The organism is Pseudomonas sp. FG29, assembly GCF_057809355.1.
This window is the reverse complement of the sequence record NZ_JBMDJU010000017.1, coordinates 1-103655: the sequence shown is the minus strand read 5'-3', so window position 1 is coordinate 103655 and position 103655 is coordinate 1. Positions and strand designations below refer to the sequence as shown.

Annotated in this window: 92 protein-coding genes, 2 tRNA genes, 1 pseudogene and 1 riboswitch; of the genes and pseudogenes, 59 read left to right on the top strand and 36 right to left on the bottom strand. The window is 61.9% G+C overall.

Annotated elements, in window-relative coordinates:
- Positions 1 to 92 precede the first annotated feature (92 nt).
- A complete protein-coding gene (locus ACODS1_RS17290; protein WP_489086625.1) occupies positions 93 to 1262 on the top strand; it encodes an integrase core domain-containing protein in 1170 nt (389 codons plus the stop codon).
- Positions 1263 to 1606: 344 nt separating this feature from the next.
- On the opposite strand, the gene ACODS1_RS17285 is transcribed toward ACODS1_RS17290, so the two are convergent.
- From ACODS1_RS17285 to ACODS1_RS17230, 12 genes are all read right to left on the bottom strand, one after another.
- Positions 1607 to 3043: an XRE family transcriptional regulator gene (locus ACODS1_RS17285; RefSeq protein WP_489086624.1), complete on the bottom strand. Its 1437-nt coding sequence runs from the start codon at positions 3041 to 3043 to the stop codon at positions 1607 to 1609.
- On the bottom strand, positions 3034 to 3546 hold the full coding sequence (locus ACODS1_RS17280; RefSeq protein WP_489086623.1) for a hypothetical protein: 513 nt from the start codon (positions 3544 to 3546) through the stop codon (positions 3034 to 3036). Before ACODS1_RS17280 ends, ACODS1_RS17285 begins: the two co-directional genes overlap by 10 nt.
- A 450-nt stretch (positions 3547 to 3996) precedes the next feature.
- Complete coding sequence (locus ACODS1_RS17275; protein ID WP_489086622.1) at positions 3997 to 5787, bottom strand: ABC transporter ATP-binding protein/permease; 1791 nt, start codon at positions 5785 to 5787, stop codon at positions 3997 to 3999.
- A gap of 157 nt (positions 5788 to 5944) precedes the next feature.
- Entirely contained in the window at positions 5945 to 6148 is a 204-nt protein-coding gene (locus ACODS1_RS17270; RefSeq protein ID WP_489086621.1) for a hypothetical protein, read from the bottom strand.
- A 78-nt stretch (positions 6149 to 6226) separates the two neighbouring features.
- Positions 6227 to 7738 carry a SulP family inorganic anion transporter gene (locus tag ACODS1_RS17265; RefSeq protein ID WP_489086620.1) on the bottom strand — a complete coding sequence of 504 codons (1512 nt, stop codon included), beginning with the start codon at positions 7736 to 7738 and terminating at the stop codon, positions 6227 to 6229.
- 86 nt (positions 7739 to 7824) lie between these two features.
- Positions 7825 to 8556 carry a carbonic anhydrase gene (locus tag ACODS1_RS17260; RefSeq protein WP_489086619.1) on the bottom strand — a complete coding sequence of 244 codons (732 nt, stop codon included), beginning with the start codon at positions 8554 to 8556 and terminating at the stop codon, positions 7825 to 7827.
- 287 nt (positions 8557 to 8843) lie between these two features.
- Positions 8844 to 9077 carry a hypothetical protein gene (locus ACODS1_RS17255; protein ID WP_489086618.1) on the bottom strand — a complete coding sequence of 78 codons (234 nt, stop codon included), beginning with the start codon at positions 9075 to 9077 and terminating at the stop codon, positions 8844 to 8846.
- A 119-nt stretch (positions 9078 to 9196) separates the two neighbouring features.
- Positions 9197 to 9886, bottom strand: coding sequence for a lipopolysaccharide kinase InaA family protein (locus tag ACODS1_RS17250; protein ID WP_489086617.1), 690 nt, complete (start codon positions 9884 to 9886; stop codon positions 9197 to 9199).
- Positions 9887 to 10027: 141 nt separating this feature from the next.
- Entirely contained in the window at positions 10028 to 11674 is a 1647-nt protein-coding gene (gene groL / locus ACODS1_RS17245) for a chaperonin GroEL (RefSeq protein WP_322981003.1), read from the bottom strand.
- Between the two features lie 47 nt (positions 11675 to 11721).
- Positions 11722 to 12015 carry a co-chaperone GroES gene (locus ACODS1_RS17240; RefSeq protein WP_021700385.1) on the bottom strand — a complete coding sequence of 98 codons (294 nt, stop codon included), beginning with the start codon at positions 12013 to 12015 and terminating at the stop codon, positions 11722 to 11724.
- A 234-nt stretch (positions 12016 to 12249) separates the two neighbouring features.
- Positions 12250 to 12699, bottom strand: a complete 450-nt coding sequence (locus tag ACODS1_RS17235) for an FxsA family protein (protein WP_489086616.1) — start codon at positions 12697 to 12699, stop codon at positions 12250 to 12252.
- Between the two features lie 71 nt (positions 12700 to 12770).
- A complete protein-coding gene (locus tag ACODS1_RS17230) occupies positions 12771 to 13499 on the bottom strand; it encodes a HugZ family pyridoxamine 5'-phosphate oxidase (RefSeq protein ID WP_489086615.1) in 729 nt (242 codons plus the stop codon).
- A gap of 108 nt (positions 13500 to 13607) precedes the next feature.
- Here ACODS1_RS17230 and ACODS1_RS17225 point away from each other — a divergent pair, with 108 nt between their 5' ends.
- Positions 13608 to 14366: an SDR family oxidoreductase gene (locus tag ACODS1_RS17225; protein ID WP_322981000.1), complete on the top strand. Its 759-nt coding sequence runs from the start codon at positions 13608 to 13610 to the stop codon at positions 14364 to 14366.
- Positions 14367 to 14518: 152 nt separating this feature from the next.
- Here the strand turns inward: ACODS1_RS17225 and ACODS1_RS17220 are convergent, their stop codons facing one another.
- Positions 14519 to 15487: a polyprenyl synthetase family protein gene (locus ACODS1_RS17220; RefSeq protein ID WP_489086614.1), complete on the bottom strand. Its 969-nt coding sequence runs from the start codon at positions 15485 to 15487 to the stop codon at positions 14519 to 14521.
- A 246-nt stretch (positions 15488 to 15733) separates the two neighbouring features.
- Here ACODS1_RS17220 and rplU point away from each other — a divergent pair, with 246 nt between their 5' ends.
- The 5 genes from rplU to ACODS1_RS17195 all read left to right on the top strand — a co-directional run bounded on the left by rplU (position 15734) and on the right by ACODS1_RS17195 (position 19410).
- Positions 15734 to 16045 (top strand): 50S ribosomal protein L21, encoded by a 312-nt coding sequence (gene rplU, locus ACODS1_RS17215; protein WP_159973539.1) that lies wholly within the window; start codon positions 15734 to 15736, stop codon positions 16043 to 16045.
- 37 nt (positions 16046 to 16082) lie between these two features.
- The gene (gene rpmA, locus ACODS1_RS17210; protein ID WP_322980998.1) at positions 16083 to 16340 is read left to right on the top strand and encodes a 50S ribosomal protein L27; all 258 of its coding nucleotides are present in this window, start codon (positions 16083 to 16085) and stop codon (positions 16338 to 16340) included.
- Between the two features lie 165 nt (positions 16341 to 16505).
- Complete coding sequence (cgtA, locus tag ACODS1_RS17205) at positions 16506 to 17726, top strand: Obg family GTPase CgtA (protein WP_489086613.1); 1221 nt, start codon at positions 16506 to 16508, stop codon at positions 17724 to 17726.
- Between the two features lie 81 nt (positions 17727 to 17807).
- A complete protein-coding gene (proB, locus tag ACODS1_RS17200) occupies positions 17808 to 18926 on the top strand; it encodes a glutamate 5-kinase (RefSeq protein ID WP_489086612.1) in 1119 nt (372 codons plus the stop codon).
- Between the two features lie 25 nt (positions 18927 to 18951).
- Positions 18952 to 19410: a CreA family protein gene (locus ACODS1_RS17195; protein WP_489086611.1), complete on the top strand. Its 459-nt coding sequence runs from the start codon at positions 18952 to 18954 to the stop codon at positions 19408 to 19410.
- Between the two features lie 53 nt (positions 19411 to 19463).
- Here ACODS1_RS17195 and mqo read toward each other — a convergent pair whose 3' ends face one another.
- Positions 19464 to 20963, bottom strand: a complete 1500-nt coding sequence (mqo, locus tag ACODS1_RS17190) for a malate dehydrogenase (quinone) (protein WP_489086610.1) — start codon at positions 20961 to 20963, stop codon at positions 19464 to 19466.
- A gap of 512 nt (positions 20964 to 21475) precedes the next feature.
- Positions 21476 to 21709, bottom strand: a complete 234-nt coding sequence (locus ACODS1_RS17185; protein ID WP_489086609.1) for a hypothetical protein — start codon at positions 21707 to 21709, stop codon at positions 21476 to 21478.
- A 175-nt stretch (positions 21710 to 21884) separates the two neighbouring features.
- On the opposite strand from ACODS1_RS17185, the gene ACODS1_RS17180 reads away from it, so the two are divergent.
- Complete coding sequence (locus ACODS1_RS17180) at positions 21885 to 22469, top strand: YajG family lipoprotein (protein ID WP_322980993.1); 585 nt, start codon at positions 21885 to 21887, stop codon at positions 22467 to 22469.
- A 56-nt stretch (positions 22470 to 22525) separates the two neighbouring features.
- On the opposite strand, the gene ACODS1_RS17175 is transcribed toward ACODS1_RS17180, so the two are convergent.
- Positions 22526 to 22732, bottom strand: a complete 207-nt coding sequence (locus ACODS1_RS17175) for a hypothetical protein (protein WP_322980992.1) — start codon at positions 22730 to 22732, stop codon at positions 22526 to 22528.
- Positions 22733 to 23020: 288 nt separating this feature from the next.
- Between ACODS1_RS17175 and ACODS1_RS17170 the strand changes: the two genes are divergently transcribed.
- Complete coding sequence (locus tag ACODS1_RS17170; protein WP_489086608.1) at positions 23021 to 23299, top strand: hypothetical protein; 279 nt, start codon at positions 23021 to 23023, stop codon at positions 23297 to 23299.
- Between the two features lie 60 nt (positions 23300 to 23359).
- Here the strand turns inward: ACODS1_RS17170 and ACODS1_RS17165 are convergent, their stop codons facing one another.
- Positions 23360 to 24520 (bottom strand): 1-acyl-sn-glycerol-3-phosphate acyltransferase, encoded by a 1161-nt coding sequence (locus ACODS1_RS17165; protein ID WP_489086607.1) that lies wholly within the window; start codon positions 24518 to 24520, stop codon positions 23360 to 23362.
- A 104-nt stretch (positions 24521 to 24624) separates the two neighbouring features.
- On the opposite strand from ACODS1_RS17165, the gene ACODS1_RS17160 reads away from it, so the two are divergent.
- The 3 genes from ACODS1_RS17160 to ACODS1_RS17150 are packed head-to-tail and all read left to right on the top strand — an operon-like array spanning position 24625 to position 25711.
- On the top strand, positions 24625 to 24807 hold the full coding sequence (locus ACODS1_RS17160) for a CPXCG motif-containing cysteine-rich protein (protein WP_322980989.1): 183 nt from the start codon (positions 24625 to 24627) through the stop codon (positions 24805 to 24807).
- Positions 24807 to 25067: a putative signal transducing protein gene (locus ACODS1_RS17155; protein ID WP_489086606.1), complete on the top strand. Its 261-nt coding sequence runs from the start codon at positions 24807 to 24809 to the stop codon at positions 25065 to 25067. Before ACODS1_RS17160 ends, ACODS1_RS17155 begins: the two co-directional genes overlap by 1 nt.
- 26 nt (positions 25068 to 25093) lie before the next feature.
- A complete protein-coding gene (locus ACODS1_RS17150; protein ID WP_489086605.1) occupies positions 25094 to 25711 on the top strand; it encodes an SOS response-associated peptidase in 618 nt (205 codons plus the stop codon).
- Between the two features lie 53 nt (positions 25712 to 25764).
- On the opposite strand, the gene ACODS1_RS17145 is transcribed toward ACODS1_RS17150, so the two are convergent.
- Complete coding sequence (locus ACODS1_RS17145; RefSeq protein WP_489086604.1) at positions 25765 to 27915, bottom strand: methyl-accepting chemotaxis protein; 2151 nt, start codon at positions 27913 to 27915, stop codon at positions 25765 to 25767.
- 201 nt (positions 27916 to 28116) lie between these two features.
- Here ACODS1_RS17145 and ACODS1_RS17140 point away from each other — a divergent pair, with 201 nt between their 5' ends.
- Positions 28117 to 28938, top strand: coding sequence for a M48 family metallopeptidase (locus ACODS1_RS17140; RefSeq protein ID WP_489086603.1), 822 nt, complete (start codon positions 28117 to 28119; stop codon positions 28936 to 28938).
- A 17-nt stretch (positions 28939 to 28955) separates the two neighbouring features.
- Here ACODS1_RS17140 and ACODS1_RS17135 read toward each other — a convergent pair whose 3' ends face one another.
- The 4 genes from ACODS1_RS17135 to ACODS1_RS17120 all read right to left on the bottom strand — a co-directional run bounded on the left by ACODS1_RS17135 (position 28956) and on the right by ACODS1_RS17120 (position 32379).
- Positions 28956 to 29399, bottom strand: coding sequence for a ketosteroid isomerase-related protein (locus ACODS1_RS17135; protein WP_322980984.1), 444 nt, complete (start codon positions 29397 to 29399; stop codon positions 28956 to 28958).
- A 110-nt stretch (positions 29400 to 29509) separates the two neighbouring features.
- On the bottom strand, positions 29510 to 30091 hold the full coding sequence (locus tag ACODS1_RS17130) for a TMEM165/GDT1 family protein (RefSeq protein WP_322981015.1): 582 nt from the start codon (positions 30089 to 30091) through the stop codon (positions 29510 to 29512).
- Between the two features lie 47 nt (positions 30092 to 30138).
- A riboswitch (yybP-ykoY riboswitch) is annotated at positions 30139 to 30304 on the bottom strand.
- Positions 30305 to 30340: 36 nt separating this feature from the next.
- The gene (locus tag ACODS1_RS17125; protein WP_489086602.1) at positions 30341 to 31336 is read right to left on the bottom strand and encodes a methyltransferase; all 996 of its coding nucleotides are present in this window, start codon (positions 31334 to 31336) and stop codon (positions 30341 to 30343) included.
- A gap of 77 nt (positions 31337 to 31413) precedes the next feature.
- Complete coding sequence (locus ACODS1_RS17120; protein WP_489086601.1) at positions 31414 to 32379, bottom strand: 2-hydroxyacid dehydrogenase; 966 nt, start codon at positions 32377 to 32379, stop codon at positions 31414 to 31416.
- 79 nt (positions 32380 to 32458) lie between these two features.
- Here ACODS1_RS17120 and ACODS1_RS17115 point away from each other — a divergent pair, with 79 nt between their 5' ends.
- From ACODS1_RS17115 to ACODS1_RS17095, 5 genes are all read left to right on the top strand, one after another.
- Entirely contained in the window at positions 32459 to 33088 is a 630-nt protein-coding gene (locus tag ACODS1_RS17115; protein WP_489086600.1) for a LysE family translocator, read from the top strand.
- Between the two features lie 162 nt (positions 33089 to 33250).
- Positions 33251 to 34933, top strand: a complete 1683-nt coding sequence (locus ACODS1_RS17110; protein WP_489086599.1) for a fatty acid--CoA ligase — start codon at positions 33251 to 33253, stop codon at positions 34931 to 34933.
- A gap of 217 nt (positions 34934 to 35150) precedes the next feature.
- The gene (locus tag ACODS1_RS17105) at positions 35151 to 37103 is read left to right on the top strand and encodes a DUF1302 domain-containing protein (protein ID WP_489086598.1); all 1953 of its coding nucleotides are present in this window, start codon (positions 35151 to 35153) and stop codon (positions 37101 to 37103) included.
- Positions 37104 to 37134: 31 nt separating this feature from the next.
- Positions 37135 to 38502 (top strand): DUF1329 domain-containing protein, encoded by a 1368-nt coding sequence (locus tag ACODS1_RS17100; RefSeq protein WP_489086597.1) that lies wholly within the window; start codon positions 37135 to 37137, stop codon positions 38500 to 38502.
- A gap of 149 nt (positions 38503 to 38651) precedes the next feature.
- A complete protein-coding gene (locus ACODS1_RS17095; protein WP_489086596.1) occupies positions 38652 to 41393 on the top strand; it encodes a winged helix-turn-helix domain-containing protein in 2742 nt (913 codons plus the stop codon).
- Here ACODS1_RS17095 and ACODS1_RS17090 read toward each other — a convergent pair.
- On the bottom strand, positions 41382 to 42248 hold the full coding sequence (locus ACODS1_RS17090) for a hypothetical protein (protein ID WP_489086595.1): 867 nt from the start codon (positions 42246 to 42248) through the stop codon (positions 41382 to 41384). The genes ACODS1_RS17095 and ACODS1_RS17090 overlap by 12 nt on opposite strands.
- A 73-nt stretch (positions 42249 to 42321) precedes the next feature.
- On the opposite strand from ACODS1_RS17090, the gene ACODS1_RS17085 reads away from it, so the two are divergent.
- Together ACODS1_RS17085 and ACODS1_RS17080 are read left to right on the top strand one after the other, a co-directional pair.
- Positions 42322 to 42978: a TetR/AcrR family transcriptional regulator gene (locus tag ACODS1_RS17085; protein ID WP_322980975.1), complete on the top strand. Its 657-nt coding sequence runs from the start codon at positions 42322 to 42324 to the stop codon at positions 42976 to 42978.
- Positions 42979 to 43047: 69 nt separating this feature from the next.
- Positions 43048 to 43989 carry an alpha/beta fold hydrolase gene (locus tag ACODS1_RS17080; RefSeq protein ID WP_489086594.1) on the top strand — a complete coding sequence of 314 codons (942 nt, stop codon included), beginning with the start codon at positions 43048 to 43050 and terminating at the stop codon, positions 43987 to 43989.
- Between the two features lie 42 nt (positions 43990 to 44031).
- Here the strand turns inward: ACODS1_RS17080 and ACODS1_RS17075 are convergent, their stop codons facing one another.
- Entirely contained in the window at positions 44032 to 44877 is an 846-nt protein-coding gene (locus ACODS1_RS17075; protein ID WP_489086593.1) for a metal-dependent hydrolase, read from the bottom strand.
- 206 nt (positions 44878 to 45083) lie between these two features.
- Here ACODS1_RS17075 and ACODS1_RS17070 point away from each other — a divergent pair, with 206 nt between their 5' ends.
- The 6 genes from ACODS1_RS17070 to ACODS1_RS17045 all read left to right on the top strand — a co-directional run bounded on the left by ACODS1_RS17070 (position 45084) and on the right by ACODS1_RS17045 (position 54341).
- Positions 45084 to 46109: an AraC family transcriptional regulator gene (locus ACODS1_RS17070; RefSeq protein ID WP_322980972.1), complete on the top strand. Its 1026-nt coding sequence runs from the start codon at positions 45084 to 45086 to the stop codon at positions 46107 to 46109.
- Positions 46106 to 46750 carry an MBL fold metallo-hydrolase gene (locus ACODS1_RS17065; protein WP_489086592.1) on the top strand — a complete coding sequence of 215 codons (645 nt, stop codon included), beginning with the start codon at positions 46106 to 46108 and terminating at the stop codon, positions 46748 to 46750. The genes ACODS1_RS17070 and ACODS1_RS17065 overlap by 4 nt, the downstream gene beginning before the upstream one ends.
- Positions 46751 to 46815: 65 nt before the next feature.
- Positions 46816 to 47484: a YiaD family glycine zipper/OmpA-like lipoprotein gene (locus ACODS1_RS17060; protein ID WP_322980970.1), complete on the top strand. Its 669-nt coding sequence runs from the start codon at positions 46816 to 46818 to the stop codon at positions 47482 to 47484.
- A gap of 121 nt (positions 47485 to 47605) precedes the next feature.
- Positions 47606 to 48262 carry a YiaD family glycine zipper/OmpA-like lipoprotein gene (locus tag ACODS1_RS17055; RefSeq protein WP_322980969.1) on the top strand — a complete coding sequence of 219 codons (657 nt, stop codon included), beginning with the start codon at positions 47606 to 47608 and terminating at the stop codon, positions 48260 to 48262.
- A 163-nt stretch (positions 48263 to 48425) separates the two neighbouring features.
- Positions 48426 to 52139 carry a response regulator gene (locus tag ACODS1_RS17050; protein ID WP_489086591.1) on the top strand — a complete coding sequence of 1238 codons (3714 nt, stop codon included), beginning with the start codon at positions 48426 to 48428 and terminating at the stop codon, positions 52137 to 52139.
- Positions 52140 to 52184: 45 nt separating this feature from the next.
- Positions 52185 to 54341 carry a putative bifunctional diguanylate cyclase/phosphodiesterase gene (locus ACODS1_RS17045; RefSeq protein WP_489086626.1) on the top strand — a complete coding sequence of 719 codons (2157 nt, stop codon included), beginning with the start codon at positions 52185 to 52187 and terminating at the stop codon, positions 54339 to 54341.
- Between the two features lie 12 nt (positions 54342 to 54353).
- On the opposite strand, the gene yihG is transcribed toward ACODS1_RS17045, so the two are convergent.
- The 4 genes from yihG to ACODS1_RS17025 all read right to left on the bottom strand — a co-directional run bounded on the left by yihG (position 54354) and on the right by ACODS1_RS17025 (position 58920).
- Positions 54354 to 55250 carry a 1-acylglycerol-3-phosphate O-acyltransferase, YihG family gene (gene yihG, locus ACODS1_RS17040; protein ID WP_489086590.1) on the bottom strand — a complete coding sequence of 299 codons (897 nt, stop codon included), beginning with the start codon at positions 55248 to 55250 and terminating at the stop codon, positions 54354 to 54356.
- 209 nt (positions 55251 to 55459) lie between these two features.
- A complete protein-coding gene (gene pta, locus ACODS1_RS17035) occupies positions 55460 to 57553 on the bottom strand; it encodes a phosphate acetyltransferase (RefSeq protein WP_489086589.1) in 2094 nt (697 codons plus the stop codon).
- A gap of 8 nt (positions 57554 to 57561) precedes the next feature.
- Complete coding sequence (locus tag ACODS1_RS17030) at positions 57562 to 58746, bottom strand: acetate kinase (RefSeq protein WP_489086588.1); 1185 nt, start codon at positions 58744 to 58746, stop codon at positions 57562 to 57564.
- Positions 58747 to 58920, bottom strand: a complete 174-nt coding sequence (locus ACODS1_RS17025; protein ID WP_489086587.1) for a DUF3565 domain-containing protein — start codon at positions 58918 to 58920, stop codon at positions 58747 to 58749.
- A gap of 128 nt (positions 58921 to 59048) precedes the next feature.
- Here ACODS1_RS17025 and ACODS1_RS17020 point away from each other — a divergent pair, with 128 nt between their 5' ends.
- The 4 genes from ACODS1_RS17020 to clpB all read left to right on the top strand — a co-directional run bounded on the left by ACODS1_RS17020 (position 59049) and on the right by clpB (position 63869).
- Positions 59049 to 59534 carry an FKBP-type peptidyl-prolyl cis-trans isomerase gene (locus ACODS1_RS17020; RefSeq protein WP_074679430.1) on the top strand — a complete coding sequence of 162 codons (486 nt, stop codon included), beginning with the start codon at positions 59049 to 59051 and terminating at the stop codon, positions 59532 to 59534.
- A 151-nt stretch (positions 59535 to 59685) separates the two neighbouring features.
- Positions 59686 to 60171, top strand: coding sequence for a glutathione peroxidase (locus tag ACODS1_RS17015; RefSeq protein ID WP_322980962.1), 486 nt, complete (start codon positions 59686 to 59688; stop codon positions 60169 to 60171).
- A gap of 133 nt (positions 60172 to 60304) precedes the next feature.
- Positions 60305 to 61042 carry a nitroreductase family protein gene (locus tag ACODS1_RS17010; RefSeq protein WP_489086586.1) on the top strand — a complete coding sequence of 246 codons (738 nt, stop codon included), beginning with the start codon at positions 60305 to 60307 and terminating at the stop codon, positions 61040 to 61042.
- Between the two features lie 262 nt (positions 61043 to 61304).
- Positions 61305 to 63869 (top strand): ATP-dependent chaperone ClpB, encoded by a 2565-nt coding sequence (clpB, locus tag ACODS1_RS17005; protein ID WP_489086585.1) that lies wholly within the window; start codon positions 61305 to 61307, stop codon positions 63867 to 63869.
- A 200-nt stretch (positions 63870 to 64069) separates the two neighbouring features.
- Here clpB and dld read toward each other — a convergent pair whose 3' ends face one another.
- The 3 genes from dld to ACODS1_RS16990 all read right to left on the bottom strand — a co-directional run bounded on the left by dld (position 64070) and on the right by ACODS1_RS16990 (position 68709).
- A complete protein-coding gene (dld, locus tag ACODS1_RS17000) occupies positions 64070 to 65788 on the bottom strand; it encodes a D-lactate dehydrogenase (protein ID WP_489086584.1) in 1719 nt (572 codons plus the stop codon).
- A gap of 4 nt (positions 65789 to 65792) precedes the next feature.
- The gene (gene lldD, locus ACODS1_RS16995) at positions 65793 to 66932 is read right to left on the bottom strand and encodes an FMN-dependent L-lactate dehydrogenase LldD (protein ID WP_489086583.1); all 1140 of its coding nucleotides are present in this window, start codon (positions 66930 to 66932) and stop codon (positions 65793 to 65795) included.
- Between the two features lie 82 nt (positions 66933 to 67014).
- Positions 67015 to 68709 (bottom strand): L-lactate permease, encoded by a 1695-nt coding sequence (locus ACODS1_RS16990; RefSeq protein WP_489086582.1) that lies wholly within the window; start codon positions 68707 to 68709, stop codon positions 67015 to 67017.
- 296 nt (positions 68710 to 69005) lie between these two features.
- Between ACODS1_RS16990 and ACODS1_RS16985 the strand changes: the two genes are divergently transcribed.
- A complete protein-coding gene (locus ACODS1_RS16985; protein WP_322980956.1) occupies positions 69006 to 69773 on the top strand; it encodes an FCD domain-containing protein in 768 nt (255 codons plus the stop codon).
- A 172-nt stretch (positions 69774 to 69945) separates the two neighbouring features.
- Here the strand turns inward: ACODS1_RS16985 and smpB are convergent, their stop codons facing one another.
- Entirely contained in the window at positions 69946 to 70428 is a 483-nt protein-coding gene (smpB, locus tag ACODS1_RS16980; protein WP_322980955.1) for an SsrA-binding protein SmpB, read from the bottom strand.
- Between the two features lie 135 nt (positions 70429 to 70563).
- On the opposite strand from smpB, the gene ACODS1_RS16975 reads away from it, so the two are divergent.
- From ACODS1_RS16975 to ACODS1_RS16965, 3 genes are read left to right on the top strand one after another with little or no spacing between them, the layout of a single operon-like run.
- The gene (locus ACODS1_RS16975; RefSeq protein ID WP_489086581.1) at positions 70564 to 71967 is read left to right on the top strand and encodes a sodium-dependent transporter; all 1404 of its coding nucleotides are present in this window, start codon (positions 70564 to 70566) and stop codon (positions 71965 to 71967) included.
- Positions 71964 to 72398 carry a type II toxin-antitoxin system RatA family toxin gene (locus ACODS1_RS16970; RefSeq protein WP_489086580.1) on the top strand — a complete coding sequence of 145 codons (435 nt, stop codon included), beginning with the start codon at positions 71964 to 71966 and terminating at the stop codon, positions 72396 to 72398. Before ACODS1_RS16975 ends, ACODS1_RS16970 begins: the two co-directional genes overlap by 4 nt.
- A complete protein-coding gene (locus tag ACODS1_RS16965) occupies positions 72391 to 72711 on the top strand; it encodes an RnfH family protein (RefSeq protein WP_489086579.1) in 321 nt (106 codons plus the stop codon). The genes ACODS1_RS16970 and ACODS1_RS16965 overlap by 8 nt, the downstream gene beginning before the upstream one ends.
- A 63-nt stretch (positions 72712 to 72774) precedes the next feature.
- Here ACODS1_RS16965 and ACODS1_RS16960 read toward each other — a convergent pair whose 3' ends face one another.
- On the bottom strand, positions 72775 to 73293 hold the full coding sequence (locus ACODS1_RS16960; RefSeq protein WP_322980951.1) for an outer membrane protein assembly factor BamE: 519 nt from the start codon (positions 73291 to 73293) through the stop codon (positions 72775 to 72777).
- A gap of 94 nt (positions 73294 to 73387) precedes the next feature.
- Here ACODS1_RS16960 and fur point away from each other — a divergent pair, with 94 nt between their 5' ends.
- Entirely contained in the window at positions 73388 to 73792 is a 405-nt protein-coding gene (gene fur / locus ACODS1_RS16955) for a ferric iron uptake transcriptional regulator (protein ID WP_159973498.1), read from the top strand.
- Between the two features lie 217 nt (positions 73793 to 74009).
- On the opposite strand, the gene recN is transcribed toward fur, so the two are convergent.
- Positions 74010 to 75686: a DNA repair protein RecN gene (recN, locus tag ACODS1_RS16950; RefSeq protein ID WP_489086578.1), complete on the bottom strand. Its 1677-nt coding sequence runs from the start codon at positions 75684 to 75686 to the stop codon at positions 74010 to 74012.
- 157 nt (positions 75687 to 75843) lie between these two features.
- Between recN and grpE the strand changes: the two genes are divergently transcribed.
- The 5 genes and pseudogenes from grpE to ACODS1_RS16925 all read left to right on the top strand — a co-directional run.
- Entirely contained in the window at positions 75844 to 76413 is a 570-nt protein-coding gene (gene grpE / locus ACODS1_RS16945) for a nucleotide exchange factor GrpE (RefSeq protein ID WP_489086577.1), read from the top strand.
- A gap of 99 nt (positions 76414 to 76512) precedes the next feature.
- On the top strand, positions 76513 to 78429 hold the full coding sequence (gene dnaK, locus ACODS1_RS16940) for a molecular chaperone DnaK (RefSeq protein WP_489086576.1): 1917 nt from the start codon (positions 76513 to 76515) through the stop codon (positions 78427 to 78429).
- 117 nt (positions 78430 to 78546) lie between these two features.
- Positions 78547 to 79674, top strand: a complete 1128-nt coding sequence (gene dnaJ, locus ACODS1_RS16935) for a molecular chaperone DnaJ (RefSeq protein ID WP_489086575.1) — start codon at positions 78547 to 78549, stop codon at positions 79672 to 79674.
- A gap of 77 nt (positions 79675 to 79751) precedes the next feature.
- Positions 79752 to 80555, top strand: a complete 804-nt coding sequence (gene dapB / locus ACODS1_RS16930) for a 4-hydroxy-tetrahydrodipicolinate reductase (protein ID WP_489086574.1) — start codon at positions 79752 to 79754, stop codon at positions 80553 to 80555.
- Between the two features lie 43 nt (positions 80556 to 80598).
- Positions 80599 to 80688: pseudogene (locus ACODS1_RS16925) on the top strand (PmeII family type II restriction endonuclease); the annotation flags it as partial.
- A gap of 10 nt (positions 80689 to 80698) precedes the next feature.
- Here the strand turns inward: ACODS1_RS16925 and ACODS1_RS16920 are convergent.
- A complete protein-coding gene (locus ACODS1_RS16920; RefSeq protein WP_489086573.1) occupies positions 80699 to 82117 on the bottom strand; it encodes a DNA cytosine methyltransferase in 1419 nt (472 codons plus the stop codon).
- A 277-nt stretch (positions 82118 to 82394) separates the two neighbouring features.
- On the opposite strand from ACODS1_RS16920, the gene carA reads away from it, so the two are divergent.
- Genes carA through ACODS1_RS16900 form a run of 4 tightly spaced genes read left to right on the top strand, consistent with a single transcriptional unit; the run spans position 82395 to position 87682 of the window.
- Entirely contained in the window at positions 82395 to 83543 is a 1149-nt protein-coding gene (gene carA / locus ACODS1_RS16915; RefSeq protein ID WP_489086572.1) for a glutamine-hydrolyzing carbamoyl-phosphate synthase small subunit, read from the top strand.
- A 29-nt stretch (positions 83544 to 83572) separates the two neighbouring features.
- Positions 83573 to 86794: a carbamoyl-phosphate synthase large subunit gene (carB, locus tag ACODS1_RS16910; protein ID WP_099526107.1), complete on the top strand. Its 3222-nt coding sequence runs from the start codon at positions 83573 to 83575 to the stop codon at positions 86792 to 86794.
- The gene (gene greA, locus ACODS1_RS16905) at positions 86791 to 87267 is read left to right on the top strand and encodes a transcription elongation factor GreA (RefSeq protein WP_322980943.1); all 477 of its coding nucleotides are present in this window, start codon (positions 86791 to 86793) and stop codon (positions 87265 to 87267) included. The genes carB and greA overlap by 4 nt, the downstream gene beginning before the upstream one ends.
- A complete protein-coding gene (locus ACODS1_RS16900) occupies positions 87245 to 87682 on the top strand; it encodes a DUF4149 domain-containing protein (protein ID WP_489086571.1) in 438 nt (145 codons plus the stop codon). Before greA ends, ACODS1_RS16900 begins: the two co-directional genes overlap by 23 nt.
- A gap of 109 nt (positions 87683 to 87791) precedes the next feature.
- Here ACODS1_RS16900 and yhbY read toward each other — a convergent pair whose 3' ends face one another.
- Positions 87792 to 88103 carry a ribosome assembly RNA-binding protein YhbY gene (gene yhbY, locus ACODS1_RS16895; RefSeq protein WP_322980941.1) on the bottom strand — a complete coding sequence of 104 codons (312 nt, stop codon included), beginning with the start codon at positions 88101 to 88103 and terminating at the stop codon, positions 87792 to 87794.
- A gap of 91 nt (positions 88104 to 88194) precedes the next feature.
- Between yhbY and rlmE the strand changes: the two genes are divergently transcribed.
- The 15 genes from rlmE to pnp all read left to right on the top strand — a co-directional run bounded on the left by rlmE (position 88195) and on the right by pnp (position 103445).
- On the top strand, positions 88195 to 88818 hold the full coding sequence (gene rlmE, locus ACODS1_RS16890; RefSeq protein ID WP_322980940.1) for a 23S rRNA (uridine(2552)-2'-O)-methyltransferase RlmE: 624 nt from the start codon (positions 88195 to 88197) through the stop codon (positions 88816 to 88818).
- 173 nt (positions 88819 to 88991) lie between these two features.
- Positions 88992 to 90902, top strand: coding sequence for an ATP-dependent zinc metalloprotease FtsH (gene ftsH / locus ACODS1_RS16885; protein WP_322980939.1), 1911 nt, complete (start codon positions 88992 to 88994; stop codon positions 90900 to 90902).
- Positions 90903 to 90911: 9 nt separating this feature from the next.
- Positions 90912 to 91763, top strand: coding sequence for a dihydropteroate synthase (gene folP / locus ACODS1_RS16880; protein ID WP_322980938.1), 852 nt, complete (start codon positions 90912 to 90914; stop codon positions 91761 to 91763).
- 13 nt (positions 91764 to 91776) lie between these two features.
- Positions 91777 to 93114, top strand: coding sequence for a phosphoglucosamine mutase (gene glmM / locus ACODS1_RS16875; protein WP_489086570.1), 1338 nt, complete (start codon positions 91777 to 91779; stop codon positions 93112 to 93114).
- A 65-nt stretch (positions 93115 to 93179) separates the two neighbouring features.
- Positions 93180 to 93935, top strand: coding sequence for a triose-phosphate isomerase (gene tpiA, locus ACODS1_RS16870; RefSeq protein ID WP_489086569.1), 756 nt, complete (start codon positions 93180 to 93182; stop codon positions 93933 to 93935).
- Between the two features lie 3 nt (positions 93936 to 93938).
- On the top strand, positions 93939 to 94319 hold the full coding sequence (gene secG, locus ACODS1_RS16865) for a preprotein translocase subunit SecG (RefSeq protein WP_322980935.1): 381 nt from the start codon (positions 93939 to 93941) through the stop codon (positions 94317 to 94319).
- Positions 94320 to 94326: 7 nt separating this feature from the next.
- Positions 94327 to 94412: transfer RNA gene (locus ACODS1_RS16860), tRNA-Leu, on the top strand.
- 96 nt (positions 94413 to 94508) lie between these two features.
- Positions 94509 to 94585, top strand: a tRNA-Met gene (locus tag ACODS1_RS16855).
- Positions 94586 to 94714: 129 nt separating this feature from the next.
- On the top strand, positions 94715 to 95173 hold the full coding sequence (gene rimP, locus ACODS1_RS16850; protein WP_268181611.1) for a ribosome maturation factor RimP: 459 nt from the start codon (positions 94715 to 94717) through the stop codon (positions 95171 to 95173).
- Between the two features lie 119 nt (positions 95174 to 95292).
- Positions 95293 to 96774, top strand: a complete 1482-nt coding sequence (gene nusA, locus ACODS1_RS16845; RefSeq protein WP_322980934.1) for a transcription termination factor NusA — start codon at positions 95293 to 95295, stop codon at positions 96772 to 96774.
- A 27-nt stretch (positions 96775 to 96801) separates the two neighbouring features.
- On the top strand, positions 96802 to 99294 hold the full coding sequence (infB, locus tag ACODS1_RS16840) for a translation initiation factor IF-2 (protein ID WP_322980933.1): 2493 nt from the start codon (positions 96802 to 96804) through the stop codon (positions 99292 to 99294).
- Positions 99295 to 99406: 112 nt separating this feature from the next.
- On the top strand, positions 99407 to 99799 hold the full coding sequence (gene rbfA / locus ACODS1_RS16835; protein WP_159973478.1) for a 30S ribosome-binding factor RbfA: 393 nt from the start codon (positions 99407 to 99409) through the stop codon (positions 99797 to 99799).
- Between the two features lie 3 nt (positions 99800 to 99802).
- Positions 99803 to 100723: a tRNA pseudouridine(55) synthase TruB gene (gene truB / locus ACODS1_RS16830; protein ID WP_159973477.1), complete on the top strand. Its 921-nt coding sequence runs from the start codon at positions 99803 to 99805 to the stop codon at positions 100721 to 100723.
- Between the two features lie 172 nt (positions 100724 to 100895).
- Complete coding sequence (gene rpsO, locus ACODS1_RS16825; RefSeq protein ID WP_011914369.1) at positions 100896 to 101165, top strand: 30S ribosomal protein S15; 270 nt, start codon at positions 100896 to 100898, stop codon at positions 101163 to 101165.
- Between the two features lie 171 nt (positions 101166 to 101336).
- Positions 101337 to 103445 (top strand): polyribonucleotide nucleotidyltransferase, encoded by a 2109-nt coding sequence (pnp, locus tag ACODS1_RS16820; protein WP_322980932.1) that lies wholly within the window; start codon positions 101337 to 101339, stop codon positions 103443 to 103445.
- The last annotated feature ends 210 nt before the right edge of the window (positions 103446 to 103655 follow it).

The window sequence follows — 103655 nt, the reverse complement described above, 5'->3', positions numbered from 1 at the left end:
GGGTACGACTCACCCACATAGGTGACAAATCGGTTCAAGCACATGGGTAACAGTTTTTAACCTGGCAGAGGACTCCTCAGGAGGGTGACCTCATGCCTTGGCGAGAACTGAAACCTATGGACGAAAAAGTGATGTTCATTGCTGATTACCTCCGGCAGGTAAACAGCTTCACGGGGCTATGCGAGCAATTCGGCATCAGCCGCAAGACGGGCTACAAGTGGGTTGAACGCTACAAGCGGTCAGGAATGAACGGGCTTGTTGAGCGGAGCCGGCGTAGGCATGAGCAAGAACGGATTCCCTATGTAATCCGTGAGTACATCATTGATCTGCGGCGACGCTCCACAGTTGATCTTGGCCCGAAAAAGATCCAGGTCTTGGTTGAGCAGCGTTACCCCGAGCAAAGCCCTTCCAGAACCACGATCTACACAATCCTCAAAGAGGCTGGGCTCATTACGCCCCGGAAAGTTCGCCGACGGGTACCCAGTTATCCAAAACCCCTGCAGGCCGCTGATGTACCCAATGAACTGTGGAGTGCCGATTACAAAGGCCAGTTTCTGACGCGTGACGGCAAGTGGTGTTATCCCCTGACCGTCATGGATCACGCCAGTCGTTACCTATTGGCCTGCGAAGGCATGCCGGGGACGCGTCTCGAGGAGACCAAGGCCGTCTTCGAGCGCCTGTTTCGTACATATGGATTACCCATGCGTCTAAGGACTGACAACGGCGTTCCCTTCGCCAGCACAGGCAAGACAGGCCTGACTCAGTTATCGATCTGGTGGTTGCGCCTGGGGATCATTCCAGAACGGATCGCGCCAGGAAGGCCTGAGCAGAATGGGCGGCACGAGAGGATGCACCGAACCTTGAAGCAGGCTGCTATCCAAACAGCAGCGTCGCATATGACGGAGCAGCAAGTGTGCTTCTATCAATTCATCCAGTACTACAACGAGCTACGCCCCCATGAGGCCCTGAATCAGCAGACACCACGGCAGTGCTATCAGGAGTCACCGCGTGCTTATCCAGAACAACTGCCCGAGTTGGCGTACCCGAGCCACATTGAGGTCTACAAGGCCGACTGCAGCGGTATCCTGAACAGAAGAGGGTTACGGATCTATGTGGGGCATTTGCTCAAACATGAGCGGATTGGGTTGGAACAGATAGGCGAAGAACTTTGGGCTGTTCACTTCGGCCCGGTTGTAATCGGTCGGCTTGATGAACGAGAGCAGCGGGACGGGTATCTAACCCTGCAGGTGTCACCCATGTGACTGAACTTTTTTGTAACCCATGTGAGTGACTCGTACAGCCCCACCATCCGGGTCTCGCTGCGCTCGACTTCCCTCACTCCATCGTCGCTCCGAGGGCCCGCCGCGAAGGGCCGTCCCTGGCCCATCGCGGCTCTCGCGGCATCCATGCCGCTCAACCCTCTACGCAACGATTCCGTTCGGCCTTCTGAACGGGGCAATTGGTGCAGGACTGAGATATCGATGCGCTACCAGACATGGTGGACAAGCTTCGCGTTGTCCACCCTACTTGCTGGCGGCTCTCAATTAGGTGCAGCGTGGATTAATTAGCCAAAGGCCGCACGAAGTGCGGCCTGATAATCGATCAATTATTGGAAAAAGTTGACCATGTCCTGCCTGTGCTGCAAGAATTGTTCACTATTGCAGCCAAGATAAGAGGCAGCAGAGTCGGCCGAGATAAGACCAGAGTCATACGCCTGAACTACTACGCTCACAAACCTCCCTCTCCGCGAGTAAGGAACCTCCGTAACGGGGAAATAATCAAGCGTATAATCTTCTCTAGCTCTCCAGTCTTCAGAAGGTTGGGTGTCAATTCGACCGAACTTGAAATCTGACGCTATAGTTTTTGAGTTAATTAGCTGCCAGCGCGCTGCAGTGAAACTTACGCCGTAAAAATCCATTACAGCGATCATTCCCTCGTCAGGGTCGCTATAACTACTATATACCTCCACTACGCCATTCCTGGGTGCAATAAACTCAACGGCAAAACCGTTGGCACGTACCTCTACAGGATCCTTCCTAACTGGATCGTTGCTTTGAAAATCTTCAAAGTCAGAAAACTCATCCACTACCAGCTTGTTCAACCTCTGGCCCGGATCCCACAGAAGGTGCCCTAATTCATGTGCCAAAGTATTTCGCCGGATCCAAACATTCTGATTTTGACCATCAGTATTTAGTACAACACCTCGATCCTCGTCACCTGTCGCAATAGTTGCACCAGCAAATTTCTTATTAAACTGTGCCTGAACTACGGGGATGCAAAGATTATCCTCTACAAGGACTCGCATGCTTTCGATTGCATCATGAGGGCCGATTCCCAGTGCGGTGCGCGTAAGGGCTGCTAACTCGAAACCGCGGCGCCAGGCAGGGTATATATAATTATTGTCCGGTTTGATTCCGAGCGATCTTATGGCCTCGACCTGAGAACGCCCGAGCTTAACCTGTAGCGCATTCTGACGTTTTATTACCCATGCGGCATCGCTCAAACGCATAACCATTTGAGGGGTGAATGAGTTCAGGTTTTGATCGGCAGCTCCAAGGAATTCTCGCAAACGTACGCCAAGTGCGTAATCTCCACCGGCACCTGGTTGATGACCTAAAAGAGATTCATCCAATACCAGGGTCCTAGCAATACTTTCTATAGTACGGAATGGGAGTATGCTTTGAGAGTTCTCAAAATCCTTGAGAGCTTGTTCGTCAATATGTACCGCTCTCGCTACATTGTCGAGCGAAAGCGCCATATTAATTCGGCGTTCTTTTATGGTCTTGCCTGGTTCTAGAGCGTCCAATAATATTGGGACAGCATCATTCTCAGTCAATCCATAGAGAATTTCTTCACCAAAGGTGTCTAATGCCTCTTTGGCATTTATTTTGCGTCCTTTAGCTCGTTCATTGTCAAACCCTATTTGAATTTGACTGCGAACAAAGAGACGACGCGATGTTGCGGCACGCTCTTCTAAGGTGCTACCAGAACTTTCAGTCCCGAAAACTCTTGATAGCTCTTTATCAGTCCACTTCACATCCATTTTGGCTCACCAACTAATACCGTACATGGATAACCGGTTTCTACATCAAAGCCTAGCGAGGCAACTTCAAATCCTTCGTTCTTAAACGCCAGAGCTACATCGGTCATTTCTTGTTCACTTTTGGGTCCATAGCGCCCGGATGAAGCACTCAGCAGCAAGCGCCCCTCCGCTATAAACCACAATTCTCCGCCGCAATGAGCACTCTCGCCTCCAGTCAGGTTTGTGTGCTTGATTTTTCCTGTCTCAAGTCCCTGACCAAAAGGAGCACTTTCTAACGCAAAAGGGACGTCATTAGCTGCAACCACCCAGAGGTATAGCTGTCCCCGCTCGGAATGGCTACGTGGAACAGAGCTAATTATCACATCGTCTGAGGCATCTTTAGGGAACTGAAGCAGTCCTAATCTTTCGTTTGGGGGCAACAGAACCAGTTCATCTTCGTTCTTAATGCACTCCGCTTTCGGCTCGCGGAGAGGGTAAATTTCCCTAAATGCAGCAAAATCCATTCCATTTATCCCTAAAGCAACCAAATACGACAGACGGAAAAACCTTTGGATTCTACGCGATACAAGGATGCTTGCCAAACCTGATGGCATCGACCTGTGCCTGCATCATCTCTGTAGATTCTTTAAGGTACTGAGCATGGTTATAAGCAGCGCTAGGCTTACTCGTTTAGGCGTGAGCTCGCTGGATTTCTATCACTGCTGGACGCCATTTTTCTGACTCATAGCAAATACCCCGGACAGTCATAAGGTGGACAACACAACGCTTGTCCACTTTTTCATTGGATTCGATAAGGCTTTTGGCGATAGCGACCGGCGCGCTATCCGCATCGATCAGAATAGTGGGGAGGGCTTGCTGGCCATGGTGCATCCTTGCGAGGGCGATGCACCGACCTTACTGCGAAATGATGGCTCTGCGCCATAGCCCGAAAGGCTATGGCGCTTTGCGTTGAATCAGCCGTTGCGGCTGCTCAGTTGCCAGGCACCTTTGCCATCCAGGTCGAGCTGGTGGCTGTGGAAGGCGGCGAGGGTGTGGCGGTGGCCGACGCTGATCAGCAGGGTGTCGGGCAGTTCGCGGCGTAGCAGGATGTAGAGCGACTGTTCCAACCCTTCGTCCATCGCCGAGCTGGATTCGTCGAGGAAGGCCACCGCCGGGCGGTTGTAGAGCAGGCGGGCGAAGGCCAGGCGTTGTTGTTCACCCAGGGACAGTACGCGGCTCCAGTCACCGGGTTCGTCCAGGCGACCTGCCAGGTGCGGCAGGCAGACTTGTTCCAGCACCTGTTGCATACACTCGCGGTCGTCGCCTGCTTCGGCGGGGTAGGCGAGGGCGCTGCGCAGGTCACCCAACGGCAGATACGGGCGTTGCGCGAGGAACAGCGCCTGGTGCCCGGTGGGCCGCGCTACCTGGCCGTCGGCGTAGGGCCAGAGGCCGGCGAGGGCGCGCAGCAGGGTGGTCTTGCCACAGCCGGAGGGGCCGCGCACCAGCAGGGCCTGGCCGGGGTGCAGATCAAGGTTGAGGCCATCGACCAGCAGTTGGCCGTCCGGGCGTTGCAGGTGCAGGTTCTCGACTTTCAGGCCGCTGGCCTGGGTGCTGGTGGTGACATGCGGCAGCTCGCGGGCCTGCTGATTGGCATCGAGCAGGCCGCTCAGACGGTCGAGGGTGGCACGGTACTGGGCGAAGGTGTCGTAGCTGCTGCGGAAGAACGACAGGGCGTCCTGCACCTGGCCGAAGGCCTGCGCGGTCTGCATCACGTCGCCGAGTTTGATGGCGCCGCTGAAGAAGCGCGGTGCCTGGAGGATGAAGGGGAAGACCACGGCCACCTGGCTGACGCCGAGGTTGAAGCCGTCGAACTTCAGGCTTCGATAGACCAGCGCCCAGAGGTTTTCCACCAGTGCGCCGAAGCGGCCGAGCAGGGTGCGCCGCTCGACGTCGCGGCCCTGGTAGAAGGCGACGTTCTCGGCGTATTCACGCAGACGCACCAGGGCGTAACGGAAGTTGGCCGAGCGTTGTTCGTTGAGGAAGTTCAGGCGGATCAACGGGCGGCCGAGACGGAAGGCGATCAGCGTGGCGATGATCACGTAGATGTACACGGCGAACACCATCGCCCGTGGGATCTCCACGCCAGCGACCGTCAGCGGCGCGGACAGCCCCCAGAGAATGGCGCTGAAGGCTACCAGCGAGACCAGCGAGCTGACCGCTCCGAGCGAGAGCTTGAGCGAGCCGGAGACGAAGGCGGCGACGTCCAGTTCGATGCGCTGATCCGGGTTGTCGATCGGTTGGTCGAGGAACTGGCCACGGTAGTAGGCGTCGCCCTTGAGCCAGTCATCGGTCAGGCGCTGGTTGAGCCAGGTGCGCCAGTGGATGCTCAGCGCCTGGCTGACGTAGAAGTCGAACAGCGCCCGCGTCACATGGATGGCGGCAAGGATGGCGAAGATCCCCAGCATGAACCAGAACGCCTTCTGATCCAGCTCCTGCAAGGCGCTGTAGAAGCCGTTGTACCAGAAGGAGAACAGCACGTTCATGCGCACCGCGAACAGCGACAGCAGCAGGAGCAGGGCGAAGGTCGCAAGCGGTCGCCAACTGTTGCGCGGGCTCAGGTAGGGCCCGGCGATCTGCCAGAATTGCCGACCCCAGCGGGTGAACCGCACCAGGGCGAAGGCGGTGAGGCTGAAGCCGACAAGGGTGCACAGTGACGCGATGGCCAGCCAGATCAGGCTGTCGGTAAGGGCTTGGTGCCAATCCATAAAGTGTGGGTTCCGCGATGCTTCGACAGGGAGGGGCCGAGACTACAGGCGTGAGTTATACGCCTGTGTTGCAGACTTTTCGCCGTTTCGTTGGTTCCTGCGCTGGCTGCCTTTGTAGAGGTCGGACGGCTGCCGTTCAGGTTGCTAACAACCGCTGCTATTGCGTCTGCTTCAGCGCCTCTTGCAGGCGCTGATTGTTGGTTGCGTTGGCCTGGTCGATCTGCTGCTTGAGCTGCTGCATCTGCTGCTGGGCCTGTTGCGCCTGCTTGGCTTGCAGGCTGGCGGTGGCGGCGGTTTCACCCGCGCCACAGGCGCCAAGGTTGAGCAGCAGGGCAAGGGTGCAAAGATGGGGCAGGCGCATGGTGGGCTCCAGGTGAGTGGCAACTGCAATAGAGTCGCCGATTTCGCCTGATTTGTATGTGCCACCATGCGTAATCTGTCAGGCCAGCGCGGTGCGTTGCCGGCCTTCCACGCGCCGTTTCAGTGCGGCGCCTTCGACGATCTCCAGGTCGCCGCCCTGGGCGCGGGCCGAGCGGCCCCAGTCTTCCAGCAGTTCCATGCAGGCGTGGTCGATATAGCTGACCCGCGCCAGGCTCAGGTGCAGGCGGGTGCCGGGTTCGACGCTGGCCAGCACCTTGGCCAACTGCGGTACGCGCAGGAAGGTGGCGGCGCCGCTCATGCGCAGCTCGGCGTTTTCGGAGCCGGTCGGCACCAGCTTGATGCGCAGGCGCGAGGCGTTCCACACCAGCTTCAGCAGGGTCAGGCCGAAGCCCACCAGCACGCCGGTCAGCAGGTCGGTGAAGACGATGCACAGCGCGGTGGCGATGTAGATGAACACCGGCGCGCGCCCGTACTGACCGAGGCTGCGCATGGCCTTGGGATCGACCAGCTTGCAACCGGTATACACCAGCACCGCGCCGAGGCTGGCCACCGGGATGCTTTGCAGCACGCCGGGCAGCAAAGCGACTAGGGCGAGCAGCCAGGCACCATGGAGGATGGTCGAGGTACGGCCACTGGCACCGGCCTGCACGTTGGCCGAGCTGCGTACGATCACGCCAGTCATCGGCAGGGCGCCGACCGCACCGCAGAGGATGTTGCCGATGCCCTGGGCGGACAGCTCCCGATTGAAGTGCGCGCGCGGGCCGTCGTGCATGCGGTCGACAGCGGCGGCGGACAGCAGCGTCTCGGCGCTGGCGATAAAGGCCAGGGCCAGGGCGGCGACCAGCAATTGCGGATCGGCCAGGCTGGCCAGCCCTTGCGGGGTGATCCAGTCGATGGCGTCGCCAAGGTTGGCTGGCAGTTCCACGCGCTTGACCGGCAGTGCCAGCCACAGGCTGGCCAGGGTGGCCAGCGTCACGCCGACCAGGGCACCGGGCAGAAAGCGCAGGGGCGCCGGACGGAAGCGTTCCCACAGCCAGATGCTGGCGATGGTGCCGAGGCCGACCGCGCCGGCGATCATGGCGTTACCACCGGCCAGGCTCAGCGCATCGAGCATGGCGCCGGGGAAGGCCAGCAGGTTGTCCAGGCCCGATGCCTGGGGCGAAGCATCGATCATCACATGCACCTGCGACAGCACGATAAGAATGCCGATACCGGCGAGCATGCCGTAGACCACCGCCGGTGCCGTGACGCGAAACCAGCCGCCCAGGCGTAGCGTGCCGGCGGCGAGTTGGATCAGGCCGGCCAGCAGCAGTACGGGGCCGAGCGCGGCCATGCCATGGGTGCGCACCAGCTCGAACACCAGCACCGCGAGGCCGGCTGCCGGGCCGCTGACCTGCAGCGGTGCGCCGGCGAGAAAGCCGACCACCAGGCCACCGATGATGCCCGTGATCAGGCCCTTGGCCGGCGGCATGCCGGAGGCGATGGCGATGCCCATGCACAGCGGCAGGGCGACGAGAAAGACCACCACTGACGCCAGCGCGTCCCGTGGCAGTGTGCGAAATACATTCATGGTGTTATCTCTCCTTGCCCAACGCGTGGGCAAACGCAGCCCGTGCCCGCGCCTTGATCGGCGCAGGCATAGGGGAATTGGTGGGATCAGGCGTTGGCGTAGCGCGGTTGCGGGGTGGCGCAGGGCTGCTCGTCGCCGTCGAGCGCCAGGAACTTGCCCGAGGCCGCGTCGTAGGCGCGGATACCACCGCTGTCGATGTCGTAGACCCAGCCGTGGATATGCAGTTGGCCGCTGGCCAGGCGTGCGGCGACGGACGGGTGGGTACGCAGGTGGTCGAGCTGGGCGACGACGTTTTCTTCGGTCAGCACGCCAAGGGTTTCATGGGCGCTACCGCAGTTGCAGTTGTCCGCCACCACGCTGCGTGCCACTTCGGCATGGCGCAGCCAGGCGCGCACCGTGGGCATGCCATCGAGGCTGGCCGGGTTGAGCACGGCTTTCATTGCGCCGCAGTCTGAGTGACCGCATACGATGATGTGCTGCACGCCGAGCGCCAGCACCGCGTACTCGATGGCGGTGGATACGCCGCCGTTCATCTGCCCATAGGGCGGCACCACGTTGCCCACGTTACGGGTGACGAACAGGGTGCCGGGGTCACTCTGGGTAATCAGCTCGGGGACGATACGCGAATCGGCGCAGGTGATGAACATGGCGCTGGGCGATTGCGCCGAGGCCAGACGCTTGAACAGAGCCTGCTGCTGCGGGTAGACCTCCTGGCGAAAACGCCGAAAGCCCTGAATGAGCTGGTGCAGGGCGGCCTGGGCCTGATCCTTGGGTACGGGGCGCAGGGGGATACCGGTTCGGGAAGCGGTTGAGTTCATCGTTGAATCTCCTGTCATTTTCATGAGTGACGTTCTCGACTGCTGACCAAACGCCTGTGACCAGCCGGTCACTTCCAGGGCAACGATAAGGATTCTTACTTAACCAAAACTGAACGGACCGCTCTAAAACGCCACTATGCCGGCGTTTTCCATTGGTAGGGCGCACTCAGGAGTGCAGCGAACAGTGCGCCGAGCGATGTATACGAGCGGAATTGGCCATTGCGGTGTACTGCTCGCTGGCACCCCGAGCGGCCGGCGTACCGGCCACCCCAGGAGTCAGGCGAACGTTACTGCTCGCCTTTCATGGCCGTTTGCAGGCCAAACATGAGCAGCAGCAGGTTGGCGTCCGGCTGAATCTCCGTTTGCACCTGTTTGCGGACGAGAGGGATGCTGCAGGGGATTGCGCTGCACTCGCGCGCTTCCAGAATGCGCGGGCCCGGTTGCTGCCAGGCCGCCGCGGCAACAGCCGTGATGCCAAGGGCGGCGACGAGGAATGCACCTCTAGCGATTTCTAATTTCATTTTGCTAACCCTTTGATGGCGCTGCCGAACGCTCTTTGGTAACCCTAGTCGATCACGGATCAGGTCAGAAGTTTCCTGACCAATGGTTACGGCCTGATGACAAGCCGCTCGGGGGAGCTTCAGAGGTTCTTCAGGCCACCCGGGTAGACACGGGCGTAACCATCGAGGAGCTGCTGCCAATCCTCGTCGTTCCAGGGGCTGTGCCGGCGCAGTTGGCGCAGGTCATGCTGGGCGGCGCGTACACGGCTCAGGCGTTGGCGGCTCTTCTCCAGATCGAGCAAGGCGACCTGAGGTAGATCGCCGTTCATGCGCACGAACACATGTTTGGCGTACAGGCAGCCGTGTTGCCAACGACCCAGGTTCATTCGCGCCAGGGTTGCCCCGATTTGTTGCATCAGCAGAGCATGCTTGGCTTCGCCACAGGCCTCGCGTCCGCCTTTGGCATACCACTGCTCGACCTCCTCGAAGCCTTCCAGTGCTTCGGTGACCAGTACGCCACGCCAACCCTGTACTGGATCATTGTCGATACCGCAGTAGACCAGGCGCGGCACCCGCACACCCAATTTGTTCAGGGCTAGCAGGGCGCTGCGCTCACGCAGGATGGTCAGGCGCCCGAAGGGATGCAGCAGGCTGCGGTAGACGTGGCCGACCTGGCGTTTGGCGTAGAGCACACTGCCGCGATCAGACAAGCGCTGTACGCCACTTTCTCCGCCACGACGAACGTTGGGTTCTTCGACCCACTCGCCTTGGCGTTGCCACCACGCTTGGAAGGTATCTTGGGGCATGTCGTGTGAAATGGTGGCGGGCATATTGTTGTTCTTCTTTGCTGATGTGTTTACAGGAAGCCGAAGCAAGCTAGTCGCTGAACTTAAGCAAAGAATATTCCCATGTCCATAAAAAAACCCCGCGGCAAGCGCGGGGTTCTTCTTACAGCGAGGGAGCCGGTCGGCTTACATCATGCCGCCCATGCCACCCATACCGCCCATGCCGCCCATATCAGGCATGGCCGGAGCCTTGTCGTCAGCCGCGTCGGCAACCATGGCCTCGGTGGTGATCATCAGGCCGCCGATGGAGGCAGCAGCTTGCAGGGCCGAACGGGTAACCTTGGCCGGGTCGAGAATACCCATCTCGATCATGTCGCCGTAGGTATCGGTAGCAGCGTTGAAGCCGAAGTTGCCCGAACCTTGCTTGACCTTGTCGACCACTACGCTCGGCTCGCCGCCGGCGTTGGAAACGATCTGACGCAGCGGCGCTTCGACAGCGCGACGCAGCAGAGCGATACCGACGTTCTGGTCTTCGTTGTCGCCTTTCAGGCCGTCGATGGCCTGCAGGGCGCGCACCAGGGCCACACCACCGCCAGGCACCACGCCTTCTTCCACTGCGGCGCGGGTGGCGTGCAGGGCGTCTTCAACGCGAGCTTTCTTCTCTTTCATCTCGACTTCGGTGGCAGCGCCAACCTTGATCACGGCAACACCGCCAGCCAGCTTGGCCAGACGCTCTTGCAGCTTCTCTTTGTCGTAGTCGGAAGAGGTTTCTTCGACCTGCTTGCGGATCTGTGCAACGCGGGCTTCGATGTCGGCCTGGGCACCAGCACCATCGATGATGGTGGTGTTGTCCTTGTTCAGCACTACGCGCTTGGCGTTACCCAGGTGCTCCAGAGTGGCGCTTTCCAGGGACAGGCCAACTTCTTCGGAGATCACGGTGCCGCCGGTCAGGATGGCGATGTCCTGCAGCATGGCCTTGCGGCGGTCGCCGAAGCCCGGCGCCTTGACGGCTGCGACTTTGACGATGCCACGCATGTTGTTGACGACCAGGGTAGCCAGGGCTTCGCCTTCGACGTCTTCAGCCACGATCAGCAGCGGACGGCCAGCCTTGGCAACGGCTTCCAGAACCGGCAGCAGTTCGCGGATGTTGCTGATCTTCTTGTCGACCAGCAGCAGCAGCGGGCCGTCCAGCTCGGCCACCATGGTGTCCGGCTTGTTGATGAAGTAGGGGGACAGGTAGCCACGGTCGAACTGCATGCCTTCTACGACGGACAGTTCGTTTTCCAGGCCCGAGCCTTCTTCGACGGTGATGACGCCTTCTTTGCCGACCTTGTTCATCGCTTCGGCGATGATGTCACCGATGGAGTTGTCGGAGTTGGCGGAGATGGTGCCGACCTGGGCGATGGCCTTGGAGTCGGTGCACGGCTTGGCCAGCTCTTTCAGTTGGGCAACGATGGCGGTGGTGGCCTTGTCGATGCCGCGCTTCAGGTCCATCGGGTTCATGCCGGCAGCGACGGACTTCAGGCCTTCGTTGACGATGGCTTGAGCCAGAACGGTCGCGGTGGTGGTGCCGTCGCCGGCAGCGTCGTTGGCCTTGGAGGCAACGTCTTTCACCAGTTGGGCGCCCATGTTTTCGAAAGCGTCTTTCAGTTCGATTTCCTTGGCAACCGACACACCGTCTTTGGTGATGGTCGGGGCGCCGAAGGATTTGGCCAGCACCACGTTACGGCCTTTCGGGCCGAGGGTGGCTTTGACGGCGTCGGCCAGTACGTTGACGCCAACGAGCATTTTCTTGCGGGCGGAATCGCCAAACTTGACTTCTTTAGCAGCCATGTTGATTGCTCCTCAATTCTTGATGGTTATCCGGAGATATGCGGGGATCAGGCTTCGATGACAGCGAGGATTTCGTGCTCGCCCATGACCAGCAGGTCTTCGCCGTCGACCTTGACGGTGTTGCTGCCGGAGTAGGGGCCGAATACCACTTTGTCACCGACCTTGACGGCCAGCGGACGGACTTCGCCGTTGTCCAGAACCTTACCGGTACCGACGGCAACGACTTCACCTTGGTTCGGCTTCTCGGCGGCCGAACCCGGCAGCACGATGCCACCTGCGGTTTTGGTCTCTTCTTCGCTGCGACGGATCACGACGCGGTCATGCAGAGGACGAAGCTTCATTGTCGATCTCTCCTAACAATTGAATGGCCAACTTGCCGACTCTTGGTGGTCGGCGGGTTTGTAAAGTCCGGCTAGGCCGGGAGCGGCACGCTGGGCGCACCGCGAAAGTCGGACCGCCTTCGAGGGCGGGCACCTTGCGGTGACTGCTACATGTGGGCGGGGAAAGGCATTTCAAGGGGCGGGGTGAAAATTTTTTACAGCGCGGGCGCCGCGAACGGGCGCCCGTGAGCGGGATCAGTCGCGACGTTCGTACTCGCCTTCGAGCACGTTGGGATGGGTCTTGCCGGTGCGCGCAGCGGCGTCGTCGAAGAAGGCGCGCTGGCGCAGGGCTTGTTCCTGGGCGCGGCGACGGATCTTGCCGACCAGCAGGCGGCGGGTGAAGGGGATCAGGCAGAGTACGCCGAAAATGTCGCTGATGAAGCCTGGCAGCAGCAGCAGGCCGCCGCCGACGGCGATCAGCAGGCCTTCGAGCATCTCTTGCTCAGGCATTTCGCCACGTGCCAGTTTTTCGCGGGCACGCCAGGCGGTGGCGACGCCCGCGACGCGCAGCAGGACGCTACCGAGGATGGCGGTGCCGATCACCAGCAACACCGTGGGCAGCACGCCGATGGCGCTGCCGACCTTGATCAGCACGGCCAGTTCGATGATCGGGAACAGCAGGAACAGAAACAGAAACGCACGCATGGCTTTGGGATCCTGGGCGGAAGCAAGCTTCCAGTAGGGACTAAATATGGGGTACTGGCCTGAATTCAAGCTTAAGCGTCACCAGACTCAGGCCATTTGTCGGCGCGGGCCAGCGCCACCAGGGCTTCGCGCACCTGCCCCGGGTTTTTGCAGGCCGTTGGGAAGGGCAGCCAATGCAGGCCCTGGCCGATGCGCAAGTGGAAACCTTCACAGTCGACACCGACCATCTCGGCAGGTTCATGCTCGGGCAGCCCGGCCAGTTGCACGTAATGGGCGATGGCGTTGGCATGATCGGCATTCATGTGCTCGACCATGCTGGCCTCGCTGCCATCGGTCGCGAATGGATTGTGCTGGGCGACCTCGTCGAGCCAGTGGATCGCACCAAAACCACCGATGAAACGCCAGCGCACCGGCTCCAGCCGCCAGAAATCGAAGTCATGCGCCCGATGGTAGTCGCGTGACTGGGGGAAAAAGCGGTAATAACGCTGTGCGGCCGCTTCGATTTCGCTCTCGTCATGCAACTGTCGTGCTTCGGCGAGCAGAGTGAGGCGGCCGGCTGCCTGCACATCCTCTGCGCCGCGCTCGCCGATCAGCAGCGAGCACTTGGCATCCTGCTTGAGGTTGTGGGTGTGTTGGGCAATGCGGCTGATGAGGATCAGTGGTCGGCCTTCGGCGTCCAGGCAGTAGGGCACCACCGATCCGAACGGGAAACCCGGCATGGCCTTGGAGTGGGTGCTGAGCACGCCACGGTATTCCTTGAGCAGCAATTCTCGTGCATGCTTGCCGGCTTTCACGCTCACCTTATGACTCCTCGCAGAAGATCCGTCATAAACGGACAGACGCCCTAGCATAGCGCTTCGGGGGGTCAGCGGGGTTGATAGATGCTGCACATCTAGGGGATGTAAGCGATGCAACTCAAAGACAAGGTCATCATCATCACGGGCGGTTGCCAGGGACTGGGCCGCGCCATGGGCGAATACCTGGCGGCGAAGGGCGCCAAGCTGGCGCTGGTCGACCTGAACCAGGAAAAACTCGACGAGGCCGTGGCGGCCTGCAAGGCGGCCGGTGGTGACGCCCGCGCCTACCTGTGCAACGTGGCCAATGAAGAGCAGGTCACGCACATGGTCGCCCAGGTGGCCGATGACTTCGGCGCCATCAACGGCCTGGTCAACAATGCCGGCATTCTGCGTGACGGCCTGACCATCCGCGTGAAGGATGGCGAAATGACCAAGATGAGCCTGGCGCAGTGGCAGTCGGTGATCGACGTCAACCTGACCGGTGTGTTCCTCTGCACCCGTGAAGTGGCGGCGAAGATGATCGAGCTGAAGAACGAAGGCGCGATCATCAATATCTCCTCCATTTCCCGCGCCGGTAACATGGGGCAGGCCAACTACTCCGCCGCCAAGGCCGGTGTTGCGGCTGACACCGTGGTCTGGGCCAAGGAGCTGGCGCGCTACGGTATTCGTGTGGCGGGCGTGGCGCCGGGCTTCATCGAAACCGAAATGACCGGCAGCATGAAGCCGGAAGCGCTGGAGAAAATGACGGCCGGCATTCCGCTCAAGCGCATGGGCAAGCCAGCCGAGATCGCGCACTCGGTGGCTTATATCCTGGAGAACGACTACTACACCGGTCGCATCCTGGAGCTGGACGGCGGTCTGCGCCTGTAATCCACAGCGCCGAAACGAAAAACGCCCCGACTGGTTCGGGGCGTTTTTGTGTGTGCCAGCGCTGTGTATCGCGAACCCGTAGCCCGGATGTAATCCGGGAATGGCTATATCCCGTAAACCGCCCCGGATTGCATGCGGGCTACCGGTCTCGATTAGTGCGTACGCGCGACAGCGAAGCGGCTCAACTCGACCAGCGCATCGCGGTATTCGCCGGCAGGCAGCACGTCCAGGCAGGCAATGGCATGTTCGGCGTAGTCGCGGGCGAGCTGCGCGGTGTAATCCAGAGCGCCAGCAGCATCCACGGCGGCACGGATGCTTTCCAGGTCTTCGATACCGCCCTTCTGAATGGCGCGGCGCACCAGGGCAGCCTGTTCTTCGCTGCCTTCACGCATGGTGTAGATCAGCGGCAGGGTCGGCTTGCCTTCGGCCAGGTCATCTCCGACGTTCTTGCCCAGCTCGGCGGCGTCACCCTTGTAGTCGAGCAGGTCGTCTACCAGTTGGAAGGCAATGCCCAGGTGGTCACCGAAGGTGCGCAGGGCTTCGCGCTGCGCTTCGTTGGCGCCGGCCAGGGCCGCTGCTGCATGGGTAGAGGCCTCGAACAGCATCGCGGTCTTGCCGCGAATTACTTCCATGTAGGTCTCTTCCGTGGTGCTGGCGTCGCGCACCTTGGACAGCTGCAACACTTCGCCTTCGGCGATCACGCGGGTGGCGTGGGAGAGGATCTTCATCACCGGCATGGAGCCGAGCTCGACCATCATTTCGAACGAGCGTGAATAAAGGAAGTCGCCCACCAGCACGCTTGGCGCGTTGCCCCATTGGGCGTTGGCGGTGCTGCGACCACGGCGCATGTCGGACATGTCGACCACGTCGTCGTGCAGCAGGGTGGCGGTGTGCAGGAACTCGATGGTGGCGGCCAGCAGGCGCAGGTCGTCGGCCTGGTAGCCCAATGCGCGGCCGCTGAGCAGTACCAGCAGCGGACGCAGGCGTTTGCCGCCAGCGGAGATGATATAGTCGCCGATCTTTTCCACCAGCGGCACGCGGGAAACCACCTGCTGGCGAATGATGCCATCGACGGCGGTGAAATCGTCCGCTACCACGCGGTAGAAAGCCTGGGGTTGCATCGGCGACAGGTGCTCCTTTGAGGTTGCGCGGCATGCTAGGTGGCGGGGTGGGGGCTGTCAAGGTAAGCGCCTGCGGCCCTTGCGCCGTGTCCAGTGCTTGCGTACAATCGCGCACCCTGAACTTCCCCCTGGGCATTTCCCTGCCTTACGCAATTGCAAGGGTGTCACTTCCGGCCCCAAGCAGCCATGCCAGCCAATAACCATGCTACTAAAGCGCTGGGTGAGCAGGATCAACGGAGATTTACCATGTACGCAGTAATTGTTACCGGTGGCAAGCAATACAAAGTTGCCGAAGGCGAGTTCCTGAAAGTCGAGAAACTCGAAGTCGCTACCGGTGAAGCCATCACCTTCGACCGCGTTCTGCTGGTCGCCAATGGTGATGATGTCAAGATCGGTGCTCCGGTCGTTGACGGCGCCAAAGTGGTTGCCGAAGTCGTTTCGCAAGGCCGTCACGACAAAGTGCGCATCATCAAGTTCCGCCGTCGTAAGCACCACATGAAGCGTCAGGGCCACCGTCAGTGGTTCACTGAGATCAAAATCACCGGCATCCAGGCCTGATTCGTCGGCCCCGATCCCTTTATAGGAGTATTGACTCATGGCACACAAAAAAGCTGGCGGTTCTACCCGTAACGGCCGCGATTCCGAAAGTAAACGCCTTGGCGTGAAAATGTACGGTGGCCAGGTCATCAAGGCCGGCAACATCATCGTGCGTCAGCGCGGCACCCAGTTCCACCCCGGTTTCGGTGTGGGCATGGGCAAGGATCACACCCTCTTCGCCAAAGTCGAAGGCGTGATCAAGTTCGAAGTGAAGGGCGCTTTCGGCCGTCGCTACGTGAGCGTCGTTCAGGCCTAATCGCCTACGCGCTGGAAAAGCCCTGTCCGTAGGACGGGGCTTTTTTGTTTCTGTATTCTTGGGTTCTTGCCCGATGACCCGCAATGCCGCGCAGCTTGCGTGGGGTCATCCGGCAAGGGCCTGTACGTTGTTCTGTTGACCCGCATTATTGCGGGAGGCATATCCATGAAATTCGTCGACGAAGTATCGATATTTGTAAAAGCCGGTGACGGCGGTAACGGCATGATGAGCTTCCGCCGCGAGAAGTTCATCGAAAAAGGTGGCCCCAACGGTGGCGACGGTGGTGACGGTGGCTCGGTGTTCCTCGAAGCCGACGAGAACCTCAACACGCTGATCGACTACCGCTACACCCGCAAATTCTTCGCCCAGAACGGCGAGAAAGGCGGCAGCACCGATTGCACCGGCGCCAAGGGTGAGGATCTGATCCTGCCGGTGCCGGTCGGCACCACGGTGATCGACGTCGCCACTCAGGAAGTCATCGGTGACCTGGTCAAGGCCGGTCAGCGCCTGATGGTCGCTCAGGGCGGCTGGCACGGCCTGGGCAACACCCGCTTCAAGTCCAGCACCAACCGTGCGCCAAGGCAGACCACACCAGGCAAGCCGGGTGATCAGCGTGATCTCAAGCTGGAGCTGAAGGTGCTCGCTGACGTCGGTCTGCTGGGCCTGCCAAATGCCGGCAAGAGCACCTTCATTCGCGCCGTATCGGCTGCCAAGCCGAAGGTCGCCGATTACCCCTTCACCACCCTGGTGCCGAACCTGGGCGTGGTCAGCGTCGACCGCTTCAAGAGCTTCGTCGTCGCTGACATTCCCGGTCTGATCGAAGGCGCTTCGGAAGGTGCCGGCCTGGGTATCCGCTTCCTCAAGCACCTGGCGCGCACGCGCCTGCTGCTGCACCTGGTGGACATGGCGCCGCTGGACGAGAGCGATCCGGCCGAGGCTGCGCAGGTGATCATCGACGAGCTGGGCCGCTTTAGCCCGGCGCTGGCCGAGCGTGATCGCTGGCTGGTGCTGAACAAGATGGATCAGATTCCCGAAGAGGAGCGCGAGGCACGCAAGGCCGATATCGTCGCCCGTCTGAACTGGGAAGGCCCGGTCTACGTGGTGTCGGCCATCAGTCGCGACGGCACCGAGCGCATCTGCCGCGACATCATGCATTACCTGGAAGTGCGCGGCGAGCGCATCGCCGAGGATCCGGTCTTCGCCGAAGAACTGGCCGAGCTGGATCAGCGCATCGAGGACGAGGCTCGCGCCCGTCTGCAGGCCATGGATGACCAGCGCGCATTGCGTAAATCGGGTGTGCGCAGCGTCGATGATATCGACGAAGACGATGACTTCTTCGATGATGAAGATGACGACGGCCCGGAAATCATTTACGTCCGGGATTAAGCAAATTTCCAACGCCGCTTAATTGCGGCGTTTTTGTAGGTGGGCTGGAGCCCATCGTTTTCTGGCTAAGGTTGGAAGATCATGCGTGACAAGGTGACCGGCGCGCAGCGCTGGGTGGTGAAGATTGGCAGTGCCTTGCTGACCGCTGACGGGCGCGGGCTGGATCGTGCGGCCATGGCCGTGTGGGTCAAGCAGATGGTTGCGCTGCGTGAGCAGGGCGTGGAACTGGTGCTGGTGTCCTCCGGCGCGGTGGCGGCCGGCATGAGCCGCCTGGGCTGGACCAGCCGACCTAGCGCGATGCACGAGCTGCAGGCCGCCGCTGCCATCGGTCAGATGGCCCTGGTACAGGCTTGGGAGTCGAGCTTCGCCGAACATGGCATGCGCACCGCGCAGATCCTGCTGACCCATGACGACTTGTCCGATCGCAAGCGTTACCTCAACGCGCGCAGCACCTTGCGCACTCTGGTCAACCTCGACGTGATCCCGGTGATCAACGAGAACGACACCGTGGTCACCGACGAGATCCGTTTCGGCGACAACGATACCCTGGCCGCGCTGGTGGCCAACCTGGTGGAAGCCGATCTGCTGGTGATCCTCACCGACCGCGACGGCATGTATAACGCCGACCCACGCCACAACCCCGATGCCGAGCTGATCTCCGAAGCGCGTGCCGATGATCCGGCCTTGGACGCCGTGGCTGGGGGCGTCGGTGGTGCGCTGGGCCGGGGCGGCATGCAGACCAAGTTGCGTGCCTCGCGTCTGGCTGCGCGCTCCGGTGCGTACACGGTCATCATCGGGGGGGCCATCGAGCAGGTGCTGGCTCGCCTGAAGAGCGGCGAGCGTCTGGGTACGCTGCTGGCGCCCGAGCGTGGTCTGCTGGCGGCGCGCAAGCAATGGTTGGCGGGCCATCTGCAGACCCGTGGCACCCTGGTGCTGGACGCGGGAGCGGTCAAGGCGCTCAAACAGGATCACAAGAGCCTGCTGCCGGTCGGCGTGAAGGCCGTGCAGGGCAGCTTCCGCCGTGGCGAGATGGTGGTGTGCGTCGATCAGGAAGGTCGCGAGATTGCCCGCGGCCTGGCCAACTACAGTGCCCTGGAGGCGCAGAAGATCATCGGTCAGCCATCCGATGCCATCGAGAAATTACTGGGCTACGTGGATGAGCCCGAGCTGGTTCATCGCGATAACCTGATCCTGGTTTGACCCGTTTCAATCGGAGGAGCTTGTCATGCGTTCGTTCAAGGGATATGCGCTGAGCCTGCTGATGCTGCCGACGCTGGCAGCGGCAGATACCATCGGCGAGGTGTCGACCGTGTTCAAGTGGGTGGGGCCCAACGACAAGATCGTCGTCGAGGCCTTCGATGATCCCAAGGTCGAGGGCGTGACCTGCTACCTGTCGCGCGCCAAGACCGGTGGCGTTAAGGGTGGGCTGGGGTTGGCCGAGGATCGCGCCGAGGCTTCGATTGCCTGCCGTCAGGTCGGGCCCATCGCTTTCAAGGGCAAGCTCGAGGACGGCGAGGAGGTGTTCAAGGAGCGCACCTCGCTGGTGTTCAAGACCATGCAGGTGGTGCGTTTCTTCGATCAGAAGCGCAATACCTTGGTGTATCTGGTCTACAGCGACCGGGTGATCGAGGGCAGCCCGCAAAATGCGGTGACGGCCATCCCGATCCTGCCCTGGCGTCAGTGATGAGCCAATAAAAAAACCGCCCCGAGGGGCGGTTTTTTGTGCGGCTGGCATCCTCAGACGCTGGGGGCGTCCAGTTGCAGACGCTGGTTCGATTGCGCCTGCACTTCGCGGTAACGCTCGGCGTCGGTGGCCAGCACCTTGGCCAGGGCCGGGAAGATCTCGTCCAGCTTGCTCGACCAGCCTTCGCTCTTGGCCTGCTGCGGGAAGCAGCGATGGATCAGATCGAGCATGATCGAGACGGTGACCGAAGCACCCGGCGAGGCGCCGAGCAGGGCCGCGATGCTGCCGTCCGCAGCCGCCACCAGTTCGGTGCCGAACTGCAGGATGCCGCCTTTCTTCGGATCCTTCTTGATGATCTGCACGCGCTGACCGGCCACTTCCAGGCGCCAGTCCTCGGCCTTGGCCTCCGGGTAGAAACCGCGCAGGGTTTCCAGGCGCTGCGCTTCGGACTGCATCACTTCCTTGATCAGGTAGCGGGTCAGATCCATGTTGTCGCGCGCCACCGCCAGCATCGGGCCGATGTTGTTGGGGCGTACGGACAGCGGCAGGTCGAGGAACGAGCCGAACTTGAGGAACTTGGTGGTGAAGCCGGCATACGGGCCGAACAGCAGGGATTTCTTGCCATCCACCACGCGGGTGTCGAGGTGCGGCACCGACATGGGCGGCGAGCCCACGGCAGCCTGGCTGTAGACCTTGGCCTGGTGCTGCTTGACGATTTCCGGGTTGTCGCAACGCAACCACTGGCCGCTCACCGGGAAGCCGCCGAAGCCCTTGCCTTCGGGGATGCCGGACAGTTGCAACAACGGCAGCGCGCCGCCACCAGCGCCGAGGAAGACGAACTTGCTCTTGAGCTGACGGCTGGCACCGGAACGGGTGTCCTTGATGCTGACCAGCCAGTGTTCGCCTTCACGCTTGAGGTCGGTGACCTTCTGGTTGCAGGTGACCTTGGCGTCCGGCAGGGAGCTCAGGTAGTCGAGCATCTGCTGGGTGACCGCGCCGAAGTTGACGTCGGTGCCGGCCTGCACGCGGGTCATGGCCAGTGGCTCATTGGCGTCGCGGCCTGGCAGCAGCAGTGGCGTCCAGTCGGCGATGGTGGCGCGATCCTCGGTGTATTCCATGTGCTCGAAGGCGTGATGCTGACGCAGCGCTTCGAAGCGTTTCTTGAGGAAAGCGATGCCGCTGTTGCCACGCACGAAGCTCATGTGCGGCACCGGGTTGATGAAGGACTTCGGCGATTTGATCGCGCCCTTGTCTACCAGGTAGGCCCAGAACTGTTTGGATTCTTCGAACTGGGTGTTGATGGTCACCGACTTCTTGATGTCGATGCTGCCATCGGAGCCTTCCGGGGTGTAGTTCAGCTCGCACAGGGCGGCATGGCCGGTGCCTGCGTTATTCCAGGGGTTGGAGCTTTCCACCGCGCCGGATTCACGCAGCTCCAGCACCTCCAGGGTGAGACCGGGGTCGAGTTCCTTGAGCAGCACGCCCAGGGTCGCACTCATGATGCCAGCGCCAACCAGCACCACATCTACGCTTTGGTAATCGTTATGCGCCATTAACCTCTCTCCAAGAAATACTGCACCAGATGGGCCGGCCTGCAGGCCTGCCGGGGCCATTCCGCTGGTTCAGGCTCCTCGCCTGGCCGTACGGAGGGGAGGGTTAAGGCTCCTTTCCACGGACGCCAATTCGTTCATTTTTTCGCCACACTCTTGTGAAGTTGTTAAAACCGTTTTTTATCGCGCTCTTTTGGAGCGTCGAACCTCAAAAGCTCGTCTGCCTGGGCATGTCTTCGGCTCACGCATGGCATGCATTGCAGATGTGCAACAAGCGCTTGGTGCGGGCGGAGGACGACTGGCCGGGTGGCAGACGAAGTGGGCGACTCTCTGAGGCGGGGCCGAAACCTGAGCTTCGGTGAGGGGGTGCGGCCCGATCAGGAGGCGTCCTTATAATCGGGGCGTGAGTATAACGGTGAATGAAACGAAATTGATCGCCTGACGTGACTTTTATTGCGCGCGATGACTCGAGGTGACCGCTTTCTGACGGATCGTCATCTTCGATAGCCGGCGTGTCAGGCGGCCAGCGCGCGCCCTGTGCGCGCCGGTGCACTGGGCTCCATGACATGGGCGCTGGCGGGCAGTGGCGAGCCCAGCCAGGTCATGCGCGACTCATGGACTTCGACCCAGCGCCCATTGCTGGGGCGTTCCCGACACTGACGCAAGGCGCAGCAGCGGCCTGCGGCATCGAGCAGGGCAAAGTGGCGCATCGGCTTGCTGGGGCTGAACAGGCGGCGCAGAGACAACATGGCGAAGCTTCCTATCAGGGTTCGGACTCTTTATGCCGCAACTCGGTGACAGGCCAATGACAGGAACTGGCGAGCCGGCTGGACGGTCGGATGATGCAGGTATGGCTGTCGGCGCCTGAGACTGCTGGGTATACTGCCAGCCACCTTTTTGCCATCCCTTTCGGAGAGATCGAGCATGCTGCATCGTGCGTTGTTCGCCCTGCTTGCCGCCGCCAGCCTGACGCTGGGCGGTTGTGCCCTCAGCCCTCAGCAACTCACCCCGCAACCCAAGCTCACCAGCTCGCTGACCCCGGTCGGTCAGGGCCAGCCGGTGGTCGTGCGTGTGGTCGACGGTCGTTCTTCGCCGGTACTCGGCACGCGTGGTGGTCTGTACCCGGAAACCAGCGCCATCAGCGTCAGCAGCGACTACGTGCTGCCGAAGCTGCAGGCCGAGGCTGAGGCCGCAGTGCGTCTGCTTGGCTTCACCCCGTCGCCCAATGCCTACAATGCGCCGCAACTGACCATCACTTTGGCTGACCTCAAGTACCAGTCGCCGAAGGAAGGCCTGTACGTCACCGAGGCTGATATTTCCGCCTCGATTCGCGCCGACGTGCAGAACTCCAGCCGTCGCTATACGGGCCGTTATGGTGCTTCGCTGAACCAGCGCTTCGGTACTGCGCCGAATCAGCAGACCAACACCAAGCTGGTGGGGGATGTGCTCAGTGATGCGCTGACCCGCGCGTTCAAGGATCCGACCATCGGCCAGATCCTGTCTCAGTAACAGCGCCCAGATACGCAAACGCCCCGCATCGCGGGGCGTTTTCTTTGGCGCAGGGATCAGGCCGCTTCGTGGTAAAGCTCCGGCAGGCTCATGCCGGTACGGTTGTCGATGTCCGGCAAGTCATAGTGCTCGTGTCCGCCCAGAGAGCAGTAGACCAGCCAATGCTGATCCTGAACGTTGAAAGAAAGTTCGTCGACCACGGCTTCCACGTCGTCCAGCGAGTCGATCAGGTAATCGCGGTCCAGCGGTTGCGGATTGAGCATGGCGGTGTCCTCCTCGGACTTAAAGGGTGCGGCTCCAATGCAGGTGTGACTGCTGAGTCACGTTGAGTGATTCAAACCCTAGGCCAGGCGTGTGACAGTTTTCAGACGATTTCGAGATAGCGCGCTACGTTCGTCGGAAACGAACTTTCTAAAAGCAGCCTTTCGGTAAACTGCGCGACGTTTTGCGCCGCAGCCTGGAAGGCCTTTCTCATCGTTTTGCGGCCACTTTTCCCCGTTTTGGTGCGCCTGGGGCTAGGCATGCACCATGCGGTTCACGAGGTTTTCGGCATGTCCCTGCAAGCATTCTGGGCATTGTTGCTCGCGTATCCCGCCATGGCGCTCAACGGTCTGGCGCTGTTCTTCGCGCTGGCCGGGGGTTGGCTTTGGGTGATGACGCGCTTGCGCGAGCAGCGTGGCCTTGCCCGCCTGCTGTCCGACAGTGATTGCCAGCAGGTGAGTGGCCTGTTTTCAACGCGCACGTTGCGCTTGAACCGCTTCTTCTACCGATTCGGTGGGTTATGTCTGGGTGGTGCGCTGCTGCTTTCGTGGTTCAGCACGCGCCTGTGATGCGATCCGTAGAATGAAAAACGGCAGCCATCGGGCTGCCGTTTTCGTTTGCGCCAACCGTCAGAGCGGCAGGCCGGCCTTGATCCGATACTGGTTACGCACCGGGTTGGCGTATTGCAGGATCAGGTAAGGTTTTTCCTCGTCGCTGCACGCCGCCAGGCGCTTGCGCCATTCGGCTTCGGCCTTGGCCAGTTCGTCGGCGGCGAAGATTTCGTTGGCAGCCGGCACCGGCAGCTCCGGCTCACGATCCTGCCACATGGCGTAGGCCAGGTAGTGCGCCGGGAATAGACGGTAATGGCCGAGAATCTGCCGATCCATTTCCTGGGCAAGCTGCTTGGTGTCTTCGCGCCCGGCGACCGGTGCGCCGAAGTGCAGGTGCACGCGGCCCTTGTAGCCGGTGATGCCAAGGGCAATGCTGGCATCGTCCTCGCCAGGTGCCTTGGTGTAGCTGCCGGTGGCCGCACGAATGCTCAGCTCACGCGCCTTGGCCTGGTCGCAGGGGTCGTATTCGTAGCTGATCGACACCGGAATCAGGTTGAGCGAGTCGATCACTTCGGCGAACGCTTCGTCCTTGCGGCTCATGTGGAACATCTTGAGGATGGCCGAATCGGTGCGATCATCGCCGTCCTTGGCTCGGCCTTCCGCCTGGGCAATCCAGATCGATTCGCCGTCTTCGCGGATCGACTGGTTGATGTAGGCCGACAGCAATTGGTACGCCGCCAGTTTCTCGCGCCGACCGCTGATCGAACGGTGCACGATGAAGCTCTTGTTCAGGCGCATCAGGTCGCTGACGAACGGGCGCTGCAGCAGGTTGTCGCCGATGGCGATGCGGGGGGTCTGCAGGCCGGCATGGTAGACGGCGTAGTTGACGAAGGCCGGATCCATGACGATATCGCGGTGGTTGGCCAGGTACAGATAGGGTTTGCCTGCCTGCAGGCTTTCCAGCCCCGAGTAGGTAATGCCGTCGGTGGCCTGCTCGATGCTGCGGTCGACATAGGGCTCGATCTTGTCCTGCAGCTTGGCGACCGAGTCGATCCCGGCGAACTCGCTGCGCAGGCGTGCCGCGATCAGCGGCTTGAGCAGCCAGCCGAACGGCCCGGCCAGGCGCGGGAAGCGGAAGCGGGTGAGGGTGCCGAGAAACGCCGGGTCAGCGAGCAATCGCGCCAGTACGGGGCGCACTTCGTCGTCGGAATAGGGTCGGATGGCATCGAATGCGCCCATCATGCTCTCTTGATCTAGAACGGCTAAGGTTAAAAGTGGCGAGCCTGCCAGGCAGGATCAGCAATAGACCAGCGATTATACCGCCAAGTCACAAGGAGACCGCGATGCTGGAAACCGAGGCCTATGCCTGCCCTTACTGTGGTGAATGGGTCGAGACCGTGCTCGACCTCTCCGCTGGCGATCAGGCCTATATCGAAGACTGCCCGGTGTGCTGCCGGCCCATCGAGTTCGAACTGCAGACCGATGGGGAGCGTTGGCAGCTCGACGTGCGTGCGGAGAACGACTGATGCAGCGAATCTACGAGCCGGAAAACCTGCTGGAAGGGCAAATGCTGGTGGACATGCTCGCCAGTGAAGGCGTGGTTGCGCATCTGCTCGGCCAGCATCTGGTCGGTGCCGTCGGGGAATTGCCGGCCTGCGGTCTGTTGGGGCTCGTGGTGGGTGACGCGGATGCCGAGCGGGCACGCCTGTTGATCGCCGAGTACAATGCCGCGCAACCTGTACCCGGTGACGAGCCGGAGTCCTTCCAGGGTGTGTTGCTCTGCTGACGCGCCCCTGCCTGTCGAGTCGTTTCATGTGTGGACGTTACGCCCTGTTCCGTTGGTCGCCTGCTTTCGCGGCGCAGCCCGGTTTTCCCGATGATCAGCAGCCGCACTGGAACCTGGCGCCTGGCAGCCAGGTACTGATGGTGCGTGTCGGCGAGAAGGGGGCGGAGTTGGCGCGCGGACGCTGGGGGCTGACGCCGGCCTGGTTGCAGGATCTGTCGAAGAGCCCGGCCCATGCCCGTGCCGAGAGCCTGGCCGAACAGCCCATGTTCCGTGAAAGCTTTCGCGAGCGTCGCTGCCTGATCCCGGCCAATGGCTTCTATGAATGGCGTGGGGCAGGGCGCAAGCGCCCGTACTGGATCACTGGTGAGGCATCGATCCTCTATTTCGCCGGACTCTGGGAGCGTTATCCGGTCAGCGGGCACGAATACCTGAGTGTGGCGCTGATTACCCGTGCGGCCGCTTCGCAGCGCCGTCCGCTGATTCTCAACGAGGACGAACAGGCGCTGTGGTTAAACCCGGATGCCTCGCCGCAGGCGCTGCAGGCTCTGTTGAATGCGCCTCAGGCGGCGTTGCGCGAACGTGCTCTGGCGACCCTGGTCAACGATCCCAAGCTGGATGCGCCAGAGTGTCTGACGCCTGCCTGAATGCCGCCTGATTCAAAGGCGAGGAGCCGGCGCCATGGGCTCCTGCCTGATGTTCACACCTTGAACTGATTGATCAGGCGTCGCTGCTGCTCGGCCAGTTGGGTCAGCTCGGCGCTGGCCTGGCTGGCCTCATCGGCGCCGCCGGCCACTTCGTTGGCGACCTGACCAATGTTGGTGACGTTGCGGTTGATGTCCTCGGCGACGGCGCTTTGTTCCTCTGCGGCGCTGGCGATCTGCGTGTTCATGTCGTTGATCACCGAGACGGCCTGGGTGATCGCGTCCAGCGAGCTGGCGGCTTCACCGGCATGTCGCACGCTGTCGTCGGTCTTGCTCTGGCTCTGCTCCATTACCTTGACCACGTCCCGCGTGCCCTGCTGCAGCTGCTGGATCATGCTCTGGATTTCTTCGGTGGCCTGCTGGGTCTTCTGTGCCAGGTTGCGCACTTCATCGGCGACCACGGCAAAGCCTCGGCCTTGTTCGCCCGCGCGGGCGGCTTCGATCGCGGCATTCAGGGCCAGCAGGTTGGTCTGCTCGGCGATGCCGCGGATGGCGACGAGAATGGCGTTGATGTTCTCGCTGTCCTTGGCCAGGTTCTGCACCACCCCGACGGCGCGGCTGATCTCACTGGCCAGGGCGGCGATGGCGGTGGAGGTTTGTTGCACCACCTGCTTGCCCTGATTGGCGGCCTGGTCGGCGTGGTTGGCCGCTTCGGCCGCCTGGGTGGCGTTGCGCGCCACATCCTGGGCGGTAGCGGTCATTTCATGCACGGCGGTGGCCACCAGTTCGATTTCCGCCAGTTGCTTCTGAATGCCCTGATTGGTGCGGATGGCGATATCGGCGGTGTGCTCGGACGAGTCGCTGACCTTCTGTACCGACACCACGACCTGGCCGATCATGCTCTGCAGCTTGCTCAGGAAGGCGTTGAAACCTTGTGCGATCTGCCCCAGCTCGTCGGCGCGATCGACCTTCAGGCGCACGGTGAGGTCGCCTTCGCCCTTGGCGATGTCGTCCAGCATGTTCACCATCTGCCGTAGCGGTCGGGCGATGCCCAGTGCCACCAGCCAGATGACCAGCAGGCCCATCGCCGCGATCAGCAGGCCGACCAGGGTCATGCCGAAGGTGTCAGCGTCGCGTTGTTGGGCCAGTTCGCCTTGCATCTTGTTGAGGTCAGCCATCACCACCTGCACCGGGAGCGACAGCATCAGCACCCAGCGTGCATCGCTCTGGCCGATGGCAAAACTCAGGAACAGTTCGATATGGCTGTGCTCGGGATCATCCGGGTTGTCGATGGAGTAGATCGGCTGGCCCGGTTGCAGCTTGCCCAGGTTGCCCAGTTCGTTGGCATCGAGCAGGACGGTGGCCGGCTCGCCGAGTTTGTCCGGAGCACGGGTGGAGGCGATCAGGCGGCCGTTGCCGGCGATCAAGGCCAGTTCGCCGGCGCCGTCGTAGAGCTGCGCGTCGGCTTGCTTGAGTAGATCCTGGATGAAATTGACGGCCAGGTCGGCACCGGCGATGCCGCGGAACTCGCCGTTGACCAGAATCGGCGAGGTGAACGAGGCGAGCATGGTCATCTTGCCGCCTACGTCATAGGGCGCCGGATCGATGACGCAGGGGCGTTTGCGCTCCTTGGCGCACAGGTAGTACTCACCGGCACGTACGCCGGTGGGCAGGAGTTCCTCGCTTTCCATCGAACCGATGGCATCGATGCCCAGGCTACCGTCGGCATTGCGGAACCACCAGGGCAGGAAGCGCCCGGTGCCGTCATAACCATCACCTTTCTTGCCGGCATACAGGTCGTCACTGGCATCGAAGGCGTTGGGTTCCCAGCCGATGTAACTGCCCAGCAGTTTGGGGTTTTGTGCCGTGGTCTCGTGCACCAGGCTGGCGAGCTCCTCACGGCTGATGCTGAGCAGGGGGCTGCCATTGCTGTCGGTCATGCCGAGCATGGCATTGAGGCGCGCGAGGTCGGCCGTGATTTGCAGCGGCACATCCAGCTCACGCTGGATCACGCTGGCCTGTCCCTGAACCAGGGTGATCAGGCGCTGCTCGATGGCTCGTTCGAGTAGGGCGTGCGTGCGTTTTTCCACCAGTGCCTGGCTGCGGCTGCTGGCGAAAAGAGCGTACAACACCAGTGCGGCTACCACGGCCAATACGCTGGCGCCTGCGAGCAGGGCCACGGAGAACTTGATCGACTTGAACTTCATTGCAGCTCCGGACGCAGATAGGTCTCACCACTGAATCGGCTGCGGGGGAAAAATCCTGAGCCGCAACCATTCTCTAGCACCTGCTTTCTTACATTCGCCATCACTCAGCAAAGATGGCCCGCCGCCATTGCGCAAGTCGCCAGGTTGCTCGCCTGGTCACCGCGACCTAGCATACGAACTCGTTTTCTCGGAGAGTCGTGGATGAACAAGTCACTTACCCTGAGTGGGCTGGCGGCAGCCTTGCTGCTGGCCGGCTGCCAGGCGGTCAACACCACCAGCGGTGGCGCCGTTGGCGTGGAGCGCAAGCAGTACATGTTCAGCATGTTGTCAGCCGACCAGGTCAATCAGATGTACGCCCAGTCTTATCAGCAGACGCTTAGCGAGGCGTCGAGCAAAGGTGTTCTGGACAAGACCAGCGCCAATGCCAAGCGTGTGCAGGCCGTGGCCAATCGGCTGATCCCGCAGGCGCCGCGCTTTCGGCCAGATGCGGCCAACTGGAATTGGGAGGTCAATCTGATCAAGAGCCCCGAGCTCAACGCCAACTGCGGGCCGGGCGGCAAGATCATCTTCTATTCCGGCATCATCGAGCAGCTCAAGCTGAGTGATGACGAGATCGCCGCGATCATGGGCCACGAGATGGCTCACGCATTGCGCGAGCATAGCCGCGAGGCCATGTCCAAGGCTTATGGCATCCAGATGGCCAAGCAGGGCGCGGGGGCCTTGTTGGGCCTGGGGCAGGACAGCCTGGCACTTGCCGATACCGTGGTCGAATACAGCCTGACGCTGCCCAACAGTCGGGGCAACGAGAACGAGGCCGATCTGATCGGGCTCGAACTGGCCGCGCGTGCGGGCTACGACCCGAATGCGGCGATTTCGCTGTGGAAGAAGATGGAGGCCGCCGGTGGCAATGCGCCGCCCGAGTTCATGAGCACCCACCCGTCGTCCAGCAGTCGCATCGCCTCTCTACAGGCGGCGATTCCCAAGGTCATGCCGCTCTATCAGCAGGCCAAGGCAGGTCAGTAACAGGCCAAGGCGCTGCCTCAGGGGAGCGCCTTGTCGGCAAAGGGGCGGGTTTCCAGGCCCAACTGCGCGCGAAAGCTCTCCATGTCGAACATGGTGCAGATTTCCTGGATTTCGTCGCTGTGATTCAGAGTCCAGAACGCCATGGCTGAAATACTCAGCACCCGGTCGCTGGCCGGATAGCCAAAGGCCGGGCGCTCGATCGTACCGATCATGGTGCTCCAAGTGAACACCTTGTTGCCTTCGGCAATGCATTCCTCGAGCACCACCTGAATGTCCGGCATGGCTTGGCGGACTTCCTCCACCAGATGCGCGAAGCCGGCACTGTCGAGTGCGGCGCCGGTGAAAGAGCTTTTATAGAGGAAGTCGCTGCTGTGCAGTTGCTCGGCGAGGGCCAGTCGACCTCTATTCCAGGACAGGTCGATATGCTGGCGCACCACCTTCTTGTGTTCTTCCAATGACATGCCTTCCTCCCGAGACGTGCGTGGCGGCACTGTGATGTGCTGCGCACTCTAAGTGCCCGGGAGGTGGCAGAAATTGGCCGAAATGACGTACAGGTGGCGTCAGTGAATCGTCAGATGAGCCCGCTGAGTTTCAAGGCCTGATAGCCCGCATACACCGCCAGCACGGCAAACGCGCAGGCCGCGAGGCGGCGGATCAGGGCCAGCGGCAGGCGATCGGCTGCGAAGTTGCCCGCCAGCACGACCGGCACGTTGGCCAGTAGCATACCCAGCGTGGTGCCCATGACGACCAGAACGAAATGCGGGTACTGAGCGGCCAGCATTACCGTGGCGACCTGGGTCTTGTCGCCCATTTCGGCAAGGAAGAAGGCGATCAGGGTGGTGAGGAATGGGCCGTATTTTTTCAGACCCGACTCTTCATCTTCGTCCAGTTTGTCCGGAATCAGCGTCCAGATGGCCACCGCGACGAAGCTGGCCGTGAGAATCCAGCTCAGGGTGGCGGGCGAGAAGAAGCCGGCAACCCAGTTGCCCACGGCGCCTGCTGCGAAGTGGTTGGCCAGGGTGGCGGCAACGATGCCCCAGATGATCGGCCAGGGGCGGCGGAAGCGGGCGGCCAGCAGCAAGGCGAGCAGTTGCGTCTTGTCGCCAATCTCGGCGAGGGCAACGATGAAGGTGGGGACGAACAGGGATTCCAGCATCAGGTTTCCTAAAGGGGCGGGTCGACACGGCGTATGACACGAACGACCTTCCCGCCCCGGGTGAGGTTGTGCGTGTCATAGGTCTTGTCAAACCGCGGGCCTCTCTAAGAAGGCCTTAGGTCGCATGCGCCATGCTCTGCGGAGCAAGTGTGTTGACGCATGCCGGGCGAGCAGGGCGCTCGCGGGAGACTACTCCCCTAGGACGGGCGCAATTGTGCCCAAGCGCCTGCTCAGGAGCAAGTCCATTCAGCCGCGTGCGCTGTAGATGCGGAAACCGTCGGCCTCGGCAAGGGTGTGGCAGGGGCCGAGATGACGCTCGATCAGCGGGGGATACTTGAGAAAACTATTGGCCACCAGGCGCAGCTCTCCACCTTTGAGCAGATGGCGTTTGGCCTGGGTCAGCAGGTTCTCGCTGGCCTGGTAGTCGGTGTGTACGCCTTGATGGAAAGGCGGATTGCTGACGATGGCGCTCAGCCCTTCGGGAGCCGACTCGATGCCGGTACCGGCGATGACATTGGCCTCAAGGCCGTTGCGGGCCAGAGTCAGGCGACTGCTTTCCAGGGCGAAGGCGTCGACGTCCAGCAGGCTCACTTCGCTGCTCGGGTAGCGTCGTTTGAGTGCGGCGCCGAGTACGCCAGCGCCGCAGCCGAAATCTAGCAGATGACCGTCTGGCAGGCCATCCAGGTGTTCCAGCAGCAGCGCACTGCCGCGATCCAAGCGGCCATGGGCGAATACGCCAGGCAGGGTGACGATCTCCAGCGCGCCATCGCTGAGCGGCAAAGAATAGTGTTGTGCCAGTGCGTGCAGGTCGGGATGCTCAGGAACCTGCTCCACCTCTACGCACCACAACTGACAGTGGCGGGCGCTATCCAGCTTGCGGGGGCGGCCGAAAGCCTCGAGTTGCTTCGCCGCACGCTCGATGCCTGCGCGTTTTTCCCCGACCAGGTACAGCGGCTTGCCAGCCAGGCGTGAGGCCAGGGCCTGTAACAGGTAGTCGCTCAGCTCGCGCGATTTCGGCAAAAACAGCACCGCCGCGCGATAGTCACCGGCCGGCATCTGGGTGTCGAAGTGGCTGCGACCGGGGAAGCGTGTCGCGAGCAGTGCCTGATCACCGGCATGCCAGTTCCAGCCTTGGGCATGTGGCAATACGCCGAGCAGATCGTCTGCCGGCAAGCCTGCCAGTAGCAGTTCGCCGTCGAACAATTCGGCCTGGCGCAGCAATACTTCGCTTCGCGGATCCATGAGGTGTCCTGTGCATCGGTTTACGGGAAGAAGCATGCAGCAGGCGCTATCACGCCTGCTGACAAGGGGCGCGAAGCTTACCCGACGACCCGCACTGGCGCACCGGCAAAGAAGCCTGCGGCATTGGCCACGACCTGCCCCACGATGCGTTGCCGGGCCTCTTGACTGCCCCAGGCGCTGTGCGGTGTGACGATCAGTCTGGGGATGTCGTTCGCCAGCAGCGGGTTGCCGTCTTTCGGCGGCTCCTGCAGCAGCACGTCGGTGGCGGCGCCGCCCAGATGACCACGGCGCAGCGCGTCGGCCAGCGCCTGCTCATCGACCAGCCCACCGCGAGCGGTGTTGATCAGGAAGGCGCGCGGTTTCATCAGTGCCAGCTCGCTGGCGCCGATCAGGTTGCGGGTCTGTTCGTTGAGCGGGCAGTGCAGGGTCAGTGCATCCACCTGTGGCAGCAGTTCGTGCAGGGGCAGGCGATCCGCGCGCGCCGGGCGGCCGGGCAACTGCCCGAGCAATACACGCATACCGAAGGCTTCGGCCAGGCGGGCGACTGCGCTACCCAGTTCGCCGTGGCCGAGCATGCCGAGCGTTTTGCCTTCCAACTCGACGATGGGGTGATCGAGCAGGCAGAACTGGCTGGCCTGCTGCCAGCGCCCAGCGGCGATATCGCGTTGGTAGTCGGGCAGGCGCGTGGCCAGCGCCAGCAGCAGCATCAAGGTGTGCTGCGCCACGGACGGGGTTCCGTAACCCTGGCAGTTGCATACGGTCACGCCATGTTCGCGAGCAGCGCTCAGGTCGATGTTGTTGGTGCCGGTGGCGGTTACCAATACCAGCTTCAGCTCCGGGCAGGCGGCGAAGGTGGTGGCGTCCAGCGGCACCTTGTTGCTGATGGCGACCTGGGCACCTTGCAGGCGTTCGGCGACCTGATCCGGACGCGTTTGCGCGTGCAGGGTCAGCTCGGCGAAGGCCTGATGCAGCGGTTGCATATCCAGGTCGCCCAGGTCGAGGGAGGCGTGGTCGAGAAAGACGGCGCGTGCGCTGTTGCTCATCAGCTGTACCTTTTCGCAGGTGGGTCGCAGGAGTAGATTGGCGAGCCTACCAGACCTTCCTTGTCGATGCGGAGCCGCCATGTACTGGAGCGAATTTCTCACCGTTGCCCTGATCCATCTGCTGGCGGTGGCCAGCCCCGGGCCGGATTTTGCAATCGTCGTACGGGAAAGCGTCGCTCACGGCCGACGTGCAGGTGTCTTCACCGCGCTGGGCGTCGGTAGCGGAATCCTGGTGCACGTGACCTATTCGTTGCTGGGTATCGGCCTGATCGTGTCGCAGTCCATCGTGCTGTTCAACGCACTGAAATGGCTGGCTGCGGCTTACCTGCTGTACATCGGCTTCAAGGCCCTCAGGGCGCGCCCGGCCGACCCAGCAGCAGCCGAGTTGGCGCTGACCGACGAGCCCCGCAGTGCCCGCAGCGCCTTCGTCACCGGTTTCATCACCAATGGGCTGAATCCCAAGGCCACGCTGTTCTTCCTCTCCCTGTTCACCGTGGTGATCAATCCGCATACGCCCGTTGCCATTCAGGCGGGGTATGGCCTTTATCTGGCGATGGCCACCGCCATCTGGTTCTGCCTGGTGGCCTGGCTGTTCAGCCAGCAACGCGTGCGCGCCGGTTTCGCTCGGCTGGGCCACTGGTTCGACCGACTCATGGGTGTCGTGCTTGTGGGTATCGGCGTGAAGCTGGCATTCACCGAGATGCGCTAGCCGCATCCGAGCCGTCGTGAAATGACCTGAAAGCAGCAGGCGTGGCCGTTTCCTTCGTTGCGGTCACGCTACAAATCATTCTTTGGGATGATTCTGTCATCCGCTTGCCCCACTAGAGTCGCAGCATTCCCTGATTCCTTTCGTGCATAAGAAGGTGATCCCATGCTGCAGACCCGTCTCATCCCGGCGGCGGCCAACGCCCATGACTTTCCCCTGCTGATCAAGCGCCTGCTGCTTTCCGGCAGCCGCTACGAGAAGACCCGCGAGATCGTCTACCGCGACAAGCTGCGCTACAGCTACGCGACCTTCAACGAGCGGGTGGCGCGGCTGGCCAATGTGCTCAGCGATGCCGGAGTAAAAGCCGGCGATACCGTGGCCGTGATGGACTGGGACAGTCATCGCTATCTCGAGTGCATGTTCGCCATCCCCATGCTCGGCGCGGTGCTGCACACCATCAATATTCGTCTGTCGCCGGATCAGATCCTCTACACCATGAACCATGCCGAGGATCGCTTCGTGCTGGTCAACAGCGAGTTCGTGCCGCTGTATCAGGGCATCGCCGGGCAACTGACCTCGGTCGAGAAAACCCTGCTGCTGACCGATGGCGAAGACAAGAGCGCCGAGCTGCCGAATCTTGTCGGTGAATACGAGAGTCTGCTGGCGGCTGCCAGCCCCAGTTATGCCTTCGCCGATTTCGATGAAAACTCGGTGGCCACGACCTTCTACACCACCGGCACCACGGGCAACCCCAAGGGGGTGTATTTCACGCATCGGCAACTGGTGCTGCACACCCTGTCCATGGCGGCTACGGTGAGTGCGCTCGACAGCATTCGCCTGCTCGGCAATGACGATGTGTACATGCCGATCACGCCGATGTTCCACGTTCACGCCTGGGGTGTCCCTTATGTGGCGACCCTGCTTGGGGTCAAGCAGGTCTACCCGGGCCGCTACGAGCCGGACATGCTCTGCCGGCTGATCAAGGAAGAGAAGGTCAACTTCTCCCACTGCGTGCCCACCATTCTGCAGATGCTGCTCAATGCCCCTGGCGCGCAGGGGCATGATTTCGGCGGCATGAAGATGATCATCGGCGGCAGTGCGTTGAATCGTTCCCTGTATGAAACGGCCAAGGCGCGTGGTATCCAGCTCACCGCTGCCTACGGCATGTCCGAGACCTGCCCGCTGATTTCCTGTGGCTACCTCAACGAGGAGTTGCGCGCCGGCAGCGAGGACGAGCGCACCACCTACCGTATCAAGGCCGGGATCCCGGTGCCGCTGGTCGAGGCCGCGATCATGGATGGCGATGGCAATTTGCTGCCCGCCGATGGCGAGTCTCAGGGCGAGCTGGTGCTGCGTGCGCCCTGGCTGACCCAGGGCTATTTCCGCGAGCCGGAAAAGAGCGAAGAACTCTGGGCGCATGGCTGGTTACATACCGGCGATGTCGCCACCCTGGACGGAATGGGTTTCATCGAGATCCGCGACCGCATCAAGGATGTGATCAAGACCGGGGGTGAATGGATTTCTTCACTGGAGCTGGAGGATCTGATCAGTCGTCATCCGGCCGTGCGTGAGGTCGCAGTGGTCGGGGTGCCCGATCCACAGTGGGGCGAGCGTCCCTTCGCGCTGCTGGTCGCGCGTGACGGCCAGGCGTTGGATGCCAAGGGGCTCAAGGAGCACCTCAAGCCTTTCGTCGAGCAAGGTCACATCAATAAGTGGGCCATTCCCAACCAGATCGCGCTTGTTACTGAAATTCCCAAGACCAGTGTCGGCAAGCTGGACAAGAAGCGCATTCGCCTGGATATCGCCCAGTGGCAGGAGGCGGGGAGCGCCTTCCTCTCCACCTTGTGAGGGGCATTTTGACTGGGTGGCCAGCGTGACCACTCAGTCAAACAAGCGTTTGGCTTGCTAATTGCTGTTTCCCGTCCATGCTTGACTCATCGCAGGTGCTGAGACCTGCGAGCCAGAGTGTCTGAGGGCTGCAAATCACTCTTTCGAGGGATCAAGCGGGATGACCCGCTGGCTATAGTCAAAGCATCCATAACAAAAAACACATGGAGTAGCGTCGATGACAACAAAAACAACACCCTACTGGCGCCTGGCAAAACTGCCGTTGGCCGTCAGTCTCGCTTCTACCCTCGCCGCCCCGGCATTCGGCGTCACGTTTAACATCGGTGAGATCGAAGGGCAGTTCGATTCTTCTCTCTCCGTGGGTGCCAGTTGGTCGACCGAGAAGGCTGATAAGGATCTGATTGGCGTCAACAACGGTGGCCGTGGTCTTTCTCAGACCTCCGACGATGGTCACCTCAATTTCAAACGCGGAGAAACTTTCTCCAAGATATTCAAAGGCATCCACGATCTCGAGTTGAAGTACGGCGATACCGGTATCTTTGTGCGAGGTAAGTACTGGTACGACTTCGAATTGAAAGATGAAAGTCGCCCCTTCAAAGACATCAGCGATAGCAACCGCAAAGAGGGCGCCCAATCTTCGGGGGGTGAAATTCTCGATGCGTTCATCTATCACAACTATTCCATTGCGGACATGCCAGGTAGCGTGCGTCTCGGTAAGCAAGTCGTTAACTGGGGTGAAAGCACATTCATCGGTGGTGGCATTAACGCAATCAACCCTATTGATGTTTCCGCATTTCGCCGGCCTGGGGCTGAGATCAAAGAAGGTCTCATCCCCGTCAATATGTTCTTCATCTCCCAGAGTCTGACCGACAACCTCTCTATGGAGGCGTTTTACCAGATTGAGTGGGATCAGACCGTTGTTGACAACTGTGGGACTTTTTTCTCTCAACCTGACGTGATTGCAGACGGTTGTGATAACAACCTTGCTGTTCTGCGTTCAGAGGTTGGGCTTTCCCAAGCATTGGCAGGTCTAGGCCCATTGGCCCCCGGTGTGATCGACCTTCTGAAAGATAATGGAGTGTCCTGGGGGAGCCCTGACGAAGGCGTTTTGGTCGCCCGTGGGGCGGATCGTGATGCTCGTGATAGTGGGCAGTGGGGTATGGCCTTCCGCTATCTATTCGAACCCCTCGACACTGAGTTCGGGGTCTACGCGATGAACTACCACAGCCGTTTGCCGATATTCAGTGGCGCTGCTGCCGATCCATCCGTCTATGCGCTCTTTAGCCCTCTTAATCCGGGTGGTCTCGGGCCTCAGCTGGGCGGTGTAGGTGTACCAGGTGTTGCAATTCCAGGGCTGGTCGGGCAACTGGCTCCTCTGGTAGTCGCTGGTAACTCGAAGTATTTCGTAGAGTATCCTGAAGATATTCGTCTCTATGGTCTCAGTTTTTCGACCACTCTTCCCACTGGCACAGCTTGGAGTGGTGAAGTCAGTTATCGGCCCAATGCACCTGTTCAGCTAAATACTACCGATATCCTATTCGCTGGTATTACGCCGTTGAACCCGAACGTATCGGTACTCCAAGGCAGGCCAGGCTCTGATCTTCACGGCTATCGCCGTAAAGAAATTACTCAACTGCAAACTACGTTTACCCACTTCTTTGATCAGGTAATGGGTGCTAGCCGCCTTACCTTGGTGGGTGAACTTGGTTGGACGCATGTGGGGGGGCTGGAAAGTAATAGCGAAGCTCGTTATGGGCGCGATCCCGTATTTGGCCCCGGCCCTTTGCCTAACGGTACTTGCCAGACGCTCAATGCCGGGACGCTGGGCAACGCCACTGCAGAGAACGTGAGCCGTTACTGTGAAAATGACGGTTTTACCACCGCCAATTCTTGGGGGTATCGTGCCCGCGCCATCTGGGACTATCCGAATGCTGTCGCCGGTATCAACCTGCGCCCCAGTGTGGCTTGGTCGCATGACGTCGAGGGTTATTCTCCAGGCCCTGGTGCCAATTTCGAAGAAGGGCGCAAAGCCGTCAGCCTGGGTCTCAATGCTGAGTATCAGAACACCTACACCGCTGACCTGTCGTACACCACTTTCTTTGGCGGCGGCAAATACAATACCCAGAGTGATCGCGACTTTGTTGCACTCAGCTTCGGTATGAACTTCTAAGCGGCCAGGAATTCGAGGAATGAGAATGCACATGAAAACAACAAAAACACTGTGGCAAAGCGGGGCCCTGGTACTGTCTCTTCTGGCAACCAGTGTCATGGCAGCGGTTGCGCCGGACGAGGCGGCCAAGCTGGGGCAGACACTGACCCCGCTGGGCGCCGAGATGGCCGGTAATGCCGATGGCTCGATCCCGGCCTGGAACGGTGGCCTGCCGGCCAATGCCGGTACCGTCGACAGCAAGGGTTTCCTTTCCGACCCGTTCGCCAACGAGCAGCCGCTGTTCACCATCACTGCGCAGAACGTCGATCAGTACAAGGACAAGCTGACTCCTGGTCAGGTGGCAATGTTCAAGCGCTACCCCGACAGCTACAAGATGCCGGTCTACCCGACCCATCGTTCGGCCAGCGTGCCGGCCGCTGTGGCCGAGGCAGCCAAGAAGAACGCGGTCAACACCAAGCTGGTGGAAGGCGGTAACGGTCTGGAGAATTTCCAGACCGCCAACCCCTTCCCGATTCCGCAGAATGGTCTGGAAGCGATCTGGAACCACATCACCCGTTATCGCGGTGGTAGCGTGAGCCGTCTGGTAACCCAGGCGACGCCGCAAGCCAACGGTTCCTACTCGCTGGTGTACTTCCAGGACGAGTTCACCTTCCGTGATGCCCTGACCGACTACGACCCGAGCAAGGAGAGCAACGTACTCTTCTACTTCAAGCAGCGTGTGACCGCGCCGTCGCGTCTGGCCGGTAACGTGCTGCTGGTGCACGAGACCCTGAACCAGGTGAAAGAGCCGCGCCTGGCGTGGCTCTACAACGCCGGTCAGCGCCGTGTACGTCGTGCTCCGCAGGTGTCCTACGATGGTCCGGGCACTGCAGCTGACGGCCTGCGTACCTCCGACAACTTCGACATGTACAACGGTGCGCCGGATCGTTACGACTGGAAGCTCGAAGGCAAGAAGGAGATCTACATCCCCTACAACGCCTACAAGCTCGACTCGCCGAACCTGAAGTACTCCGACATCATCAAGGCCGGCCACATCAATCAGGATCTGACTCGTTACGAGCTGCACCGCGTCTGGCACGTGACCGCAACCCTGAAAGCGGGTGAGCGCCACATCTATGCCAAACGGGACTTCTACATCGACGAAGACACCTGGCAAGCCGCGCTGATCGACCACTACGACGGTCGTGGCACCCTGTGGCGCGTGGCTGAGGCGCATGCTCAGTACTACTACGACAAGCAGGTGCCCTGGTACACCCTGGAGTCCCTGTATGACCTGCTCTCTGGCCGCTACCTGGCACTGGGCATGAAGAACGAGGAGAAGCAGTCCTACAACTTCAACTACAAGGCTTCCAGCAGCGATTACACCCCGGCGGCACTCCGCCAGGCGGGCGTTCGCTAACGCCTGATTCGCTGAGCAACACGATAGAGCCGGCCTTGTGCCGGCTTTTTCGTTACCGACTGTAGCGGAGCCTTCAAATGGGGCGTGCAAGTCGCTAGGCTGGGGTCAGGTCGCAAGTGACTGACCATAACGCTTCCAAGAATCGGCCGATGACAGACCTTTCTCGCATGCCAGGATTGCCCTACGCCCCGGCCACGCCCCTGGAGGCGCGCTTCTATCGTCCGCCTCTGCCGGCCGGGCATGTCTCTCGTCCACGCTTGTGTGAGCGCCTGGAAGATGGGCTGCAGGGGCGTCTGCTGCTGGTCTGCGCGCCGGCAGGTTTTGGCAAGAGCTCCCTGGCCATCGAGTTCTGCGAGCGTCTACCTGCTTATTGGCACAGCCTTTGGCTCGGTCTGAACGACCGTGACAGGGATCCCGGGCGCTTTCTCGAGCGTTTGCTGTTGGGCTTGCAGCAATTCTTTCCCGGGCTGGGCGCTGAGGCCCTGGGGCTGCTGAAAATGCGCCAGCGGCACCAGCCTTTCGCATTCGAGCAGTGGCTGGATGGTTTGCTGGACGAACTGACTTCGGTGCTGGATGAATCCCAGCCCCTGTTGCTGGTGCTGGACGACTACCACCTGGCACAGGGCGCCGTACTGGATCGGTGTCTGCAGTTTTTCCTCAATCACTTGCCACCTGGCATCCTCCTGCTGGTCACCAGCCGTCAGCGTCCGGATTGGCACCTGGCGCGTCTGCGCCTGTCGAGGCAGCTGCTGGAACTGAGCGAGCAGGATCTACGCCTGACCAGCGATGAGTTGAGCGCCTTGCTGAGCAGTCAGGGCGCCTGTTTCGAACGCCAGCAGGTGGCGAACATCCTGCAGCGCAGCGAGGGCTGGGTAGCGGGGTTACGCTTGTGGCTGCTGGCGCGTGACGATTGTCCGAGCGCCGCGCGCGAGCCCCTGCCGCTGCACGGTGGTGAGGGGCTGATCCGCGACTATCTGCTGGAAGAGGTGATCGAGCGCCAGCCGGCGGAGGTGCAGCAGTTTCTGATGGAAACGGCCTGTCTCGAACGCTTCTGTGCAGAATTGTGCGATGCCGTGCGGGATGCCGGTGACAGCGCCGCGATCCTCCGCCATTTGCAGGCCAACCAGGTCTTTCTTGTGCCTTTGGACGAGCAAGGGCGCTGGTTTCGCTACCATCACCTGTTCTCCGACCTGCTCAATGCTCGCCAGCATGAAGCGACCGGGTATGCGCGCGGCGGTGCCCATCTGCGCGCCTGTCGCTGGTTCGCTGCCCAGGGCCTGCTCGAGGCAGCGGTCGAACAGGCGCTGCTGGCCGGGCAGACCGATGTTGCCGCCAGCCTGGTGCAGAACCTTTCCGAAGAGCAACTGCTGGCCGAGCAGAACATCGCCATGTTGCTGCGCTGGAAGACCAACCTGCCGGACAGCCTGCTCTCCAGCACGCCGCGTCTGATCATGCTCTATGGCTGGGCACTGGCGCTGGCCTGTCAGTTGGACGCTGCGCAGGAGTTGCTCGATCAGCTCGGGCGCTTTCTGCCGGCAGCCGACCCGGTGACGCAGCGCAGCCTGCTGGCCCAGTGGCAGGCGCTGGATGGCATGATTGCCCGTGGACGTGGTGATGGTGAGCGCGCCGAGCGTCAGGCCAGCGAGGCGCTGACTGGGCTGAGCAATGATCGTTACGGGCCGCTCTTCATGTGCCTGGCCAACCTGGCCAATCTGGCGGTGGTGCGCGGCGATCTGTGGCGCGCCCGTGGCCTCAATCGTGACGCTCTGGAGCTGGCGCAGCGGGTGGGCAATCCGTTGTTCGAAGCCATTGCCTATTACGAGCGTGCGCGGGTGCTGCAGGCGCGAGGCGAGGTGCACCGTGCGCTCGACGAGGTGCACCAGGGGCAGCACTGCCTGCGTGAGTTGCCGGCACAGAGCAACTACTCCGTGCGTGCGCGGCTGCAGATCTATGAGGGTTACCTGCAGAGTCTTCTTTTGCAGCCGGACAGCGCCCTGGAGCATTTGCAACGCGGGGTCGCGGAAGCCAGGGGCTGCCGCGATGTCGGCGTGTTGATCGGTTACTGCGTGATGGCCAGTCTGGAGGGGCGCCATGGGCGCAGTGCCGAAGCGTTCGCTCTGCTGGGTGAGGTAGAGCGGCTGATGCACGTCTGGGATGTGCCGGCGATCTATTACCTGGCGATGGTCACGCTGATCAAGTGCGAGCTGTGGTTGCGCCAGGGGCAGATCGAGCTGGCATCCGCCTGGCTGCCGCAGCTGGAGGAGACCTACGGCGTGCAGGGGCGCACTACCGCCCCCGAGTTCCATCCGCAACTGGTGCTGCACATCGAGTTGCAGGTGGCGGCCCTGGAACGCCTGCAGGGTGACCTCGGCGCGGCTGAGCGGCGCCTGCGCGCGCTGGTGCAGCAGGCTCAGCCGATGGGCGTGCAGTTGGTGGGCATGATGGCGCAGGGACAACTGGCCCAGTTGCTGCACCAGACCGGCAACGCCCGTGAGGCTCGGCAGTATCTCGATGCCTGTTTGGAGGCTGCCCAAGGGGGCGCCTTGCTGCCATTCGAGGAGCTGCTGCAGCACCAGCCACATTGGCTCGCTGCCCAGTTGCGTGAGCGCCCCGCCAGCGCGGTACGCGATGCCTTGCTGGCGCGTCTGCCGTGCGCGCAGGCGAATGAGCCATCAGTCGAACTCGCTGCGCCGGCCGAGAAGCTCAGCAGCCGAGAACTGGCTGTCCTGCAGTTGATCGCACGCGGCTGCTCGAACCAGGAGATCAGCGAGCGCCTGTTCATCTCCCTGCATACGGTCAAGACTCACGCCCGGCACATCAACAGCAAGCTGGGTGTGGAGCGACGTACTCAGGCTGTCGCGCGAGCCAAGACGCTGGGCCTACTGGCCTGATGGCGGTGGCGTCAGATCCAGCACCTTGGGTTGGGGTTTGGGTGCAACGGGCTCTGCCTGCTTGACCAGCACGTCCTGGTGGATGAGGCGCAACACCGGTAGCAACGTGGCCATGTTCTCGCGCACTTGCGGGTAGCGATGTTGCTGACTGGTCTGTTCGATGCGTGTCAGCAGTTGGGCTTGCACATCGGCTGGCAGATGCACGAACAGTTCCGGCAATTGCTGGCTCAGCTCGGCGCTGTAAAGCAGCAATTCCTCGCGGCCGAAGGCCTGGGTGAGATTCAGGTAGTCCAGGGCGCTGCTGGTCAGCATCGCCGCAGCCGCCTTGGTTTCCTGCAGGCCTTGCAGGCGTATGGGTTTGCTCTGTTCGGTTTGTGACAGGGTCATCCAGAACTCGGTGGTCAGGCTGAACAGAATCGCCTGCTGGCGCAGCGAATAACTCATCAGCCCCAGGGCCTCCGCGGCATAGGGCTGCTGCTTGGCGCGAAAGTCGAAGTATAGACGCATCAGCTCCTTGAGCTGGAAAAGTACTTCGCGCGCCTCGTTCTGACGCAGTTCCAGCGGTGCGTAGATGTTCAACTGGGGGCGGAAGTTGTCCGGTGAGACCATGCGCTGGTAGATCGGCCCGGTGAACTCGCCGCTGCGCCGGGGCAGGGCGTTGGCCTGGTTGCCCTCGACTTTTTGCAGGGCCTCGAGCAATTGCTGATAGTCACTGCTGCGCCAGGGCCGGTCGAGATCCGGGATGCGCTGGCCGAGGTAGAACAGTTCGGCTGCGTGCAAGGGCCCACAGACCAGCAAAAGGATGGCCAGCGGCCAGAGCAGGCGACGTGCTAGGGTGGTCGGCACAGTGATCATCCGTAGTGGCAGTTGGCTCCAGCGTACTCAGCTCGTGGCCGCTCGTCACCCGCGCCTTGGTTGGGAGCATCGCATGGAGCAGTTGGCGGCGGTACAGGCCGTGTTCGAGGATCTCGGCGGTTACGGCGCGCTCGCCGGCCAGCGCGCGGGCGATGGGCCGCTGGTCGGGCATCTGCAGCGTACCCATATCCAGCTGGCTGCGATCGCGGTGTTCGCCCGCAAGGGCCTGGAGCAGGTTACCGTCGGTGACCTGCTGGAAGCTGCTCAGGTATCGCGGCGTACCTTCTACAAATACTTCGCCAACAAGATGGAGGTGCTCGAGGGCATCTACCAGACGGCCGTACTGCTCCTGCTGGCGCGCTTTCGCGAAATGCGCCAGGTGGCCGGCAGTTCCGATGCCTGGTTGCGGGCGATGGTCGGTCGCTTCTTCGACTATCACCTGGCCGTGGGGCCGATCATCCGCATGATGCAGCAAGAGGCTCTGCGCGCCGACTCGCCTCTGGCGGCACACCGGCAGCGTGCTCACGAGGAGATGCGGCGGCTGCTGATCGAGCGGCTGGAGCCGGCGCTGCAACCACGCGACCCGCTCGTCTACCAGGCGCTGATCTGGGCGTTGGAGGCTGCCTCTCTCGATCTGCTCGGGCGTAACGCCAGCCGTGCCGAGATCGAGCGGGCCAAGGCCGTGCTGAGTGATGTGTTGATCGCTTCGTTGTGCCCAGCCTCAACCTAGGTTGGGCAGCGTTTGCTGAGGTGCCATGTTTTCATCGGTGCCACACCAACAAGAATCGAGGTATCGCGCATGACCGCCAATAGCTTGCCCCTGCAACCCCCATTGGCTGCCGGTTTTGCCCGGCTTGGCTTCGGTGCCTTGTCACTGGAGCGACTCAAGGCGCGTTATGGCAATGCCGCCGAGGGTTCCCGCTATATCGAGCTCGATGGCTTCACGGTGCACTACCGCGACGAGGGCAGCCGCGACAAGCCGGCGCTGGTGATGATCCACGGCGTGGTCGCATCGCTGCATACCTGGGATGCCTGGGTGCAGGCCTTTGCTCCGCATTACCGCATCATCCGTTTCGACGTGCCGGGCTTCGGCCTCACCGGCCCGGCGCGGAATGGCAGATATTCGGCCGAGCGCATGCTCGGGGTGCTGGGCCTGCTGCTCGACTATTTGCAGGTCGACAAGGCCGATATCGCCGGTAACTCCCTCGGCGGCTATATCGCCTGGAACTTCGCCCTGGCACAGCCGCAGCGGGTTGGCAAATTGGTGCTGATCGATCCGGCCGGCTATCACATGGCCAAGGTGCCCTGGATGATCGCGTCCGCAGCGTTGCCCGGTGCCACTCTGGCGATGCCGCTGTGGATGCCGCGCGCGCTGATCGCGCAGGGCATCAAGGAGGTCTACGGCGAGCCAGGACGAATCAAGCCGGGCGTGGTCGACCGCTACTACGACCTGTCGCGTCGTCCCGGCAATCGCCGCGCGATGATGGATATCTTCCGTGTGCTGCTGAAGGTGAACAAGACCGAACTGGCGGGTACACCGCAGCGCGTCGCACAGATCCAGGCGCCCACCTTGCTGATGTGGGGCGAGCGTGATCGCTGGATTTCGCCTCGTCATGTGCCGCTCTGGCAGCGTGATCTGCCGGGTATCCAGGTCAAGGTCTATCCGGGGGTCGGGCACATCCCCATGGAGGAGATTCCCGAGCAGAGCGCGGCAGACGCGATGCGTTTCCTGCTGGGGTAACGGGGAGGAGGGCGTAGCCCGGACGGTGTCCGGGCTGCGGCTTCAGGCGGCACTGGCTTGGGAGGGAGAGACTTCGTCGAACTCCACACGAGTGGCGTGCAGCAGGTCGAGGTTGTCGTGCTGCCAGGGGTGGAAGCCGGGCTTGAAGAAGTCGCGGTAGGTGGCGAGCAAGGGGCGGAACACGCCCTCCTTGCCCCACATCCAGCGCAGGCCGTCACGCCAGACGCGCCAGTTCCACAGCAGGCCGTCGACCTTGAGCATGTGCGCCAGGCCGCGCGTGGTGTCGAGCACGAAGAAGAAGGTGCCCATGATCATCGCTCGCCGCAACAGCCGACGGCTACCGCATACCTGGTTGTAGACGTCGAACGCCACGGCCTTGTGCTCGGTTTCTTCCAGCGCGTGCCAGCGCCACAGGCGCGCCAGTTCAGGCTGGGCACCAGCCAGGTACTGCGGGTTGCGCAACAGGCCGTCGGCCATGATCGCGGTGATGTGCTCCAGGGCTGCGGTCGCGGCGAGCTGGCGCTGTGGCGAGAACTTCTTCTGGGTGTAACGAATACGCGCCCGCGCCCGTTTTTCGATGCGCTCGATGTCGTAGCCGAGGTCGCGCAGGCGTTGGCTGTACTCCAGGTGCTCGCGGCTGTGATGACCTTCCTGACCGATGAAACCGCGGATCTGCTCCTTGAGCTGAGCATCCTCGATGCGATCACGGAAGTGCCTGACCGAGTCGATGAAGAAGCGCTCGCCATCCGGAAACAGCACGGACATGGCGTCGAACAGATGGCTCTTGAAGGCATCGCCGCTGTGCCAGTGGCGGGGCAGTGGATTGGGCAGGTCGAAATCCATGTGCCGGGGGCGGATCTGCAGTCCTGCCGGAGTGGTACTGGCCATAGGGCCTCCCAGGTGGTGAGTAATCCACGCTCACTATGCGGGCCGCATCACCGGGCGCACAGGTTAGGAGCAGCCAGAGTTCAGGTCATATCCGGCCACGCTTTATCTCGCCAGTAAAAAGTTGGGTAAGGGTGCGCTTGTGGTGGGGCAGTGGGCGGAATAAGGTCGGTATCGGTCATATCCGGCCAGACTGCTCAGGTTCCCTCATGAGGCAAGCCTTCGATTTCAGCGCAGAGTTGGTTCCGGTCGCCTATGCCGAGGCGCTCTTGCAACTGGCCGAGGAATACGGCGTCGCGCGTGACGCCCTGTGCGTGGCGGCTCGGGTCAGGCCCGAAGTGCTTGCCAGCCCGACCGGACGCTTGTCCTTCGTCGACTTCCATCAGTTGAGTCAGGCCGCTCTGGATCGCTGTGGCGATCCGGCGCTGGGCCTGGTGCTGGGGCAACGCTTGAACGTGTCCACCCATGGCATCCTCGGCTATGCCGTGCTTTCCAGCGCCAATTTGGGAACGGCATTGCAGTTCGCCCTGCGCTATTACCGCGTACTGGGGCTGGCGTTCGAGCTGGAGATGATCGAGCAGGATGGCCATGCGGAGCTGCGAGCCGTGGAGTCCTTCCCGATGGGGGCACAGTCGCGCTTCGCTGCCGAGGGGCTGCTGACCAGCATCCATACCATTGCCCGCTTTCTCTTGGGCGACGATCTCGACGGCTTGGCTGTGGGGTTCGCCCATGCCGCACCGCCTTATGCCGAGCGCTACCGCGAGGTATTCGGTGTGCCGGCGCAGTTCGAGCAGGCCTGCCACTGGCTGCGCCTGCCCAGCCATTACCTGCAACGCTCGATGGCATTGGCCAATCCGGCCACGGTGCAGATGTGCGAGCAACAGTGCGAGGCCCTGCTGGCCAGCCTCGACGTCCAGGACGCCCTGCTCACGCGGGTGCGCCGCCTATTGTTGGCGCGACCTGGCGACTTTCCCGATCTCGACGGCGCTGCGCAGGCGTTGCACACCAGTGCACGCAGCCTGCGCCGGCACCTGTCACAACTGGGCACCAGCTACCAGCAGGTGCTCGACGACGTACGTCGTCGCCTGGCGCTGCAGTACCTCACCACGACTCACCTGCCGTTGTTCGAGATCGCTCACCTGCTGGGCTACAGCGACCCCTCCAATTTCCGCCGTGCGTTCCGCAAATGGACGGGTAAACTGCCGAGTGACTATCGTCACGAGGACATCCGATGAACACCGCTGTGCCCGCTCTGATTCGTGAAACCTTTCCCGTCGGCCCCTTGCAGTGCAACTGCACGATCATCGGTGACCCGCTGACCAAGAAGGCCATCGTGGTCGATCCGGGCGGCAATCCCGATCTGATCATGGCGCGCCTCGACGCCCATGGGCTGAAGGTGGTGAGCATCATTCACACCCACGCGCACCTCGACCATTTTCTCGCTTCCGGGCAGATGAAGGAGAAGACCGGGGCCACCTTGCACCTGCACAAGGACGATCAGTTCCTCTGGGATAACCTGGAGATGCAGTGTCAGATGTTCGGCGTCCCCTACACGCCGGTGCCGGCACCGGATCGCTGGCTGGCCGATGACGAGGAGTTGGCCTGTGGTTGTGGCGTGGCCTTGCACACCCCTGGCCATACACCGGGCTCGATGAGCTTCTGGTTCGCCGATGCCAAGCTGTTGATCGCCGGTGACACCCTGTTCCGTCGCGGCATCGGCCGCACCGACCTGTGGGGCGGCGATTACGCGACCATCGAGCGTTCGATCAGGCAGCGCCTTTATCGCCTGGATGAGGAGGCCACCGTGGTTACCGGCCACGGGCCCGATACGCGGCTAGGTGACGAGATGCGCGAGAACCCTTTTATTCGGGCCTGACAGGGCACTAAATTCGCGATTCGTGTTCAAAAGGCCATCATCCCGCCGCTCCTGGAGATGCTTCCATGTTCCGCCTGACCCTGATTGCCCTGTGCTCTTCCGCTCTGCTGATTTCCGGCTGCGCCTCGCAAAATCCGTACGACCAGAGTGGCCCGACCTCCAACCGTACCGCCACCTATGGCGGCTTGGGAGCGCTGGCTGGCGCCGCCGCCGGCGCCCTGATCAATCACGACAACCGTGGCAAGGGCGCATTGATCGGTGCCGCTGTGGCGGGCGCGGCGGCTGCAGGTTATGGCTATTACGCCGACAAGCAGGAGGCGGAGCTGCGCCGCAGCATGCAGGGCACCGGCGTCGAGGTGCAGCGCCAGGGCGACGTGATCCAGTTGGTCATGCCCGGCAATATCACGTTCGCCACCGACTCGGCGCAGATCGCCAGCAGCTTCTACCAGCCGCTGAACAACCTGGCCAACTCCTTCCGCCAGTACAACCAGAACAGCATCGAGATCGTTGGGCACACCGACAGCACCGGCTCGCACAGCCACAACATGGATCTCTCCCAGCGCCGCGCGCAGAGTGTCGCCGACTACCTGCTGGCGCAGGGTGTCGACCCGAGCCGCCTGAGCACCCGTGGCATGGGCCCGGATCAGCCGGTGGCGAGCAACGACACCGCTGACGGCCGTGCGCAAAACCGCCGTGTCGAGGTCACGCTGCGTCCGTTGCCTGGGGCTCAGTGACAGCCTGCTACTAACCAGCTTTTGTGGAGCGCCGCAAAATATGAGGGAACTTCGAGCTTCCGTCCTGGCTCGAAGTCCTTGGCTAACTGCCTGAAATCCCAAGTATTCTAAGGACGCTCCCATGAAAATCTGGCGTAATCTGGCTGCAGCAACTGCAGTCATGGCCGTACTGGCCGGCTGCACCACCAACCCCTACACCGGTGAAAGTCAGGCTGGCAAAGCCGGTATCTATGGCGGTATCGGCGCAGCGACAGGAGCCGTGATCGGGGCCGCTACATCGAGCAAGAAAGATCGCGCCAAGGGCGCCCTGATCGGCGCAGCTGTCGGCGGCGCGGCCGGTGGCGGCTACGGCTACTACGTCGACACCCAGGAAGCCAAGCTGCGCCAGACCCTGCAGGGCACTGGTGTGCAGGTGCAGCGCAATGGCGATGACCTGAAACTGATCATGCCCGGCAATATCACCTTCGCCAGCAATTCGGCGGACATCTCCAGCAGCTTCTACCCGACGCTCAACTCGCTGGTGCTGGTGTTCAAGGAATTCGACAAGAACGGTGTGAACATCGTCGGCCATACCGACAGCACCGGTTCGCAGGCGCTCAACCAGAGCCTGTCACAGCGCCGTGCGCAGAGCGTCGCCGATTACCTGAGCGGCAATGGCGTCGCTGCCCAGCGTATTTCCGCCTATGGCGCAGGCCCCAGCCAGCCCATCGCCAGCAACGCCACCGATGCCGGCCGTGCGCAGAACCGCCGCGTCGAGATCAACCTCCGCCCGCTCTGACCCTGGCTGAAGCCCCCGTTCTGCGGGGGGCTTTCCAAGCGCCTGTGGTCTCTCGTCTGGCCAAAGGCCAGTCGTCGAAAACCTGTCTAGACTGCTTTCAAGTGGTTCTGTGACGCTCGTGCACGATCGGTGCGCGGTGGTTTTGGATGACCGAGGATTATGAATGGACGACAGAGCAGTCCAGCCCCCCAAACCCTGGCTGCCGATTCTGGTAGCGCTCGCTCTGACGCTGACCCTGGGCGGTTTGCTGCTGTGGCAGAGCCGGGTGGCGCACGAACTCCAGAGCGAGGATCGCCAGAACCGCTTTCAGCTCGAAGCCAAGGATATCGGCCAGCGCATCCTGACGCGGATGCAGACCTACGAGATGGTGCTGCGTGGCGTCTCCGGGCTGATGGTGGGCAGCGATCAGGTTTCGCTCGGCGAGTGGGAGCGGGCGCTCGATCAGTTGCAGTTGCAAGATCGCTACCCCGGTATCCAGGCGGTCGCCTGGTCACGATACGTTCGCGCCAGTGAGGTCGAGGCGTTTCGCCGCGAAACGCAGGAGCGAAACCGCAGCGGTTTTCAGTTGTTCCCGGAAAACGCTCAGCCCCCACACCTGTTCGTCGACTACGTCAGCCCGCTCGACTGGCGCAACCGTCGGGTGCTGGGTTTCGACATGCTCAGCGAGAGCGTGCGCCAGGCCACCATCGAGCGTGCCATCGAAACCGGAGAGGCCAGCCTGAGCGGGCCGGTGATACTGCGTCAGGAAACCGATGTGAATCCGCAGCACGGACTGCTGCTGTTCCTGCCGGTGTTCCATACCGGTCTGCCGCTGAATACGGTCGAGCAGCGCCGTGAAGCCCTGCTCGGCATGGTGCATGGGGCGTTTCGCAGCCATGACCTGATCGAGGGCATCCTCGGCCTGCAGAGTCGCAGCTTCGATATCGTGTTGCAGGATAAGGCGCTGGATGACAGCCCTCTGCTCAGCATTACGCGGCCCAGCGGTGGCGAGTCCGCACTATTCGTCAGCCATCAGGAACTGTCGCTCTACGGCCGCACCTGGCTACTGGACGTGACCGGTACGGTGGAATACGAACGCGCGCCGGGCCAGGACAGCGGCTCATTCAACCTCTGGGCCGGTCTGGTGGCCACCGTGCTCTTTGCCTTGCTGGTGGGCGGGTATCTGTATCAGCGTGATCGCAAGGAGTATGTCGCCGAGCTGGCGACTGCGGCGTTGCGGGAGCGTGAGGAGCGTTTTCGCCTGCTCATCGAACGCCTGCCGGTAGCGACTCTGCTGTGCAACGACGCGGGGCGTATCGAGATCGCCAACCGCAGCGCGGCGGAGCTGCTGGATTGTACGGTGCATGCGTTGATCGGCGAGACGGTGTTGCGCGTGTTGCCCAGCATCGAGTCGCCCAGCGACCTGCGGCAGCACCTGGACGAGTCCGATGAGCGGGTAGTGCGTACCCTGCGTGGTGATACCGTCCCGGTCAGCATCAGCCTCAACAGCCTGCACGAGGGCAGTGGCTATCTGCTCAATCTGGTCGATCTGCGCGCACGCAAGGTGGCCGAGGAACGCTTCCGCCTGGTGGTCGAGGCCTCGCCCAATGCCATCGTGCTGGTCGACGGCCTGGGACGTATCGCCATGGTCAATCGTCAGACTGAGCTGCTTTTCGGCTATGAGCGTCAGGCGCTGTTGGGCGAGCCGGTGGAAATGCTACTGCCCAACGCTCAGCGCGGTGTTCACGTCGGTCTGCGCCGGGGTTACCAGGCCATGCCTGAGCAGCGCCGCATGGGCAGCAACCGCGAGCTGTTCGGGCAGCACCGTGAAGGGCGACTGATCCCCCTGGAGGTGGGCCTTTCGCCGATTCGCAGTGGCGACGAGAACCTGGTGCAGGCGGTGATCATCGACATCAGCGAGCGCAAGGCGGCTGAGCACAAGCTGCGCGAGCAGGCCGAGCAACTGCTGTTGGCCAACCGCTACAAATCCGAATTTCTCGCCAACATGTCCCATGAGCTGCGCACGCCGCTCAACAGCATCCTCATCCTCAGTGATCAACTGCGCCAGAACCTGGCCGGCAACCTGACGGAAAAACAGAGCAAACACGCCGACATCGTGCACCGGGCCGGCACCGATCTGCTGCAGTTGATCAACGATGTACTCGATCTGGCCAAGGTGGAGTCCGGACGCATGCAGCTCAAGCTGGAGCCGATCAGCATGCAGGACGTGCTGGTCGAGCTCGATGCCAGCCTGCGGCCGATGGCCGAGCTCAAGGGGCTGCGTCTGCATATGCAACTGGACGCCGGTGTACCACGCATGGTGCATACCGACCGTGTGCGCCTGCACCAGATTCTGCGCAACCTGCTGTCCAATGCCCTGAAGTTCACCGATCACGGCGAAGTGACGCTTACCGTCAGCTGTCAGGACAAGCTCGACGATGGGCGCGAGCTCCTGTGTTTCTGCGTGCGCGACACCGGTATCGGCATCGATCCGGCGCAGCATGAGCTGGTGTTCCAGGCCTTTCAGCAGATCGACGGTTCCACCAGCCGGCGTTTCGGTGGCACCGGCCTGGGCCTGGCCATCACGCGTCAGCTGGTGCTGGCGCTCGATGGCGACATTCGTCTGCAAAGTGCGCCGGGGCAGGGCTCGACATTCACCGTGCACCTGCCTGTGCGAACCGTGCCCAACGTGCTCGAGGCGCCTGTCGAGGGGCCACACAGGGCCGGAGAAGGGCCTGCGCTGTTGATCGTCGAGGACGATGCCAACTTTGCTGCGGTGATCGCCGAAGAGGCGCACGGCCATGGCTTCTCCAGCGTGCACTGCCGCACGGGTCTGCAGGCCCTGAGCCTGCTGCAGCAGGAGACCTTCACTGCAGTGATCCTCGACATCCTGTTGCCGGATATCAGCGGCTGGCAGCTGTTCCGCCGCCTGCGCTCGCAGCCCAGCCATCGCCACACGCCGGTGCACATCATTTCCTGTGTGCCACAGCCGGCGGGCTGGAACGATGACGGTACGCGCTATCTGGTCAAACCTATCGGGCGTGATGAACTGGAGCAGGTGTTCCTCGAATTGCAGCACGAGCAGCGCCCCGATCAGCGCCTGCTGCTGGTCGAAGACGTCGAGGTGGAGCGCGAGCATTACCGCGATGAGCTGACGCGGCTGGGCTTCGAGGTCACGGCTTGCGCCGGCGCCGACGAGGCCTGTGAGGCTTATGCACAGGGCAGCTTCTGCGCACTGGTGATCGACCTCGATCTCCCCGAACAGGATGGCTTCGGCCTGCTCGAGCGGCTCAGCCAGATCCGTACGCTGCAAGGCGCGCGGGTGGTCATCAACACCGGCGTGGATGTAACCCAGCAGGCCTTGCAGCGCCTGCGGCGCTACAGCGCGGTGGTGGTACGCAAGCATGGTGAGGATACCCAGGCGTTGTGTCAGGCCGTGCAAGGCTTTCTCGGTGACGTGCGTGCACCGGAGCGTGTCCGCGCGGCGCAGAGCATGCTGCAAGGCCAGCGCATCCTGTTGGTGGACGACGATGTGCGCAATGTCTACGCGCTGACCGCCCTGCTCGACGAGGCCGGGCTGCAGGTCAGCTCGGCCAAGGACGGTCTCGAGGCCATTGCCAGTTATCAGCGCGAACCATTCGACCTGATCCTGATGGACATGGCCATGCCCAACATGGACGGCTACACCGCCACACGTCTGCTCAAGGAGGAGCACGGCTGCACGCTCCCCATCATCGCCCTGACGGCACATGCCATGAAGGGCGATCGCGAAAAATGCATTACCGCCGGGGCGGACGACTACATGGCCAAGCCGGTCAAGCGTGACGAACTGCTGGCGCTGCTCGAGCGCTGGTTGGGCGGGGCGTCGCTACCGCCAGGCCGCAATGATCTAACCTGAGAACAGGAGTCACCGGTGCGAGGGCAGAAGGATAGAGGATTGATGATGGCCCAGCAGCAGAGCAAGACCGCCACCGTGGCCGCCAAGCAGGTATTGCTGGTGGTGGATGACCGTGCCGAGAACCTGGAAGCCATGCAGGCATTGCTGGACGAGGGTGACTGGCTGCTGCGTTGCGCCAGTTCAGGGGAGGAGGCGCTGCGCTGCTTGCTGGAGGAGGAGGTGGGGCTGGTGCTGCTGGATGTGCAGATGCCGGGCATGGATGGCTTTGAAGTGGCACGTCTGATGCGCGGCAACCCGCGTACACGGCTGATTCCGATCATCTTCGTTTCGGCCATCGCCCAGACTCAGGACGCGGTGCTGCGGGGTTACAGCACCGGCGCCGTGGACTTCGTGCTCAAGCCGTTCGACCCCACCGTGCTGCGGCACAAGATCCACAGCCTGCTCGAACATGAGCGCAATCGCTGCGAATTGCAGCTGCTCACCCAGCAGCTCGACCGTGCCCGTGCCTTCAATGCCTCGGTACTGGCCAATGCGGCCGAGGGCATCATGGTGGTCGGCGACGACGGTTTCATCCAGTTCGCCAACCCGGCCATGGCGCAGATGCTCGATGGCGAGGTCGCCGATCTGGAAGGCTCGCAGCTGTTGTCGTTCCTGCAGAATCCGGCAACCGAGGGAGGCTGGCGAGAGTCCGAGTTCTATCAGCATTTCAAGCGCGAGGCGACCTACCGTGTGCATGAAGCCATGCTGCGCACGTTCAGCGGCGGCTGCCTGCCAGTAGCGCTGTCCTGTTCGCCGCTGCAGCGTTCTCAGCAGGCCATGGTGGTGATCGCGCTGGATATGTCGGTGGTGCGCAACCTCCACGCTCAGCTCGAATCGCAGGCAGTGACCGACTCGCTCACCGGTTTGCTCAACCGACGTGGTTTTCACCAGGCTCTGGGGTCGGCGCTGGCGCGAATCGAACGCAGTGGCCAGCGCCTGGCTGTGCTGTATCTGGATCTCGACGGTTTCAAGCGCATCAACGATTCCCTCGGCCATGATGTTGGCGATCAGTTGCTGCGCCGTGTCGGTGAACAGCTCAAGGCCTGCCTGCGCCCCTATGACAGCCTGGCCCGCATCGGTGGCGACGAATTCACCGCGCTGCTCGACAACCTCGGGCACCCGGAGGATGCGGCCAAGGTCGCCGAGAAGCTGATCGAGCTGGTGTCCGTGCGGCATACCCTCGACGGAGTGGACTTCACCTTGGGCGCCAGCGTCGGCATCGCCTGTTTTCCTGAATGCGGGCAGAGCGTCGAGGGCTTGCTACGCTCGTCCGACATGGCCATGTACGAGGCCAAACGGGCCGGGCGCCAGCAGTACCGCTTCTTTTCTCCCGAGATGAACGGCCGCGCACGGTCGCGGCTGATGCTCGAGGAAAGCCTGCGCCACGCCATCGAAAACGACGATTTCGTGCTGGTCTATCAGCCTCAGGTATACCTCGACAGCGGTCGCCTGCGTGGCTTCGAGGCGCTGCTGCGCTGGCAGCACCGGGTGGCGGGTACGGTGGCGCCGAACGTGTTCATTCCACTGCTCGAGGAGACGCGGCTGATCAATCGCCTCGGCGAGTGGATCTTCCGTGAAGGCGCGGGGCAACTGGCGGATTTTCGCGGGCATTTCGGTGAAGATCTGGTGCTGAGCCTGAACGTCAGCCCGGTGCAGTTCGGCATGCCGCAGCTGGTGTCGGAGTTGCAGCGCGCGCTGGAACGTTTCAGCCTGAAACCGAGCCAGTTGGAGGTCGAAGTCACCGAGAGTGCGTTGATGCAGGATCTGCAACTGACACAGTCACAGCTACGCCATCTGCGCGAACTCGGGGTGAAGATCGCCATCGATGATTTTGGCACCGGCTACTCGTCGCTGGCCTACTTGCGGCACTTCGAGCTGGATACCCTGAAGATCGACCGGCTGTTCATCGCCAACATGCTCGAATCCCCGCGTGATGCGGCCGTGGTCAGTACCATCATCGACCTTGGCCGCCACCTGGGGCTGGAGATCATCGCCGAGGGGGTAGAAACCCAGGCTCAGCGCGAGTGGCTGACGCAGCATCAATGCACCGTGATGCAGGGCTTTCTGGTTGCGCCAGGCATCCCCCCGGGCGAAGCCCTGCAAGTGCCGGCCCTGTTGGACTGGAACGGCCTGCCGCTGCCGCGACCGAGCAAGCCGCAGTGATGCTGGCGCGGGTCAGGCTGCGCGGTGCAGGGCGTCCAGTTCGGCGTCCTTTTCCTGCCAGAGCTGGTTGACCCAGCTCTGGAACGCCTGCCGGTACGCGTCGTCCTGATCGTAGTTGCGGCCAATGAACTCGCGCGGAATGTCCACCTGCTTGAAGCGCACCCGCACGGCATCCAGGCGGCCGCAGAGCAGATCCCAGAAACCGGGTACGCCATGCGGGTAGTGGATGGTGACATTGACGATGCTGTGCAACTGCTCGCCCATGGCATCGAGGACGAAGGCGATACCGCCGGCCTTGGGTTTGAGCAGGTACTTGAACGGCGACTGCTGCTGCGCATGCTTGGCAGGCGTCAGGCGTGTGCCTTCGAGGAAGTTGAATACCGCCACCGGGTTGGTCTTGTAGCGGGCACAGGCCTTGCGCGTGGTGGCCAGGTCCTGGCCGCGCTTTTCCGGGTACTTGGCCAGGTATTCCTTGCTGAAGCGCTTCATGAACGGGAACTCCAGCGCCCACCAGCACAGACCGATCACCGGTACCCAGATCAGCTCCTGCTTGAGGAAGAATTTCAGCAGCGGCATGCGTCGGTTGAGCAGGTACTGCAGCACGAGAATGTCCACCCAGCTCTGGTGGTTGCTGGTCACCAGGTAGGAATGGCGCGTATCGAAGCGCTCAAGGCCCTGCACATCCCATTCGATCCGGCCGACCAGGCGCATCCAGAACTTGTTGATGCCGATCCAGCTCTCGGCGACGCCATGCATGACGAAGCGCAGTGCGCGTTGAATCGGCGCGAATGGCAGCAACAGTTTGAGCAGGGCGATGATGAACAGCGGCCAGCACCAGAACAGCGTGTTGAGAGCCAGCATCAGGCCGGCGAGCAGGCCGCGCAATGGGGCAGGCAGGAAGTGCAGCATCGGACGAACGTCTCCAAGGGATGACACGCCTGGGCATTCTTCGAGGCCCATGGCGATGTAAGGGGCAGCGGCAGTCCCTGCTGCAAACCGTTTCGGGCGCCAAGGTTAACGGTTGTGCACTGACCTGCAAGTGCCAGCCTTGACCAATTGGTTTCGAGGTGCGGTTCGCGCCGCAGCGAGCAGGGCCCGCTGCGGCTGCGCGCGCCCCTTCAGTGCGCCAGGTTGGCCGCCTGGATGGCCGTCAGAGCAATGGTATAGACGATGTCATCGACCAGCGCACCGCGCGACAGGTCGTTAACCGGCTTGCGCAGGCCCTGCAGCATCGGGCCGACGCTGATGCAGTCGGCGCTGCGCTGCACGGCCTTGTAGGTGGTGTTGCCGGTATTCAGGTCGGGGAACACGAACACCGTGGCGCGGCCGGCCACCGGGCTGTTCGGCGCCTTCTGCTTGCCCACGCTTTCTATGGCAGCGGCGTCGTACTGCAGCGGGCCGTCGAGCGGCAGTTCCGGGCGTTTTTCACGGGCCAGGCGAGTGGCGGTACGCACCTTTTCCACTTCCTCGCCGCTGCCGGAGTCACCGGTGGAATAGCTGAGCATGGCCACGCGCGGGTCGATACCGAAAGCCTGGGCGGAGGCCGCGCTTTGCAGGGCGATCTCTGCCAGTTGCTCGGCATTGGGATCCGGGTTCACCGCGCAGTCGCCGTAGACCAGCACCTGATCCGGCAGCAGCATGAAGAACACCGAGGACACCAGGTTGTAGCCGGGAGCGGTCTTGATCAACTGCAACGCCGGGCGGATGGTGTTGGCGGTGGTGTGGATGGCACCGGACACCAGGCCGTCCACTTCATCCAGCGCCAGCATCATGGTGCCCAGCACCACGCTGTCTTCCAGTTGCGCTTCGGCCATCGGTGCGTTCAGCCCTTTGCCCTTGCGCAGCTCGACCATCGGCTCGACATAGCGACCACGAATCAGATCCGGGTCGAGAATTTCCAGCCCTTGCGGCAGTTCGATGCCTTGGGCGCGGGCGACGGCGTGAACGTCTTCCGGCTTGGCCAGCAAGACGCAGCGGGCGATGCCTCGCGCCTGGCAGATGGCCGCGGCCTGTACGGTGCGGGGTTCGGCACCTTCCGGCAGGACGATGCGCTTGGCGGCGGCCTTGGCCCGCTGTACCAGTTGATAGCGGAAGGCGGGGGGCGACAGGCGCAGCTCACGTGGCGTGCCACAGCGGGCGCTCAACCAGTCGTGATCGATATGCCCGGCGACGAAATCGGAGACCTTCTGCGCACGTTCGCGGTCATCCAGCGGGATTTCCTTGTTCAGGCGGTTGAGGTGGGTGGCGGTGTCGTAGGAGCCGGTGCTCACGGTCATCACCGGCAGACCGCTGGCCAGGGCGCCCTGGCACAGCTCGAGAATGCGCGGATCCGGGGCGAAATCGCTGCACAACAGCAGGCCGGCCAGGGGTACGCCGTTCATCGCCGCCAGGCAGGCGGAGAGGATGATGTCATCGCGGTCGCCCGGAGTGACCACCAGGGTGCCGGGTTTGAGCAGTTGCACGCTGTTGGCCACGGCGCGGGCACACAGCACGATCTTGTTCATGCGCCGTTGCTCGTAGTCACCGGCGTTGAGGATGCGCGCACCGAGCAGTTCGGCAATGTCCTTGGTGCGCGGCGCGTTCAGCTCGTCGAGCCAGGGGATGCAGCCGAGCAGGCGAAAGTCATCGCTCTTGAGCAGGGGCGAGATTTCACCCAGGCGCGTGGTGAAGGCGGCGAGGCCATCCTCACTGCGCACTTTGTTGAGGATCACGCCGAGCACCTTGGCATCTTTCGGCCCGCCGAACTGCTGGGCCTGAATCTCGATGCGGTCGCACAGCTCGTTGAGGCTCTCGTCTTCCGGTGCGCTGACCAGAATCACGTCGGCATCTAGGCTCTTGGCCAGGTGCGAGTTGACCCGCGCCGCGTAGCTGGCCTGGCGCGTCGGCACCATGCCTTCGACGATGACCACGTCCTTGCCGGCGGCTGCCTGCTGATAGAGGCTGATGATTTCTTCCAGCAGCTCATCCAGGTGGCCATCGCCGAGCATGCGCTCGACGTGGCTGAGCGACAGCGGCTTGGGTGAATGCAGGCCGTGGGTGCGGGCGATCAGTTCGCTGGAGCGCTCCGGGCCGTGGTCACCGACATGCGGTTGGGCGATGGGTTTGAAGAAGCCGACCTTGAGGCCGCTGCGCTCCAGGGCGCCGACCAGACCCAGGCTGATGGAGGTAAGGCCGACACCGAAGCCGGTGGGGGCGATGAAGAAGGTATGCATGAAAAACCTCAGTCGAGCAGGGCAAGGGTGTCGAGAGCGATCTGCCGCTCTTCGTTGGTCGGTACCACCAGCACGCGCGGGGAGCCGTCGCTGTGGATGGCGCCAGCGACGCCGCGTACGCAGCGCGCATTGGCCTCGGCATCGAGTTTCAGGCCGAGCAGGGCGAGGTGGGCGAGGGTCTTGCTGCGAACCAGCGCCGAGTTCTCGCCAATGCCGCCGGTGAAGATCAGGCCATCGAGCCGCTGCAGCGCGCAGCTCATCGCCGCCAGCGACTTGGCCAGGCGGTAGCAGAACACCTCGATAGCCAGGGTTGCGCCGGCATGGCCCTGTTCGCGCGCCTGCTCCAGCGTGCGCATGTCGTTGGACAACCCGGACAGGCCGAGCAGGCCGCTCTCCTTGTTGAGCAGGGCGTCGATCCGCTCCAGGCTCCAACCCAGGGTGCGCGCCAGGTGGCTGTGCAGGTTGGGGTCGACATCACCGCTGCGCGTGCCCATCACCAGGCCTTCCAGCGGAGTCAGGCCCATGCTGGTATCGCGGCTGTGGCCGTTCTCGACCGCGCAGGTCGAGCTGCCGTTGCCCAGGTGCGCCACCAGCCAGCTGCTGGCGTCATACGCTAGGCCACTCAACTGTGCGGCTTGCTGGCTGACGTAGCGATGGCTGGTGCCATGGAAGCCATAGCGGCGTACGCCGTGCTCGGCGTACAGCGCCTGCGGCACCGCATAGTGGTAGGCGTGCTCGGGCAGGGTCTGGTGAAAGGCGGTGTCGAATACAGCGACATGCACCAGTTCCGGGAACAGCTTCATCGCGGCTTCGATGCCTTGCAGATTGGCTGGGTTGTGCAGCGGCGCCAGGGGGGCGATCTGGCGGATGAGCTGCAGGCTGGCGGCGTCCAGGCGGCAGGCACCGGAAAAATGTTCGCCGCCATGCACTACGCGATGGCCGATGCCATGCAGTTCTCCTGCTGCCGCTCGCTGCACGATGGGCAGCAGGTGCGACAGGGCCAGGCGGTGATCGGCGCCGGGTAGCACCAGGCTGTCGCGCGTCGCTCCCTGTTGCCAGTGCAGTACGGCCTCCGGGCTGCCGAGGCGCTCGGCCAGGCCACTGAGAAGGAAGGTGTCTTGCGCTTCGTTGACCAGCGCGAACTTGATCGAGGAACTGCCGCAGTTGATTACCAGGATATTGCGTGCCGGCATTTAGGCTTCCTTGTTGTCTTCGGTCGAGCGGTCATCGCCCTGGTTGCACCAGCCACAGGCGAAGTGGCTGCCGATTCTGGCCTGGCGCTGCCGGGCATCGAGCACCCAGGCACGATTCTGCCAGGGAGGTTGATGCCGCAGATGCTGGCTATGACCGCAAGACAAGACTGCCACCCAATGACCGTCTTCGTCCTGACGAAAATCAACGATGCATGCAGCCCGTTTGTCTGGGGTCGGGTCGCAATCGTGGCCAGCCTTGGTTAAACTTGCCCGTTCATTTCTCTTTCGCAAAAGGTCTCCCCATGCTGATCGCCGCCAACAAGGCCGTCTCCATCGACTATACCCTGACCAACGATGCCGGTGAGGTGATCGACAGCTCCGCTGGCGGCGCGCCGCTGGTGTATCTGCATGGTGCCGGCAACATCATCGCCGGTCTCGAGAAGGCTCTGGTCGGCAAGCAGGTCGGCGATGAGCTGGACGTTTCCGTCGAGCCGGAAGAAGCCTACGGCGAATACAGCGCCGAGCTGGTTGCTACCCTGAGCCGCGCCATGTTCGAAGGCGTCGACACCCTGGAAGTCGGCATGCAGTTCCACGCCTCCGGCCCGGACGGCAGCATGCAGATCGTCACCATCCGCGACATCGATGGCGACGACGTCACTGTCGACGGCAACCACCCGCTGGCCGGCCAGCGCCTGAACTTCAAGGTCAAGGTCGTCAACGTGCGTGACGCCAGCGAAGAAGAAGTCGCCCATGGTCATATCCATGGTGAAGGTGGTCATCACCACTGATTGATTCGAAGCGACTTGCGGTCGTTCTTTTCGAGCAAACCGCTGCTAAGCTCAATCATGCGATCAAGGCGCCTCAGGGCGCCTTTTTCATGCGTCGCAACCGGCAGGGCGGCTTGGCCCTGTTGCACTGGATTCGCCGAGGAAGTTCGTCATGAGTGCCTTTCACGATCTCAATCTGCGCGCGCTGGACGGCCAGGAACTGCCGTTGGCGCCTTACAAGGGGCAGGTGGTGCTGGTGGTCAACGTCGCCTCCAAATGCGGCCTGACGCCCCAATACGCCGGGCTGGAAAAGCTCTACCAGCAATACAAGGGCAACGGCTTCACGGTGCTGGGGGTGCCCTGCAACCAGTTCGCCGGCCAGGAGCCAGGTAGCGAGGACGAGATCCGTTCGTTCTGCAGCCTCAACTATGGTGTGAGTTTCCCTCTGGGCAGCAAGCTGGAAGTCAACGGCCCCGGTCGCCATCCGCTGTATCGCCTGCTGGCGGGCGAGGGCGCGGAATTTCCGGGCGATATCACCTGGAATTTCGAGAAGTTCCTGGTCGGCCAGGACGGCCGCGTGCTGGCGCGCTTCTCGCCACGTACCACACCGGAAGATCCGGCGCTGATCCAGGCCATCGAGAAAGCCCTCGGTCTGTAAGCGCAAGGCGCCTGCTGCCTCGAACGACGCAGCGGGCGTGGCTAATCGGCCAAACCCACGGCCATTTCCTCTCGTACGCTTGTTCGCTGGGTTGCCTGGTTGCTTAATCGGGCGACTGCCGAGGAGTGTGCCCATGACCCGCTTTCCCAACGAGCAAACGCCCGCCATGGCTTCGCCGGCCGAACTGCGCGCCTTGATCGAAAGCCGCCGCGCGGTGCGACGTTTTACCGAGGAGCCCGTAGCGGACGCGGTGATTCGCGATTGCCTGGAGTTGGCCGTGCTGGCTCCGAACTCCTGCAACCTGCAGCCGTGGAGCTTCCAGGTGATTCGCGACCCGGCCCTGTTGGCGCAATTGCATCCGGTTTGCATGAGCCAGAATGCCGCGCGTGCGCCTTTGATCATTGCCGTGCTGGCGCGGCCGGACACCTGGCGTCAGGCCTGTCGCAACGTCATCGATCATTGGCCCGAGGCCGAGGTGCCGGCGCGTATCCGCCACTTCTACAGCAAGACCGCGCCGTTTCAGTACAACCAGGGGCCGCTGGGGCTGCTCGGCCTGTTCAAGCGCCAACTGGTGCGCCTGATGGGGTTGCGCAAGCCCCTGATGCGCAGGCCCAACAGCAAGGCCGATATGCGCCTGTGGGCGGTGAAGTCCACTGCGCTGGCGGCAGAGAACCTGATGCTGGCCTTCCAGAGCCATGGCTATGCCACCTGTCCGATGGAGGGCTTCGACGAGCCGCGCTTGCGTCGTGTGCTGGACATCCCGCGCCAGGCCATCCCCATCATGCTGCTGGCCGTTGGGCGCCAGGGCGAGAAGGGCGTGTACAACCCGCGTTTGCGCTTTCCGCTGGAACAGCAGGTGATCTGGCGCTGATCTGGATCAAGTCGCCCTATCTTGAATACGGCGTAATCGTCCTTATCTAGTCTGTATCTCGGCGGGCTTCTACGGACGCCTCTAAAAACTATCTGCGTTGTCATTACTGCGTTAAAAACAAGCTCAAAATGCTCATTTACAGCTCGTAAACTCCGCTTTTTCGCTTGTTTTTGCCTTGTACTGACTGCCTCGCCTACGTTTTTAGAGGCGCCCTTTTTTCGGGGAAGTTGTCCCGGCCCGCCACTCTGGAGGAAGGACATTTATGCGTATCGATCGTTTGACCAGCAAGCTGCAACTTGCACTCTCCGACGCCCAATCCCTGGCGGTGGGCATGGATCATGCCGCCATCGAACCGCTGCACCTGCTGCAGGCGCTGCTCGAGCAACAGGGCGGCTCAATCAAGCCGCTGCTGATGCAGGTGGGCTTCGACATCAACAGCCTGCGCCAGGGCCTGACCCGCGAGCTGGATCAGCTCGGCAAACTGCAGAACCCCACCGGCGACATCAACCTGTCGCAGGATCTGGCGCGCCTGCTCAACCAGGCCGACCGCCTGGCGCAGCAGAAGGGCGACCAGTTCATTTCCAGCGAACTGGTGCTACTCGCCGCCATGGACGAGAACACCAAGCTGGGCAAGCTGCTGCTTGGCCAGGGCGTATCGAAGAAGGCCCTGGAAAACGCCATCGCCAACCTGCGTGGCGGCCAGGCGGTGAATGATCCCAACGTCGAGGAGTCGCGTCAGGCGCTGGACAAGTACACCGTCGACCTGACCAAGCGTGCCGAGGACGGCAAGCTCGACCCTGTGATCGGCCGTGACGACGAGATTCGCCGCACCATCCAGGTGCTGCAGCGCCGCACCAAGAACAACCCGGTGCTGATCGGCGAACCCGGCGTGGGCAAGACTGCCATCGCCGAAGGTCTGGCCCAGCGCATCGTCAATGGCGAAGTGCCCGATGGTTTGAAAGACAAGCGTCTGCTGTCGCTGGACATGGGCTCGCTCATCGCCGGCGCCAAGTTCCGTGGAGAGTTCGAGGAACGCCTGAAAGCGGTGCTCAACGAGCTGTCCAAGCAGGAAGGGCGCATCATCCTGTTCATCGATGAGCTGCACACCATGGTCGGAGCCGGCAAGGGCGAAGGTGCCATGGACGCCGGTAACATGCTCAAGCCGGCCCTGGCCCGTGGTGAGCTGCACTGCGTCGGCGCTACCACGCTGGACGAATACCGTCAGTTCATCGAGAAGGACGCCGCGCTGGAGCGCCGCTTCCAGAAGGTACTGGTGGACGAGCCCAGTGAAGAGGACACCATCGCCATCCTGCGAGGCCTGAAAGAGCGCTACGAGGTGCACCATGGCGTGACCATCACCGATGGCGCGATCATCGCGGCGGCCAAGCTAAGCCACCGCTACATCACCGACCGCCAGTTGCCGGACAAGGCCATCGACCTGATCGACGAAGCGGCCAGCCGCATCCGTATGGAGATCGACTCCAAGCCGGAGGAACTGGATCGCCTGGATCGTCGCCTGATTCAGCTGAAGATCGAGCGCGAGGCGCTGAAGAAGGAAGACGACGACGCAGCCCTCAAGCGTCTGGAAAAGCTCAAGGAAGACATCGCCCGCCTGGAGAAGGAGTACGCCGACCTCGACGAAATCTGGAAGTCGGAGAAGGCCGAGGTACAGGGCTCGGCGCAGATCCAGCAACGCATCGAGCAGGCCAAGACCGAGCTGGAGGCCGCGCGGCGCAAGGGCGACCTCAACCGCATGGCCGAGCTGCAGTACGGCATCATCCCCGATCTGGAGCGCAGCCTGCAGATGGTCGACCAGCACGGCAAGAGCGAGAACCAGTTGCTGCGCAGCAAGGTCACCGACGAGGAAATCGCCGAGGTGGTATCCAAGTGGACGGGCATACCGGTGAGCAAGATGCTCGAAGGCGAGCGCGAGAAACTGCTGAAGATGGAAGGCCTGCTGCACCAGCGCGTGATCGGCCAGAACGAAGCGGTGGTGGCCGTGGCCAACGCCGTGCGCCGTTCCCGGGCCGGATTGGCCGACCCGAACCGACCGAGCGGTTCGTTCCTCTTCCTCGGTCCGACCGGGGTGGGCAAGACCGAGCTCTGCAAGGCGCTGGCCGAGTTCCTCTTCGACACCGAAGAGGCGCTGGTGCGCATCGACATGTCCGAGTTCATGGAGAAGCACAGCGTTGCCCGCCTGATCGGTGCGCCGCCCGGCTATGTCGGCTATGAAGAAGGCGGTTACCTGACGGAGGCGGTGCGTCGCAAGCCGTATTCGGTGGTGCTGATGGACGAGGTGGAAAAGGCCCATCCGGACGTGTTCAACGTCTTGCTGCAGGTGCTGGAAGACGGCCGTCTGACCGACAGCCATGGCCGCACCGTGGACTTCAAGAACACCGTGATCGTGATGACCTCCAACCTCGGCTCGGCGCAGATTCAGGAGCTGGTCGGCGACAAGGAAGCGCAGCGCGCGGCGGTGATGGATGCGGTGAGCAGCCACTTCCGCCCCGAGTTCATCAACCGTATCGACGAGGTGGTGGTATTCGAGCCGCTGGGCCGCGAGCAGATCGCCGGTATCGCCGAGATTCAGCTGCAGCGCCTGCGCGGTCGGCTGGCCGAGCGTGAGCTGAGCCTGGATCTGACGCCGGAGGCGCTCGACAAGCTGATCGCCGTTGGCTACGACCCGGTCTATGGCGCACGGCCGCTCAAGCGTGCGATCCAGCGCTGGATCGAGAACCCGCTGGCGCAGCGCATCCTGGCTGGCGACTTCGCACCGGGTGCGCAGGTCAAGGCCAAGGTGGCGGACGACGAGATCGTCTTCGCCTGATCGGTTGCCGCGTAAACACCAAGGCCCGCCAATTTGGCGGGCCTTTGCTTTTGTAGCCCGGATGAAATCCGGGAAATAGGCGTCAGGTATCTCCGGATTGCATCCGGGCTACGGTGCAGCGGAGCCATTGTGGGAGGGGCTTTAGCCGCGACCGTCGCCGCTGAAGCGCCTCCCACATCCGTAATAGCGGCTTCAACGTCTCAGCAGCAACCACCCCAATGCTTCTTCTTCGAGGTATGGCCGATGCCGGGGTTGAAGGTATTGGTCGGATCCAGTTCGCGGTAGAAACCGGCCAGCGCTGGCTTGGCTACGTACAGATGGCCGACATTGTGCTCGGCCGGGTACTCGGCTTGGCGAGCGTCCAGCAGCTTCCACATGCGGTGTTCCATCTCGATCGGGTCGATGCCCTTCTTGACGATGTAGTCCTGATGGAACACATGGCAGAAGAAGTGCCCGTAGTAGAGCTTGTGGATGATCTGCTCTTCCATTTCCTGCGGCAGCGTCTCGACCCAGTCGCGGTCATTGCGGCGCAGGGCGATATCCAGTGCGAGGATGTCCTCGACGCTGCTGCGGTGCGCCTCGCGGTAGCGAATGGCGGCGCCGGCGATGGCGAAGCGATGCAGGAACGCCTTGCGTCCTTCCTCGACGTCGCACTCGAAATAAGCGCCGCTGGTGCTGCTGGCGAAGTAATCGTTCAGGAACGCGCGGGTCTGCTCCAGGGTGTCATTGGAGACCCGCACCAGCAGGTGATGCTCGTAGCGGTCGCGGTACTCGCGCATGCGCGCTGGCAGGTGGCTGGGCAGCAGGTTCATCAGCGCCTGGATCACCTTGTCGGTCACCCCGCGCAGGCCGAAACGCTCAAAGAATCCGTCGACCCGGCTCTTCATGGCGAAGGCGGCGGGCACCTTGGCGGTACCGAATTTGTCGATCACCAGGAAGGTGTCCTTGCCGTATTTCTCGCCGATATCGAAGGCCGTGCGGTGGATATATTCCCCTGCAATCGGCAGGCGCGGCAGCTTGGCCAGCAGGTGGCGGCGCACTTCGGTGAGGTCGTGCGGATCGTTGCTGCCGATGTAGAACACCGTGCTCGGCTCTTTCGGGAAGGTGTCCAGGCGCACGGCGAACAGGCACAACTTGCCAGCCGAACCGGAGGCTTCGAACAGGCGCGACGGGTCGGCGTTGAAGCGCGCCGGGGTGTCGGCATCGACGTCGCGAACGTGCTCGCCGTAGCGCGCATCGGAGGCCTTGGCAGTTGCTTCATTGCGCACCTGCTGCGGCGTGTAGTCGCCGTTCTGCAGGCGAGTAAGAATCTCCTCCGGGGTGTCGCCCAGCTCGATCCCCAGATGGTTGACCAGTGCCAGCGTGCCGTCATCCTTCACCTGCGCATACAGCGCCAGTTCGGTATAGGCCGGGCCGCGGCGCACCAGAGCACCGCCGGAATTGTTGCAGATGCCGCCGAGTACCGAGGCGCCGATGCACGACGAGCCGATCACCGAATGCGGTTCGCGGTTCAGTGGTGCCAGCGCCTGTTCCAGGCGGTCGAGGGTGGCGCCGGGCAGACAGACAACTTGCTCGCCATCGTTGATCAGTTGCACACCGGTGATACGCAGGGTGCTGATCAGCACGATCTCGCGGTCATAGTCGGCGCCATCGGGCGTTGAGCCACCCGTCAGGCCGGTATTGGCCGCCTGCATGATGACGATCCGGTCGGCCGCCACGGCTGCTTGCAGAGTGCGCCACTGTTCCAGCAGCGAGCCGGGGCGTACTACCGCGAGCACATTGCCTTCACCCGTGCGGTGCCCCTTGCGGAAGCGCCGCGTGGCTTGCTCGTCGGTGAGCACGTGGCTGCTGCCGACGATCTGGCGCATCTGCGCCAGCAGGGCGTCACGGGTTACGGGCGTGGCGACTGCAGCATTCATGGCATCAACGCTCCTTGACCAGCAGATCCGGGGTGATCTCGGCGATGGACTTGGCGCCGGTCAGCACCATGGCCACGCGCATTTCCTTCTCGATCAGATCCAGCAGGTTGCTTACGCCCGCGCCACCGGCAGCGGCCAGGGCGTAGATGAAGGCGCGACCGAGCAGCACGGTATCGGCGCCCAGGGCGAGCATGCGCACCACGTCCAGGCCGGTGCGGATGCCGGAGTCGGCGAGAATCTTCAGCTCGCCCTTGACCGCATCGGCGATGGCCGGCAAAGCACGGGCGCTGGACAGTACGCCGTCGAGCTGGCGACCGCCGTGGTTGGAAACAATGATGCCGTCGGCACCGAAGGTCACCGCATCGCGGGCGTCTTCCGGGTCGAGGATGCCCTTGATCACCATCGGACCGTCCCAGAAGTCGCGGATCCATTCCAGATCCTTCCAGGAGATCGAGGGGTCGAAGTTGGCCCCCAGCCAGCCGATGTAATCGGCGAGGCCAGTGGGGTTGCCCCGGTAGGCGGAGATATTGCCCAGATCGTGCGGCTTGCCCATCAGGCCGACATCCCAGGCCCATTGTGGATGGGTCATGGCCTGCAGCACACGGCGCATGGCGGCGTTCGGGCCGCTCATGCCGGAGTGGGCGTCGCGGTAGCGCGCGCCGGGTACGGGCATATCGACGGTGAAGACCAGGGTCGAGCAGCCGGCAGCCTTGGCGCGCTCCAGGGCATTCTTCATGAAACCGCGATCTTTCAGCACGTAGAGCTGGAACCACATCGGCCGGTCGATGGCCGGAGCCACTTCCTCGATGGGGCACACCGACACGGTGGACAGGGTGAAGGGGATGCCCTTGGCCGCTGCCGCCTTGGCCGCTTGCACCTCACCACGGCGCGCGTACATGCCGGTCAGGCCCACCGGTGCCAGGCCCACCGGCATGGACATCTTCTCGCCGAACAGCTCGGTGGACAGATCCAGCTCGGACATGTTCTTCAACACGCGCTGGCGCAGTTCGATATCCGACAGATCGGCGACGTTGCGGCGCAGGGTGTGCTCGGCATAGGCGCCGCCGTCGACGTAATGGAACAGGAAGGGCGGCAGCTTGCGCTGGGCCGCGGCGCGGTAGTCGGTAGAGGCAGAAATGATCATGGGCTCATCCTGTTACTGAAAAGAGAAAGCGTAGCCTGACGGCCAATGCCCCGACATTGTCGGGGCGGGTGCGACCAGTCGATCAGCGTGCCAGCAGCGGGTCGCTGACACCCAGCACATAGATCGCGAACATCGCGATGATGCCGGTGAACAGTACGTAGTACAGCGTCGGCCAGATGGTCTTGCGCAGCGTGCTGCCTTCGCGGCCGAGCAGGCCGACGGTAGCCGAAGCGGCGACCACGTTGTGGATCGCCACCATGTTGCCGGCGGCAGCGCCCACGGCCTGGACGGCGACGATCAGCGCGCTGGAAATACCCAGGCTGCTGGCCACGCCGAACTGGAACTGGCTGAACATCATGTTGCTGACGGTGTTGGAACCGGCGATGAAGGCGCCCAGCGCACCGATGCTCGGCGCCAGCAGCGGGTAGATGCCGCCGACGCTATCGGCCACCCAGCGCGCCATGAGGATCGGCATGCTGGCCAGTTCGGCGCCATTGACGCCGGAGTTGATCAGGATGCGCACCATCGGCACGGTGAACAGCAGCACGAAGCCGGCGCTGAGCAGCACGCTGGAGGATTCTTTCACTGCTTTGCCCAGGTCACGCGCCTTCATGCCATGCAGGAAGAAGGTGGCCAGCACCACGGCAACCAGGATACCGCCGGGCAGGTACAGCGGCTGGAAGTTGGCGCTGACGCCGGTTTCCCCCAGCAGGTCAGGGAAGTTCACCACCACGGCCTTCAGCGCGTTACCCACGTCCGGGAATACGCGGCTGATCACCAGCAGGGCGCCGACCAGCACGTAGGGCAGCCAGGCACGCAGGGCGCTCATCGGTTTGGCGGTCAGCTCGTCCAGCTTCATCTCGACGGTGCCCAGCCATTCGCTCGGCCACTGGTCTGCGGGGGCGAAGTCCCAGGTCTTCTTCGGTACCAGGAAACCAACGCGCGCGGCGCTGGTAACGATGGCCAGGCCGATCAGACCGCCCAGCAGCGAGGGGAATTCCGGGCCGAGGAACACGCCGGTGAAGACGTACGGCACGACGAAGGCCAGGCCGGCGAAAATCGCGAACGGCAGCACTTCCAGGCCGGCTTTCCAGCTTTTCTCCTGACCGAAGAAACGGGTCAGCATCATTGCCATGATGGTCGGCATGACCACACCGACGGTGGCGTGGATGATCGCCACTTCACTGGTGATCAGCTGCAGGAACTGCGCCCAGGACGAACCCTGCTCGACCAGATGTTGGCCGATGGTGGCGGTATCCAGGCCGGTATTGACACCCACGATGATCGGCGTGCCGACGGCGCCGAAGGACACCGGGGTGCTCTGTACCAGCATGCCCAGCAGCACCGCGGCCATGGCGGGGAAACCGATGGCCACCAGCAGCGGCGCGGCGATGGCCGCCGGCGTACCGAAGCCCGAGGCGCCCTCGATGAAACAGCCGAACAGCCAGGCGATGATGATCGCCTGGATGCGGCGATCCGGGGTGATGGTGGCGAAACCGGCGCGAATCGCGGTGATGCCGCCGGAATGCTTGAGGGTGTTCAGCAGCAGGATGGCGCCGAAGATGATCCACAACAGGCCGAGGGTGATCAGCAAACCTTGCACGGTGGAAGCCAGAACGCGGTTGAGGGTCATGTCCCAGGCGAACAGACCGACGGCGGCGGTGACCAGGTAGACCAGCGGCATGGCGTGTTTGGCTGGCCAGCGCAGGCCGATCAGCAAAACGGCGGCAAGCAGAATCGGCGAGAACGCCAGCAGGGCGAGAATTCCGTTGGACATTGCGAGTTACTCCGCACGAGCGCGCGGTTGGCGCGGCAGGGATGAGGCGTGATCGAACAGGCTTGCAGCGACATGGGCTGTCATGGCGTGACCTCGATGGATTGTTGTTCTTGTTGGCTAAATTGGTAAGACCAATTTACAAAATAGCCGGCTCAGGTTAAAAGTTGGCCAAATATCTGTCAAATCGAGACGTTAAGACTTTGGTCGTATGACGCCGGCTTGTTCGCCAGGGAGTCGCGCTATAGGCTTGCGCGACGAGGCCTTGAGGCCTGGTCAAACCAATGGAGAGGCGAGGGATGGAAGTAGGGCAGGTGCGGCAGCGTCGTCTATCGGATGACATCGTCGCGCAACTGGAAACCATGATTCTCGAAGGCACCTTGCGTGCCGGCGAGCGGCTGCCTGCCGAGCGTGTCCTGGCCGAGCAGTTCGGGGTTTCGCGTCCTTCGCTGCGTGAGGCGATCCAGAAGCTGGTGGCCAAGGGGCTGTTGGTCAGTCGTCAGGGGGGGGGCAACTATGTAGCCGAAACCATCGGCGCGACCTTCAGCGACCCCTTGCTGCAACTGCTGGAAAGCAAGGAAGACGCCCAGCGTGACCTGCTGGAGTTCCGTCATACCCTGGAAGGTTCATGCGCCTATTACGCCGCTCGGCGTGCCACCGACATCGACCGACAACGCCTCACCGAGGCTTTCGAGGCGCTGCAGGATTGCTATAACCGCAAGGGCAAGGTGACGCGCGCGGAGGAGGGGGCCGCCGACGCCCGCTTCCACCTGGCGATTGCCGAAGCCAGCCACAATGCCGTGCTGCTGCATACCATCCGAGGCCTGTTCGACCTGCTCAAACGCAACGTGGTGACCAACATCGGTGGCATGTATGCGCAGCGCGAAGAGACCCGCGACATGCTGATCGACCAGCACCGCGCCCTCTACGAGGCGATCATCGAAGGCCGTGGCGAAGACGCGCGCGAACTGTCGAATCGACATATCGACTACGTGCAGGAAGTGCTCTCGGAAGTGCAGCTCGAAGCCCAGCGCGTGGCGCGCGCGCAGAGGCGCTTGGGGATATAGGAGGCAGGCTAAAAGCGCGTACTCGGCTTTGGCCTCAACAAAATGTGCTGGCGCCAGGCTTGGTATGGGCAGGCGGACTGTTCGCCTAGGCTCCTGAGTCCGCCCTACACCCGGCTCCGCTCCGGGCCTAAGGCTTTGCCTGCAGCTCGAAGCCTGCCGCATGCCGCCGCTTTTAGTCTTCCTTGCCCTTGCTGCGCATGGCGCGCTGAACCTCGCGGTCGGCGTCGCGTTCTTTCTCGACGTGGCGCTTGTCAAAGTCCTTCTTGCCCTTGGCCAGGGCGATCTCGCACTTGACCAGATGCTGCTTCCAGTACAGCGACAGCGCGACGGCGGTGTAGCCCTTCTGCTGCACGGAGCCGAACAGCTTCTCCAGCTCGCGCCGGTTCAGCAGCAGCTTGCGGGTACGGGTCGGGTCGGCGATCACGTGGGTGCTGGCGGTTTTCAGCGGGCTGATATGCGCCCCCATCAGCCAGGCTTCGTCGTCCTTGAGCAGCACGTAGCTGTCGACCAGCTGCGCCTTGCCGGCGCGCAAACTCTTGACTTCCCAGCCGGCCAGGGCGAGGCCCGCCTCGAACTTCTGTTCGACGAAGTAATCGTGCAGCGCCTTTTTGTTCAGCGCGATGGTGCCTTGAGGATGTTTCTTTTGTTTAGCCATAGGGCGCGCATTATAGGGAGTCGCCCGCGCCTGCGCCATGGGGCGCGCTGAGCCGATTGCCGGCTTGCGCTTGAGCCGCTCGAATGAATCTTCGACAATGCGCGATCTTTTTCCCGCAGTATGGGTGTGGCCTTTATGGCGAACGACAAAGTCTCGATCCACGGTGCCTGGGCCAGTCGCTGGGTGTTCATTCTGGCGGCCACCGGGTCTGCGGTGGGGCTCGGCAACATCTGGAAGTTTCCCTACATGACCGGGGTCTACGGCGGCGGTGCATTCGTGGTGATGTACCTGTTCTGCATCGCCCTGGTGGGGGTGCCGATCATGCTGGCCGAGACGCTAATCGGTCGCCGTGGCCGGCAGAGCCCAGTCAATGCCATGCGCAACCTGGCGATCGAGGCCGGTGCCTCGAAGCATTGGTCCATCGCGGCGTTGATGGGCATGGTCGCCGCGTTGCTGATCCTGTCGTTCTACAGCGTGGTCGCAGGGTGGTCGCTGGATTACATCCTGGGCATGGGACGGGGCGACTTCAGCGGCATCGACGCGGCGGGTGCCGGCGCCGCATTCGGCGGCCTGACCGACAATCCCTGGCGTCTGACGCTGTGGCACAGCCTGTTCATGCTGATCACCGCAGTGGTCATCGCCAAGGGGGTAGTGGCCGGGCTGGAGCGCAGCCTGCGAATCATGATGCCGCTGCTGTTCGTGCTGCTGCTGGTACTGCTGGGCTACAGCTTCACGACCGGGCACTTCCGTGAAGGCTTCGATTTCCTCTTCCACTTCGACCCGAGCAAGGTGCAGGACGGCATTCTCGCAGCGATGGGACATGCCTTCTTTACCCTCAGCGTCGGGGTGGGCTCGATCATGGTTTACGGCGCCTACATGCCGAAGCAGGCCTCGATTGGCGCGACCGTGCTGACCGTTGGCCTGCTCGACACGCTGGTGGCGCTGACCGCCGGCATGGCGTTGTTTCCGATCGTGTTCGCCGCCGGCCTGGAGCCAGGCGGCGGCCCGGGGCTGATGTTCGTCACGTTGCCCATCGCTTTCGGCAATGTGGCCTTCGGTCAGGTCATGGGGCTGATCTTCTTCGTGCTGGTCGCCGTGGCGGCGTGGAGCTCGTCGATTTCCATGCTCGAACCGGCCGTGGCCTATTTCGTCGAAAGAACGGGCCGCAGCCGTGCCAAGGTCACGGCCGTGCTGGCGCTGTTGTGCTGGCTGATCGGGATGGGCACGGTGCTGTCGTTCAATCTTTGGGCGCAGGCCAAGTTCTTCGTCTTCGCCGAGGACGGTTTCCATCTGTTGCAGTGGGGCGCCGAGGGTGGCAAGACCTTCTTCGACAGCATCGACTACCTGACCAGCCGTATCCTCTTGCCGCTCGGTGGTCTGGCGTTCGCGATGTTCGCCGGCTGGGTGCTGAGTCGTGAGACCGTACGCGAAGAGCTGGCGATCCGCAGCCCGCGCCTCTTCACCCTGACCCTGTGGCTCATCCGAGTGGTGGCGCCGGTGGGTGTGCTGATCGTGTTCATCGCGGAGCTGAGCAAATGACGACACGTATTCAACGCTCGGCACTGCTGCCGTACCCGGCGCAGGCGCTGTTCGACCTGGTTAACGACGTGGCCAGCTATCCGCAGTTCTTGCCCTGGTGCTCCGGCAGCCAGGTGCTTGAGGTTAGCGAAACGCACATGCGTGCCAGTCTGGAAGTGGCCAAGGGCAGCATTAGCCAGCGTTTCATCACCCGTAACCTGCTGGTGCCTGGCCAGCGCATCGAGATGAACCTCGAAGAGGGGCCTTTCACCAGCCTCAACGGTATCTGGGAGTTCAAGGCGCTGGGCGACAAGGCGTGCAAGATCAGCCTCGACCTGACCTTCGACTATGCCGGGCCTCTGGTGCGCGCTACGCTGGGGCCTCTGTTCAACCAGGCAGCCAACACATTGGTGGATGCCTTCTGTCAGCGAGCCAAGCAACTCCATGGATAATCGCAGCATCGCCATCGAAGTGGTCTATGCCTTGGCCGACAAACAGCGCTTGCTGCGCCTGTCGGTACCTCAGGGCACCACGATGCGTGAGGCGGTGCGTCTGTCTGGCATGCAGCAGCATTTTCCCGCAGCCGATCTGAGTCAGGCCCCGCTGGGCATCTTCGGTAAGGCGGTGCCCAAGCCGGAAGAGCGCGTGCTGGAAGAGGGCGAACGAGTGGAAATCTATCGACCGCTGATCGCCGATCCCAAAGAAGTGCGCAAACAGCGCGCAGCGAAAGCCAAGGCCAGGGAAGAAGGTGCCGAGCCGAGCTGATCGCGCTGTGTTGGAGACTAAAAAGCCCGGAATCGCTTCCGGGCTTTTTTCATGCAGCGGGTTTTATTGCGGATCGGTGTCCAGCGGTTCCGGAACTGGAACCGGTACGGTTTCCACCTGATCCACCTCGCGCTGGATCTGCTCCAGCAACGAGCCGGGCGCTGCAGGCTTGTCTTCCTGGGGCTTGGCCTGAGGCTGGGCATTGGTGGTATCGCTGCCTTCGCCCATGATCGCCTGATCACGGCTGACGCCCGGCATGAAGTCGCCAGCCAGGCCGATCAGTTGATCGTTGCCGTCGAACATCAGGCTCACACGTTCCTGCAGGCGCTGACCGCCGCCTGGCTGGATGCTGTAGAGATAATCCCAGCGATCGGCGTGGAAGGTATCGGTAATCAGAGGGTTACCCATGATAAACCGCACTTGGCGCCGGGTCATTCCGGGGCGCAGCTGGTCTATCATGTCCTGCGTCACGACATTGCCCTGTTGAATGTCGATCTTGTAAACCCCGGGGAATGAACAACCGGCGAGTGCGAAGAGCCCGGTCAGAGACAGGCTGGTCAGCAAGAGCTTGGTTTTTTGCATCGGAGGGTGACTTCCACTATCTTGGGCAACTTGAACCCCGGATCATACCCGTATTAAGGGAAGCTGCGAAGCAGCCCCCACGAGAAAGCAGACCATGGTTGAAAATAACGAACTGCGCAAAGCTGGACTGAAGGTGACCCTGCCACGGGTCAAAATCCTGCAGATGCTTGATAACGCCGAGCATCGCCACATGAGCGCCGAAGATGTTTACAAGGCGCTGATGGAAGCGGGCGAAGATGTCGGTCTGGCGACCGTCTACCGGGTACTCACCCAGTTCGAGGCCGCTGGCCTCGTGGTTCGTCACAACTTCGATGGTGGCCACGCCGTCTTCGAACTGGCTGACAGCGGCCACCATGACCACATGGTTTGTGTCGATACCGGTGAAGTGATCGAGTTCTTCGACACGGAGATCGAGAAGCGCCAGAAGGAAATCGTCCGAGAGCACGGCTTCGAGCTGGTCGATCACAACCTGGTGTTGTACGTCCGCAAGAAGAGCTGAGGCTCCGGCTGCAATGAAAAGGCGATCCTAGGGTCGCCTTTTTCGCATCTGCATTAGCAGGCTGTTGAAGAACTACCTGCGTTGGCAATACTGCGTTAAAAACAGCCTCAAAATGCTCATTTACAGCACGTAAACTGCGCTTTTTCGGCTTTTTTTGCCTTGTCTTGCCTGTCTCGCCTACGTTTTTCAACGGCCTGCTAGCGCATCCGTTTGGGTTTCAGGCCGCCTGGGCGCTGGTAACCATCTTGCGGGCATGAGCCAGGGACTCTTCGGTCAGGTCAACGCCGCCGAGCATGCGGGCGATCTCCTCGATGCGGCCGCTCTCGTCCAGTAGGCTGACCGCCGTGGAGGTCGCACCTTCACCCCGGCGCTTGTGCACGAACAGGTGCTGATGCCCCTGGGCGGCCACCTGTGGCAGGTGGGTCACGCACAACACCTGGCCGCGCTCGCCGAGGCGGCGTAGCAGCTGGCCAACCACCTCGGCAGTCGGGCCGCCGATGCCGACGTCCACCTCGTCGAAGACCAGCGTCGGTACGCGCGAGGTCTGCGCGGTGATCACCTGAATGGCCAGGCTGATACGCGACAGCTCGCCACCGGAAGCCACCTTGGCCAGGCCGCGCAAGGGTTGGCCCGGGTTGGCACTGACCAGAAACTCAACGGCCTCCAGACCGTTGCCATTGGGCTCGGTGCTTTCCAGTGCTTGCAGCTGGATGCTGAAGCGCCCGCCTGGCATGCCCAGCGCCTGCATCTCCTGCTGGACGGCAGCAGACAGGGATTCGGCTGCGTTACCACGCAGGGCGCTGAGCTCGGCGGCCTTTTCCTGGTAGTGACGTTCATAGGCGGCCAGCTCTTCGGCCAGTCGTTCGCCGGCCTCATCGTCGGCATTCAGTCCTTCCAGTTCTTCAAACAGTTGTTGCTGCAATGCGGCGAGTTCGGTGGGCTGGATGCGATGCTTGCGCGCCAGGGTGTAGATGGTATCCAGGCGTTCTTCGAGAAACTGCTGGCGCTGCGGGTCGGCATCGAAATGATCGATGAAGCGATTGAGCTCGCCCACGGCTTCCTCGATCTGAATCTGTGCGCTGGCCAGCAGATTGCTGGCTTCGCCGAGAGCGCCACCCTGGTCGCTGAAGGCGCCCAGACGATTGAGGCTGGCGGTCAGTGCTGACAGCACGTTACCGGCATCGCTTTCGCTGCACAGATCGAGTACCTGGCGGCAGGCGCCAAGCAGCGACTCGGCGTTGCTCAGGGCCTTGTGTTCCTGTTCCAGTTGCTCCAGTTCGTTGTCGCCGAGGGCGAGGTTTTCCAGCTCTTCGAGCTGATAGCTGAGCAACTGGTGGCGGGCGCGTTGTTCGTCGCCCTGGCTGGAGATGCGCTCCAGCTCGTTGCGCGTCTGCTTCCAGCGTTGCGCGGCGAGCTGTACCTGGCGCGCCAGTTCCTGGCTGCCGGCGTATTCATCGAGCAGGCGCCGATGAGTGTCGGTCTTGAGCAGCGACTGATGCTCATGCTGGCTGTGGATATCGATCAGCAGCTCACCGAGCGCCTTTAGATCGCCTTGCGGGCAGGGGCTGCCGTTTATATAGCCGCGCGAACGACCTTCGGCGGTGATCACTCGGCGCAGGATGCACGGGCCGTCGCTGTCCAGATCGCGTTCGGCGAGCCAGGCGCGTGCTTCGGGAATGTCCGCCAGGTCGAAGCTGGCGAGAATGTCTGCCTTGTCACTTCCCGGTCGTACCACGCCGCTGTCGGCACGATCACCCAGGCACAGGCCGAGGGCGTCGAGCATGATCGATTTGCCGGCACCGGTTTCGCCACTGATCGCGCTCATGCCGGCGCTGAGTTCGAGATCCAGGTGATCGACGATGGCGTAGTTGTGAATGGACAGGTGCACCAGCATGGCGAACGCTCCCGAATTGATGTCTGGTTATTTATACAGTGTTTTTTCTGTGGCTGACAATCCTCCTTATCGCCCCTTGAAAGTTGTGGAATTGGCTCCATATAGGCGGCAGGTGCGCGATTCGGACTCGCGCCGTTTCATTCGAGAGGAGAAAGGCATGGCTGACGAACAGAACCTGGATACGCAGAACCCCGAGGCTCAAGCGGCTGAGGGCGCCGCGCCGAGCGACGACCTGGCGGCTCGCGTGCAGGCCCTGGAAGAGCAGCTGGCTGCAGCGCAGGATCAATCGTTGCGTGTGGCGGCCGAGTTGCAGAACGTGCGCCGTCGCGCCGAGCAGGATGTGGAAAAGGCGCACAAGTTCGCCTTGGAAAAATTCGCCAACGACCTGCTGCCGGTGGTCGACAGCCTGGAGCGTGGCCTGGAGCTGTCCAACCCGGACGACGAGGCCATCAAGGGCGTGCGCGAGGGCATGCAACTGACCCTCAAGCTGTTCATCGATACCCTGGCGCGCCATCAGCTCGAAGCGATCGATCCGCACGGTGTTCCGTTCAATCCGGAGCATCACCAGGCCATGGCGATGGAGGAGAGCACCAAGGTCGAGCCGAACTCCGTGCTCAAGGTGTTCCAGAAGGGCTACCTGCTCAATGGTCGTCTGCTGCGCCCGGCCATGGTCGTGGTTAGCAAGGCGCCTACCACGCCGCCGCCTTCGATCGACGAGCAGGCTTGAAATTCGTCGCAGCGACCCCATTTCTAAGTCAAGCGTTTTAGTGCTGCCGGCGCCTGCGAAACGAGGCGACGGAATAATCAAAGTTTCGGGAGAATTTTCATGGGTAAAATCATCGGTATCGACCTGGGGACTACCAACTCCTGCGTCTCCATTCTGGAAAACGGCAACGTCAAGGTGCTCGAGAACGCCGAAGGCGCTCGCACCACGCCGTCCATCATCGCCTACGCCAACGATGGCGAAATCCTGGTTGGCCAGTCGGCCAAGCGCCAGGCAGTGACCAACCCGCACAACACCCTGTACGCAGTGAAGCGTCTGATCGGTCGTCGCTTCGAAGAAGACGTCGTGCAGAAAGACATCCAGATGGTGCCGTACAAGATCGCCAAGGCGGACAACGGTGACGCCTGGGTCGAAGTGAACGGCCAGAAGATGGCGCCGCCGCAGATCAGCGCCGAAGTGCTGAAGAAGATGAAGAAGACCGCCGAGGACTACCTGGGCGAGCCAGTGACCGAAGCGGTGATCACCGTTCCGGCCTACTTCAACGACAGCCAGCGTCAGGCCACCAAGGACGCCGGTCGCATCGCCGGTCTCGACGTCAAACGCATCATCAACGAGCCGACTGCGGCTGCGCTGGCCTATGGCATGGACAAGGCCAAGGGCGACCACACCGTGATCGTCTATGACCTGGGCGGCGGTACCTTCGACGTGTCGGTGATCGAGATCGCCGAAGTCGACGGCGAGCACCAGTTCGAAGTGCTGGCCACCAACGGTGACACCTTCCTCGGTGGTGAGGACTTCGACATTCGCCTGATCGACTACCTCGTCGACGAATTCAAGAAAGAAACCGGCATGAACCTCAAGGGCGACCCGCTGGCCATGCAGCGCCTGAAGGAAGCCGCCGAGAAGGCCAAGATCGAGCTGTCTTCGAGCCAGCAGACCGACGTCAACCTGCCGTACATCACTGCAGACGCCACCGGTCCGAAGCACCTGAACGTGAAGATCTCCCGTTCCAAGCTGGAGTCGCTGGTTGAAGACCTGGTACAGCGCACCATCGAGCCGTGCCGCACTGCGCTGAAGGACGCCGGTATCGACGTCGGCAAGATCGACGACGTGATCCTGGTCGGCGGTCAGACCCGTATGCCGCTGGTACAGAAGACCGTTGCCGAGTTCTTCGGCAAGGAGCCGCGCAAGGACGTCAACCCGGACGAAGCCGTGGCCATGGGCGCTGCCATTCAGGGCGCGGTACTGGCCGGTGACGTCAAGGACGTGCTGCTGCTGGACGTTTCCCCGCTGACCCTGGGTATCGAAACCATGGGTGGCGTGATGACGCCGCTGATCGAGAAGAACACCACCATCCCGACCAAGAAGTCGCAGGTGTTCTCCACGGCCGACGACAACCAGAGCGCCGTGACCATTCACGTGCTGCAGGGCGAGCGCAAGCAGGCTGTGCAGAACAAGTCGCTGGGCAAGTTCGACCTGGCCGAGATTCCGCCGGCTCCGCGTGGCGTGCCGCAGATCGAAGTGACCTTCGACATCGATGCCAACGGTATCCTGCACGTGTCCGCCAAGGACAAGGCCACCGGCAAGCAGCAGTCCATCGTCATCAAGGCCAACTCCGGTCTGTCCGACGAGGAAATCGAGCGTATGGTGCGTGACGCCGAGGCCAATGCCGAGGAAGACCGCAAGTTCGAGGAGCTGGCCACCGCGCGTAACCAGGGTGATCAGCTGGTGCATGCCACCCGCAAGATGATCACTGAAGCGGGTGACAAGGCCACTGCCGATGAGAAGGCGGCCATCGAAAAAGCCATCGGTGAGCTGGAAGTGGCCATCAAGGGCGACGACAAGGAAGCTATCGAAGCCAAGATGAATGCGCTGTCCGAAGCCACCACGCCGCTGGCGCAGAAGATGTACGCCGAGCAGCCGCAAGGCGGCGCAGCCCAGCCGGAAGCCAACGACGCCAAGGACGCCGCCGACGATGTGGTCGATGCGGAGTTCGAAGAGGTCAAGGACAACAAGTAAGCCGAGGCTTGCTTGCGCTCCGGCATGCACCGCGGTGCATGCCTGATCCGCCGCGCGGGGGCTTGCTCCCGCGTCGGCGTGTCTGGAGGGCGCGAATTTTGAGGGTGCAGAAAAGCAATGGCTAAACGTGACTATTACGAAGTGCTCGGTGTCGAGCGCGGGGCCGGCGAGGCGGAGCTGAAGAAGGCTTACCGTCGTCTGGCGATGAAATACCACCCGGATCGCAACCCGGATGACAAGGACGCCGAAGAGAAATTCAAGGAGGCCAATGAGGCCTACGAAGTGCTCTCCGACGCGGCCAAGCGTTCGGCCTACGATCAGTACGGTCACGCCGGTGTCGACCCGCAGATGGGCGGTGGCGGTGGTGCCGGCTTTGGCGGCGCCAACTTCTCCGACATCTTCGGTGACGTATTCAGCGACTTCTTCGGTGGCAGCCGTGGTGGCTCCCGTGGGGGTGCTCAGCGCGGCAGTGACCTGCGCTACACCCTGGAGCTGGATCTGGAAGAAGCGGTGCGCGGTACCACCGTGACCATTCGCGTGCCGACTCTGGTCGGTTGCAAGACCTGCGATGGCACGGGTGCCAAGAAGGGAACCAGTCCGGTCACCTGTACCACCTGCGGTGGTATTGGCCAGGTGCGCATGCAGCAGGGCTTCTTCTCGGTGCAGCAGACCTGCCCGCGTTGCCATGGCAGCGGCAAGATGATCACCGACCCTTGTGGCAGCTGCCACGGTCAGGGTCGTGTTGAAGAGAGCAAGACGCTGTCGGTCAAGGTGCCGCCAGGCGTGGATACCGGTGACCGCATTCGCCTGTCCGGCGAAGGTGAGGCCGGCGCACACGGTGGCCCGGCCGGTGACCTCTATGTGGTGGTCAACGTGCGCGAGCACGCGATCTTCCAGCGTGACGGCAAGCATCTGTACTGCGAAGTGCCGATCAGCTTCGCCGATGCGGCGCTGGGCGGTGAACTGGAAGTGCCGACCCTCGATGGTCGGGTCAAGCTGAAGATCCCCGAGGGCACCCAAACCGGCAAACTGTTCCGCCTGCGTGGCAAGGGCGTGGCACCGGTACGCGGTGGCGCGGCTGGCGACCTGATGTGCCGAGTGGCGGTGGAAACACCGGTCAACCTGAACAAGCGCCAGCGCGAACTGCTCGATGAGTTCCGCAAGTCGCTGCAGGGCGATGACTCCCACTCGCCCAAGGCCAGCGGCTGGTTCGAGGGCGTGAAGCGCTTCTTTGGTGACGTATAACCACGGCGGCAGGCGGCAGGTGGCAGGCTTCAAGCCTTTCGCCTGCGGCCTGAGGCCTGCAGCCTGGAGCTGATTTTATGCAACGTATCGCTGTAATGGGCGCCGCCGGGCGCATGGGCAAGACCCTGATCGAGGCCGTGAGCCTGGCTGAGGGTGCGCAGCTCAGCGCCGCCATCGACCGTGCCGACAGCAGCCTGATCGGCGCCGACGCCGGTGAGCTGGTCGGGTTGGGCAAGGTCGGTGTGACCCTGGCGGGCGACCTGAGCGCCGTGATCGATGATTTCGACGTACTGATCGACTTCACCCATCCGTCGGTGACGCTGAAGAACCTGGAAGTCTGCCGTCAGGCGGGCAAGGCCATGGTCATCGGCACCACTGGCTTCACGCCTGAGGAAAAGCAGCAGCTCAGCGAAGCGGCCAAGCAGATTCCGATCGTCTTCGCGGCCAACTTCAGCGTTGGCGTCAACCTCTGCCTGAAGCTGTTGGATACTGCCGCTCGCGTGCTGGGCGATGATGTGGATATCGAGATCATCGAGGCTCACCATCGCCACAAGGTCGACGCGCCGTCCGGCACAGCCCTGCGTATGGGCGAGGTTGTCGCCAACGCGCTGGGACGTGATCTGCAGAAGGTCGCCGTTTACGGCCGTGAAGGCCAGACCGGCGCGCGTGAGCGTGAAACCATCGGCTTCGCCACCGTGCGTGCCGGCGACGTGGTGGGCGATCACACCGTACTGTTCGCCGCTGACGGCGAGCGGGTGGAAATCACCCACAAAGCCTCCAGCCGTATGACCTTCGCCAAGGGCGCGGTGCGTTCCGCGCTGTGGCTGCAAGGACGAAGTGCTGCGCTGTACGACATGCAGGACGTGTTGGGGCTGAATTAAGGCCAAAGGTCGCGGGAGGTCACCTCCCGCGCGGACAGGGAACATGGCCCGCTACGTCGAGCTGAACATCGGCGCTATCCACGAGAAGCGTATCGCCTGTCTGGCGCGCCTGAGGCTCAAAGATGTGCTCAAGCGCAGGAAGCCTATATGGCGCCAATCGCCAGCTCCAGTTGCGCCTTACGGCGTTGCTGTTCGAAGGCCTTGCGCCATTCCTCATGGCAGGTGGCCTGGTAGCGCGAGAAGCGGAAGCTGCGTGGCGCCTCCTGTGCCTTATCGGCAAGCAGATCACGTAGCAGTTTGCCAACGGCATGGCCCAGGCTGACGGGGACAGCGTTGCCAACCTGCTTGTATTGCTGGATCAATGGGCCAGCCAGTTGCCAGTGATCCGGAAACTCCTGGATGCGTTTGTATTCCTCGATTGAAAGGGGGCGATCGGCTTCCGGATGTGCCAGATCCGTTGCCGGCATGGCGGGGTGCGTCACCAGTGTCGGGGACGGCTTGTCCCAGGCAAGGCGGCGCAAGAAACCGGTCTTTCCACCTCCTGAGAAGTAGGACTTGCCCAGTGCTTCGCGTTGCAGGTTCGGGGCAAGATCACGCCAGTTCTGTCCGGCCTTGAGCAGGCGGTAGAAACGCAGGCGCTTTTCCGGGAAGTTGAGGTGATGGTGGCTATTGAGCCCTTCTAGTGCCTGGCGCACGGTGCGCCAGGTCGGTAGCCCCAGGGTGCCGTCTTCGCTGTGCGTTGGCGTAAGGAACGGCGCGGTTTTCCCATTCCGTGAGCAGACGATGATGACGCGCTCGCGAATTTGCGGAGTGCCGAAGTTGGCCGAGTTGTAGAGGTTGAACGAGCTGGCGTAGCCGGCATTGCTCAGTTTGCTCAGCACGAAGTTGAGCGCGCCACCTTTCATCTCGTCCAGGGAGAGATCCGGAAAGTCCGGGCCTCGCTGATCATGTGGGCGGTGATCCATCGGGCAGGACAGCAGGCCGCGCACGTTCTCGATCACGATGTAAGGCGGCCTGATTTCCAGGGCCAGGTCGATGAACTTCAGGAAGGCATTGCCGCGCTCGTCATTGAACGCCTTGCGCTTGCCTGCCGTGCTGAACGCCTGGCAGGGTGGGCCACCGATGATGACGTCGATTTCTTCACGAGCTACGCTGGCAGCCTCGATCACCTGCTCGGCCGTGCAGGCGTTGACGTCGCCCAGGAGCGCCGTATCGGGGCGATTCAGGGCGATGGTCTGGCGGCAGTATTTGTCGAACTCGCAGGCCAGGCGGATATCGAAACCGGCCTTTTCCATACCCAGATCAAGCCCCATGGCCCCGGAAAAGAAGCTCAGTGCGATGGGGGCGTTCTTGTCGCGCTTGGGCGCGTGATAGGCAGGATGATCCTCTGCAATCATGTGTGCTGTTTTCAATCCGTATTGGGTCACGCTTTGCGGGTCGATTATCCAGGTCTTGCCGACTCGCTCTGCGTCGAGCAGTTGGGTTCTGCAGAGCGTTCGGGTGCGCTGCGGGCTTATCTGAAGCTGGCGCGCCGCTTCTTCGATGCTGAGCTTGGTACTCATGTGGGGTTTCTCATGCGAAACCTGCAGGAGGTACCAATGGTTTCCCGGCATCTTGTAGCTGTCAACCCAGAGCGGGGAAAGGCATGGGGAAGGCGAAAGCCTTTTTGGTCTTTTCGCCTTTCGATTTCGAGGCTTTTCCTGTAAGCTTCCTGTTTTAGTGTGTCCACTAAAAGTTACGCAGAATGGCTCAAATAAAAAAGCGGGATGACCTTCACACGTCATCCCGCTTTTTTACAACCTGCGTTTGCTTCAAGCCTTGATCGAGACGGAGGTCTTCTTGACTAAGCCAGCCCCCAAACCTGCCATTTTGGCCCTTGCTGACGGCAGCATTTTTCGCGGCGATTCCATCGGGGCCGATGGCCAGACGATCGGAGAGGTGGTGTTCAACACCGCCATGACCGGCTATCAGGAAATCCTTACCGATCCATCCTATGCCCAGCAGATCGTCACTCTGACTTACCCGCACATCGGTAATACCGGTACCACGCCGGAAGACGGCGAGTCTTGCAGCGTCTGGGCTGCGGGTCTGATCATTCGCGACCTGCCGCTGATCTCCAGCAACTGGCGCGACAAGCAGCCGCTCGACGAGTACCTGAAGGCCAATGGCACCGTTGCCATCGCCGGTATCGATACTCGCCGCCTGACGCGCATCCTGCGCGAAAAGGGCTCGCAGAACGGCTGCATTCTGGTCGGTGACGATGCCACCGAAGAAAAAGCGCTGGAGTTGGCGCGCAGCTTCCCGGGCCTCAAGGGCATGGATCTGGCCAAGGAAGTCACTTGCGCCACCGCCTACGAATGGCGTTCCAGCGTGTGGAACCTGGAAAGCGACAGCCATCCGATGATCCCCGCCGAGCAACTGCCCTATCACGTGGTGGCCTACGATTACGGCGTGAAGCTGAACATCCTGCGCATGCTGGTCGCTCGTGGCTGCCGCCTGACCGTGGTGCCGGCGCAGACCCCGGCCAGCGAAGTGCTGGCGCTCAATCCCGATGGCGTGTTCCTGTCCAACGGCCCTGGCGATCCCGAGCCGTGCGACTACGCGATCAAGGCGATCAAGGAAATCCTGGAAACCGATCTGCCGGTCTTCGGCATCTGCCTCGGCCACCAGTTGCTGGCGCTGGCCTCCGGTGCCAAGACCGTCAAGATGGGCCACGGCCACCACGGTGCCAACCACCCGGTACAGGATCTGGATTCCGGCGTGGTGATGATCACCAGCCAGAACCACGGTTTCGCCGTGGATGAGAGCAGCCTGCCGAGCAATGTGCGGCCGATCCACAAGTCGCTGTTCGATGGCACCCTGCAGGGCATCGAGCGTACCGACAAGGCCGCCTTCAGCTTCCAGGGGCACCCGGAAGCCAGCCCAGGCCCGCACGACGTTGCGCCGCTGTTCGACCGTTTCATCAATGAGATGGCCAAACGCCGCTAAGCCCGCCGAGCAGAGAATTCGAGAAGACCATGCCAAAACGTACAGACATCAAAAGCATCCTGATCCTCGGCGCCGGGCCCATCGTCATCGGCCAGGCCTGTGAGTTCGACTACTCCGGCGCCCAGGCGTGCAAGGCGCTGAAGGAAGAAGGTTTCCGCGTCATTCTGGTGAACTCCAACCCGGCCACCATCATGACCGACCCGTCGATGGCCGACGCCACCTACATCGAGCCGATCAAGTGGGCCACCGTGGCCAAGATCATCGAGAAGGAGCGTCCGGACGCACTGCTGCCGACCATGGGCGGCCAGACCGCGCTGAACTGTGCGCTGGATCTGGAGCGTCACGGCGTGCTGGAGAAGTTCGGCGTCGAGATGATCGGTGCCAACGCCGACACCATCGACAAGGCCGAAGACCGCTCGCGCTTCGACCGGGCGATGAAGGACATCGGCCTGGCCTGCCCGCGCTCTGGCATCGCCCACAGCATGGAAGAAGCCTACGGCGTGCTGGAGATGGTGGGTTTCCCCTGCATCATCCGCCCCAGCTTCACCATGGGTGGTACCGGCGGCGGCATCGCCTACAACCGTGAAGAGTTCGAGGAAATCTGTGCCCGTGGTCTGGATCTGTCGCCGACCAACGAGCTGCTGATCGACGAGTCGTTGATCGGCTGGAAGGAATACGAGATGGAGGTGGTCCGCGACAAGAAGGACAACTGCATCATCGTCTGCTCCATCGAGAACTTCGACCCGATGGGCGTACACACCGGCGACTCGATCACCGTTGCTCCTGCGCAGACCCTGACCGACAAGGAATACCAGATCATGCGCAACGCCTCTCTGGCGGTGCTGCGTGAGATCGGCGTTGAAACCGGCGGCTCCAACGTGCAGTTCGGCATCTGCCCGAACACCGGGCGCATGGTGGTGATCGAGATGAACCCGCGTGTATCGCGCAGCTCGGCACTGGCCTCCAAGGCCACCGGCTTCCCGATCGCCAAGATCGCTGCCAAGCTGGCTGTCGGTTACACCCTCGACGAGCTGAGCAACGACATCACCGGCGGTCGTACCCCGGCGTCCTTCGAGCCGGCCATCGACTACGTGGTGACCAAGGTTCCGCGCTTCGCCTTCGAGAAATTCCCCAAGGCCGACGCTCGCCTGACCACCCAGATGAAGTCTGTGGGTGAAGTCATGGCCATCGGCCGTACCTTCCAGGAGTCGATGCAGAAAGCCCTGCGCGGCCTGGAAGTCGGCGTTGCCGGCTTCGATCCGAAGCTCGATCTGAATGACCCGGAAGCTGAGAGCACACTGCGTCGCGAGCTGACCGTGCCCAGCGCTGACCGCATCTGGTACGTGGCCGATGCCTTCCGTGCCGGCAAGACCGTCGCCGAAGTGTTCGAGCTGACCCGTATCGACGAGTGGTTCCTGGTGCAGATCGAAGATCTGATCAAGGACGAAGCCACCGTGCAGACTCTCGGTCTGTCGGCTATCGACTACGATCTGATGTTCAAACTCAAGCGCAAGGGCTTCTCCGATGCGCGTCTGGCCAAGTTGCTGGGTGTGTCCGAGAAGAGCCTGCGTGCTCACCGCCACAAGCTGAAAGTGCTGCCGGTGTACAAGCGCGTCGATACTTGCGCCGCCGAATTCGCCACCGACACCGCCTACATGTACTCCACCTACGAGGAAGAGTGCGAGGCCAACCCGAGTGGTCGCGACAAGATCATGATCCTCGGCGGCGGTCCTAACCGTATCGGCCAGGGCATCGAGTTCGACTACTGCTGCGTGCACGCGGCGCTGGCCATGCGTGAAGACGGTTTCGAGACCATCATGGTCAACTGCAACCCAGAAACCGTTTCCACCGACTACGACACCTCTGATCGTTTGTACTTCGAGCCGGTGACCCTGGAAGACGTACTGGAAATCGTCCGCGTCGAACAGCCGAAAGGCGTGATCGTCCAGTATGGCGGTCAGACTCCGCTGAAGATCTGCCGCGCCCTGGAAGAAGCGGGCGTACCGATCATCGGCACCAGCCCCGAGGCCATCGACCGCGCCGAAGACCGCGAGCGCTTCCAGCAGATGGTGCAGCGCCTGAACCTGCGTCAGCCGGCCAACGCCACTGCGCGCAGCGAAGACGAGGCCCTGGCCCTGTCGAAGAACATCGGTTACCCGATGGTGGTGCGTCCGTCCTACGTACTGGGTGGCCGGGCGATGGAAATCGTCTACCAGGAAGAAGAGCTCAAGCGCTACATGCGTGAAGCGGTGAAAGTGTCCAACGATAGCCCGGTGCTGCTGGATCGCTTCCTCAACTGCGCCATCGAAGTGGACGTGGATGCGGTCAGCGACGGCGAAACCGTGGTCATCGGCGCGATCATGCAGCACATCGAACAGGCCGGCGTGCACTCCGGTGACTCCGCCTGCTCGCTGCCGCCTTACTCGCTGCCGGCACATATCCAGGACGAGATCCGCGAGCAGGTAAAGAAAATGGCCCTGGAACTCGGTGTGATCGGCCTGATGAACGTGCAGATGGCCGTGCAGGGCGAAGACATCTACGTCATCGAAGTGAACCCGCGTGCCTCGCGTACCGTGCCGTTCGTTTCCAAGTGCGTCGGCGAATCGCTAGCCAAGGTGGCCGCGCGCGTCATGGCCGGCAAGACCCTGGCCGAAGTGGGCTACACCAAGGAAATCATCCCGCCGTTCTTCAGCGTCAAGGAAGCGGTGTTCCCCTTCGCCAAGTTCCCGGGTGTCGACCCGATCCTCGGCCCAGAGATGAAATCCACCGGTGAGGTGATGGGCGTCGGCGACAGCTTCGGTGAGGCCTTCGCCAAGGCGCAGCTGGGTGCCAGCGAGATTCTGCCGAACTCCGGTTGCGCCTTCATCAGCGTGCGCGAGGACGACAAGCCGGAAGCTGTTCAGGTCGCACGTGATCTGGTCGCGCTGGGCTTCGAGGTGGTCGCTACCGCTGGCACGGCCAAGGTGATCGAGGCTGCCGGTCTGCCGGTGCGCCGCGTTAACAAGGTGACCGAGGGTCGTCCGCACGTGGTCGACATGATCAAGAACGACGAAGTCACCCTGATCATCAATACCACCGAGGGGCGTCAGTCCATCGCTGACTCCTACTCGATCCGTCGTAACGCTCTGCAGCACAAGATCTACTGCACCACCACCATCGCGGCGGGGCAGGCGGTCTGTGAGGCGCTCAAGTTCGGTCCCGAGAAGACCGTGCGCCGGCTGCAGGATCTGCATGCAGGAATCAAGGCATGAACAAGTACCCCATGACCGTCCAGGGCGCTCGCGCCCTGGAAGAGGAGCACGCGCACCTGACCAAGGTGGTGCGGCCCAAGCTCAGCCAGGATATCGGTACCGCGCGTGAGCTTGGTGACCTCAAGGAAAATGCCGAGTACCACGCTGCGCGTGAGCAGCAGGGCATGGTCGAGGCGCGAATTCGCGATATCGAAGGTCGTCTGCAGAACGCGGTGATCATCGACGTCACCACCATCGAGCACACCGGCAAGGTGATCTTCGGCACCACCGTGGAGATTGCCAACGTCGAGACTGACGAAAGTGTGGCCTATCAGATCGTTGGCGAAGATGAAGCCGACATCAAGCAGGGCAAGATCTCCGTCGGCTCGCCCATCGCTCGTGCCCTGATCGGCAAGAACGAAGGTGATGTGGTGGCGGTGCAGACCCCCAGTGGCCTGATCGAGTACGAGATTGTCGAAGTCCGCCACATCTAAGCCGCATCAACCGTCGCGGGCCGCTGCCGTTAGTTGGCAGTTGGCCCAAACCCTCTGGGTTGGCGGTTTGTGGGTATTGCAGTTCGTCATCCTGCCGGCCATTGGTCAGGCAGGACTGGCGCCTTTGCTGGTGCAGGAGATTGCCGAGGCACTGACGCCTCTGCTGATCGGGCTCACCGCCGTTTGCGTCGCGGTACAGGCGTTTGCCTTGCTGCGTGTGAAAGGTCTCGCCAGCTTATGGCGCGAGATGCGCGGGCAACTGCTGTTGACCGTCGCAATCATGGCGCTGAGTCATCTGCTGGTGCGCCAATACTGGCCCGAGGCTGAGTACTGGTTGCGCTTCAGCTATCTGGTGATGGCATTTTGCGGATTGATGCTGGTGCTGCAGCCTGTTCTGGGCAAAGAGCGGCCCTAGGCACAGGCTACAGGCCGAGCGTCAGTGCTGGCCACCATGAGAGACCAGAAGCATGCTAATAGCCTGTAGCCTGTAGCCTGTAGCCTGTAGCCTGTAGCCTGTAGCCGCGTTAAACCTGGTAACGAATCACGTTGGACAGGTTACGGTTCGGCTTGGGGTTCTTGCGATAGATCAGGGCGACCTTGCCAATCGACTGTACCAGCTCGGCACGACCGGCCTCGCACAGTGCGGCGATGGCGGCCTGGCGATCTTCGCGCTCGGCGATACGCAATTGCACCTTGATCAATTCGTGATCGTTCAGGGCGCGATCCAGTTCGCCCAGTACGCCCTCGGTCAAACCATTGTCAGCCACGATCAATACAGGTTTCAGGTGGTGGCCGATAGATTTGAATTGTTTCTTCTGCTCTTGAGTGAGCGGCATAATCGTTAGTACCTAATTCGGTCTGGAAAAACGGCGCCTATCTTACCCGACCCCGCGCCGTTATTCATGACCCGTTGAATTCGAGGTTCCAGTGGCACGTTCCAAGACCAGTCCACGTTGGCTGAAAGAGCATTTCGACGACCCGTACGTGAAGATGGCGCAGAAGGACGGCTACCGTTCGCGTGCCAGCTACAAGTTACTGGAGATCCAGGAAAAGGATCGCATCCTGCGTCCTGGCATGACCGTGGTCGACCTGGGGGCTGCCCCCGGTGGCTGGTCGCAGGTCACCAGCCGCGTGATCGGCGACAAGGGCCGGCTGATCGCCTCCGACATTCTCGAGATGGACAGCATCCCCGATGTGGCCTTCATTCAAGGCGACTTCACCGATGACGCGGTGTTCGCACGCATTCTCGAGGCCATTGGCGAAAATCCGGTCGACCTTGTTATTTCCGATATGGCCCCCAATATGAGTGGGGTGAGGGCGGCTGATCAGCCGCGCGCCATGTATCTATGCGAGTTGGCGCTGGATCTGGCCAGTCGTGTGCTCCGGCCCGGCGGTGATTTCCTGATCAAGATTTTCCAGGGTGAGGGCTTCGACCTTTACCACAAGCAGGTGCGCGAAAGTTTCGAGAAGGTGCAGATGCGCAAGCCGCTGTCCTCCCGCGACCGTTCTCGCGAGCAATACCTGCTGGCCCGTGGCTTTCGCGGGGCATGAGGTGAAACCGGTGTCAGCCTTGCTGGTCTCAGAGGCAGAAACCTCATAAAGGGTTACAGACGGCGCCTGCGGGATGCGGGCGTTTGGTGTAAGTTAGATCGGTATATCACTGGTCGTCATGGGAAGCCTGCTTCGCCACGAGGCCTGCTTCAGAGGGTAGCTAATTGAACGACATGGCAAAGAATCTCATCCTGTGGCTGATCATCGCGGCCGTGCTGGTCACCGTGATGAACAACTTCTCCAGCCCGAGCGAGCCGCAGACCCTGAGCTACTCGCAATTCATCGAGCAGGTCAAGGAAGGGCGCGTCGAGCGCGTGACCGTCGACGGCTACGTGATCACTGGCAAGCGTACCGACGGCGAAGGCTTCAAGACCATTCGTCCGGCGATCCAGGATGGCGGCCTGATCGGTGACCTGATCGACAACAACGTGGTCATCGAAGGCAAGCAGCCCGAGCAGCAGAGCATCTGGACTCAGTTGCTGGTCGCCAGCTTCCCGATTCTGGTGATCATTGCGGTGTTCATGTTCTTCATGCGCCAGATGCAGGGCGGTGCTGGCGGTAAGGGCGGCCCGATGAGCTTCGGCAAGTCCAAGGCGCGCCTGCTTTCCGAAGATCAGGTCAAGACTACCCTGGCCGATGTCGCCGGCTGCGATGAAGCCAAGGAAGAGGTCGGCGAGCTGGTCGAATTCCTCCGCGATCCGGGCAAGTTCCAGCGCCTGGGTGGTCGCATCCCGCGTGGCGTACTGATGGTCGGCCCGCCCGGTACCGGTAAGACCCTGCTGGCCAAGGCCATTGCTGGCGAAGCCAAGGTTCCGTTCTTCACCATCTCCGGCTCCGACTTCGTCGAGATGTTCGTGGGTGTGGGCGCTTCGCGTGTGCGGGACATGTTCGACCAGGCCAAGAAGCACGCGCCTTGCATCATCTTCATCGACGAGATCGACGCGGTCGGTCGCCATCGTGGTGCTGGCATGGGCGGTGGTCATGACGAGCGTGAGCAGACCCTCAACCAGTTGCTGGTGGAGATGGATGGTTTCGAGATGAACGATGGCATCATCGTCATCGCCGCGACCAACCGCCCGGACGTGCTCGACCCTGCGCTGCTGCGCCCCGGTCGTTTCGATCGTCAGGTCGTGGTTGGTCTGCCGGACATCCGCGGTCGCGAGCAGATTCTCAAGGTGCACATGCGCAAAGTGCCGATGGGCGACGATGTCGACGCCTCCGTGATCGCGCGCGGTACCCCGGGTTTCTCCGGTGCTGACCTGGCCAACCTGGTCAACGAAGCCTCGCTGTTCGCCGCTCGCAATGGCAAGCGCCTGGTCGAGATGAAGGAATTCGAACTGGCCAAGGACAAGATCATGATGGGCGCCGAGCGCAAGACCATGGTCATGTCCGACAAGGAAAAGCTCAACACGGCTTATCACGAGGCAGGTCATGCCATTGTCGGTCGTCTGGTTCCCGAGCATGACCCTGTTTACAAGGTCACCATCATCCCGCGCGGTCGTGCGTTGGGTGTGACCATGTTCCTGCCGGAAGAAGATCGCTACAGCCTGAGCAAGCGTGCCTTGACCAGCCAGATCTGCTCGCTGTTCGGTGGGCGTATCGCCGAGGAAATGACCCTGGGCTTCGATGGCGTTACCACTGGCGCTTCGAACGACATCATGCGCGCGACCCAGTTGGCCAAGAACATGGTCACCAAGTGGGGCTTGTCCGAGAAGCTCGGTCCGCTGATGTATGCCGAAGAGGAAGGCGAGGTTTTCCTTGGTCGTAGCATGGGCAGCCAGCACAGCAACGTTTCCGGTGAAACGGCCAAGCTGATCGACGAAGAAGTGCGTCGCATCATCGACGAGAGCTACGCCACTGCCAAGCAGCTGCTGGTCGACAACCGCGACAAGCTCGATGCCATGGCCGAAGCGCTGATGAAGTACGAGACCATCGATGCCGATCAGATCGAGGACATCATGAGTGGTCGGGAGCCGCGCGAACCCCGTGGTTGGGGGGATGGCGACTCTGGCAAGCCTCAGGCCAAGTCTGATGAAGGCACGCGTCCCGAAGCTCCGATTGGCGGCCCCGCTGCCGAACACTAAGGTTCATCGATGTCCGATGTGCAACTGCCGAGCCGGCTACCTTGTGGTAGCCGGCTTCTTGATTTGTCCCGTCCGCAAGTGATGGGGATTCTCAATGTCACGCCCGATTCCTTTTCCGATGGCGGTCGCTTCGCGCAGCGTGATGCTGCCCTGCGGCATGCCGAGGCAATGGTTGCCGCAGGTGCGTCTCTGATCGATGTCGGTGGCGAATCGACGCGGCCTGGTGCGCGTGCGGTCTCGCCTACCGAGGAGCTCGAACGCGTGGCGCCGGTGGTCGAGGCGATCGCTCGCGAGCTGGACGTGATCATTTCCGTCGATACCTCGACGCCAGCGGTGATGCGCGAGAGTGCACGGCTCGGTGCCGGGCTGATCAACGACGTGCGTTCGCTGCAGCGTGACGGCGCCCTGGACGCTGCAGCCGATACCGGCCTGCCGGTCTGTCTGATGCATATGCGCGGTGAGCCCGGCAACATGCAGGACGATCCGCGCTATCCGGATATTCTCGACGAGGTGCAGGGCTTTCTGTCCGAGCGCATGGCTGCTTGCGCGGCGGCGGGTATAGCGGCCGAGCGCATCGTGCTCGATCCGGGATTCGGTTTCGCCAAGACGCTCGAACATAATCTTTCGCTGTTTCGCCGCATGGATTGTCTGCATGCCTTGGGTCGGCCGCTGCTGGTCGGTGTTTCGCGCAAGAGCATGATTGGCAAGGTGCTGGGGCACGAGGTCGGGGGGCGCCTGTATGGCAGTCTGGCCCTGGCTGCACTGGCGCTGACCAAGGGCGCTCATATTCTGCGTGTGCATGATGTCCCTGAAACGGTCGACGTGGTGCGCATGATCGCTGCGGTTGAAGCGGCGCAATAAAAAGGAATTGGTAATGACTAGAAAATACTTTGGCACCGATGGCATTCGTGGGCGCGTTGGTGAGTTCCCGATCACTCCAGATTTCGTGCTCAAGCTGGGTTGGGCTGCCGGCATGGCGTTTCGTAAGCAGGGCAAGTGTCGCATCCTCATCGGCAAGGACACGCGCATCTCCGGCTACATGTTTGAGTCGGCTCTGGAGGCCGGTCTGGCGGCTGCGGGGGCTGATGTGCAGTTGCTTGGTCCGATGCCCACACCTGCTATTGCCTACCTGACGCGTACCTTCCAGGCCGATGCCGGCATCGTCATCAGTGCATCGCACAACCCGCATGACGATAACGGCATCAAGTTCTTCTCCAGTGAAGGCACCAAGTTGCCCGATGATGTCGAGCTGATGATCGAAGAGTTGCTCGATCAGCCGATGACCGTGGTGGAGTCGGCTGCGATCGGCAAGGCTTCGCGCATCAACGATGCATCTGGGCGCTACATCGAGTTCTGCAAGAGCAGCGTGTCCACCGGCACCAACTTCAAGCACCTGAAAATCGTCGTCGACTGCGCCCATGGTGCGGCCTACAAGGTCGCGCCCAGCGTGTTCCGGGAATTGGGTGCCGAGGTCAAGGTAATGGCGGCGCAGCCGGATGGCCTCAATATCAACCATGAGTGCGGCTCGACGCATACCGCCGGGCTGCAGGCCGAGGTGTTGGCTCAGGGGGCCGACCTCGGTATCGCCTTCGATGGTGACGCCGATCGCGTGATGATGGTCGATCACACCGGTACTGTGGTCGATGGTGACGAGCTGCTGTTCATCATTGCCCGTGATCTGCATGAGCGCGGACGCCTGCATGGCGGCGTGGTTGGTACGTTGATGAGCAATTTGGGGCTGGAGTTGGCGCTGGCTGAGCTGAATATCCCGTTCGTTCGTGCCAAGGTCGGGGATCGCTATGTCATTGCCGAACTGATGGCGCGCAACTGGCTGCTGGGTGGTGAAAACTCCGGGCACCTGGTGTGCTTCCAGCACACCACCACAGGCGATGCGATTATCGCCGCGCTACAGGTATTGGTGGCGCTCAAGCGTCGTGACCAGTCGCTGGCCGAAGCGCGCATGGGGGTCAAGAAGTGCCCGCAGGTGCTGGTCAATGTGCGTTTCTCGGGCGAGTTCGATCCGCTTGAGCATCCTTCGGTTAAGGATGCTTGCGCGCGGGTTACCGAGCGCATGGCGGGGCGTGGCCGAGTATTGTTGCGCAAGTCCGGTACCGAGCCGCTGCTGCGGGTGATGGTCGAAGGCGATGACGAGACGGCCGTGCGCAGCTATGCCGATGAATTGGCTAAGATTGTTGCTGAAGTCTGTGCATGATTGAGCTTGCTACCCGAATAGCTCTTGGGTAACATCTGCGCCCTCTTTGATCGACGAGGTAAAGCATGCGTCGCCCCTTGGTTGCAGGTAACTGGAAAATGCACGGTACCCGCGCCAGCGTCGCAGAGCTGATCGAAGGGCTGAGTCAGCAAGTGCTGTCTGCTGATGTCGATGTAGCGGTGTTCCCCTCGAGTCTGCACATTGCCCAGGTCATTGAAGGTCTGGGCGGTAAAGCGGTGAAGGTGGGTGCGCAGGATTGCGCAGCGCAAGCCGAGCAGGGCGCCTTGACCGGTGAGCTGGCGACGAGTCAGTTGGTCGATGTGGGTTGCGAGTATGTGCTGGTCGGTCACTCGGAGCGTCGTCTGATTCTGGGCGAAAGCGATGAGGTGGTCGTTCGCAAGTTTGCAGCCGTACAGGCAGCTGGATTGATTCCAGTGCTTTGTCTCGGCGAGACCCGTGAGCAGCGTGAAGCGGACGCGACGCTGGACGTGGTGGGTGGCCAGTTGGCCGCGGTGATCGATGCTCTGGGTGTCGAGTCGCTGAAGACGGCTGTAGTTGCCTATGAGCCTGTTTGGGCCATTGGCACCGGTTTGACCGCTACGCCGGAGCAGGCTCAGGAAGTACATGCAGCAATACGTGCGCAGGTCGCGCGGCTGGATGTCGATGTGGCAGATGGTCTGAGAATTCTTTATGGCGGCAGTGTCAAGGCCGCCAGTGCTGCCGAGTTGTTCGGTATGCAGGATATCGATGGGGGGCTTGTGGGTGGAGCCTCTCTGAATGCGGATGAATTCGGTGCGATCTGTCGCGCTGCAGGAAACTGAAGAATGCTGGAAACAGTCGTAGTGGTTCTGCATCTGATCGGTGCAATCGGTATTGTCGCGCTGGTTTTGGTTCAGCAGGGCAAGGGTGCTGATGCGGGTGCGTCTTTTGGTTCGGGTGCTTCGGCAACTGTATTCGGAAGCCAAGGTTCCTCTACCTTTCTGAGTAAGTTTACTGGTATACTCGCTGCAGCTTTTTTCATTACTAGCTTGGGCTTAGCGTTCTTTGCTAAAGAAAAAGCTGAAGCACTGACTCAAGTTGGGCTTCCTGATCCTGCGGTTATGGAAGTTCAACAAAAACCGGTCGTCGAAGACGTTCCGGTGCTCGAAGAGCAAAAGGCACCTGCATCCGATGCGTCGGACGTGCCGGAGGCTCCAAAGCAGTAACCGTTTTGCCGAGGTGGTGGAATTGGTAGACACGCTACCTTGAGGTGGTAGTGGCCATAGGCTGTAGGGGTTCGAGTCCCCTCCTCGGTACCATATAAAAGAAGGCCCGCAGTTCGCGGGCTTTCTTGTTTTTCGGAGTGTTGGTTGACCCTCGTAGGGGGCGGCCTTATAATTCCGGCCCAGCTTTGGCGCGGGGTGGAGCAGTCTGGTAGCTCGTCGGGCTCATAACCCGAAGGTCGTTGGTTCAAATCCAGCCCCCGCAACCAGTTTCAGCAGGCCCCTTTTCAGGGGCCTTTTGCTAGCTGGAAGACAACGTCCGCCAGACTTCGTGGCGGTTTGAAGGGATGGGCGTTTCGCCCATTTTTTATTTGCACAGCATGCACGAGGGCCGTTAAGTGTCGAGCAAGCTAGAACAGTTGCAGGCCTTGTTGGCCCCGGTAGTCGAAGCACTCGGCTATCAATGCTGGGGCATCGAGTTCCTGTCGCAGGGGCGTCATTCGCTGCTGCGTGTCTATATCGACAAGGCTGATGGCATCCTGATCGACGATTGCGAGATCGTCAGTCGTCAGCTCAGTGGTGTACTGGATGTCGAAGATCCGATCACATCGGAGTACACCCTGGAAGTTTCCTCTCCTGGCATGGATCGGCCGCTGTTCACACTCGAACAGTTCGCGGCGCATGTCGGTGAGCAGGCAAAGATCAAGCTGCGCTCGCCCTTCGAGGGGCGTCGCAACTTTCAGGGTCTTCTCCGTGGTGTGGAGGAGCAGGACGTGGTGGTACAGGTGGATGACCACGAATACCTGCTGCCGATCGATCTGATCGACAAGGCCAACATCATCCCCCGGTTTGATTGAGACGCGGATCCCGTGTCGTTGGGCAACTGTCCTGTCTGCGTAATGAATGCAGACCGGCGGCGGAGTGCTGACGAGACGGGTCGCGCAGATCCAATGGATTGCGAAAGGCGAGGCGTACGATGAGCAAAGAAGTACTGCTAGTTGTTGAGTCGGTATCCAATGAAAAGGGTGTACCGGCCGGCGTGATTTTCGAGGCGCTGGAGCTGGCTCTGGCGACCGCTACCAAAAAGCGTTTCGAGGACGAGGTCGATCTGCGTGTATCGATCAATCGCCAGAACGGCAGCTACGAGACTTTCCGTCGCTGGACCGTGGTCGACGAGTCCGAGTTCGAAGACCCAGCCTACCAGTTGACCGACGACATGCCGCAGGCTGTCGAAGCCAACGCCAAGATCGGTGATGTGCTCGAGGAAAAGGTCGAGTCCATCGAGTTCGGTCGTATCGCCGCGCAAACCGCCAAGCAGGTGATCGTGCAGAAAGTGCGCGAGGCCGAACGTGCTCAGGTAGTCGATGCCTATCGCGAACGTCTGGGCGAGATCATCTCCGGTACCGTGAAGAAGGTCACTCGCGACAACGTCATCGTCGACCTGGGCAACAACGCCGAGGCGCTGCTGGCACGCGAAGACATCATCCCGCGCGAAACCTTCCGCGTTGGCGTGCGTCTGCGTGCCCTGCTCAAGGAGATCCGCACCGAGAACCGTGGCCCTCAGTTGATCCTGTCGCGTACCGCGCCAGAAATGCTGATCGAACTGTTCCGCATCGAAGTGCCGGAAATTGCCGAGGGCCTGATCGAGGTCAAGGGCGCGTCCCGTGATCCGGGTTCGCGCGCCAAGATCGCCGTGCGCTCCAAGGACAAGCGTATCGACCCGCAGGGCGCCTGCATCGGCATGCGCGGTTCGCGTGTTCAGGCCGTTTCCGGTGAGCTGGGTGGCGAGCGTGTCGACATCGTGCTGTGGGACGACAACCCCGCGCAGTTCGTGATCAATGCCATGTCGCCGGCTGAGGTGGCTGCGATCATCGTTGACGAAGATGCCCATGCCATGGACATCGCCGTTGGTGAAGACAACCTGGCTCAGGCCATCGGCCGTGGCGGCCAGAACGTACGACTGGCCAGTCAGTTGACCGGCTGGACGCTGAACGTGATGACCGAGGCCGACATCCAGGCCAAGCAACAAGCGGAAACCGGCGACATCATGCAGTCCTTCATCGACGAGCTGGAAGTCGACGAAGAGCTGGCCCAAGTCCTGGTCGAAGAGGGTTTCACCAGTCTCGAAGAGATTGCCTACGTACCCATGGAAGAAATGCTCAGCATCGATGGCTTCGACGAGGAGATCGTCAATGAGCTGCGCGCGCGAGCCAAGGATCGTCTGCTGACCAAGGCGATCGCCAACGAGGAAAAGTTGGCCGATGCCCATCCAGCGGATGACCTGCTGGAAGTCGAGGGTATGGACAAGGCGCTAGCTCTGGAGCTGGCGTTGCGCGGCGTGATTACCCGTGAAGACCTGGCCGAGCAGTCGATTGACGACCTGCTCGACATCGACGGCATCGACGAAGAGCGTGCCGGCAAGCTGATCATGGCCGCCCGAGCCCATTGGTTCGAGTAAGCGGTTGCGGCCTGAGGAGAAAGATGCATGACGCAAGTCACGGTGAAAGAACTGGCCAAAGTGGTCGACACCCCGGTTGAACGCCTGCTTCAGCAGATGCGTGAGGCTGGTCTGTCCCACAGTAGTGCCGAACAAGTAGTGACCGACAGTGAGAAACAGGCCCTGCTGGCCCATCTCAAGAGCAGTCACGGCGACAAGGTCGAAGAGCCGCGCAAGATTACCTTGCAGCGCAAGACCACCAGCACCCTCCGGGTGGCTGGCAGCAAGACCATCAGTGTGGAAGTGCGCAAGAAGAAGACCTTCGTCAAGCGCAGCCCCGAAGAGCTCGAAGCCGAGAAGCAGCGTGAGCTGGAAGCCCAGCGCGCTGCTGCCGAGGCCGAGCGTCTGAAGGCCGAGGAAGAAGCCAAGCGCAAGGCCGAAGAAGAGGCCAAACGTCAGGCGGCTGCTCCTGCTGCCGAAGCGCCTGCTCCGGCTGCTGCGCCTGAGCCGGTCGTCAGTGCTCCGGTCGCCGCGCCGGCTACCACTGTCGAGGGCGAGCGCAAGAAAGAAGAAGTGCGTCGCCCGGAGAAGGCGCGCAGCGACGAAGAAGAGCGTCGTGATCGCAAGCATGCGCAGCACCGTCCGACTCTCAAGGAGAAGGCGCCGGCTCCGCGTGTGGCTCCGCGCAGCGTCGACGAGGAAAGCGATGGCTTCCGTCGTGGCGGTCGTGGCAAGTCCAAGATGAAGAAGCGCAACCAGCATGGTTTCCAGACGCCGGCAGGTCCGGTGGTGCGCGAAGTTTCCATCGGCGAGACCATTACCGTTTCGGAACTGGCTCAGCAGATGTCGGTGAAAGCCGCTGAAGTCATCAAGTTCATGTTCAAGATGGGCTCGCCTGCCACCATCAACCAGGTACTGGATCAGGAAACTGCCCAGCTGGTCGCCGAAGAGCTGGGCCACAAGGTCAAGCTGGTCAGTGACAACGCCCTGGAAGATTCCCTGGCCGAGTCGCTGAAGTTCGAAGGCGAGGCCATGTCCCGTGCACCGGTCGTGACCGTCATGGGTCACGTCGACCATGGTAAGACCTCGCTGCTCGACTACATCCGTCGTGCCAAGGTCGCGTCCGGCGAGGCGGGTGGTATCACCCAGCACATCGGCGCCTACCACGTGGAAACCGACCGCGGCATGGTCACCTTCCTCGATACCCCCGGTCACGCCGCGTTTACCCAGATGCGTGCTCGTGGTGCCAAGGCCACCGATATCGTCATTCTCGTCGTCGCCGCTGATGACGGCGTGATGCCGCAGACCCAGGAAGCCGTGCAGCACGCGAAAGCCGCTGGCGTGCCGATCGTGGTCGCGGTGAACAAGATCGACAAGCCTGATGCCAACCCGGACAACATCAAGAACGGTCTGGCCGCTCTCGACGTGATTCCGGAAGAGTGGGGCGGCGATGCACCTTACGTGCATGTGTCGGCCAAAGTCGGTACCGGTATCGACGAACTGCTCGAAGCCGTGCTGCTGCAGGCTGAAGTGCTCGAACTGACCGCTACGCCGAGCGCGCCCGGTCGTGGCGTGGTCGTCGAATCGCGCCTGGACAAGGGCCGTGGCCCGGTGGCTACCGTGCTGGTTCAGGACGGTACCCTGCGTCAGGGCGACATGGTGCTGGTCGGCGTCAACTACGGTCGTGTGCGTGCCATGCTCGACGAGAACGGCAAGCCGATCAAGGAAGCGGGTCCGTCGATCCCGGTCGAGATTCTCGGTCTGGATGGTACGCCGGATGCCGGTGACGAGATGATGGTGGTGGCCGACGAGAAGAAGGCCCGCGAAGTTGCTCTGTTCCGTCAGGGCAAGTTCCGCGAGGTCAAACTGGCTCGTGCCCACGCTGGCAAGCTGGAAAACATCTTCGAGAACATGGGCCAGGAAGAGAAGAAGACCCTCAACATCGTCCTCAAGGCCGACGTTCGTGGTTCTCTGGAAGCTCTGCAGGGCTCGCTCAGCACCCTGGGCAACGACGAAGTGCAAGTGCGTGTGGTCGGTGGCGGCGTCGGTGGTATCACCGAGTCCGATGCCAACCTGGCGCTGGCTTCCAATGCCGTGCTGTTCGGCTTCAACGTCCGTGCTGACGCCGGTGCGCGCAAGATCGTCGAGTCCGAAGGCCTCGACATGCGCTACTACAACGTCATCTACGACATCATCGAAGACGTCAAGAAAGCCCTCACCGGTATGCTCGGCAGCGACGTTCGCGAGAACATCCTGGGTACCGCGGAAGTGCGTGACGTGTTCCGTTCGCCGAAGTTCGGCGCTGTCGCTGGCTGCATGGTCATCGAGGGCACCGTCTACCGCAACCGTCCGATCCGCGTACTGCGCGAGGACGTGGTGATCTTCGAAGGCGAGCTGGAATCGCTGCGTCGCTTCAAGGACGACGTCGCCGAAGTGCGTAATGGCATGGAGTGCGGTATCGGCGTGAAGAGCTACAACGACGTTAAGGTCGGCGACAAGATCGAAGTGTTCGAGAAGGTTCAGGTGGCGCGCAGTCTGTAAGCGCAACCCCTTGACCACGCAACGCCCGGCCCCGCTCAAGCGCGGCCGGGCGTTTGCCGCTTTTACGTCCGCTGCCGATCAGGTGGGCGGGCGAAGGAAAGGTAAGTAAGAAATGGCCAAAGATTACAGCCGTACCCAACGTATCGGCGATCAGATGCAACGCGAGCTTGCCCAGCTTATTCGGCGTGAGGTCAAGGATCCGCGTCTGGGGTTGGTGACCATCACCGCGGTCGATGTCAGTCGTGATATCGGCCACGCTAAAATCTTCATCACTGTCATGGGGCAGGATGACGCCGATGCCGTCAAGGAGAGCCTCAAGGTGCTCAACGACGCGGCCGGTTTTCTGCGCATGCAGCTGGGCAAGGCGATGAAGCTGCGCAGCGTGCCCCAGTTGCACTTCCACTACGACGAGAGCGTCCAGCGCGGTGCGCACCTGTCGGCACTGATCGAGCGTGCCGTGGCGGAAGATCGTCTGCACGACGACACCGCGGGTTCCAAGGAGTAAGGCGTGGCGCAGGTCAAACGTATTCGCCGCAAGGTCGACGGCATCATCCTGCTCGACAAGCCGCATGGCTTCACCTCCAACGCCGCCTTGCAGAAGGTGCGCTGGTTGCTCAACGCCGAGAAGGCCGGGCATACCGGTAGCCTCGACCCGCTGGCCACCGGCGTGCTGCCGCTGTGCTTCGGTGAGGCGACCAAGTTCTCTCAGTACCTGCTCGATGCCGACAAGGGCTATGAAACCCTGGCCCAGCTGGGCGTGACCACCACCACCGGCGATGCTGAGGGTGAGGTGATCGAGCGTCGTCCGGTGACCGTTGGTCGCAGCGAAATCGAGGCGGCATTGCCGCGTTTTCGCGGTGAAATCAAACAGATACCGCCGATGTACTCGGCCCTGAAGAAGGATGGGCAGCCGCTCTACAAGCTGGCCCGCGCAGGCGAAGTAGTGGAGCGCGAAGCGCGTTCTGTTACTATTGCGCGCCTGGAGTTGCTCGGCCTTGAGGGCGAGCAGGCACGTTTGTCGGTGGATTGCAGCAAGGGCACCTACATCCGCACGCTGGTCGAGGATCTCGGCCAGGTATTGGGATGCGGGGCGCATGTGGCGCAACTGCGTCGCACCAAGGCTGGTCCCTTCGATCTGTCGCGTACCGTGACTCTGCAGGAGCTGGAAGCGGCGCATGCCGAAGGTGGCAACGAAGCGCTGGATCGCTTCCTGCAACCGGTCGATAGCGGCCTGCAGGATTGGCCGCTGCTGCAGCTCTCCGAGCACAGCGCGTTTTACTGGCTGCAAGGGCAGCCGGTACGTGCACCGGAAGCGCCGAAGTTCGGCATGGTGCGTGTGCAGGATCATAGCGGTCGCTTCATCGGCATCGGTGAGGTCAGTGATGACGGGCGTATCGCGCCGCGTCGGCTGATTTCCACTGGCGCCTGAGGCGGCAAAGGAATTCGACCATCAGGTCGAAAGCCGTGGCCCGAGTTTCTCGGGTGACGGTGTTACGAGGGTGGCTGTCAGTAGGCACGGTCATGCCTCTTTTTAAAACACGGGAAGCGATTCCCGGCCTATTGAAATCGCGAAAGCGGTTTCCTGATGAGAGGAAGCCAACATGGCACTCAGCGTTGAAGAAAAAGCCCAGATCGTAAACGAGTACAAGCAAGCTGAAGGCGATACCGGTAGCCCGGAAGTGCAGGTTGCCCTGCTGACCGCCAACATCAACAAGCTGCAGGATCACTTCAAGGCCAACGGCAAGGATCACCACAGCCGTCGCGGTCTGATCCGCATGGTAAACCAGCGCCGCAAGCTGCTGGACTACCTGAAGGGTAAGGACACCACTCGTTACAGCGCCCTGATCGGTCGCCTGGGCCTGCGTCGTTAATAGACGCGAGCTGCACAAGTTGGAAGCTGGGAGTTCGGCGTCGCGAGTGGGGAGTGATCCTCACCTCGGGGCGCTGGGCTTCCAGCTTTTGGCTTTTCGAGGGATGCATCGGGTCCGACTCCCGCGCCTCTTTCCAATTTCCCCCAAGGCAACAAAGAGAAGGAAAACACCGTGAACCCGGTAATCAAGCAATTCAAGTTCGGTCAGTCGACCGTAACCCTCGAGACTGGCCGCATCGCCCGTCAAGCCAGCGGCGCCGTGCTGGTGACCGTCGACAACGACGTCACCGTTCTGGTCACCGTGGTTGGTGCCAAGAGCGCCGATCCGAGCAAGGGCTTCTTCCCGCTGTCCGTGCACTACCAGGAAAAGACCTACGCTGCCGGCAAGATCCCGGGTGGCTTCTTCAAGCGTGAAGGCCGTCCGAGCGAGAAGGAAACTCTGACCTCGCGCCTGATCGACCGTCCGATCCGCCCGCTGTTCCCAGAAGGTTTCATGAACGAAGTGCAGGTCGTCTGCACCGTCGTTTCCACCAGCAAGAAGACCGATCCGGACGTTGCCGCCATGATCGGTACCTCGGCTGCCCTGGCCGTTTCCGGTATTCCGTTCAACGGCCCGATCGGCGCCGCGCGTGTAGCCTTCCACCCGGACACCGGCTACCTGCTGAACCCCAACTACGAGCAACTGCAGGCTTCCAGCCTGGATATGGTCGTGGCCGGTACCGAAACCGCCGTACTGATGGTGGAATCGGAAGCTGACGAGCTGACCGAAGACCAGATGCTGGGCGCCGTACTGTTCGCCCACCAGGAATTCCAGGCCGTGATCCAGGCCGTCAAGGAATTCGCTGCCGAAGCCGGCAAGCCGACCTGGAACTGGCAGGCTCCGGCCGCCAACACTCCGCTGCTGGATGCCATCCGCAACCAGTTCGGCGCGGCCATCAGCCAGGCCTACACCATCACCATCAAGCAGGATCGCTACAACCGTCTGGGCGAGCTGCGTGATGAAGTCGTCGCGGCCCTGGCCGGCGAAGGCGAAGGCCAGTTCCCGGCTGATGAAGTCAAAGCGGCTTTCGGCGAGATCGAGTACCGCACCGTGCGTCAGAACATCGTCGACGGCAAGCCGCGTATCGACGGTCGCGACACTCGCACCGTACGTCCGCTGAAGATCGAAGTCGGCGTGCTCGACAAGACCCACGGCTCGGCGCTGTTCACCCGCGGTGAAACTCAGGCGCTGGTCGTTGCCACCCTCGGCACCGCTCGCGATGCACAGCTGCTCGACACCCTCGAAGGCGAGAAGCGCGATGCCTTCATGCTGCACTACAACTTCCCGCCGTTCTCTGTCGGTGAGTGTGGTCGCATGGGCGGTGCCGGTCGCCGCGAAATCGGTCACGGCCGTCTGGCCCGTCGTGGCGTTGCCGCCATGCTGCCGAAGGGCGACGAATTCCCGTACACCATCCGTGTGGTGTCGGAAATCACCGAATCCAACGGTTCGTCCTCCATGGCTTCGGTCTGTGGCGCTTCCCTGGCGTTGATGGACGCCGGTGTGCCGATGAAGGCGCCGGTTGCCGGTATCGCCATGGGTCTGGTGCTGGAAGGTGAGAAATTCGCCGTTCTGACCGACATCCTCGGTGACGAAGATCACCTGGGCGACATGGACTTCAAAGTAGCCGGTACCGCCAAGGGTGTGACCGCGCTGCAGATGGACATCAAGATCCAGGGCATCACTGAAGAGATCATGGAGCAGGCGCTGGAGCAGGCGCTGGAAGCCCGTCTGAACATCCTCGGTCAGATGAACCAGGTGATCAGCCAGTCGCGCACCGAGCTGTCGGCCAATGCCCCGACCATGCTGGCGATGAAGATCGACCAGGACAAGATCCGCGACGTCATCGGCAAGGGCGGCGCTACCATCCGCTCCATCTGCGAAGAGACCAAGGCCTCGATCGATATCGAAGACGACGGCTCGATCAAGATCTTCGGCGAAACCAAGGACGCTGCCGAGGCTGCCAAGCAGCGCGTGCTGGCGATCACTGCCGAAGCCGAGATCGGCAAGATCTACGTCGGCAAGGTCGAGCGCATCGTCGACTTCGGCGCCTTCGTCAACATCCTGCCGGGCAAGGACGGTCTGGTGCACATCTCCATGCTGAGCGATCAGCGCGTGGAGAAGGTCACCGACGTACTGAAAGAAGGTCAGGAAGTGAAGGTACTGGTACTGGACGTGGACAACCGCGGCCGTATCAAGCTGTCGATCAAGGACGTGGCGGCTGCAGAAGCCTCCGGCGTCTGATAGACCTGCGTTGCAATACGAGGAGCCCCGCGAAAGCGGGGCTTTTTCGTTGTGGTTCGTGGAAGGTCGATGGCGTCAGTTTTGATACCGCACTGGCAAGTTTGTGTGTTGGTTTGTGTTGGTATTCTGGACGCCGCTTTGGATGTTTCAGATAGTTCGGGTTTCGCCCCCTCGGGCGACTCACTTTTCTTTGAAATGCGCAAAGAAAAG

Coding starts and splice junctions, on each gene's coding strand:
- ACODS1_RS17240 (WP_021700385.1), bottom strand. CDS start 12,015: ATGAAGCTTCGTCCTCTGCATGACCGCGTCGTGATCCGTCGCAGCGAA.
- rpmA (WP_322980998.1), top strand. CDS start 16,083: ATGGCACACAAAAAAGCTGGCGGTTCTACCCGTAACGGCCGCGATTCC.
- ACODS1_RS17135 (WP_322980984.1), bottom strand. CDS start 29,399: ATGTCATTGGAAGAACACAAGAAGGTGGTGCGCCAGCATATCGACCTG.
- ACODS1_RS17155 (WP_489086606.1), top strand. CDS start 24,807: ATGCAGCGAATCTACGAGCCGGAAAACCTGCTGGAAGGGCAAATGCTG.
- ACODS1_RS17260 (WP_489086619.1), bottom strand. CDS start 8,556: ATGAACTCAACCGCTTCCCGAACCGGTATCCCCCTGCGCCCCGTACCC.
- lldD (WP_489086583.1), bottom strand. CDS start 66,932: ATGATCATTTCTGCCTCTACCGACTACCGCGCCGCGGCCCAGCGCAAG.
- ACODS1_RS17060 (WP_322980970.1), top strand. CDS start 46,816: ATGTTCCGCCTGACCCTGATTGCCCTGTGCTCTTCCGCTCTGCTGATT.
- fur (WP_159973498.1), top strand. CDS start 73,388: ATGGTTGAAAATAACGAACTGCGCAAAGCTGGACTGAAGGTGACCCTG.
- ACODS1_RS17115 (WP_489086600.1), top strand. CDS start 32,459: ATGTACTGGAGCGAATTTCTCACCGTTGCCCTGATCCATCTGCTGGCG.
- ACODS1_RS16975 (WP_489086581.1), top strand. CDS start 70,564: ATGGCGAACGACAAAGTCTCGATCCACGGTGCCTGGGCCAGTCGCTGG.
- ACODS1_RS17255 (WP_489086618.1), bottom strand. CDS start 9,077: ATGAAATTAGAAATCGCTAGAGGTGCATTCCTCGTCGCCGCCCTTGGC.
- ACODS1_RS17085 (WP_322980975.1), top strand. CDS start 42,322: ATGGAGCAGTTGGCGGCGGTACAGGCCGTGTTCGAGGATCTCGGCGGT.
- ACODS1_RS17030 (WP_489086588.1), bottom strand. CDS start 58,746: ATGCCGGCACGCAATATCCTGGTAATCAACTGCGGCAGTTCCTCGATC.
- ACODS1_RS17285 (WP_489086624.1), bottom strand. CDS start 3,043: ATGGATGTGAAGTGGACTGATAAAGAGCTATCAAGAGTTTTCGGGACT.
- ACODS1_RS17055 (WP_322980969.1), top strand. CDS start 47,606: ATGAAAATCTGGCGTAATCTGGCTGCAGCAACTGCAGTCATGGCCGTA.
- ACODS1_RS17105 (WP_489086598.1), top strand. CDS start 35,151: ATGACAACAAAAACAACACCCTACTGGCGCCTGGCAAAACTGCCGTTG.
- ACODS1_RS17170 (WP_489086608.1), top strand. CDS start 23,021: ATGTCCCTGCAAGCATTCTGGGCATTGTTGCTCGCGTATCCCGCCATG.
- secG (WP_322980935.1), top strand. CDS start 93,939: ATGCTGGAAACAGTCGTAGTGGTTCTGCATCTGATCGGTGCAATCGGT.
- greA (WP_322980943.1), top strand. CDS start 86,791: ATGAACAAGTACCCCATGACCGTCCAGGGCGCTCGCGCCCTGGAAGAG.
- ACODS1_RS16970 (WP_489086580.1), top strand. CDS start 71,964: ATGACGACACGTATTCAACGCTCGGCACTGCTGCCGTACCCGGCGCAG.
- ACODS1_RS17140 (WP_489086603.1), top strand. CDS start 28,117: ATGAACAAGTCACTTACCCTGAGTGGGCTGGCGGCAGCCTTGCTGCTG.
- ACODS1_RS17070 (WP_322980972.1), top strand. CDS start 45,084: ATGAGGCAAGCCTTCGATTTCAGCGCAGAGTTGGTTCCGGTCGCCTAT.
- mqo (WP_489086610.1), bottom strand. CDS start 20,963: ATGGCGCATAACGATTACCAAAGCGTAGATGTGGTGCTGGTTGGCGCT.
- pta (WP_489086589.1), bottom strand. CDS start 57,553: ATGCATACCTTCTTCATCGCCCCCACCGGCTTCGGTGTCGGCCTTACC.
- infB (WP_322980933.1), top strand. CDS start 96,802: ATGACGCAAGTCACGGTGAAAGAACTGGCCAAAGTGGTCGACACCCCG.
- tpiA (WP_489086569.1), top strand. CDS start 93,180: ATGCGTCGCCCCTTGGTTGCAGGTAACTGGAAAATGCACGGTACCCGC.
- rplU (WP_159973539.1), top strand. CDS start 15,734: ATGTACGCAGTAATTGTTACCGGTGGCAAGCAATACAAAGTTGCCGAA.
- ACODS1_RS17150 (WP_489086605.1), top strand. CDS start 25,094: ATGTGTGGACGTTACGCCCTGTTCCGTTGGTCGCCTGCTTTCGCGGCG.
- rpsO (WP_011914369.1), top strand. CDS start 100,896: ATGGCACTCAGCGTTGAAGAAAAAGCCCAGATCGTAAACGAGTACAAG.
- ACODS1_RS17270 (WP_489086621.1), bottom strand. CDS start 6,148: ATGCGCCTGCCCCATCTTTGCACCCTTGCCCTGCTGCTCAACCTTGGC.
- nusA (WP_322980934.1), top strand. CDS start 95,293: ATGAGCAAAGAAGTACTGCTAGTTGTTGAGTCGGTATCCAATGAAAAG.
- dapB (WP_489086574.1), top strand. CDS start 79,752: ATGCAACGTATCGCTGTAATGGGCGCCGCCGGGCGCATGGGCAAGACC.
- ACODS1_RS17095 (WP_489086596.1), top strand. CDS start 38,652: ATGACAGACCTTTCTCGCATGCCAGGATTGCCCTACGCCCCGGCCACG.
- ACODS1_RS17185 (WP_489086609.1), bottom strand. CDS start 21,709: ATGTTGTCTCTGCGCCGCCTGTTCAGCCCCAGCAAGCCGATGCGCCAC.
- ACODS1_RS17195 (WP_489086611.1), top strand. CDS start 18,952: ATGCGTTCGTTCAAGGGATATGCGCTGAGCCTGCTGATGCTGCCGACG.
- ACODS1_RS17280 (WP_489086623.1), bottom strand. CDS start 3,546: ATGGATTTTGCTGCATTTAGGGAAATTTACCCTCTCCGCGAGCCGAAA.
- proB (WP_489086612.1), top strand. CDS start 17,808: ATGCGTGACAAGGTGACCGGCGCGCAGCGCTGGGTGGTGAAGATTGGC.
- ACODS1_RS17045 (WP_489086626.1), top strand. CDS start 52,185: ATGGCCCAGCAGCAGAGCAAGACCGCCACCGTGGCCGCCAAGCAGGTA.
- dnaJ (WP_489086575.1), top strand. CDS start 78,547: ATGGCTAAACGTGACTATTACGAAGTGCTCGGTGTCGAGCGCGGGGCC.
- ACODS1_RS17050 (WP_489086591.1), top strand. CDS start 48,426: ATGGACGACAGAGCAGTCCAGCCCCCCAAACCCTGGCTGCCGATTCTG.
- rbfA (WP_159973478.1), top strand. CDS start 99,407: ATGGCCAAAGATTACAGCCGTACCCAACGTATCGGCGATCAGATGCAA.
- ACODS1_RS17180 (WP_322980993.1), top strand. CDS start 21,885: ATGCTGCATCGTGCGTTGTTCGCCCTGCTTGCCGCCGCCAGCCTGACG.
- glmM (WP_489086570.1), top strand. CDS start 91,777: ATGACTAGAAAATACTTTGGCACCGATGGCATTCGTGGGCGCGTTGGT.
- ACODS1_RS17265 (WP_489086620.1), bottom strand. CDS start 7,738: ATGAATGTATTTCGCACACTGCCACGGGACGCGCTGGCGTCAGTGGTG.
- clpB (WP_489086585.1), top strand. CDS start 61,305: ATGCGTATCGATCGTTTGACCAGCAAGCTGCAACTTGCACTCTCCGAC.
- ACODS1_RS17220 (WP_489086614.1), bottom strand. CDS start 15,487: ATGCAACCCCAGGCTTTCTACCGCGTGGTAGCGGACGATTTCACCGCC.
- ACODS1_RS17165 (WP_489086607.1), bottom strand. CDS start 24,520: ATGGGCGCATTCGATGCCATCCGACCCTATTCCGACGACGAAGTGCGC.
- ACODS1_RS17160 (WP_322980989.1), top strand. CDS start 24,625: ATGCTGGAAACCGAGGCCTATGCCTGCCCTTACTGTGGTGAATGGGTC.
- yhbY (WP_322980941.1), bottom strand. CDS start 88,103: ATGCCGCTCACTCAAGAGCAGAAGAAACAATTCAAATCTATCGGCCAC.
- grpE (WP_489086577.1), top strand. CDS start 75,844: ATGGCTGACGAACAGAACCTGGATACGCAGAACCCCGAGGCTCAAGCG.
- ACODS1_RS17100 (WP_489086597.1), top strand. CDS start 37,135: ATGAAAACAACAAAAACACTGTGGCAAAGCGGGGCCCTGGTACTGTCT.
- ACODS1_RS17090 (WP_489086595.1), bottom strand. CDS start 42,248: ATGATCACTGTGCCGACCACCCTAGCACGTCGCCTGCTCTGGCCGCTG.
- ACODS1_RS17120 (WP_489086601.1), bottom strand. CDS start 32,379: ATGAGCAACAGCGCACGCGCCGTCTTTCTCGACCACGCCTCCCTCGAC.
- ACODS1_RS17020 (WP_074679430.1), top strand. CDS start 59,049: ATGCTGATCGCCGCCAACAAGGCCGTCTCCATCGACTATACCCTGACC.
- ACODS1_RS17080 (WP_489086594.1), top strand. CDS start 43,048: ATGACCGCCAATAGCTTGCCCCTGCAACCCCCATTGGCTGCCGGTTTT.
- ACODS1_RS17275 (WP_489086622.1), bottom strand. CDS start 5,787: ATGGATTGGCACCAAGCCCTTACCGACAGCCTGATCTGGCTGGCCATC.
- ACODS1_RS16960 (WP_322980951.1), bottom strand. CDS start 73,293: ATGCAAAAAACCAAGCTCTTGCTGACCAGCCTGTCTCTGACCGGGCTC.
- ACODS1_RS17015 (WP_322980962.1), top strand. CDS start 59,686: ATGAGTGCCTTTCACGATCTCAATCTGCGCGCGCTGGACGGCCAGGAA.
- ACODS1_RS16990 (WP_489086582.1), bottom strand. CDS start 68,709: ATGTCCAACGGAATTCTCGCCCTGCTGGCGTTCTCGCCGATTCTGCTT.
- ACODS1_RS17175 (WP_322980992.1), bottom strand. CDS start 22,732: ATGCTCAATCCGCAACCGCTGGACCGCGATTACCTGATCGACTCGCTG.
- ACODS1_RS17110 (WP_489086599.1), top strand. CDS start 33,251: ATGCTGCAGACCCGTCTCATCCCGGCGGCGGCCAACGCCCATGACTTT.
- groL (WP_322981003.1), bottom strand. CDS start 11,674: ATGGCTGCTAAAGAAGTCAAGTTTGGCGATTCCGCCCGCAAGAAAATG.
- ACODS1_RS17065 (WP_489086592.1), top strand. CDS start 46,106: ATGAACACCGCTGTGCCCGCTCTGATTCGTGAAACCTTTCCCGTCGGC.
- ACODS1_RS16920 (WP_489086573.1), bottom strand. CDS start 82,117: ATGAGTACCAAGCTCAGCATCGAAGAAGCGGCGCGCCAGCTTCAGATA.
- ACODS1_RS17225 (WP_322981000.1), top strand. CDS start 13,608: ATGCAACTCAAAGACAAGGTCATCATCATCACGGGCGGTTGCCAGGGA.
- cgtA (WP_489086613.1), top strand. CDS start 16,506: ATGAAATTCGTCGACGAAGTATCGATATTTGTAAAAGCCGGTGACGGC.
- ACODS1_RS17010 (WP_489086586.1), top strand. CDS start 60,305: ATGACCCGCTTTCCCAACGAGCAAACGCCCGCCATGGCTTCGCCGGCC.
- ACODS1_RS16965 (WP_489086579.1), top strand. CDS start 72,391: ATGGATAATCGCAGCATCGCCATCGAAGTGGTCTATGCCTTGGCCGAC.
- ACODS1_RS16985 (WP_322980956.1), top strand. CDS start 69,006: ATGGAAGTAGGGCAGGTGCGGCAGCGTCGTCTATCGGATGACATCGTC.
- carB (WP_099526107.1), top strand. CDS start 83,573: ATGCCAAAACGTACAGACATCAAAAGCATCCTGATCCTCGGCGCCGGG.
- ACODS1_RS17145 (WP_489086604.1), bottom strand. CDS start 27,915: ATGAAGTTCAAGTCGATCAAGTTCTCCGTGGCCCTGCTCGCAGGCGCC.
- ftsH (WP_322980939.1), top strand. CDS start 88,992: ATGGCAAAGAATCTCATCCTGTGGCTGATCATCGCGGCCGTGCTGGTC.
- ACODS1_RS17290 (WP_489086625.1), top strand. CDS start 93: ATGCCTTGGCGAGAACTGAAACCTATGGACGAAAAAGTGATGTTCATT.
- ACODS1_RS17235 (WP_489086616.1), bottom strand. CDS start 12,699: ATGCGTGCGTTTCTGTTTCTGTTCCTGCTGTTCCCGATCATCGAACTG.
- folP (WP_322980938.1), top strand. CDS start 90,912: ATGTCCGATGTGCAACTGCCGAGCCGGCTACCTTGTGGTAGCCGGCTT.
- yihG (WP_489086590.1), bottom strand. CDS start 55,250: ATGCTGCACTTCCTGCCTGCCCCATTGCGCGGCCTGCTCGCCGGCCTG.
- smpB (WP_322980955.1), bottom strand. CDS start 70,428: ATGGCTAAACAAAAGAAACATCCTCAAGGCACCATCGCGCTGAACAAA.
- ACODS1_RS17125 (WP_489086602.1), bottom strand. CDS start 31,336: ATGGATCCGCGAAGCGAAGTATTGCTGCGCCAGGCCGAATTGTTCGAC.
- ACODS1_RS17075 (WP_489086593.1), bottom strand. CDS start 44,877: ATGGCCAGTACCACTCCGGCAGGACTGCAGATCCGCCCCCGGCACATG.
- dld (WP_489086584.1), bottom strand. CDS start 65,788: ATGAATGCTGCAGTCGCCACGCCCGTAACCCGTGACGCCCTGCTGGCG.
- dnaK (WP_489086576.1), top strand. CDS start 76,513: ATGGGTAAAATCATCGGTATCGACCTGGGGACTACCAACTCCTGCGTC.
- recN (WP_489086578.1), bottom strand. CDS start 75,686: ATGCTGGTGCACCTGTCCATTCACAACTACGCCATCGTCGATCACCTG.
- ACODS1_RS17250 (WP_489086617.1), bottom strand. CDS start 9,886: ATGCCCGCCACCATTTCACACGACATGCCCCAAGATACCTTCCAAGCG.